Source organism: Caballeronia udeis, assembly GCF_044909315.1.
GTDB lineage: Bacteria > Pseudomonadota > Gammaproteobacteria > Burkholderiales > Burkholderiaceae > Caballeronia > Caballeronia udeis_A.
The window spans coordinates 57672-173014 of record NZ_JBIYEB010000019.1 but is presented as its reverse complement, the minus strand read 5'-3'; the positions used below and the strand labels follow the sequence as shown (position 1 = coordinate 173014).

The window sequence follows — 115343 nt, the reverse complement described above, 5'->3', positions numbered from 1 at the left end:
GACGAGATGGTTGGTGTCATCCTCGTGAATGAAGGCATGGCAATGTACGCAGGGGGCCGGTTCGGACAAGTCACCGAGCTCTACGTCAAGCCGGAGCACCGGTCGGCGGGGGTGGCTGCGCGACTTGTTCATGAGGCAATCACGCTGGGCAGGACGCAGGGATGGCATCGAATCGATGTGGGTGCCCCGCATCAACCGCGGTGGGCACGCTCCCTGCATTTCTTCCTGTCCGTTGGTTTTGTGGAAGTGGGTCCGCGCTTGCGGCTGGACCTCTAGAAGGGCGTGTTTATGGCGACATCGCCTGGGCGCAAGTTGCGCCGGACACGCCTTGCGTTCGTGCCACAATACGCGCGTCAGCACGCCTATATGAACGGAGACAGGCTTGAGCAAGGGCGCAGCGGCGACCACCGAGACGTGGCATATGGACGACGCTACTGCGGGCGTGTGGATTCGCGCAGCCCATCTCGGCCGGAAGATAAGGGTCGGGAAAGGCCGGATGATTTATCGTCAGGGCGAGCTCGGCTTCACCTTTTATTTTCTGCTTTCAGGTCGCATCCAGGTCTCGATTTTTCAGAGCGACGGCGCCGAGTTCATGCTTGAAATGATGGGCCCATGGGCCATGTTCGGCGAGTCCCCTGCCATGGACGGCTTTCCGCGAATCGCAACAGCCATCGCGGCTGAAGATTCGGAACTGATCGAGTTTGACATCAGGGTTATCACAGGGGTCATTCCGACCTGCCCGGAACTCGCCATCTCCCTCATGCGCATTGTTGCGCTCAAACAGCGGATTCTGGCCTCTCGCATTCAATACCTGGCGCTTCCGAAACCGGAGATGAGGATCGGTGAGCTACTGGGACGGCTGGCAGAGTTGTACGGCGAGCAGCGGGAGGACGGAACGTTGATATGTATCCCCCTGACTCATGAGCAAATCGCCGCCATGACGGGAGCGACCCGGGTCACCGTCACACGGGCTTTGAAGCGGTTGACGACACTCGGCGCGATTGAACTCCGGCAGCGTCGCATCTGGGTGCTCGACTCGTCCAAACTTCTCGGTTGATTTGGTAACTCGCTATACAGACGGCAGCTCGATCGGTCACTTAAAGTGGTCACGTTGGAATCAATTTCCCCGTACCGCACCTGTTGACTGAAGGACTCCCATGAGCCAAATCGAGCGCCTGCGTCTTCCTGAAGATGACACAACCTTCGGAAGCAATCGCATTTTCGACCTGTTCCAGTACTCGCCAGCCGTGACGGCCAACGGGTTGGTGTTCATCGCCGGGCAAATTGGCCTGTGTGCCGACGGGTCGATTCCGGAGAACCCGAAGGAACAAATCGACGTGGCATTCAAGCGTATTGAAGCTGTGCTCACGCACATGGGCCTCGGCTTCACGGATGTTGTCGAGCTCGTCTCCTATCACGTCGATATCGGCTCGCAACTCGCCACTTTCCGCGAAGTGAAGGAACAATACATTCGCTCGGACTTTCCCGCGTGGACCATTCTCGGTATTGCCGCGCTGGCTCGCCCCGAGCTTATAGTCGAAATCAAGGTCGTCGCGGCGACCCGCAAGTAGGTCCCATTTTCGTCGCCCTATTCCATGACACATACTTTGGAATACTACCTGATACCATGAACATTCAAGTTAGAACTGACGGATTCGCTTTCGTCGAATTCGTCTCATCCCACCCGATGGAACTCGTCGAGCTCTTCGAGCACTTCGGTTTCCGCCTCCGCGGTAAGTCCGGGAACGACATACTCCTGATGACGCAAGGCACAGCCGCGTTCATCGTCAACGGGAATCCGAATGCGTTCGAGTCGCAACATGGTGCCTCGGTGCGTTCGATTGGCATCCGTGTCAACAACGCGAAGGCCGCACACGAGCAGGCATTGGCTGGCGGTGCGGTTAGCGCCTCTGCGAAAAAGGAAGGGGAGTTTGTCCTCGACACGCCGACCATTCTCGGGATAGGCGATAGTCTCGTGTACTTCGTTGACAGCGACTTCCTCGAAATCTTTTCGCTTCCGGTCGAAGCCCGAAACACACAGGAAGGCGACGCCCATATTTTGGCTGTCGACCATACGTCGAATATTGTCCACCCCAGGAACCTCGATTTCTGGGCGAACTTCTACCGTGACACGTTCGGCTTTGCGGAGAAGCAGTATCTCGAAGTCAAGGGTCACATGTCCGGAATGCGCGCGCGTTCAATGGTAAGTCCATGCGGCCGCGTGTCAATTCCGGTGGCGGCTGCCGCCCATGACAAACCTGGCGTGCTCAACCAGAACGATGAATTCATCCGTGACTACGGTGGCGAAGGGATTCAGCACATTGCGCTGCTGACGTCCGACATAGAAGACACGATTCAAAAGCTCAGTGCTGCCGGCATCGATTTCATGGCAACGCCGTCGCAGAACTATTACGACGAAATCGAAAGACGTCTTCCGGGACACGGCCTTGACATCGGGCGCCTGGCTGAACGTGGCATCCTGGTCGACGGTAAAGGTCCGCAGAAAATTCTGCTCCAGCGTTTTACGAAGCGCCAGATTGGTCCGGTGTTCTTCGAGATTATCGAACGCCGCGGCGAGGACGGATTCGGCGAAGGCAATTTCAAAGCCCTGTTCGAATCGCAGGAGAAGGACCAGCAACAACGAGGCTCACTCAATTGACCGCGCGGCAGGGCCCTCAGGCAGGCCCTGCCGCCTGCCGACCCCTCATGAGGGGTCGGCAGAGGACGGCCTGTGGCGGCCTTAAGGGAGGCCCGGTGCCGTGTCAGGCGCTGGTACCGTCCCACCGCGGGGCGAGCCCGTGTGGATTGACAATTCGGCTGTCTGCCGTCGCCAACGCGTGGATTGCCGCCATGTCCGCACCATCCAGTTCGAAGTCGAATACCGCCAGGTTCTGCGCCAGTCGATCGACCCGGGTGGTCCTCGAAAGCGCAATAACCCTGCGCTGTTGAACCAGCCACCGCAAGACGATCTGGGCGATGGTTTTGTCATGGCGGCCCGCGATCTCCTTGAGCGTTGGATTCGAGAAGACTCGGCCGATCGCCATGCCGCAGTAGCCTGTCACAGCAAGCCCCGCGTCCAGCGTGCTTTCAATGAGCAAGGACTGGTTCAGATACGGATGGTATTCGAACTGATTCGTCACGAGAGGAGCCGTAGAGAGCCGGACCGATTCCGTCATCAGCGCGCGGTTGAAATTGCTGACGCCGATGTGCCGGACCTTGCCGGCGCGTACGACCGCGTTGAGTCCCGCGATCTGTTCGGGGAGCGGCACGTCAGACCTCGGCCAGTGCAGCAGGAGCAGATCGATATAGTCTGTCCTGAGCTTTCGAAGGCTCTCGTTGACAGACGCTTCGAAGCGTCTCTCTGAGTAGTTGCTGACCCAGACCTTGGTCGTCAGAAAGATTTCGCTTCTTGGAATGCCGGACGCGGCGACACTGTCACCGATTTCACCCTCGTTACCGTAAATCTGCGCGGTGTCGATATGACGAAAGCCGGCACTCAGCGCGGCGGGAATCATTCGATAGATGTCCGCGGCATTCATTCCGTAAGTGCCGAAGCCGATCGCCGGAATGGCCGCGTTACCAACCTGGACGTTTTGCATGAGGGTTTCCCGATAGAGTCTTCGCGTGCTGCTGAAAGCGCTGCTGGCAGCTCTTGCCGCAACGCTTATGGCAAATCACCCAATGCGGCCGCGGCGACGCAGCTGTGCCCCGATCTCCCTGATCCTGGCTTCGCCCGCACGCAGTGCCTCTGATGACGTATGGACCGAGTAATAGCCAAGCACGAGATCGTGCGGATGGGCGATCGCAGAACCAAGGACGAACTCCGAGTCCTCTTCGGCCGTCAACGCCAGAACGTCTTCGGACTCGCCAAACACGACAAGCTCGTTGGAGACCTGTTCGCCGGCAACGCGTAGCGCGCCGCGTTGAATGCTTAGCCAGGCGACGTTGTGGCCAGCCGGTGGCGTGTACTGCCACTGCTCGCCAGCCGAAAGACGCACGAGCAGATAGTTGATGCCTGCGGGTGCGGGCACCGGGCTTTCAACGTTTCCATAACGGCCCAGGATGACGCGAGCCGGACCGGTGCGAGGTACTTCGCTCACAGATAAATACTGGCTTTGGGGCACGCCCAGTTCGAGCTCGGGCGGCAACGCGACCCATAGCTGATAGCCGCGCACCGGCCCATTGCCAATGGCACGTCCGTCGTGCCACACGCCGCTACCCGCATTCATCCACTCAACGCCGCCGGACGGCATGATCCCTGATGCGCCTGTCGTGTCTTCGTATTCAACTTCGCCTTCCAGCAGCACGGTCGTCGTAGCGAGGCCGGAATGAGGGTGCATGGAAAACCGCATATCGGCTTCCACGGAGCTATCGAAATAGTCGAGGAAGACGAAAGGCTTCAGCACCTCTCCAAGGTCGGACGGGCTGACCAGCCGCTTCACAGGACCGTGTTGCCGGCCTGCTGTCCGCGTGGTTATCACTCTTGCGCCGCGCAGTGAACCGGCGGGTTGAGTACTGGTTTTCACATCGGGCAATGCTCCCTCTTCCGCAGGACTTTGCGATGGAACACGCAACGAGATCGTTTCGAAAGACATGGTGTTGACTCCCACTGGTACTCAGGCAACAGAGAAACATCATGACGAGACGATCGCACACCGGATCGGGCAAGCGATCGCCACCATGAGTCCGTCTTCTTAGCTGGCCTTCAAAGACGAAGCGCGCAAGACTATCCGCCCTAAACGCGCGTCCAGGCTGAACGCGCCGGCGCCGAACCAGGTGATCTGCAAGAGGCCACCGGCCATCATCACGTTCTTGAGGAAGTTGATCATCTGGTTTTGATCTGCGAAGTTGTGGTGAAAGACAAGCGCAGTGACCACGCAGAACACCGCCATCACCACCGACACCAAGCGAACCCGGTAGCCCGACAGCAACAGCAGGCCGCCGCCCAACTCGATCAGCACGGAAACAAGGAATGCGAGTGGCGGCACGGGCAGGCCCATCGCCGCAATATAGCCAACCGTCGCACTGTATGCCGCGAGCTTGCCCAGCCCGCTCATGACAAACGGTGCACCGATCAGAATGCGGCCCAACAGCGGAAGAAATTTGAAACGTTCCATGACGATCTCCTAAATGAGTTTACGTAGGTGGAGTACAAGAAAGGGGCTCAACCGGCGTCCACCATCACCAGCTCAGAATCTTCAAGAGCGGAAATCTGCGCCATGGCGTCATTCGTGATCGCCACGCCGTCTAGCGGCCCAACGGGCTCGCCATTTACTTCGATGCGTCCTGAGGCCGCGACGAGATACGCACGGCGCGCGGGACTCGATTCATACCGAACGCTTTCGCCTGCCTTAAGCATTGCGCCGAGCACACGCGCATCGGCGCGAATAGGGAGTGCTCCTTCATCGCTGGCGAATCCGCTGGCAAGGACTACGAATCGTCCTGACCGGTCACTCTTTGGAAAGGGCTTGGTGTCCCAGGCGGGTTCGCCACCCGCTTCACGCGGTACCAGCCAGATCTGGTAAAGCTTGAGCGGCACGTCGCCCCGGTTGAACTCAGCGTGGCGTATGCCCTTGCCGGCGCTCATGACCTGGACATCGCCAGCGGGTATCACCCCCTCTGATCCCAAGGTGTCTCGATGCCCGAGCAAGCCCTGCCGCACATAGGTGATGATCTCCATGTCACGGTGCCCGTGCATCGGGAAACCGCCGCCAACAGCTATCTCGTCGTCGTTCCATACAATCAGGGGACCCAAGGCGGTGTGCGCGGGATCGCCGTCCGCGCTGACTGCGAAATGGTATTTCGCCCGCAGCCAGCCGAGTTCCGCCCTGTCCAATGATTTCCAACGCCTGTGTGTGAGCATGTCCGCCTCCGTTTTCCGCCATCGCATACGCCACGCTTGTCACCTGCGCCACCCGACGAATCCAACGCTGGTGAATCCCATGAGACGAATGCTATATTCGCAATGAACCTGCGCATAGATGCTGAATTGGAACGCATCGTTGCCTCAAATAGAACGATCAGAAGGAGCCGAAGTCTGCCTATGAACGCAATCACTGACCTCAATGATCTTCGGCTCTTCGCGGAAGTGGTCGACCATGGGAGCTACACGGCGGCCGCGCGCAGCCTCGGACTGCAGACGTCGAAATTCAGCCGGCGCATTCGCGCGCTCGAAGAAGAACTTGGCGTTCGCCTGCTTAATCGCACCAGCCGAAGCCTGTCTCTGACGGAAACCGGGCGGCAGTTCCACCAGCATTGCCTTGCGCTGGTGGCAGAAGCGAAGGCCGCCAAAGATATCGTGGATCGCACGCATTCCAAGCCGCAGGGCACGGTTCGCATCGCGTGCCCCGTGGCCTTACTGGAGTCAGGCATCTCCACCATCATCGCGCGATACGTTCAGGACAATCCTGATGTCCAGGTCCTGCTGGATGCAACCAACCGCCGCGTAGATGTGGTCGAGGAAGGCCTGGACTTTGCTATCCGGGTCAGGCTTCCGCCGCTGGAGAATACCGATCTCGCCGTCCGCCAGTTGGGGTTGTCGATCCACATTCTGGTTGCCAGTCCCGAATTGACCGCGCGCCACCCAGCACTCAGCTCGCCCAGTTCGATCGAATCCGTGAAGGAATGGCCTACTCTCTCCATGGCCAGCAGCAGCGAGCGATTTGTCTGGAATCTGGTCGACGTTGAAGGACGCCTGACATCATGGACGCATCAACCGCGCCTCGCGACTGACGACCTGGCGAGCCTCCGCGTTGCGGCAATAGCGGGCGTTGGTGTGGCAATGCTGCCGAAGGAACTGGTCGAGGCCGACATTCAGGCCGGCCGTCTGCAGCACCTGCTGCCAGATCTGGCTGGCACGCCGGGGCTTGTCCATGCGATTTTCCCGACACGCCGAGGCATGGTTCCGGCCGTCCGTCACTTGCTGGACGCACTGGTTGCAGGATGCGAAGGTCCGAACCGTCAGCGCTAGAGCGGCCGCGAGACACGCCAGTCCGTTCGGTATCCGAATTGATATCGGTCAGGAGGATAATCCTCCTGACCGTCTCGTTCGTGCGTTGACGGAGAGATTTTGTCTGACGATTTAACTAACGACTAACGCTCAGCCAAACAGCTTGTTTGCCGTCCGGGCGATCAGTTCGCCCTGGTGGCGAGCGCCGGCGAGTTCGATCGCGCTCGGCTGGCGCTGACCTTGTCCACCCGCAATTGTCGTGGCGCCGTAAGGAGAACCGCCGACAATTTCGTCCAGCGTCATTTGCCCCTGGTGACTGTAAGGCAGCCCGACAATAGTCATGCCGAAGTGCAGCAGGTTGGTGATGATCGAAAACAACGTCGCTTCTTGTCCGCCGTGCTGGCTGGCGGTAGACGTGAAGGCGCCGCCCACCTTGCCGTTCAGCGCGCCGCTCATCCACAAGCCGCCGGCTTGATCCAGGAACGCCGCCATCTGCGACGAGATGCGCCCGAACCGGGTCGGCGTGCCGACAACAATAGCGTCATAGTTGGCCAGTTCGGCGATCGTGGCAACCGGCGCCTTCTGGTCCAGCTTGAAGTATGCCGCCTTGGCCACTTCCTCCGGCGCGGTCTCCGGCACGCGCTTGACGTCGACCGTGGCGCCCGCCGAGCGGGCACCTTCGGCGACCGCGTCTGCCAGCGTTTCGACATGACCATATGAGGAATAGTACAGAACCAGGACTTTCGACATTTCGATCTCCTTTCTATATCTGCGGTTATGCTGCGGTGGACAACCCTCTGCACCCAGATGCTATTCCTGCAATGTCCATGAGCCTATCTCCACGATCGCAACGCATCGTTGCTTTTGGCAGAACGATAAGAACTTGAAGAGATCGAAGCGCGACTATGGCATTCGTGCGCGGCCTGCGATTCAGGAACAGCACAACCACGCATTTTAGACTCGTCATGTTGCGAGAAACCCACCGTCCACCGCCAGTTCAGCGCCTGTAACAAAGGAGGAGTTATCGGACAGGAGCCATACCGCAGCCGCAGCAATTTCCTCGGGTAAGCCTATACGACCAACGGGGTGAGATGTTCGAAGTTTCTCGAGCAAGCCGGTAAATTGGGGGTCGGAAGTGAGCGCTTGAACCATGGGCGTATCCACCGCACCGGGGAGAATGGCGTTGACGCGAATATGCTGCCGGCCGTAGTCAACGGCTGCGCCTTTGGTCAAACCCAATACCCCACCTTTCGACCCGCAATAATCGGCCGCGAGCGGCACTGCCACCCGGCCGAGAGCGGACGATGTGTTGACAATCGCGCCCCCGCCGGTTTTCAGCATCGCGCGTATCTCATGTTTCATGCAGAAGAACACACCGTCGTAGTTGACGCTTTGAATACGACGCCATTGTGTAACGGTCAAATCGTGCAGCAAGACGTTCGTTTGCGCGAGACCGGCGTTGTTGAACGCGCCGTCGAGCCGTCCGAACGTGTTGACCGCTGCCGCGACGAGCGCTTCGACCTGCGCTTCGTCGGCGACATCGGTTGCAACGGAAATGGCCTCGCCATCCTGTTGCCGAATCGCCGATACGGTGTCCTCCCCAAGAGCCACGCCAATGTCCGCTACCACTACGCGCGCTCCTGCTGCAGCACAAGCAATGGCCGCCGCCCGCCCGATGCCCGAGCCGCCGCCCGTGACAATGATCGTATTCCCTTCAAGAGCCCGGTTCATGCGCTTACGCTCCCTTGCGATCAATGCGCGAACAGCGGCGCAACGTCGATGTAGATACGGTAGTCGTCGATTTGCGTGGCGTGCATCCGCCAGATCGTCACGGCGGGGACTGTCAGTGTTGATCCATCCTTGCGTGTGTAGGTCACTTCGAGCCGCGAAACGATGACGTCGTCGAATGCCCAGACATCAAGCAGCCGGTGCTCGATGCCGCCGATGGATGACATGAAATGCTTCGAAGACTCCGCAATATTTTCGCGCCCGATGACAGGGTCGCTATTGGCATAGACAAAGATGCAGCCTTCGGTCAAGAACGGTGCCAAGCGCTGCTCGTCCATTGAATCAACCGCTTCGTATACTTCTGACGCATAGTCGAACGCGGCTTTTTTGATCACGTTATTCATGATTAGTAATCCTACTAACATAACGAGCGACTACGATGTTGTAAAAATCCCCGTCGAGCTGTCAATGACTCAGTGATTCGACTGCGTCGGGCGCCGTTCTGAAGACCTGTGGCGGAGCAAGTTGCTTGACTAGCAAAGCAATGCACGAAAGCGCACCGGCAACGGCGATCGTCGCAAAGACGCCTGCAAACGCAAAATGCCGGCGTACAAGTTCCGCTACGAGAAACGAGCCTGCGATGCCGCCAAAGCGGCCCATGCCAAGCATCCACGCAACACCGGTACCACGCCCTTCAGTCGGATAGAATTTTGCAGCAAGAGCGTTCATCGAGGCTTGTGCGGTGTTCATCAGCACGCCGGACACAAGCACGATTGGCACGAGCAGGGTTACATTCCCCGCCGTCACTCCAATGCAAAAGAGGCTGATCGCTGCGAGCGCGTAGCACGCAGCAATCACGAGATTTGCATTGAAGCGATCCATCAGCGCGCCGCAGAGCACCGCGCCGACACCACCAAGCGGGAAGAGTGCGGAGATCAGCGTCGCGCTCTTCAGGCTCAGGCCTGCATCCTTCAGCAGAATTGGCATCCAGTTGAATAGTGCGTAGATAATCAGGAGGCCCATGAATGCCGCGAGCCACAGCATTAATGAACCGATGACGTATGAACGCGACAGCACGACGCCGAGTCCGTTGCTGCCCGTTCCCGGCGCGTTCTCGGTCAGGGCGAAGCCGCGCGCGTTGATTGCCTCATGGGAGATGCGCGCGAGAACCGCACGAATGCGCTCTACGGATTTGCCATTGGCAACCATGAAGCGCACCGATTCCGGCATCTTGAGCAATAGCAGCGCACTGTGAAGTACCGGTGTGAGGCCGCCCAGTATGAGGACACTGCGCCAGCCGGCATGGGGAACCAGCCATGCCGCAAGCAATCCGCCCAACGCAGCGCCGAGCGGGAATCCGCAGCACATCAGGCTGGTCACCGTGGCGCGGCGCCCGGTCGGGCAGAACTCGTCCATCATGGTCACCGCGTTAGCCATCGCTGCGCCGAGTCCGATGCCCGTCACGAAGCGCAGCACAGTCAGTTGAGCAATGTCCTTCGAGAACGCCGATGCGACGCAGGCAACCCCGAAGAGGCACACGGCCCCGACTATCAGCGAGCGTCGTCCAACACGGTCGGACGAGGGGCCGGACGCGAGCGCACCGAACGCGAGACCGAACAGTGCGGCGCTCAGGACCGGGGCGAGGTCGGGCTTCGCGAGATGCCACTCGGTGAGTAACGACGGCGCGATGAAACCGATTGCCGCGGTGTCAAAGCCATCCAGCAGCACAATCACGAAGCACATGAAAAAAATGAGCCGTTGAAAGCGGCCGAACGGGTGCTCGTCGATGAAGCCCTGGACATCGACAACAGAAGCATTTTTCATCGTTAGTCATCCAAAACTATCAAGAGGCACAATGCCGCATGGATCACGCAATTTGAACATCGGAGCGGATGCGCGACGCACGTGTCGCGTGCAAGCCGTCGCCAGTCAGCCGACTCGCACCCGCCGACCCGTCTGGTCAGACTGTTCTATCGCGGACAGAACCTTGTGAATCCCGAGCGCATGATCAAAACTCGGAGCCGCGTGGGTTCCGAGGCGCAGATCGTCAGCCATTAGCCGGTAAATTCCTGCCACGTTCCTGGCAGCGACAGCGTCCTCAAGACCGAAGTCATGCGACTGCGGTATCTCAAGCTCGATGTAGCCCTCCTCGCCTTTACGACCTGCCTCCACGCGCAGCGGCGAGATGTTCACCACAGGGGCCTGTTCGATTGCCGCGGTAATGCGCAGGTCCCCTTCGGTTCCATTGATCTCCCATAACAACTTGATCCCACGCGGCAGACCACCACGAAGCTGCAAAGACAGAGGCGCGCCGGACTCGAGCACTGCGTTGACCATCACATGATCGGGCGTGTTCAACAGGATGCTCTCCCCCGTTTCGATGGCGCTCACGGCTTGCCGGCGCTGAGACAACACCGCATCAACCTCGCGGATGGGCCCCAGTACACTCTGCACCGCCGCTATGGCATGCCCGCCAATAACCGACAGCAGGGTAGCGCCGTTTTTTGAGTCCATGGCATAAGCGTCACCACGCGGTATGTGTTCGCCCCAGCTGACCCCGGCACTGATATAGGTCGACGACAACACCTCTCCAACATACCCGTCGGCCACGAGCTTGCGAATGAATTGCACTTCGGGCGACGCAATCGCTTGAGTTCCAACTACCGCTTGCGTCTTCGTTTCATTCGCCAGACTAGCGAGCTCGGTCGCTTCGGCGAGTCCATTTCCGAGCGGCCATTCACAGTAGACATTTTTTCCTGCGGCAAGCGCGGCAGCAACCACTTCCCGGTGGTATGGGACCTTTACCGTTACAACCACGACATCTATGTCCGGGGACGCGACAAGTTCCGCCACGCTCGCAAAGGCGCCTGGAATGTCGAACGCGGCGGCAGCGGCCTGCGCACTCACCAGACTGGTGTTTGCCACGCCGGCGATTTCAAACACATCCGCTAACGCGCGCAGTGCTGGAATATGAGCCATGGTGGCCCAGCCGCGCTCGGCGCTCAGGCCGACAATACCTACACGAGAACGTTTTTCCATTGCTTCCTCAAAACCATTAAGTAACTGTCAGACGAACCCGTACTTGTACGACGGATCGTCCTTATCGCGCCGCCCAACGTTGGAGTTCTCGAGTAGCGCGAGGCCGGCAGGGACCGGGTCCGAACGCTGCGAATCCAGCACTACAACCCGGTCTGCGATACGCCACTCACCGTTGCGCCGTTCCATCCGGTCGACATACCGGATGTTCACGACCCAGTCCATCGCGGGCTTGTCGCCGTCCGGTCTGGTCCGGTGGAATGCGTGCGCGTAGTGCTCCGCGCACGCCACATCGCCATCGACTTGAACGTACTGGTTGCCGGTAAAGTGTTGTGTGCATTCAAAGGCCGGCAACAACTCCGCGGCCCATTCAATGAACCCTTCCACTCCGCCGTTATAGGCCCCATGACGATCGATCGCATCCGGGTGATAACACGAGCGCACGAGATCCCAGTCCATCCGGTCAATACCCCGGCAGTAGCGGATATGAACGCGCTTGATCTCTGCCTCGTCGAGAAACTGCTGAAGTCGCGGTTCCAAGGTAGTCTCCCTATTTTTTGCGAGCGCTGATGCGGATCCGCTCCAGCGCCAGAGTCATTTTCCCGCGCTCGGATGCGGTCCGTATTCGCCGGTTTCCATCAACTGCGACGCCTCGATTGCCTTGGGCGTCCAGCGCAGCGTCGCACGCGTTTCCAGCAGCCATGCCTGATAAGTCTCTGGAACGTTCTCGGCGGGACCGTGGTGAATGACACCCTTTGGCACCCAGGTCAACGTGCCAGGCTCCGAGCACCCTCCCCAGACTCCCGGTCCTCGCACATAACAGATCACCTCATCAAAATCCGCATTGATATGAATTGGCGGCCGGCTCGAGATGCGCGAACTGAGGTTGAACATCAGCACGTCTCCCGCGCCGGACGACAGAAACGGACTCGGAGGTCCTCCTTCGGGCAGATAGGTCAACACCTGGATCTTGTTCAGATTCAGCTTCCACACGGGAACGGACTCAGACAATTGCAGGCCTAGGGAAAGCGGGTCGTGCGGCATGGTGAACACCGTGTTCTCGCCGTCGAAGGTCTTCAATATCAGTTTCGTCGGTCCGCCCACGGGAATCTCGGGATCGACCCTGGCGTACTTCAGGTCCCGCGCGACGTTAAGCATTCCGGTCGGCGCCGGAGGCGAGAGTTTCAAAGCTGACGGGCTTTCAACAATGATGCTGCGCATGGCGTCGCCGGTCGGCGCGTATCGATACGCTATCGAACGCGGGATGCAAACAAAGTCCCCTTCCTCAGCCGTAAGAGAGCCAACGTCAGTTTCGAATTTGACCGTGCCCGACTGAATGAAATGAATTTCGTCTGCTTCGACATTTCGAACCACATACGGCATTGGCTTGCGACGGCCGGACACAAGCAACTTGACACCCAGCCTGGAGGTAGCCACCGTTGTCGGAAGGGCTTGCGCATCGTCATGATCTTCAGGAATCAAGCGCTCAAGAACGGCTCGTCGCGGCGCATGCGGACCTTCTACGGAAAGGTAGTCTGGTGCGTATGTCGAGCGGGTGACGACAGAAATTGCGCCCATGAATCCATCCCGCGTCCACAGTTGCACGGGAGGCGCTCCGCCATTTGTCTGATCACTCATTTGTCCATCTCCTTCATTTTCAAACACACACACAGCAGGCGTGCCTCGCCGGACCGTCCAGGCATGCGTTGCCGCCACACAGAGGCACTGCTCACCCTGCCTGCAAGCGAGTCGTTCCTTCGATCTATCTTATGCAAAAGCCGGACGAACAGTCGCGTGTGCAAGTGGCGCCGCTTTCGCGCCGCCACTGCCGCCAGGTGTGATTAGCGGGCCGGCTTTCCAATCAACGCCCGATACTCGTTCGCGGTTGCCGGAGTGCGTCCGAGCAAGCCGGCGATGTCACGCGCCATGTTGAACATTTCAAGGTTGTCCTTGAGATGCTCGTCGCTGTTCGGATACTTCCAGGGCGTGTCTTCCGTGCCAATGCGGATGTGCAAGCCCATCATCGTGGCAAGCGTCGTCATGTACAAAGTCGCGCGCCCAGCCGCACACACACTGATGACGGAGGTTGGGTCAATCTTGCGAATCTGGTCGACCATCAGGAACATGTGTTGGGCCATGTCCTGCGCATCGGTGACCGAGGTGCCGGAAACCAGGGTGCGGCCCACGTTGAAAGGAAGCCCGTACAGAAGCAGCCAGTTGTACGGCTTCTTGAGAATGCCCGTATCAATGAGCTTTCGCTTCGCAAGCTCAATCTCTCCCGAGCTATGGACGGCCAGCTCCGGCTTGACGCCTGCCGCCTCCAGCGCTTCGATTGCCGGCACCATGAAGGCTTCCGGGTGGCCCGGAGCGCACGGGGCTACCTCGGTCAATCCCGCACGCGCCGGACTCATGCAGATATCGAAGGTCGTTCCGTGCAGCACGTTCAGGTTCGGGACGAAGTCGTTGCCAAAGCGCTTTCTAAGCGGTTCCAGAACGGCGGAATAGGCTTCGACGGGCGGAATGTCCCGGTCCATGCGTCGCCCCTGTTTGTCTGTCATCCATGAAAAGTCGATGTGAACACCACATGCACCGGCCTCGATCACGCTGGACGCCGCATCCACGTATTCCTCGAGTGACGTGGTCTTTTCAAAGCGGCCAGACACAGCCGCGTTGATGGCAATCTTCTGTGGAACATCCCATTTGGGCTGCAGTTCGGGTCCGGCGAGGAACTGGTATTCCTCCATTTCGCGCTTGGCGGCTTCCCAAAGGGGCAATTTTTCAGTCATGGTAATCCTCGGCATAAGTGATGAAGTAAGGGTTCGAACTGTTCAGAATCGATAGCAATTTGTTAGCATTCCTATTTCATTACAAAACAACGTCGACGCTGCCCGTTACCTTGGAACCGTGTCATCACACGCGACCGGCCTACCGCTTTTCTCAACCGCATCATTTGTGCTAAGATGATTCCAAGCAACATCGATTTATATCGAATGATGTGACTCGGAATGAATAAAGTCAAGTGCAGTAGGGAATTCCCTAGGGGAAATGCTTTGACTGCACCCCTTGTTTGAGCGTCCCGGCCAACGCCGAGTCGCATCTACACGTCGAGGAATGAGCGAATGGCCAAGCCCTACTCCACCTCAATCGATACGACCCTGGATACCATCGAGCCGCTGTGCGGCTCAGCGGGAGGGGAAATTCCCGAGACCCTCGACGACCGGGGCAGAACCGTTCCGTGGATGACCCGAACCTTGAATCGGCTCTATGACATGCAGGCGCAGAGGATTCTCGACCGGGAAAAAGTATCCATTGCGCATTGGTACTACCTGCGGGTGCTGGCTCAACGCGGCGAACTGAATCAACTGGAACTGAGCAAGCGAGTTGGAATCGCCTCGACAACCGCTGTTCCCGCTTTGGACAGCATGGAAAAGCGTGGTCTCTTGAAGAGGACTCGCGATCCGAAGGACCGGCGCAAGTACTACGTCAGCCTCACTGACGACGGTAAACGTCTAGTCGATAAAATGATGCCGGAGATCATTCACATGATCTCCGGCTCTTTTGACGGCGTGGACCCTGAGGAGACGCTCACCTTCTGGAGGGTTTTGCATCAGATCGCGCAAAACCTCTCGGAGAGGTCCAACGAAAACACAGTCGTCGACTAGCAAGCTAACGTCTGTGGCGAACGCATCAGCGCCTTGAACAAGGCACGTATAAGTGCAAGACGGCATGACCGGCTGCCGGACGCCGCGCGGCAGTAGCGCTCAACCGTGCGTTTTTCAAAGCGGTCCGAAGCAGCAAGGCGCTTGCCAAACCTTGCGGACCCGTTCCCCTGCCAAAACTCAAGCAGGAACGGTTGCCCCCCATGTCACCTACCCTACGGCCGCCCCCAACGCGGCATGTGGCAGAGATCCGGTCGCCACTGACCGGCACCCACCGTAGCGCGCGTCAAAGCGGGTCTGCCTGAAATCACACACACACGCCGTCGATCGCTAGGGAGATTCCCTAGGATTCTTGACTTTGGTCGCCCCGAAACACATCATTCGATATAAATCAATTCGTTACAGCATCATATGATATCAAATAAATCGGTGGCCTGAGGACCAGGCAGTCTCACCTGTGCCGCGTCCGACGAGTCCGAGCGTTTTTATCAGGCTACGCAAATAATAAAGGACTACCTAATTAATGGAAGCAAAGTGGACGACATGAAAAGGCCGAGGTCACGGTCTTCTGCTCCGTTATCAGTCTCAACCAGCATTGAATCCATATTCATTACTCAATTCGAGGATCGTCATGTTCGATAAGTTCCGAGTCTGGCAAGTTGCAGCGCCGAAAAAAATGCAGAACCGGTTTGTTGTGAAAGGCGTCAAGGATTCTCTTCGCAGGATCGGACTACTGGTTGCGGCAGGCCTGATCTGCACTGCAGCCCATGCGGCAGAAGATTCCCTCACGAACCGCCAAGGCGACATCACCCCGCTCTGCGGATCAAAGCCGATGATCGTCGGCGTGTCTGACGGATACGGCGGCAATACCTGGCGCAAAACAGGTCTTGCCGAAGTCAAGGATGAGCTAAGCCACTGCAAGAACGTCAAGCGAATCATCTACAGCAATGCTAACGGCGACCCGCAGAAGGCGAACTCGGACATCAACAGCATGGTCGCCCAAGGGGTCAACGTCCTGATCATGCTGCCGGATTTTGGCGCCGTGCAACTCCCGGCCATGCGAGCGGCCATGAAAGCCGGAGTAGAGGTTGTACCGTATTCAGCTCAGATAGCCGGAGTTCCCGGGCGCGACTATGTCGTGAACGTTGTCGGAGACTCGAAGCAGATCGGCATTCTTTGGGCTGACTGGCTCGGAGCAAACGTCAAGAGAGGCAACGTGGTGTTCATGGGCGGATCACCCGGCGCCGCACCGTCGCAAAATTTCATGGACGGCCTGAAGGGTGGTCTCAAGAAGTATCCGAACCTGAAGCTCCTGAACGAACAGTTCGTTGTGACGAACTGGAACCCGGTGGACGCGCAAAAGGCCGCGGCGGGTCTCATCGCACAGTACCCGCAGATTAACGCCATTGTCACGGACTATGGCGTGACTGCGCTCGCAGCAGCGAAGGCGTTCGAACAGGCACATCTTCCGGTGCCGGCCATCGTAACGATCGCGAGCGACAACGAGCTGAACTGCCATTACCTGTCGGCCAGGAAGTCCGGAACCGCCTTTCCCTACTACACGCTCGACGGCACCACGACCTACGTGCGCTTTGCGGTGCGGCATGGGGTAGCGGCCTATCAGGGCACGACAGACAACGAGTCGCCCGCGGTTCTTCCTTCCGCATACGCCGACAGCGCCAAGGGTCTCGATCCCAAGTGCGATCCGAACGTACCACCCGACGCCGACCTGTCCTCAGCGCTTCCCCCAGAAAAGCTCAAGGCAGTCTTTGAGCAGTAATAGCAATAGCCCGGGATAAATCATGAATGACCAGAACACATTGCTGCAGATTGACGGCGTCACCAAGATCTTCCCTGGTGTGCGCGCACTCGATAACGTCACGTTCTCAGTGCTCGCGGGCGAAGTACACGGTCTCGTCGGCGAGAACGGCGCGGGCAAGTCCACACTCATGGCTGTCGCGTCCGGCGCACTCATCCCCGAGCAAGGGCGTGTCGTGATCAATGGCGTGGAAGCCAGGGGAGACACCGACGAGGCGCGGCGACTGGGGTTGGCGATCGTGCGACAGGAACCGGCTCTCATGCCGGACCTGAGCGTCGCGGAGAATCTTTATCTCGGCGTACCCGCGGAGCAACGTCCGTCTCTCATGCGAACAAAGGAGTGGGCACAGCAACTCCTCCGGCAGTGGAGTGACGACGTCGCGATTGACGTGAACGAGCGTGTTTTGAGCTTGAACCCTGAACAACGCTTCATTGTCGAGATCGTCAAAGCACTCGCCGCGGAACCCAAGGTCCTGGTCCTGGATGAGCCGACCGAACATCTGCTGGCGGAGGACGTCGACCGCCTCTTTGAGCGCATTCGCAAAGTGACTGCGTCAGGCTGTTCGGTCGTCTATATCTCGCACCGCATTCGTGAAGTACAGGAAATCGCCAATCGTCTTACCGTGCTCCGCGATGGACAAGGTCAGGGGACTTATGACGCGGCGGGCCTCAGTGAGCAGCAGATTGTCGAACTCATCGTGGGTGGCGCGCTCGACCGTGAATTTCCCGCCAAGGCGGGAGATCACCGCACCGGTATGGTCCTCGATGTGGTGTCGCTACACGGTGCAGGTTTCACCGATGTATCGCTTCAGGTCCGCAAGGGTGAAATAGTGGGCCTGGCCGGCATAGACGGCAACGGCCAGCGCGAATTCATGCGCGGCCTTGCCGGTCTGGCCCGAAGCCGCGGCAGCGTCAACGTGAACGGGAAGCCTGCGAAACTGCGCAGTTCGCAGGCAGCAGCCACTTCGGGCATTCGCTACCTCCCGGGCGACAGGCACAGGGAAGGCATCTTCGGTGAACTCTCTGTGCGCGAAAACTTCTCTATCCGCAGTCTTCCGTTCGACTCCTTCAAAGGCTGCGTCAGCCAGAGAAGTGAAACCACGCGCACCAAACTCGCAGTAGCGGGTTTCGCGGTCAAGACGCCATCCGTTGAGACGCCAATCCGCTCCCTGTCGGGCGGCAATCAGCAAAAGCTCGTCCTGGCGAGCGTCCTCGCAAGCAAGCCCGAGGTGCTCCTCGTCGACGAACCGACGCAAGGCGTCGACGTTGGCGCCCGGATGGAAATTTACAAGGTGCTTCGTGAGGCCACCGCAACCGGCACCGCTGTCATCGTCGTTTCCTCGGACGCGATGGAAGTGGCGGGTCTGTGCGACCGCGTGTTGATTTTCTCTCGCGGGCACATCGTAAAGGAACTGCGGGACGCAGCCGTCAGCGAGAGCAACATCACGTCTGCGGTGCTTACCGCGACCACCGAGCGTGAGAGGGGCTCAGCAGGCATTTCGGGATTCTGGAAATGGGCTGCCGGAGACTGGGCCCCTCTTGTCATGCTTGCGCTGGCAGTCTGCGCTCTGGGCATCTATGCAGCGCATGTCAACGAGACATATTTGTCCACGCGAAACCTGAGTGGGATGTTGGCGCTGGTGGCGACGCTGGCCATCGTCGCCTATGGGCAGCAGGCGCTTATGCTGGTCGGAGGCATCGACCTGTCCGTCGGTCCCCTGATGGGCCTGATGGTCGTCATACAGTCCTTCTTCCTGAACGACGGATCCCCTTTAGGCCATCAGTTGTCGGGATGGGTCATCGTGTTTCTCGTCGCCATCGCAGTCGGGCTGGTGAACTGGGTATTGGTCGGACCCTTCCGGCTGCATCCAATGGTCGCAACGCTAGCGACCTATATGGCCTTGCAAGCGGTTTCCCTGCTTTTACGCCCCGTTCCGAGCGGGCTGATTGCTGATTCGGTGGTCGAGACAATTAGTGCGCAGGCCGGCTTTATACCGATCATCGCGATCGTCGCTGTCTTTCTCGCTGTCGTGCTTGAGTTTGCCTTGTTCAAGACCCGGCCAGGTCTGGCGTTTCGCGGCGTGGGCTCACGAAGCGAGGCCGCCCGCATGGCCGGCGTTCGCCCGCAACTGACCTTGCTTTCAGCTTATGTGGGTTGCTCGCTCCTCGCGGGAGTCGCCGCTGTGCCAATGATGGCGCAGGTAGGGTCCGGCGACCCGAGCGCAGGTATCAACTACACGCTGGCGAGCATCGCAGCGGTCGTCATTGGCGGGGCAAGCCTGTTTGGAGGACGCGGGTCCTTTATCGGTTCCCTGCTTGGGGCCCTCCTCATCATCCAGGTCAATGTGGTCACGTCGTTTCTGGATATTGGTGATTCATGGCAGTCCTATCTGTTGGGCGGAATGATCCTGGTATCTGTCGCCCTCTATTCCAAGAGCCGTGAAATGGCGGTGGCAAAATGAGAAAGATCATGAGCAATCAGTCAGACGCGGTACCGGATCTCTTGCGGTCGTCCTCCTCGGATTCGAAGTCAGCTCGAATTCCGGCATTCAGCGAGTTCTCGTGGATCTGGATCGGATTGATCCTTCTTTTCGCTGTCAGCTCAGTGGTCGCACCAGGCACCATGACCCGTGGTTCGATCCTGGCCATGCTGCCGTTCGCAGGCATCCTCGCCATTGTCGCAACAGGACAGACCCTGGTTATCCAGCAGCGCGGGCTCGACATGTCGGCAATCGGCATGGTCTCCCTCGCGGGCGTGGTGATGGCCCGCACCGGGTTGGGTCTCGATTCCATCGTCCTGGCTGTGATCCTCACCGTGTGCGTAGGGGCGATTGTCGGAATCGTCAATGGAACCCTGGTCTCGCAGTTTGCGATCACACCACTGGTTGCTACGCTGGCGGTCAACGCGCTTCTCATTGGGGGCGTGCGCTCGTTGACCGGCGCTGTGCCAGTCAACGTCCCGACCATCATGCAAACGATCTCGCACGCCCAGTTCATCGGATTGCCAGCCAATGTACTGTTCGCCTTCGCGTTCGTGATAACGGCGTGGTTCATCACCCGGAAAACCGCCATTGGACGCCGCTTTGTCGCCGTGGGTGTCAACCCGCGTGCTGCACAAGCTGCCGGGGTGAGAGTCCTGCAGTACAGGATTGGTGCTTATGTCGCGTCCGCGGTGTGCTTCTCTGCGGCCGGAATGCTCCTGGCCGGGTTCATTGGCAGCGCGTCGCAAACGTCGGGCAATGACTATCTGCTTCCCGCCATTGCGGCTGTCGTTGTCGGCGGCACGCCGTTCACCGGCGGAAAAGGCAGCGTGATTGCGAGCGCGGTTGCGGCGCTGTTCATGGCACAGCTTAGCCAGCTTGTGCTGGCACTGGGTGCGGGGCCGGCAGTTCAGTTGCTGGTCCAGGCGTGCGCGATTCTGCTGGCGACCACGGTTCGCTATCTGCCGGCGGCGATACGAACGTTTCGCAAAAGCTCGTAGTGGAAAGTAGCAGGTGGGGTCTGCGCCATTCTCTTCCGAGCCCTGGCGTTGTATTGACTCGAAAGACGGGAGTTTCCGGCTGAGGACCTGATTTTTGCAAGCGGATTGCAACGACCCGGAAGAGGTCGTCAAGCAATCACTGGATATTCTTCTATATATTAAGGATGACGAAATGAGAAAGATCATTTATTGCGCGTCGTTGATGGCTTTCTGCGCCTGCAACAGTCACGCGCAGAGCACGGTGACCCTGTATGGACGCGTCGCGTCGGGTCTCGATTTCGTCACTAACGTCGCAACGCCAAACGGCCAGTCGAAGACGAATTTCAGGTTGGGCAGCGACCAGTACGGGTATAGCTGGTTTGGCCTGACAGGCAATGAGGACCTCGGAGCCGGCGTACACGCTGTCTTTAAACTCGAAAGTCTTTTCACCTCTGGAACAGGTCAGACTCCACCGAACACGATCTTTACGCGCGACGCTTATGTGGGTTTGTCCGACGACAAATTCGGAAGTATCTGGTTCGGGGAGACCATGAGCCTGACCGACACAACCGGCTGGTACATTGACCCGTTGGGCGAGCAGGTGGGGATAGGTGTTGGCAACTTCGCCTACGGGCGAGCGTGGGGGCCGCGGTCAAACGTGGTCACTTACAACTCACCCGAGTGGGCGGGCTTCTCTTTTCGCGTGCAGAACGGATTTGGCAATGTGGCTGGAAACTTCCAGGCCGGGCGTCAATTCAGTGTGAGCGCGCAGTACACAAGCACCAGCTTCGCCGCGTACGGAGTGTATGAAGAAATACGCGACGCCAACGGGCATTTTTCAGACCTGTACGCCGCGTCACGAGAATACATGGCCGGCGCCACCTATACGTTAGGCCAAGTCAAGTTCTACACCGGCTTTCAGCAACTGGTCTCATCCGGACAGGACACAATCGTCACATCGTTCAATCCTTCCGCCGCCACACGCAGCCAGCAGGAATGGATAGGCGCCTCGTATCAGGTTACCCCTGCCCTCGCCTTCCAGGCAGGCTGGTATCACGGTAATGTGAATCATGGCGGTGGAGAGGGAAATCTCGGCGCCATCGCCACCACCTACAACCTGTCGAAGCGGACCTTCCTCTACCTGACCCTCGGAGCGATGTTCAACGGTAAAAACTCAGCCTTCCCTGTTGAAACGGCCGACTCCCAACCACTGCCGGGCCACAACCAGCAAGGCGGCTATTTCGGCATCATGCATTACTTCTAACCCATGGCTTGACGGCGTACAGATACCTGTACGCCGTCGTCGCGAGTCGTCCACAAGCACGCTCGCCATGTTCCATGTTGGTACATCACCCTGCCAGCTTCGCGTCCTTGGGGATGTGGTTCTTTTCCCGGCAATGATGATGATTCAAGTCATCGCCACCGTCGGGAATCGGACCGGCTGTGCCTGCTGCCTGATACCCCGTCGCGCCTCAGATTGCGCCCTTCAGGCACTCCTCCGCTCGCCAGCCGTGCAGCCACTGCAGCGCGTCGTAGAACTGCTCCTGCGTGCGACCGACCCAAAGGGAATTCCGAACTTGCCGCTCGACGCCTTTCGCGTGATAGATACGGCCCATCTCGCGTGCCGAATACAGCACGCGCGCCGTGCGCGGAATACGTGCGGTCTCGTACAGCTTGAACGCGGCTTCGAAATCGCCATCTGCGGCGGCGACAGCGGCGCCAAGCGTAACCGCATCTTCGAGCGCCTGGCAGGCGCCTTGCGCCAGGTATTGCGTCATCGGATGCGCAGCGTCACCGAGCACCGTCGCGCGTCCATAGCTCCAGTGTTCGACGGGGTCGCGGTCCGCCGTGGCCCAGCGCTTCCATGACGTCGGCCGGTCGAGCATCTGGTGAGGCAACGGATGAATGCCTTCGAAGTAGGACAGCACTTCCTGCTTGCTGCCTTCGCGCACACCCCATTCCTCCTTGTCGCGGCTGTGGAACGTGACGACCAGGTTGTATTGGCGGCCGCCGCGCAGCGGATAGTGCACGAGGTGGCAATGCGGACCGGCCCATACCACAGGTGCATTGATCTGCAGATCCTCCGGCATGTTTTCGACTTCAACGACGGCGCGATACACGACATGCCCTGTCACGCGATGATCGTCGCCGATCAATGCCTTGCGTATTGCCGACTTCACGCCGTCGCAGCCGATCACGGCATCCGCGTGGTACCGCTCGCCGTTCTGATCGATGACCGTCACGCCGTCGGCGTTCTGATCTAGTTCGCATACCTGCGTATTTGTCCGGAACTGGATCAACGGATGATCTTTCACGGCTTCGAGGATCGACAGGTGAATGTCGGCACGATGAATCACCGCATATGGATTACCGAAGCGCGCTCGGTACGGGGCGCCTACGTCGATCCGCGCCACCTCCCTTGCGTCGAGCGCATCCATCAATTTCAGGTAGTCGGTGAATACGGCGCGGCTACGCGCTGCCTCGCCGACGCCCAGCGCATCTAGTGCGTTGAACGCGTTTGCGGCTAGCTGAATTCCCGCTCCGATCTCCCCGATCTCAGGGGCCTGCTCAAGCAGTTGCACGCGAATGCCTTGACGCGCTAGCGCCAATGCGGTGGCGAGGCCTCCGATGCCACCGCCGACGACGAGCACGCGCCGGCCTTTGTTGTTTGTCTCACTCATGTCTGTCTCCATTGTCGATCAGAGTTAGCGCTTCAACGCTTACTCCGATCCCATGCAACATCGTTGCGCCTCCCGCATTCAAGCGATGTAATCGGGCTGGCGCTGCGGCTGTGCGGCGTCGAATGCCGGGTGTTTCAATGCGTGCTCATAGACCGCAAGACTTCGCGGATACGGACTCAGATCACAGTCCATGCGCAACGCGTTCGCTATCTGTGGCACGAGGCACACGTCGGCGAGTGTCAATCGCGCACCAAAGCACCAAGGACCTGCGTTGCTGCGTTCGAGCAGGCGCTCGACACTTGCCATGCCCTCCCCGATCCAGTGCCGATACCACGCGCTCTTCTGCTGTGGCGTGACCTTCAGTTCGGTTTCCAGATATCGCAACACCCGCAGGTTATTGAGGGGATGGATATCGCAGGAAATCAGCGCAGCGAACTCGAGCACGCGCGCACGCAGTTCCGGTTCAGACGGAATCAGGCGCGGCTCGGAAACCTTCTGGTCGAGGTAATCGATGATCGCGAGCGACTGGCCCAGTCTGAAACTATCATCGATCAGGGCAGGCACCGACGCGGATGGATTCACGTTCGCCACATAGTCCGCTGCGCGATGTTCGCCAACGCGGATATTGACGGGCAGCGTCTCATACGCGATGCCCTTGAGCGTGAGTGCAATGCGTACGCGGTACGACGTCGAGCTGTTGAAGAAGCTATGAAGTTGCACGAGTAAATCTCCCAGGCCATATCTCTCAAGCCACACGCACAGTGACTTCCCCAAGACGCTCGATGCCGACCGTCATCGTGTCGCCCTTCTTCACCGCTCCGACGCCTTCAGGTGTGCCCGTGAAAATCACGTCGCCCGGTTCGAGGCGGAAGAACTTCGACAGATACGCAACCGTCTCCGCGACCGACCAGATCAGATGCGACACATCGCTCTTCTGCCTCGTCTCGCCGTTGACGGTCAGCCACAGGCCGGCGTTCTCGAAGTGACCGGCCTCGCTTGCCGGATGAATCGGTCCGATAGGCGCCGAGTCGTCAAACGCTTTGCCAATCTCCCACGGACGGCCCATCTCGCGCATCTTCATTTGCAGGTCGCGGCGCGTCATGTCGAGGCCGACTGCGTAGCCCCATACGTGATCGAGTGCCCGTTCGACCGGGATATCCGAACCGCTCTTGCCGATCACAGCGACGAGTTCAGCTTCGTAGTGGTAGTTCTCCGTCTGCGACGGGTAAGCCAGTTCAAGCGTGTCGCCGTAGGCGACAGGCACGACGGCATCGGCCGGCTTGCAGAAGAAGAACGGCGGTTCGCGATCGGGATCGAAGCCCATTTCGCGCGCATGCGCCGCGTAGTTGCGGCCCACGCAATAGACGCGGCGCACTGCGAATTGAGCGTCGCTACCGGCAACGGGAACAGCGACGGGCGCTTCGGGCAGGAATACAAAAGACATGATGAGTTCGACTCGATTGATAAAGGTTTAATCACGCGCCGCGAAGACGGCGTATGGAAAGAAAAGCGATACGTCTAGCTGCGTTCTTCGCGCAGCAGATTCAACGCGGCGAGCACGGGGCGATCCGAGTAGCTGAACACCACGCTTTCCGCCGATGCCGCCAGTTGCACCGGCGCCCACGACGGCGCGACGAACACGTCATGCGGCTCGAACGTGAATTCGTCGTTGCCGATCTTCACGGTGCCCGTGCCTTCGACGACGCAATAGACGGTCGCATCGGTGCTGCGATACGTGCGGCCCTTGAAGCCTGTGGGCAGGTATTGCATGAACGTCGCGATGGTCGGCATCGGCCAGCCGCCTGTCGCCGGGTTCACGTAGCGCAGCTTTACGCCGTCCCAGTCGTCGAGTTCGCCGTTGCGATACAGCGCGTCGAGCGCTTCGCGGCTGCGCTCATACGGGTAGCTGAAAATCGGCGAGGTCGGATCTGACACGCGATGCCGCACGGGCACCATGTTGTGACCGAAACGCGCGAAGCTGTCGCCTTCGGGGCGTGACACCGGCTGCGTAGCCTCGGGGTAGTTCTCGGCGAAACCGGCGTCCATCTGGGCGACGAGGGGAATGTCGAGGCCATCGAGCCACACCACGGGCTCGCCGCCGTCTTCCACTGACGGGTTGCCGTGGTCATGCCACGTCCACGACGGCGTGATGATGAAGTCACCCGGATGCATGGTCGTGCGCTCGCCGTTCACGGCCGTCCAGGCGCCCTTGCCTTCGACGATGAAACGCAGCGCCGACTGCGTATGCCGGTGACTTGGTGCGATCTCGCCGGGCAGGATCAGTTGAAGTCCGGCATAGAGGTTCGGCGTCATGCTCGACTTGCCGGGCAAACCGGGGTTTTCGAGCACCAGGACGCGGCGCACGGCTTCTTCGGCGCTGATGACGGAACCGGCCTGCATCACCAGATCGCGCACCTGGCGGTATTTCCAGATGGCGGGCTGGGCTTTCGGTTGCGGCGCTTTCGGCACGAGGTTATGGAGCGACTCCCACAACGGCGCCATGCGCTGCTGCGCGATTTGCTCGTAATAGGCCGCACGCGCGGCGCCTGGATTGTTGTTTGTCATTCCTGTCTCCTTTGATGTCTCTTAGGTCGTGCATAGGCAAATCACGCGTCGCTCTCATCGGCCCAGTACTTGATTTATATGCGACAAAGCCATACCGCGTAAAATGGCAAAAACATCTGATCCATATGGTTTTGGATATATCTCCGCAGCCTTGGCGAAGAATCAGGGCAACAACATGTTGCAGGGGACTGGAGGATTGCGCGATGGACTGGACTTACCGTCTTCGTCTGAGGCATCTGCAGGTGCTGCTGAGCCTCGCGGGCACAGGCAATTTGAGTCAGTCGGCGGCGGCGCTCAACACGACGCAACCGGCGTTGTCGAAGTGGCTCAAGGAACTGGAGGAGGACGTCGGCGTGCCGCTATTCGAGCGGCACGCGCGCGGCTTACGGCCCACGTCGTATGGCGAGGCGCTGATCGAACATGCGCGCCGCATCGAAGCACATCTCGATGTCGCGCGCGACGACATGCAGGCCATGCGTGAAGGCGGCAGCGGCGTCGTGAACATTGGAACATCGGGTGTATCGGCGGCCGATACAGTGCCCCTCGCCGTGGCTCGGCTTCTGGAGCGCATGCCTCGCGCGCAGGTGCGGCTCGTGGAGAGCACGATGAACCAGCTCATGCCGCAGCTCGCGCGCGGTGAACTGGATATTGTGGTCGGGCGGTCGGGTCAGCAGTACGACGATCCGCAGCTGCAGACGGAGACGGAGACGCTCTACACGGAGCCGATCAACTTCGTCGCAGGATCCCAGCACCCGCTCGCCGGGAACTCAACGCTCACGTGGGATGACGTCCTCGCCTACTCGTGGATTGTCTGGCCGCAAGGCACGCCTGTGCGAACTGCGCTGGAGGCGGCGCTTGCCGCGGTGGGACGCGCGCTGCCGGGCCATTGTGTCGAATCCAATTCATCGATTCTCAACCTGACATTGCTGAACAACACGGAACTGGTGGGTGTCGCATCGCATCGGGCCGCACTTCGATTCGAACAATTGAACGCGCTTCGCATTCTGCCCATTCAACTTGAGGGCTTTGGATCCGTCTCGGTCTACTGGCACGCGGAAAACGTCAATCGCATTGCGGTGGCCATGGCGTTAGAGAGCCTTCGCACGTTCGCGGACCCGCACATGAAGGAATGGCACACCGTTTAAGGCTTCAAACACGCTGCAAGGCTCAATCCACGACCGTATCCCCCTGAGCTTTCTGCGTAAGGTTTGCTTCGATCTGATGCATGACCTTCCAGAAAACGCGCATATCTTTCTGGGTGATCCCGTCGAGCGACGCAGAGATCATGTCGGTCAACTCAGGCAAAAGCTCATCGACCAAACGCTTCCCCTCCGGCTTCAGGTTGACGAAATACTTTCGTCTGTCGTTTGGGTCGCGGGTTCTTTGCACAAGGCCGCGCTTCTCAAGGTTGTCCAGGGCGGGCACCGCGGTAGTCGACGCAATCCCCACGCGTTTGCTCAGTTCAAGCTGATTCAGTTCGCCCCGTTCCGCCAATACCCGCAAGTAGTACCAGTACGCAATGGCGATGTTCTCCCGGTCCAGAATCTTCTGCGCCTGGGAGTCGTAGAGCCGGTGCACCGTTCTGGCCATCCACGGAACGGTTCTGCCGCGATCATCAAAAACCTCAGAGGGTTGTTTCGCCGCAGGGACCAGTGACACGGCAGCTTCTTTAATTGCTTTGACCGCAGCGGCGTTCGACTTAGCCATTCGCTCATTCCTCGACGTTGGGATATCCAGCCGGACATGAATCCGATTGGAAAAAAAGACGGCAGTTGAACAACGTCAAACCAAGGGCATTCCCTATGGTCCTTGACTTTATTCATTCTAAAACACATCATTCGATATAAATCGATCTTATCCGGAATCATCTTTTTACAGATCATCCGTCACAAGAAAGATCATACAACATACGGCCAAATTTGCGACCGCTTCGTGGGAAAACTTAAGGTCAGCCGCTGCGCCACGCGCAGATGCATTTCAGCTCAGGTTCAAGACTCACATGCAAAGACATATCCTCGTACTCATACTCTGGCTGATGCCGTTCGCTTTACGGATGGCGGCGCGAAAGTTTCCCTCCGTACGCGAACATCTCGGATCGGGACACTGGGTTATCCAGCTCCGTCTGCGGGACAACAGTCTCGCGAGGCAACTTCATTTCAGAAACGGCACGGTGTCCGCGCGGTGGGGCGTGAACAGCAAGCCGGATGCCGAGCTTGTCTTCATGGACGTGGCCACGGCACGCCAGATGCTTGCGCCCACGACTGATCACGCATTCCTGATCGATGCGCTCAAGAACTTCAAGATCACACAGGGCGGCAGCGATGAGGCGCTCGTCTGGTTTGGTCAGCTCGTGAACACCATGAAAACTGCGTCCTGGCGCAAAGGCACGCGGATGAAAGATGGGACCACCCGTTATGTCACGCTTACCAATGGAGGGCCGGTCTTTGTCTTCGTCAAGGACGACAAGATCATCCGGACAACGCCCATTGATCTAACCGATGAGGACGGGCCAAGCTGGACCATTACCGCACGGGGTCGCCGGTTTTCGCCTGCACGGCGTGCAACCGTCAGCCCGCACGCGCTCTCACTCAAATCCCTCGTCTATTCCGACAAACGAATTCTTCATCCCATGAAGCGGGTTGATTTCGACCCGAAGGGCGAACGCAATCTTCAGAACAGGTGAGTTTCAGGCTACGAGCGAATCAGTTGGGACGAAGCGCTCGACATTGTCGCCGGTGAAATCCGCCGCATGAAGCAGGAACATGGTCCCGGTGCTATCGCGATGGCCACGGGCGCGCATCATCAGTGGGGGAACATCAACTACTACCTGAGCGCCATGCAGCGCTTCGGCAACCTGATTGGCTACACCCGTGTCGAAATGAGCCCGATCAGCTGGGAAGGCTGGTACTGGGGCGCCATGCATCACTATGGCAACAGCTTACGTCTGGGCACACCGAGCTTTTACGGCACAACGGAGGATTGCCTTGAACACGCGGAGGTGATCGTCTTCTGGTCGAGCGATCCAGAGTCGACCAGCGGGGTCTATGCCGGATTCGAAGGCACTGAACGTCGCTTGTGGGCCAAGCACCTCGGAATCCAGTTTGTTCACATTGACCCGTACCTGACGCAATCCGCCCAGTTCCTCGGCGGCAAATGGCTACCCATCAAGCCCGGCACCGACTCGGCGCTAGCGATCTCCATCATGCATGAATGGATGATCAGCGGAAACTACGATAAAGAGTACGTATCATCTAAAACAACGGGCTTCGATGAATGGCGTGCTTATGTTCTCGGTGAAGAGGATGGCACGCCGAAGACGCCGGAGTGGCAGGAAGCTGAAACCGGTATTCCGGCGAAAGATGTCCGCAGTCTCGCGACGTTGTGGGCATCGAAGAAGACCTACCTCGCTGCAGGAGGTCTCGGCGCAGGCTTTGGCGGAGCATGCCGCACCGAGGCGGGGGCCCAATGGACGCGAAGCCTCGTCATGATGATGGCCATGCAGGGATGGGGAAAGCCCGGGATCAACTTTGGCAATCTGCAGATCGGCGCGCCCCAGGACCTGAACTTTTACTTTCCGGGCTACGCCGAGGGAGGAATCTCGGGCGACCTGAACTACACCGCGAGCGCGGCCAACAACTATTGCCGTATGCCTCACATCATCACAATCAATCCGGTGAAACAGTCGATCCCTCGCCAACGGCTTGCCGAGGCGATCACGCAGGGACATGCGGACGGCTATTTGTGGGACGGCTTCTCGGTTGAAGGGCAATTCGGCCAATACTCGTATCCCAAGCTGGGCCATTCGCGGGTTCACATGCTGTACCGCTACGGCTCGTCTTCTTTCGGTACGGTCCCGGGCTCGAACAGACTGGTCGAAGCGTATCGTCATCCATCCCTCGAGTTCGTGGTCAATCAATCGGTATGGATGGAGAACGAGGCGCAGTTTGCAGACATCATCCTGCCGGCCTGTACCGCGCTTGAGCGCGACGATATTTCCGAATGGGCAAACAGTGGCGGCTATATCCAGCATGCACAGAGCCAACTCAATCACCGCATGATGATCATGCAGCACAAATGCATCGAGCCTCTTGGTGAATCCAGATCCGACTATCAGATCTTCCTGGAGATCATGACGAGACTCGGCTACGGCGGCATGTACTCGGAAGGCGGCGGGTCGGAGTTGACCTGGTGCGAGCGGATATTCAACTCGACGGACCTGCCCAAGCAGACCAGCTGGAAGAAATTCCTGCAGAAGGGCTATCACGTCGTGCCGCCGCCCAAGGACGATGACAAGCAGCCGGTGGACATGCGCTGGTTCGCAGAGGGCCGCGCCAAGGACTTGCCGGAGGCGAATCCCCTTCCCGGCGTGTATTCGACTGGCTTCAGCCAGGGACTGCCAACGCAATCGGGCAAGTTCGAGTTTGTTCCGTCCAGCTTGCGCCGTATCGAGCAGGTCGATCCCGCGCGTCCGGCGGTCAATAGATACATCAACAGTCAAAGTGGTGTGAAACAAAGGTTCCCGCTACAACTCGTCACCAATCACCCGGTCTACAGCTTTCATACCCAGGCTGATGGGAAAAGTAGTCACATCAGCACGATCAATGAGCACCGGATGAACGTTGGAGGCTATAAATACTGGGTCCTGCGAATGGGCCCCCACGATGCTTCGGCGCGCGGCCTGCGCTCGGGCGATCTGGTCAGGGTCTACAACGCGCAGGCGTCGGTCATCTGCGCAATAGACGTGTCGCAACTCGTCAAGGATGGCGTGGCACGCGGCAACGAGTCATGCGGTGAACTCGACCTGATCCAGACTTCAATAGGCATGGTTGATCGTGGAGGTTGTCTCAACCTCCTGACACCAGGGCAAAAGATGAGCGCGACCGCGGACGGGATTGTTCCAAACAGTTGCTGGGTGGAGGTACAGAAATGGGACACAACACTGGAGAAGGCAGCATGACCGGTTGGGCACTGGTAGTCGACGTTTCTCTCTGCATCAATTGCAGAAACTGCGTGATCTCGACAAAAGACGAGTACATGGGCAATACATTCCCGGGCTATTCAGCACCGCACCCTCCGGAGGGTCTCGATACGATTCGTGTCGAACGCCACGTCCGGGGAGAGGGATCGCTGGTGGACGTGACCTATATCCCGAAGATGTGCAATCACTGCGACAACGCGCCATGCGTCAAGGCCGCGGCCGATGGGGCAATCTATAAACGCCCGGACGGCGTCGTTGTCATTGACCCGGAGAAGTCACGCGGGCGGCGGGATCTGGTGAAGACCTGCCCCTACGGCATGATTGAATGGAATGAACAGGAACAGGTGCCGCAGAACTGGAATTTTGACGCGCACTTGCTTGACGCCGGATGGAAAGAACCGCGTTGCGCACAAGCCTGCCCAACCAAGGCAATACGTGCGCTAAACATCCCGGACAGTGAACTGGAGGAAATGGCAAGGACCGAACACCTGTCGGTGATTCGCCCGGAGTTGGGCACAAAGCCTCGCGTCTTCTACCGCCATCTGGATGACGCGCTAAGCCATCTGGTAGCAGGCAACGTCTGCGAAGCCACTGGCGACGGTCAGCTCCGAAACCTGGAGGGAGTCGAGGTTGTGCTGCACGACTCCGCCGGCGGCGTCGAACGCACGACAACCACGGACCATTTCGGCGATTTCCGGTTCTCAGGTCTGGCTGAGCAGACGTCGACAATCGAACTGCGGGTTCGAAAGGACGGCAATGAAAAAATCATCGCAACAAGAGAGCGCACAGGGAGCGTCAACCTTGGCACGCTGCTGTGTTGATGTCTTGTCCATTTTCCAACATTCGTAGGAGACTCAAGCATGGAGCTGAACGACAAGGTGGCGGTTATCACAGGCGGAGACAGTGGAATCGGATTCGCTTCGGCACGGCTGTTCCTGGAAGCGGGTGCGGATGTGGTTATCCTGAGCAACAATCCGGAAACGCTTGGCACCGCTCGCAGTCAGCTTGGCGTCAAGCTTGTGACGATTGAGGCTGATGTCACCGACGCCAAGGCGCTCAGCACCGCATTCGCAGAAGTGGGTCGCCGGTTTGGTCATATCGACGTTCTGTTTGCAAGTGCCGGCGTGGTATCTCCCACACCTCTGGAAGGCACGTCCAGTGAGCTCTTTGAACGCGTACTCAGGATCAACGTCGCAGGAAGCTTCTATACGGTTCAGGCCGCGCTGCCATTCTTGCGTTCCGGATCGTCAGTTATCCTGATTGGATCCGTGGTAGCAGCAATGGGAATTGCAGGGTTCGGCGCGTACGCTGCGAGCAAAGCCGGATTATCAGGCATGGCGCGTGCGTTGGCCTCGGAACTCACGCCTAAAGGCATTCGCGTGAACACGCTGGTTCCTGGTCCCACCCGAACGCCAATCTGGAGCACGATCGCTCATACGGAGAGGGAATTGCAGGAGCTTGAAAAAAGCCTGATCAGAAGTATTCCGATTGGCCGCCTCAACAGTGCCGAGGAGGTAGCTCAAGCCGCACTCTTCCTCGCTTCGGACCACTCAAGCAGCATGCAGGCGGCAGAAATCGTTATTGATGGCGGTGCGTCCCGTGCCCCGCAGGGCGCTCCCGCATATCGCCTTTGAGTTTTGAAGTTTGCATTTATCGCGGGGCGGGCGCTAAAGCCCCGCGACTCTCCTTCAGATGGCAAAGCTTTCGAGGGTCGCCGGATGAAACAGCTCACGCGCTTCAAGCCGGCGGCTTGATAGTCCCTCTGCAAAATGACGGTCGAGGAAACGGTTAATAGCATGCTCATTCGCCGAGAAACCGTATGACCAGAAGTCCGTACCCATCAGTTTTCGAGCGGCACGTAAATGATCCTCAACGAACGGCAGGGTCACTTTAGTGGCTGCCGTATCGCTCAAGCGCGCCAACGCAAGCGCTTTGGACTTCTCAAATGCCTTCGTCAATGCGCCTGGGAGCCAGGGATGACTCTCTGCCAGCGTCTTCCTGACTCCAAGCGTATGCATGATCGGAAACAGTTTCGTACGCGCGTACCAGTCTGCCGCGGCCTGGTGCGGATCGTCGAACAGATACTTGACCTGCGGATGCCCAGGGTCGAAACATGAAGGCGCTCGCGGTCCAATGACGGCATCTATCTCCCCGTCCGCCAGCAGGCTTGAGATCGTCTTGCCTTCAGGCGCGTTCTCCAGCCTGACATCCGAAGGCAGGTTCAGCATGATTTTCTCGACCCTTGTCGGATCTTCGTATCCGCCGCGCACCCAGGTCACATCGGAAGGCTTGACACCGTACTCCTCCTCGAGAAAAAGACGTACCCAGACATTCGCCGTCAACTGATATTCCGGCACCCCGATACGCTTGCCCTTCAGATCTTCCGGCCTGTTGATGCCCCTATCCGTGCGCACGTAAATGGACGAGTGTCGAAAGGCTCTCGATGGAAAGACCGGCACCGCGATGTAAGGTGAAGTCCCCGCAGCAGTCTTTACCGAGTAGCTGCTAAGCGAGAGTTCGCAAATATCAAAGTCCGCGTGTCTGAAAGCGCGGAAGAAGATCTCTTCGGGATCCTGCAACATGAAGACCGGGTCCACACCCTCGATCTGAATCTCACCATCAACCAAAGGCCTGATCCGGTCGTAGTTGCCTACGGCGATGGACAACTGAAGCTTGCTCATTGTTTCCTCCAATATCGACCGGAATTAGCGCTTTAGCGCCTGCTCCGGCCCTATGCAAAGCCATCTATTCGATTTATATCGAATCATCTTTCATGGAACGATCTATGTCAAGAAATTCTGCTGGCCCCTCGGCGAGAACCATGTGCACCCGCGGCAGGGGAAACCGACAAGATGTATCAGCAGATTTCCCGAAATTTCTTGACATCGTTCGTTCTTAGACACATCATTCGATATAGATCGATATCTATCGGCATCATGCTATATCGAATAATATGATCGCAGCGCGATGCGTACTACGCTAGTGTGGCGCGACCGATTTTCAGAGGCACGCGTGCGCACCGGGGATCTGTCAGAAACGCTTAAACACAGGACAAACACCATGGGCACCACAACGACGGAGAACTGGGACCGGGAGGTCGACGTCATCATCATGGGCGCCGGCGCCGCGGGAATGACGGCGGCGATCGTGTCGAAGAACGAGGGGCTTGTACCGCTCGTTCTCGAGAAGACAGATCAGGTCGGAGGAACTTCGGCGTGGTCAGTGGGAATGATGTGGTTCGTCGACAGCACGCCAATGCAAGCCGCGGGCTTCAAGGATTCGTTTGATAAGGCGCGGAAATACTTTGCCAATACTGTCGGTGCGAGTGTCGAGCGCTCATTGCAAGAAGCCTACATCCGCGAAGGACGAGCCGCTCTCGACTATATGTTGCGCAACTCCGCGCTGGAGGTGGTGGCAGTCGACTACCCCGACTACCAGCCTGAGCTGGAAGGAGGCATGTTCGGCCGCGCTCACGCCCCGCTGGAATTCGACGCTCGCAAGCTTGGGCCGAGCTTCAAGAATTTGCGTGCTCCGCTACCGGCGTTTGCGCCGTTCGGCGGAATGATGCTTGACCTTGTTGACCTGCTCCACTTCCTGTCCTTCACAAGATCGCCTAGATCATTCTTCCACGTGCTAAAACGCTTTTTGCGCTATGGCGTGGATCGGCTGAGCTATCACCGCGGTACCCGGCTCGTTGGCGGAAATGCGCTTATTGCTCGCCTGTACAAGACCATGCTGGATCGGGAAATCGAAGTCTGGCTGAAGTCGTCCGCCACCAGGCTGATCATGAATGACGGTACCGTCATAGGCGCAGAAGTAGTTCGGGACGGCAGCACCCTCCGAATCCGCGCGCGCCGGGGAGTAGTCATTGCGACCGGGGGATACACGGGCAACCAGGAAATGCGCCGCGAACACTCGCGCAAGCCCACGGTCGAGTTGGGACTCGGACTGCCTGACAACGTTGGCGAAGGTATTCATCTGGGTTTATCGGCCGGAGGGCGACTTGATCGCAACTCCGAGGACACGGGTTTCTATGTGCCCATGTCAGTGCTTTCGAACGAGACGGGAGACAAGGTCTTGTGGGGGCACTTCATGCTTGACCGCCCCAAGCCCGGGTTTATTGCGGTAGGCAAGGACGGAAACCGCTTCACCAACGAGGCGGCGTCGTACCACGACTTCACCCTGGGAATGTTCGACGCCGGTGGCATCCCGGCCTATCTGATTGCCGACGCAGCGGCGGTAAAAAAGTACGGCATTGGTGTCATCCTTCCCGGCAGTTTGTCGCTGCGGCGCTATGAGAAGGCGGGATACCTCTTCAGCGGCCGGACGCTGGCTGAGCTTGCCGGCAAGATCGGTGTCGACCCTATCGGGCTGGAACGCAGCGTCACGCGCAACAACCAATTTGCAGCCAGTGGCGTAGACGCAGACTTCGGGAAGGGATCGTCCGCGTACAACATTTACAAGGGCGATCCGGCACACTTACCCAACCCCTGCCTGGGGCCCATTGAGCGGGGACCCTTTTACGCTGTCAAGTTGATGCCGGGCGACATTGGTACAAGCCGTGGTCTTGTGACCGGAGGTCACGGCGAGGTCCTCGATCATGATAACCATCCCATTCCCGGGCTTTATGCTTGCGGCAACGACATGAACTCGCCGGTGGGCGGACGCTACATTGGCGCCGGGATCACACTCGGGCCCGCGTTGACGTTCGGTTACCTGACCGCCCTGTCTATTGCCGGAAATGAGCACGCTAAGGTCGGCAGCAAGGAAACCGCTCCGGCCTCTTCCACCTATAAAGTTGGCACTGCTTAGTCGATAAATGCTCGCTGTGTAGCGCAAGCCCTGGAGACCGGGGATGATATGCCAGTGCACGCGTTGAACAGTTTAGTTTACGCGCCTACCGCAAATTTATTTACGACAGTGAACGCCGGACGAGAAGAAGGGCCTTTCGGCCCATTGCTCATCGGTCTTGCCGTGTGTCCCACACCCGCAAAATCGCGATGGTGGTGGGCGATGACGGCGATGCCCGATGGACCCACGTGCGCAGCCCAGTCGGTAAAAAACGTTTTTCACGGGTTGCGTAAACAAACCTATTCAACGTCCAGCAGCAGTAGCAGTAGCAAGCCTCGCCAGAGACTCACTCCACCGTCACCGACTTAGCCAGGTTCCGCGGTTTGTCAATATCTGTTCCCCGTGCGAGCGCAGCGTGAAACGCGAGCAGTTGCATCGGAATCGTATGCAAGATAGGGGATAGCAGACCATAATATTCAGTAAGCCGAATCACTTCAATACCCGGGCTTGGCGAGATGCCGCAGTCGGCATCGGCGAATACGAAAAGCTTGCCGCTGCGCGCACTGACCTCATGCATATTCGACTTGAGTTTCTCGAGCAAGCGGTCATTGGGCGCAACCGCAACCACCGGCATCTCGTCACTCACCAGTGCAAGAGGACCATGTTTCAGCTCGCCGGCGGGGTAGGCTTCCGCATGAATATACGAGATCTCCTTCATCTTCAGAGCACCTTCCAGCGCCACCGGATAATGCATACCGCGCCCAAGAAACAGGATATTCTGCCTGCGCGTAAGCTGCTCCGCCCAATCAATGATCTGCGGTTCCAGCGCAAGCACTTTGGTCATCGCGTCCGGAAGATGGCGAAGCGCGCGAAGATGGGTTTGCTCATCGTGTTCGGGTAACCGCTGACGCACCTGAGCCAACGTCAATGCCAGCAGGAACAACGCAACAAGTTGCGTTGTGAAGGCCTTCGTCGATGCCACGCCAATCTCTATCCCCGCCCGCGTAAAGAAAGTCAGTGCGCATTCACGAGCCAATGCGCTGGTCGGCACGTTGCAGATAGCAAGCGTGTGCAACATGCCCTGCTGCCTCGCGACCTGCACCGCGCCCAGGACATCCGCCGTCTCTCCACTTTGCGACACAGCGACAACCAGCGTCTTCGGATTCGGCACGCTTTCGCGATACCGGTATTCACTCGCGATCTCCACACTCACCGGCAACTGCGCCAGGCTTTCTATCCAGTACTTGGCGGTCAGCGCCGCGTGATAGCTTCCGCCACACGCGAGGAGCAACACCGAATGCACGGAATTCAGCACGCGCCACGCGTTGTCGCCAAAGAGCTCCGGCATGATCGATGTAACATCCTGAAGTGTGTCGGCGACCGCTCGTGGTTGCTCGAAGATTTCCTTCTGCATGTAATAGCGATAAAGCCCCAGGTCGGCCGCCCCGCTATGCGCCGCGACGGTATGCACCCGGCGCTCGGCACGGCGCCCATCGGCGTCTTCTATCCGATGCCGGTGAAGCTGGATATCGACTACATCGCCGTTCTCCAGATAGGCAATCTGATCGGTGACGCCCGACAATGCGATAGCGTCCGAGGCCAGGAAGTTCTCGCCATCGCCTATGCCCACCACCAGCGGCATGCCGTCGCGCGCGCCAACCAACCTATGCGGCTCGTCGCGGCACAACACTGCAATGGCATAGCTTCCACGGAGTTGCGCAACCGCTTCCTTGACGGCCTCGAACAAGTCGCCGTTGTACAAGTGATCGATCAGATGCGCGATCACCTCGCTATCGGTCTGGCTAGCGAACACATACCCGCTTTCCTCAAGCGCCGCACGCAACTCCTCGTGATTTTCGATAATCCCGTTATGCGAAAGCGCTATTCGCGGCGCGTCCGCATTCGGTGAAAAGTGCGGATGAGCATTCGCGGTAACCGGCTTGCCGTGCGTCGCCCAACGTGTATGCGCAATCCCCGTATAACCGGACAAGGCCTCGCTGGAGATCACATCTTGCAAGTGCGCAACGCGATCGACGCTACGGGCCCGCACCAATTTCCCTGCCTGATATAACGCCACGCCGCACGAGTCGTAGCCGCGATATTCGAGGCGCTTCAGTCCATCGACCAGATTAGGCAGGACGTTGCGTTGCGCGACCGCGCCAACAATTCCACACATGATGTTGTTCCTTAGGCGGCTCCCCTTTGGAACCGATGCGGGAATGTTAAGGTTGATCTGATGAAATTTAATTTCATAGTATTTGGTTGTTTGAAATTTCTCATTAACCAAAACACTTGATGAAATTTTATTTCACGCTAAGCTATGCGCGAGTGATCACTCTTAGCGCTAAAGACGGAGCCAAAAGTGCCCGGAATTTATCTGGACGAACTCGACCTTCGCATCCTTTCAATCCTGCAAGGTGATTCGTCTGTGTCAAACGTGGAGCTTGCCGGCCGTGTGCATGCGTCACCGCCTACGTGCTTGCGCCGGGTAAGCAAACTCAAGGAAGCCGGGGTCATCCAGCGCGAAGTGGCCATTCTCGATTACGCCAAAATCGGGCCGACGTTAACCGCGATTATTGAAGTGAGTCTTGACCGGCAAGCAGCCGAGGACCTGGACGCTTTCGAAACTTATATCTGCGCGCAAGCGGTGGTGACCCAGTGTTATCGGGTGTCGCCCGGGCCGGACTTTCTGGTGGTAGCCGAAGTCTCCGACATGCCGGAATACGATGAACTTGCGCGTCGCCTGTTCAAGACGTCTTCGAACATCCGCAATGTGCGCACATTCTTTTCGACGCATCGTGCCAAGTTCGAAGCCAATGCCCCGGTAAGGATCGGGGCTGATCGAGCCAGATAGTGTGTGGCCGGTATTGGCTCAGTCCGTCAGCTACAGGAATGCTTCCAGCAACTCCGCAGCCGAAACAACCGTGCAGTATTCGCCGTGCAGGTTCGCTAGCGACATCGCGTGGACCTCATCCGCGCTTCGCGCTTGGCCATTCCAATCCAGACGCCCGAACGTGAAGCATCCATCCGCGACAAGATAGGTATTGAAGCCAAGGTTGCCCGCCATGCGCACGGTCGTCTCGACAGAATTGTTGGTGATCACGCCTGCCACCACGAGGCTTGTATGTCCGCCCTCGCGCAGCCGCTGTTCCAGCCCGGTGCCAATGAACGCATTGTTCGTGCGTTTCGCGATGACCGGCTCCCCATGCAAAGGGGCGGCCTCAGGCTTGAAGTCGTTCCCCGGTTGACCCGGGCGATAGTGAGAAGCCGGTTCCGACGAGTCATGCCGCACATGCCAGACGGGCCAGTTCTCGGTGCGCCAGCGCGCTAATAGACGGCTGATTTCGTTTTCCGCCGAAGGGTTGTTACGAACGCCCCAGTCCGGATGATCAATGGCTTTTTGCAGGTCGATTAACAGAAGCACAGACCCGCGCATAGACGACGAATGCATAGGCTGATCTTAAGTGGGTCAATGGCGCCAAAGTATAGCTGGAACAATTTTCTGAGCCTGAGCCAAGCGGCAACAGAACCTCAGCTAAGCAAGGACATCGGTACAACGGATACGTCACTCGCCGCCGAGCAGCCAAACGTCTGACAATCGCAGCGCCAGAGATCCGCTTCCAAAGCGCGTGCCGGCTCTCACACGCTCGCCAACCGGAATACGTTGACGGTGTCGCGCAGCAACTGGGCCTGCTCTTGCATCGACTGGGCCGCGGCCGTGGCTTGTTCGACCATCGCGGCATTTTGCTGGGTCGTTTCGTCCATCTGAGCAATGGCGATATTCACCTGCTCGATGCCGCGGCTCTGTTCCTCGGACGCCACCGAGATTTCGCTGATGATATCCGTCACGCGCTGCACGGCCTGAACCAGCGAGTGCATGGTCGTGCCGGCGCGCTCCACGAGCGCCTTGCCGTCATCGACCTTGCCGGTCGACTCTTCGATCAGGCTCTTGATCTCCTTGGCTGCGTCCGCGCTGCGGCGAGCAAGGTTACGCACTTCGCCCGCCACCACCGCAAAACCGCGCCCTTCCTCGCCTGCACGCGCCGCCTCGACCGCCGCGTTGAGCGCCAGAATATTCGTCTGGAAAGCGATGCCTTCGATCACGGAAATGATGTCGACCACGCGCGTGGAGCTGGCAGCAATGCTTTGCATCGTCAATACGACCTGCTGCACCGCCGTCCCCCCTTCGCTTGCGATCAGCGAAGCGTTCGCCGCCATCTTGTTCGCCTGATGCGCGTTCTCCGCGTTCTGCTTAACAGTCGCGGTGAGCTGCTCCATGCTCGCCGCAGTTTCGCTGATCGATGACGCCTGCTGCTCGGTGCGTGCGGAGAGATCGTGATTGCCCGCAGCGATCTGCTGGGCAGCGACGGTAATGGTTTCCGTGCCGCCGCGAATGCTCCGGACGGTATCGGCGAGGCGTTGCTGCATGCGTTGCATGGCGGACAACATACTGCTCTCGTCCGATGGGCTCAGCGCGACGTCGTGCGACAGGTCGCCGTTCGCAATGCCCTCGGCGACGGTCGCGGCATACGCCGGTTCGCCACCCAGACTGTGCTTCACATTACGAATGATCAACACCAGCGCCGCCGAGCTCACGCCGCCAATCAACAGGATCACGATCAGGTATTGCATCAGGCTAACCTTGAACGCGTCGTTGATATCGTTCACGTAGACGCCCGAAATCAGGTACCAGTCCCAGGGCGCAAAGCGCTTGACGAAGCTGATCTTCGGCACGGAGTCCGATTTACCCGGCAAGCGCGCCATGTACGGCACGAAACCCTGTCCGTTGGCCTGAGCGAGCTTGACCATCTCGACGAACAAAAGCTTCCCGTTCGTATCCTTGTAGTCGCTCACGTCCTTCATGCGCAGATCGGGAAGCGTCGGATGCATGATGACCACCGGGTGTGCGGTCGTAATGAGCATGTAGCCGTTGCCCGGATAACGCATGGCGGCAAGCTTCACCTTCGCCTGCTGCTGGGCCTGCTCCAGTGTCAGCTCATGGCGGTCCACCTGGCTTGCGTAGTCAGCAACAATGCCGTAAGCCGACTCGACCACGTTTTCAACGCCGATCTTGCGATCAGCGGTCATGGCTTCACGCGACTGCCACGCGGCCCAGCCGCCAAGAAACAGCAGCCCGAGCCATGTAATGAGCAGTGCCAGCGATAATTTGGTGTTCAAACTAAGACGGTCCAATCTACTCTCCGATGCAAGGCACAGTTCATGACCCGACGCACGGTGCGCGCGCCGTTGTGTGCTTATCGGCCATCTGGAGGGAATCTGAAGTCAGGGAAAAACCGGGCCGTGTGAATGCGAACGGAATACTGGCGGACGCGGTGGCAAGCAACTTTCCTTGCCTTGACGGTCCGCCACATGCAATTCATTAAACCTTCACTGAAAAGACCAGCGTATCGCGCCACTCGCCTCTGATCAGCACGTTCCTGCGATAAAGGTAGATCTGCTGCATGCCGAGTTTCTCCAGGACATGAATGGACGCGAGATTCTCCGGCCTGCTGGTCGCGAAAATTTCCCGCACGTGGAACTCGCATGCCAAATGTTCGACCAGGCGTTTCGCGGCTTCAGTAGCGTAGCCCTTATGCCAATAGCGTGGATTGAGCGAGTAGCCGATCTCCGCCTCCGTACCGTCTTCCGACAAAGTCGCGCGGTAGCTGCCTATCAGGCTGCCGTCGTTCAGTACTACTGCCAGTTCCAGCGTTCTTCTGTCGGGCAACGAATTCCCCATCACACAGCCGGCTACATACTCCCTCGTCTGCTCGATCGTGTTGGGCCCCCATTCCTGATGCAACACAACTTCCAGCGAGCTGGCATATTCGTGCACCGCGTCGATATCGGATGGCTCCAGATCCCTGAGATAAAGACGCTGGGCAATCAGTTTCATAGGCATGCGACACCATCGCGCGCAACAATCCTGCCGCGTGCAACAACCAGCTTGCGGACAGGTCGAGAAACAACCGCTTGAGCCACCGTTTCAGCGTCTACCAGAACCAGATCCGCCCGGGCGCCTTCGTGCAGCCCATAGTCCTTGAACCCGCACGCCCATGCTCCCAATGTACTGACGCAGTCAAACGCAAGTGCAAGGTCTTCTTCGCGACGGAGGTCGTAGCGCATGCCAACGAACATGGCCCGCTCGAGCATGTCGGGCTTGCCAAAAGGCGTCCACGTATCGCGTATTCCGTCATTACCGGCAAACAGCGTCACGCCCGCTTCAATGCAAGCGCGCATTGCAGGCGCGGGTACGGAAGGCGGCGCCGTAGTCAACAACGCAACGTCAAGGTCCGCGATCCTCGCCAACAGGACGTTGCGCTCGCGATCCGCCAGTTGCCCCAAACAAAACGCGTGACTGACAACAACACGCCCCTGCATGCCTAACGCCTTGACACGATCCAGCAGCAGGTTGAAGGTGAACGCGCCTACCTCGCCGGGTTCGTGAAGATGGATATCGACAGGCTTCTGATGACGGTTCGCGATCTCGAACGTGGTATCAAGCGAGGCGACCGGGTCCTGGTCGATCAGCGCGGGGTCCAGCGCACCCAGCACGTCGGCACCGGCCGCCAGTGCGTCGCTTAGCAGCGCGCCGGTCCCTGGACGGCGCAGCATGCCTGACTGCGGGAACGCCACGACCTGCATGTCCATGACATCGGCCAGCGTTTCACGCGTTGCGAGCACGCCGTGCAAATGCCTGAGCCCGGCGTCGGTGTCTATATCCACATGCGTTCTAAGCCGCGTTGTTCCTGCCGCAAGAAAAGCGCGCGCGAGCGCCAGCGACTGTGCACCCGCGTCGTGTCCCGTGCTCGCGCGCCACGATCGTTCGTTCTCGATCCTGTCGATAAGCCTCGGACCCACTTCGTTGCGATACCACGGCAAACCCCAGTTCGTCTTGTCGAGATGCGTATGACCTTCGACAAACCCCGGCAGGACCAGCGCACCCTGGCCGTGTTCGCGCACTACGTCGGCGCTGCGCTGCTGGTTCGGACCGATTTCCTCTATCCGTCCACCGTCGACAGCAATATCCACAGGGGTACCGTCCGGCAGACGGACATGAGTGATCAGCAAGGTGGTGTGCACTGGAACTCCTGGAAACAGAAAAAGGCCATCAGCGGACTTCGAAGATCGCGTCCACTTCTACCGACGCTCCCGCTGGAAGCGTGGCAACGCCGACCGCGGTCCGCGCGTGACGGCCTTGTTCGCCGAACACCGCAAACATGAGGTCGGAGGCGCCGTTGATGACTTTCGGCACGTCAGGATAACCCGGCGTGCAGTACACGAATCCGCCCATGCGATGACAACTGACCACGCGGTCAAGGTCGCCATCGAGCGCGAGGTGAAGTGCAGCGAGCAGGTTGAGTCCGCAAATTTGCGCGGCCCGTTGCCCCGCTTCCAGATCCTGCTCCGTGCCGACAGGACCGGCGTATCGAACCTCGCCTTCCCATTCGCAAATCTGTCCCGCGAGAAAAATCAGCGAGCCCGCGCGTGAGAAAGGTTTGAAAGCACCCCGTGGCGCAGGCACTTTCGGCAAGACGAGCCCAAGCGCTTCAAGACGCTTGGCGGCCGAATCGGGATTGAATGGAACGGGCGTAGAGGTCATTGACGGTCTCCGATTAAATGAAAGCGTTCGCGTCGAACATCCAAGTGTGTCACAACATTCCGAGCAAACAAATGCCCGTGGCGAACGCTGCCTTACATGGCGATTGAACAACGGATGCGCCTCAGAGGAGACGACCCGCGCGGCCTGATCAGGCAGGTTTGCACACGAGCCGGGTTCAGCGAACATTTCCATCAAGGTGCATACTCTTCGCTGGCCGCGCCGCCGCGGCCGCTTCACGCGTCGCAGCGCCAAGATCCTGCGGCCTTACCCGCTTCACTCATTACACCAACCTCCATGTCCCGCAGCCCGCAATCGTCGCGTCCTCTTGTCATTGCAGCGGTCATGGCTTCAATGGCAATGGTCGCCATCGAAGCCACCATCGTTTCCACCGCCATGCCGCAGATCGTCTCGCAGCTCGGCGACCTGCATCTCTATAGCTGGGTCTTCTCGTCGTTCCTGCTGACGCAAACGGCCATGACGGTCATCTTCGGCAAGCTCGCGGACCTGTATGGCCGCAAGCCCATTGTTCTTGCCGGCATTGCGATCTTTCTGGTCGGCTCAATACTTGCCGGCTTCGCCTGGTCCATGCCGGCCATGATCGTGTTCCGGCTGATCCAGGGCGTCGGCGCGGGCGCGATCCAGCCGGTCACGCTGACAATTGTCGCCGACCTCTACCCCGCGCGCGAACGAGGCAAGGTGCAGGGATATCTGGCAAGTGTCTGGGCCATATCGGCGGTGGTCGGGCCAATGGTGGGCGGGTTCATCATCCGCGATTTTTCGTGGGCCTGGATCTTCTGGATGAACGTGCCGATCGGCCTCGCGTCAGCGGCCGGGTTCATCGCGTTTCTGAAGGAATCCGAGCGGCATGCGCGGCCGTCCATCGACTTTGCGGGGGCCGCGCTTTTCATGGTCTCGATCGCCGCGCTCATGATGTCGCTGACGTATGCGGGCAATGACGACGTCACGAAGGCATTGATCGCGGGCGGGTTCTTTATCGTGTGCCTGCTGTTCTTCCTGATGCAGGAAAAACGCGCCACCGAACCCATGATCTCGTTCGCGCTCTGGAGCCGCCGGCCGATTGCCGCGTGCAATGGATCGACCGTCCTGTCCGGCATGATCCTGATGGGTGCAACCACGTTTTTACCGATGTACGTGCAGGGCGTCCTGCATCGTTCACCGGTTATCGCCGGTCTTGCATTGACCATGATGATGGTCGGATGGCCTGTTGGCGCGACGGTGGCCGCGAAGTCGTTTCATCGCATCGGGCTGCGGCGCATCCTGATTGGCGGCAGCGCGTTTATCCCGTTGGGCGCGGTGTTCCTGATCGTGTTGTCACCGGACAGTTCGCCGCTCATCGCGGCGTTTGGTTCGCTCATCATGGGCTTCGGCATGGGAACGGCGAGCGTCAGTTCGCTCGTGCTGATCCAGGAGATAGTGGATATTGCGCAGCGCGGCAGCGCGACTGCGTCGAATCTTTTCTCGCGTAATCTCGGCAGCACGATTGGTGCGACCCTGTTCGGCGCCGTGCTCAATTTCGGCCTTAGTCATTCGAACGGCGCGGCGGCAGTTACATCGGACCAGTTGAAGGCGCTACTTCAGAATCAGGTGATGAACCTCGGCACCAGCGACGCCATCCGTCAGGTGCTGCATCAGTCGCTTCACCTCACGTTCCTGTCGATTTTCGTGATCGCGATTTTCGTTGTTGCGTTTCTCCTCTTCGTCCCGACGATCACGTTGGGCCACGAGAAAAAGATGCCGATCGAAGCGTTGGCGCCGATCGAAGACTAAGCACGCAATGCCGGGCTGATTCAGTCAGCGCGGGACGCGGCACGATTGCGTGAGGGAGGTTCGCTCGCGTGCGCATCGGAGATTTTTACCACTGCGGCGCGAGTGAAAATCTAAACGATCATTTGCCAGACGAAGAACACCGCCAGCGAGACCGCAATGGTCAGCAAGGGCTTGCGCGTAACTGCACACACGACCACGGCCACCGCCGCCGCGACCAGTTGCGAGTTACGCCAGGTCAGCTCGGCCGCGCCGCCGTGCGGCGCAAACGTCATAGGCACGATGATTGCCGTCAACACTGTCACGGGCACGAAATTGAGCGCCATGCGCACAACGGGCGGAAAGCTCAGGCGTTCGCCGAACACGAAAACCGCAGAGCGGATGCCGTAGGTGATGACCGCCATGCCCAGGATCAGAAGAGCGTATTTCATTTGGCGCGCTCCATTTCCGCAGAGCGTTGCGTGGGACGTTGTGCGGGGCGTTGGGTCGAGTCCTTGGCACGCATCGACAGCAGCATGCCCACCGCCACTCCGACCACAACTGCCGCAAGCAAACCGAGCTTGTAAGGCCAGTCATTCCACGCAAACGACAACACGCCCGCTGCCAGCGCAGCCGCCACAAAACGCAACGCCACAAGCTGCGGCACGATGATCGCGATGAACGTGGCGACCATCGCGAAGTCGAGCCCCTTCGACTGGAGACCTGGAAACGCGGAGCCGAACAGCAGTCCGGCGACGGTCCATATCTGCCAGTTCACATACATGGACACGCCCGATCCCAGGAAGTAATACGGTCCGGTTTCGCCCGGTGCGCGACGCTGATAATGCGCGTACGAGACGGCAAAGACTTCGTCGGTCATGAAAGCGCCGAGCGTCCAGCGCCAGCGCGCGGGCAAGTGCGCGACATACGGCGCAAGTGTCGCGGAGTACAACACGTGGCGCAGATTGACGATGAACGTGGTTGCCCAGATCACGGCGAAACTGGCGTGGCCGGCAATCAGCCCGAGCGCAATGAATTGCGCGGAGCCTGCAAATACGGCAAGCGACATTAACTGCACCGACCACGCATGCAGCGGACCGGTAGCGGCGAGCGTGCCGAAGATCACGCCAAATGGCGCGGCGCCGACCATCATGGGAATGGTGTCGCGTGCGCCCGCGCCGAATTCGGCGAGATTGCCCGGCTGATGGTTCTGATGCGTTGAGTTCAATGTCTCCTCCGTTGATAGCGAGGATAGGACGCGCCACGTTCGTGCGCTTGTACGTTCTTGCGGTCCGGTTACATGGGTAAGGTCGGACGTGAGGAGACACGCTAACGCCAGCGTCCGGGCGACACACCGAAGGTCTTTTTGAAATGCCGCGTGAAATGGCTCTGGTCGGTGAAGCCACTCGCCGCCGCCACGTCCGTCACCGGAACGCCTGCGCGCAAGGCCTCGAGCGCACGATTGACACGCATCTGGTTACGCCAGGCGTGAGGTGCAAGTCCGGTCTCGCGTGTGAACAGGCGCGCGGCGTGGAAGGTCGAAAGTCCGACTGTCTGCGCAAGTTCGGCAAGGGATAACGGCTCGGTCAGGTCATCGGTCAGGCGCGCTTTCATGGCGTTCACACGGGCCGTGTCCTGACGCATGCGCTGTATCGGCGGCCGTTGTCCCGCATGACGCACAAGCAGCGTGGACACCGCGTCGAACAGCGCGTGCTCTGCCCCGAGCGGATCCAGGTTGGCTTCCATGGCCTGATGCGCGATCTGCACGCGGTGGGCGAGATCGGCGTCGCGGATGACATCGGCGGAGAACCATGGCATTGGCTGGGTGCGGCCGGCCACTTCGTCGGCGACGGACTGCACGAAATCGACCGGCAGATAGAACACGCGATACCGCCAGCCCAGATCCACCGCCCGCGCACCGGTATGCAGTTCGCCCGGATTGATGACCGGCACCGAGCCGGCTTCGGCCACGAAATTCGACCCGCGATAGTCGTATTGCTCCGCGCCCGCCTCAATGACGGGAATGGTGTAGGCGTCGTGCCAGTGGGGCGCAAAGGAATGATCGTAATACTCGGCCGTAAGCATTTCCGCGCCGGGCACGAACGGCGAGCGCCAATAGCGCGCGGAATTGCTGAAACGGGAGGCGGTCATGGCTTTGCGATGCCGTGGGCGGAAACCGTAAGTTTAGCCCAGGCCGCGTTTTCAGCGGATTATGAATAACCCGCCGGTTTTCCCCATGCCGGAATAAGCCTCGGTCAGACCGCGGCGGCCGACCTCTTGGTCTTCATGAAACTCGTCAGCTTCCTCCTGAGTTCCTGATCAGCGCGCGCGAGCAACAAGGCCAGCACGATCGAGATGCCGGCCACCGCGAGCGTCTGGACCACCGGGTTGAGCGCCCGGATCTCGAACGATTCGAACACCAGCCGATAGATCGGGAAATGGATCACGTAGAGCGGATACGAGAGCTCGCCCAGCACCTTGCAGATCCCTTGGCCTATGCCTTCTATGGACACGGAGCAGAGCAACGCGACCGACAACGGAACGAGCGTCAGCGAATTGACGAAAGCCACCTTGGGATTGCCGATGGTGAAGCACGCCAGCGCCGCGATGGTCACCGTCGCGGTGAACAAGACGTGCGGCTTTTTAAACTGGAGCCCTGCCGAAAAGATGAAGACACCGGCGAAGAATTCGGCAATGACGCGCGGAAATCCGAGCAGGAAACTTTCCGCCCGCCAGCCCGGATTGATTTGCCGAAAGATTATCGTGCAGGCAATGAACGCAATGAACGCCAGCAGCGAATATCTAGCACTCGGCAGTTTGCGGAATTTGTACAGGTAAGCGGCAAAAACGACGTTGACGAATAACTCGAAGACTAACGACCACGACGGATCGTTCAACGGAAAGGTTGCGCCGACGATTGAGTCCGTGCCAAAAGGCCAGCCAATATTATTGAAGTACGGTAACCAGGCCGCGCCCAGCACGGTCGCTGTCGCGAGCTGCGTGCCCGATATTTGCGGCGTGCCGGTTTTTGCCATCGACAGCAACACGGCGCACACGCCGAGCGCCAGTCCCAGCAGGTAGAGGGGCGCCAGCCGGACGAGCCGCACGAAGGCGAACTCGCGGAACGACATTCCGTTCAGGATCTTCTTGCTGTAACTATGCGCGATCACGAAGCCGGACAGCACGAAGAACAGGTCGACCGCGACCCATGCCCCGCCGAACCAGTCCCAGCCCGTATGCTGTGTGTAGTGGTGAAGCATGACGGCGATTGCAGCAACACCTCTCAAGCCGTCAAGCAAATCGAACCTGGTGGACTTTATGGCGTTCATAGTGGCGGACCGTCATTATCGAGCGCCCAGTGTAGAGTGGAAAAAATGCAATCCGGATGCAGAAAAATATCCCTTGGGGTTGCTGTGCCGAGAAAATATTAGAAAATAATTCGATAAGGGTTTTTGCCGGCGGGAATGGATAGTTTCAGATAGCCCGTAAAGCGATTAATCGAAACGATCGACCGGAATTACTTTGTTTTTATGCTTTCATTTTTATTACATGGCCGTCGAGTGTGAACCTGTTTACCGCCCTATCGGAAACTGCGGTTGCGCCGAACGCACGAATGGGGCCGCGTCATGACGGTTTTGCGTCGACCGGCGCTTTTGGCCAATCTCTCATCATCCCGTAGACCTCTTCGGCAATCCATTGCCTGAACCTTTGGTATTCAGGACGGCTCTTCGCATTTTTATGGGTAATGACGTAATGATGTCTGTCATGGAAGACGATGGCGTCCCGCACCGGACGCACGAGTGCGCCTTGGTCAACTTGACGATGGACGAGATGATGCCACCCAAGAAGCGTCCCCTCTCCCGCCTCCGCCAACGAAACAAGCAGCCGGTAGTCGTTACTCTCAAAGTGCTCTCCCGGCGAGTACCTGTCCGAGCCGTCCCCTTGCTGGAACCAGTTGCTCCATACGCGCCAATCAACGTGCTCACAAACCTGCGCGCGTCCCAATAGGGACAGGTGCAGCGTGGGATGCGCGAGCAGGTCCAGCGGCTTCAGCGTTTTGCCCTGAAAGTGGCTTTCAAAGAACCCCGGGCTGCAGACCGGATAAACAACATCGTGAAACAGCGGCTCCACGTCGTATTCCAGTTCGCGCGGCGGATTCTTCGTGATGATGACATCAGGCTGCATGAGCTCATCGAGCTCCATGAAGTGCTCAGTGACCGTAACGTTGAGTTTGATGTCCGGGAATAGCTTGCGAAAACGCGGCAGCCTCGAGGACAGCCACAGCGCGGAAAACGTGTGCGAGATGCATATGTTCAAAGCCTGTTTGTCCGAGCGCCGCACTGCCTCGGCTGCCTCGGCAATATTCATGATCGACAAGTACGAGGCGTTGTACAGGATGCGACCCGAATCTGTCAGTGCAATATGCCGTCCTGTCCGTTCGAACAAAGGAACATCCAGAGCGTCCTCAAGCTCCTTGATTTGCCTGCTGACGGCCGCCTGCGTGACACACAACACCTCCGCCGCCTGAGTAAAGCTCTCATAGCGGGCCGCGGTCACGAAACATCGCAGCGCGCGCAACGACGGCATTTGCGCCAGTAACCTGTCGGCAAACAGTTGTTTCTTCTGCATGGGGTTCACCTTCAACGCGGTCAGACTCTGAAAGACCGCAAACCAGCGGCAGGCGGACACTTGAACTTTACACCCGGCAGTACGGGACTCTCGCCCCGCCTATGGCGAACCATCTCCAGGTCGAGGGCTCTGCCAGGAGGGTTGCTGGCCAATCTCCAATAATGGCCTGACATGGTAGAGATTGCGGTGAATCGCCACAGCGCCTTTTATCGTCCCTCTATGCGCCTCAGCACATTGTCCAAGGCCTCTTGATAGTGGGAATACGTGCCCTTGCCGGACAACTCGCCATGAAGCTGCTCGTTGATGCCACCGGGCGTCATGGAGTCCTGAATCAACGTGGAAAACGGCTTGTCATTGAGCGATGTTTCGTGAGCGAGCCCCACGCTGTAGCCGGCCAGATAGGCACGCGCGGAGTCGTAATCGATTCCTTGCGCGACCAGCCACTGCGCCTGGGTTTCGAGCATCGCGTAAAAACTCGCCATGGTCGCCGTGACAGCGGACAAAGCATCGAACTTACTTTCGTCCGCTACTTCGACGGGGGTACCCAAGTACGAGAAAAGCCGGCGCGTAACTTCGTCCGGTGGGCAAATTGCGGTGCTTCCCTTGGCCGCAGCGACAGCCGGCAGCGGTACCGCACGAATAATCGCATGAGCCCTTCCAACCCTCTGTTCCAGGTCCGAAATCGAGACTCCCGCGATGAAGCTGATGACATGATGGTGACCTTCGAAGTCAAGAGCTTCGAGCACCTCCGCTGCGATCTGCGGCACGACGGCCAGGCAGACGATGTCACTGGCATCGAGTACTTCCTGGTTTGTTCCGCAGACTGAGATGCGTCGGTCAAGCTTCGCCAGCGTCGCCCCGACATCCGCGTTCCTCGGCGAAAGATAAATATGCTCGAATGGTGCGTCAACGTGCAGGAGTCCCGTTACGACCGCGCGAGTTATGGTGCCAGTTCCTACGAATCCAATTCGCATAGTCTCGACATAATGAAGTGAGCGACGCAGGCTCGGTCCGCGCCGCTGGAATAGTTGGCTGCCCCCTCAATCGAGCCGCAGCCAGGTCGTTTTAAGCTCACAGTACTGGTCGTGCGCGTACACAGATTTATCCCGGCCACCAAAGCCCGATTGCTTGAAGCCACCAAACGGTGTTGTCAGGTCACCCTCGCCAAAGCAGTTCACTGTAACCGTTCCGGCGCGGATTCTGGCGGCGACCTTGTGCGCGTTATTGACGCTGTCCGTCCACAGCGAAGCGGCAAGGCCGTAGCAGGTGTCGTTCGCTATCTGCACCGCCTCGTCAATGTCGTTGTACTCAATGACGCAGAGCACCGGGCCGAAGACTTCGTCCCGGGCTATGCTCATCTGGGGCGTCACGTTATCGAAAATAGTCGGCTCGATATACCAGCCTCCCGTTTCGACGAGCACGGCATTACCGCCATGCACCAGCCGCGCGCCCTCCGACTTCGCCTTCTCGATGTGACCCAATACCTTCTCATAATGTTTCTGCTCAATCAACGCACCGAGCTTCATCCCGGGGTCCAGTGGCTGCCCGGTCTTCCATCTCTCGAGGACCGTTTTGATTTTATCGAGCAAGACATCTTTCGTCCCGGTTGGCACCAACAGGCGCGAGCCCGCGCTGCAATTTTCCCCCATATTCCAGAACGCAGCAGCTACCGCCTGCTCCGCGACAGCGTCCAGATTGGCGACGTCCGGCAGAACCACCTGCGGATTCTTTCCACCGCATTCGAGAATGACCCGTTTCAGGTTGGTATCGGCGGAGTACCTCAAAAAGCGCTTGCCGGTCTCCGTCGAACCCGTGAAGGCGATGAGGTCCACGTCGGGGTGGAGGCCGAGCGCCTGGCCTGCGGTTTCACCAAACCCGGGTACGACATTGAATACGCCCGGAGGCACTCCGGCTTCCACGGCAAGGTCGGCGATTCGCAGCGTCGCAAGGGAAGTCTGCTCAGCCGGCTTAACGATTACGCTGTTGCCAACCGACAGCGCCGGACCGATTTTCCATGCAAGCATCAATGCGGGAAAATTCCACGGAAGGACTGCGCCTACGACCCCGATGGGCTCACGAGTAATCATGCTGACCACATTGGGTCCCGACGGGGAGAGCGCGTCGTATCGCTTGTCGGTCACTTCCGCGTGCCAGCGGATGCATGCGGCAGATTCCGGGATATCGAGTCCCAGACACTCCGAGACAGGTTTGCCTGCTTCAAGCGCTTCGAGAATGGCTAGCTCGTCGGTGTTTTCTTCAATCAACTGAGCCAATCGAAGGAGCACCGACTTTCGATGTGATGGCGCTGCCTTTGACCAGACACCCGTTTCGAACGCGTCTCTCGCCGAGGCGACAGCCAGGTCAACGTCCCTCGCGTCACACCGCGCGATATCTGCAAGGACCTTTCCGTTCGAGGGGTTGAATGTCTGGAACGTTTCATTGGACACTGCGGCACAGCGCTGGCCGCCGATGAATGCACGCCCATCCAGCGAAAGGGTATCGGCCTTGTGCTTCCATTGCTCAAATGTCGTCATTTCAAATCCTCAATCAATTAAAGTTCGGCTCCCGCCACGAATTCCTTCAGCCATATCGCGGTTGAAACGGCAACGTCTGCAATCGGGCGCATGGGAAGCGGCCGGGGATGCGCCTGGCTCAAGAGCTGCCGTGTCATGTCGTTCGACATGCCTAGCGCATACTCGGCAATCACCTTTCCGGACGCCGACCCTCTGCTAAGCCCCAACCCGTTGCATCCAATCGCCTGATACAAGCCGTCCGTCGTCATGCCGAACAACGCACCGCTGTTCGCAGACAGACAGAGAGCGCCACCCCACGTATATTCGAGCGCGACATCTTCAAGCATCGGGAACCGACGGTCGAACGAGCGTTGGTGCAGGGACTTCGCCTTGCGCAAATCCGCCGGCGAAACCTCCAGCCCCGGCCGGAAAATAAAGTGATTTCGAACGCAAATGCGGTCCGTGCCTAAGCGTCGAACGGTGGTCCCCATCGGGTCTGCCGGAATCAACGCCCAGGAGTGGATTCCGCCAAGGGCCTTGACCTCGACTGGCGTCATCTTTCTACTCAGCGAGGCGAAGGTGTACACGGGCAGCAAGCCGTTTGGATGTCCGCCAAACGTTGCGGCGTATGCGTTGATGCAAAGGACAACCTTCCGGGTATTGATTGTTCCGCCCGCAAAGGTAAGCACTTTTCCCGACTCCCTGTGCTCCAACCGTTGAACTGGACTGAGTTCAAATACCTCCACGTTTGACGGCATCGTGGTGGCCAGTCCTCGCATTAGCGCCGCGGGCTGAACGGTGCTGCATCCCGGCGTGAAGATCGCGCCGCGGTAGAAAGCGGTGCCGGTGACCTTGCCGATAGCCGCTTCATCGAGCCACTCGAATTGCTCGTCGATGCGCCGCAAACCCTCTGCGAAGTGCTTGAGCGAATCCTTGCCTCGCTTGTTCACCGCGCCATGGTATTTACCGTCGTCTCGCCAATCGCACTCAATGCCCTGCCCTTTTACAACTGACCTCACGTAGTCAATACCATGACGCTGCATCCGAACGTCGGCCTTGTCGGCGTCAACGCTTCTGGAGTAGCTTTCGCTGCTTATGTCATGCGGCAGGTCAACAAAAAAACCCGAATTACGTCCCGCGGTCGAGCGGCCGATACGATCGGCCTCCACAAGCGCCACCGTAGCGTCCGGCGCCAGTTCGGCAAGACGCCTCGCCGCGCAAAGTCCCGTGATACCCCCGCCGACCACTACAAAGTCAAAGTCCCGGCTGCCCTGGAAACGATTCAACGCGGCTGGCGGCGGCAAACTTTCCCACCAGCCGTTTACGCCATCGGCTGCTGGTAACCGGGCGAATTCGAGTTTCGAGGCCATGCAAATCAGCGTCCGTTGCGAAGCAGCGGCTGTATGAGCTTGGCGAAATCACGTCGCTCATCCTCGGTAAGGACACCCAGCGGCGCACGGGCATTACCCACCGGCGTGCCCGCCAGCTCGCATCCGTAGCGGACATACTGAATGAATTTGCCACCACGCTCGAGCAGTTCCAGAACCGGAAGCAGTTGGGTCATCAACGCACGACCGGTGGTGAAATCGCCTTTCTTGACACAGGCCTCAAGCAACTCGACGTGGACCTCAGGCAGAAAGTTTGCCGCGCCCGCGACCCAGCTCCGCGCGCCCCACACGAAGAATTCGAGGGCCTGGTCGTCCATCCCGCAGCTGAGTACCAGCTTCTTGCCAAAGTGCGTGGCGAGGTGATGCAGGTGGGAGATATCGCCGGTGCTTTCCTTCATGGCAATGAAATTCGGGCGTTCAAGCACTTCTCCCAGCACACGGTCACTGATCTCAGTTCCCGTGCGTGCGGGGAAGTTGTACAGCATGATGGGCATGTCGAGGCTGTCGTCAATCGCGAGCAGATGCTGCAACAGCTCATCTTGCGTCGGCTGGGCGTAGTACGGCGCCGCCACCAACAGGGCCGAGAGCCCTGCGCTCTTCGCTTGCTGTCCTAAGCGAAGCACCTCACGCGTCGTGGTAGCGTTAATGCCCGCCGTGAGATACGTCTTCCCGCCGGCGGCTTCGGCGACCGTATGGAAGGTCTGAACACGCTCCTCGAAGCTAAGCGCGTAATATTCGCCCGTTGTTCCCCCAACCCCGAGGCCGGAGAGACCGCGTCCAGCCAAATCAAGCGCGTGTTGGCCCAGCAGTTCATGGTCAATTTCACCGTCCGCTTTAAACGGTGTAACCAGAGGTGCGTGTACTCCCTCGAAGCTCATGTTCATTCTCCTTGTTCAGGCAGCCGCTGCAGACGTAAGCGCTCTTCCGAGCTGCATCGGATCTCGTGGGCTGCCGTGTTGAAAATCAATTGACTGGTGTTTAGACCAAAACATCCGTGTGTGAATAAATGGGAAAGCGGCTGCACAATTCGCGGACCCGGCTCTTCACGGAGCGCTCGACGATTTCATCGCCTGTCGGCTGCTTCTCGAGCGCGGACAGGACTTCAAGAATGAGGGTGCCAATTTCACCGAACTCCGCCGTGCCGAAACCGCGCGTCGTCCCGGCCGGTGTACCGAGCCGAATCCCCGATGTGACGGTAGGGCTCTCAGTATCGAATGGAATACCGTTCTTGTTGCACGTAATGCCAGCTCGTTCGAGAGCCTTCTCAACCTGCGTCCCGGTCAAGCCTTTTGAACGAAGGTCGACGAGAAGCAGATGGTTATCTGTGCCGCCCGTCACGAGGTTCACCCCGCCCAGCTTCAGGACTTCCCCAAGTGCGTGGGCGTTCTTCAGAACCTGGTCGATGTAGCTTGTGAATTCTGGACGCAAGGCTTCGCCGAAAGCGACCGCCTTCCCTGCGACGACGTGCATGAGCGGACCGCCCTGCAATCCCGGGAAAACAGCGGAGTTGATTTTCTTGGCGATGTCGGCGTTGTTCGTAAGAATGAAGCCGCCTCGCGGACCGCGAAGTGTCTTGTGCGTGGTGGACGTCACCACATCAGCAAAACGCACTGGATTAGCGTGTCGGCCTGCGGCGACAATACCCGCAATGTGCGCCATATCGACCATCAGCATTGCACCGACGCTATCGGCAATTTCCCGGAACTTCGCGAAATCGAGTGCGCGCGGATAGGCTGAATAACCCGCGATGATCAGCTTGGGACTATGCGCCTCTGCCAGCCGGCGAACTTCGTCGTAGTCAATCCGGAACGTCTCGGGGTCTACGCCGTATTGCACGGCATTGAACCATTTCCCGGACAAAGCCGGACGCGCACCATGGGTCAGATGTCCGCCTGCATCCAGCGACATGCCGAGAATGGTGTCGCCCGGTTTCAGAAGCGCGAGCATCACGGCTCCGTTCGCCTGCGCACCGGAGTGTGGTTGCACGTTTGCGTATTCACATTCGAATATCGCCTTCACGCGGTCTATCGCCAATGCTTCAATGCGGTCGACGTGTTCGCACCCGCCGTAATAACGCTTTGACGGATAACCCTCGGCATACTTGTTAGTCAGCACGGTCCCCTGTGCTTCCATCACGGCAGCCGACACAATGTTCTCGGATGCAATCAGTTCAATCTGGGTCTGCTGGCGACGTAGTTCCAGCACGATTTCGGACGAGATAACCGGGTCACGGTCCTGCAGGGTCTCTGAGAAAAATCGAAGGTTATCGTTCACAGACATACTCCGTGATATTCCAAAGGCAAATTCCACTTCAAGCATCGAACTGCGCTGCGTCACCGCAAACGTAGAAGCACGGCTGACGTTCGACACAACGCATTCGAGCCTGTCGACTGAGCGGACGCGTCATGAGATACCAAGGCCCCATGCAGCGCCCGCAAAAAACTGTTACTGCTGCAACCAGGCTGCCAGCTTGTCCGGATGCGCTTCGACGAACTTCTTGGCTGCAGTAGCGTAGTCGTTCGTGCTGTTGCCTTCGAGTTCAATGGCTTCCACGTCAGCAAGCGTCAACTTGAAATGCTTCATGAACACGTCGGCCCGCGGAAACTTGGTCGCAAATTGCTTCGAACCAAATGCGTGGACTTGCTCTTCGCCACCCAGCGTGCCTTTCGGGTCCTTCAGATAACGCATCGACCACTTCTGAAAGAGCCAGTGCGGGCTCCATACGGTCGCGACAATCCACTGCTTGGATTGGTAAGCACGCGACAGTGATGCAAGCATCCCTGCTTCACTGGAAGACTGCAGGTTGTATCCCGCCAGGTTGTACTCCTTGATGGTTTTCTCAGACGCTTGCATCAGACCGCCGCCCGGTTCGATGCCTTGAATCGTGCTGTTCAGTTTGCTCTTCACATCCGGCTTGTTGAGGTCGGAAATTGATGAAAGCTCGGACTCGGGGACATAGCTAGGAACGGCCCAGCCATTTCTTCCGCCGGTGTAGATGATGCCGACATCATCCATGCTGTCCTTGTACTTCGCGTAGTACGTCGCGTGCGTAACCGGAAGCCAGCCACCCACCATCAGGTCCACGTCACCGCGTGCGACGCCCTGGTACTGAATGCCGATATCGGCTTGAACAAACGTGACGGGCTGCTGGAGTTTGGTTTCCATGACGTACTTCGCCACGTTCGCAACAGCCAAGACGTCAGCCCAGTTGGTGATCGTGATCTTCACAGGTTCTGCCGCCACCGCTGCACCACCGTAAAGGCCGAACGCACAGAGAGCAGAAGCAGCAATCTTCACAGCATAGGATTTCAGAATTTCAGCACGCATTTGGTACTCCTCTTTATTAAAAATAGATACTTTCCCGATCTTGTCTGCGGTTTTTGATGCTGCCTGCCGGTGTGGCGAAACGCGCGGTTCCGCCACCAAAAACAAACTAGGGTTGGGTCTGCACCGTGTCACCCGCGGTTGGCTTCAATGCCCGCGATTTACCTTTCTTCCTGACCGATTTGATCCCGAAGCTTTCTGTCAACCGGTCAAGAATGATGGCAAGCAAAACGACGCCAAGACCGCCCTCAAAACCAATGCCGATATCAAGTCGTTGAATCCCGCTGAGGACATATTCGCCCAGGCCACCCGCTCCAATCATGGAGGCGATGACGACCATTGAGAGCGCCATCATGATGGTTTGATTGATACCTGCCATGATGGAAGGCAGCGCGTTCGGAAGTTGAATCTTCCACAGCAATTGCGAGTCCGTGCTGCCGAACGACCTGCCGGCCTCCATGAGTTCCTCTCGAACTTGCTTGATTCCAAGAGTGGTTAGGCGGACCACCGGAGGCATGGCAAATATGACCGTTGCAATTACCGCCGGTACCCGGCCGAGTCCGAACAAAATCACCGCCGGAATGAGGTACACGAATGCCGGCATGGTCTGCATGAAGTCCAGGAGCGAACGCAAGACAACTTCGGCCCGGCGGTTGCGTGCCCCCCAAATCCCAAGTGGAACTCCAATTACCAGACTGAAGAACGTTGCGGCAATCACCAACGCAAGGGTCGACACGGTTTGCGCCCAGAGCCCCATGTAGTGGATTGTCAAAATCGCAAGGCCCACAAAAATCGCGAACACCACGCCCTTGCGCCAAAGAGCAAAGGCTACAAACGCAACCAGCATCACCACAAACGGAACCGCGGCTAGACCGTCTTGAAGGAGCTTGACCACCGCATCCAGGGCTGCGGAGAAAGTGTCGAATCCGCCACGGAAATGCAGGAACAGGAAGTTCACTGCGCGCTCCGCTGCCTGCCCGATAAATGACGAGTTCATGCTGCCCTCCGTTCCATAACCTGTTTCAGAATCGTGCGGCACGACACAACGCCGGCAAGTTTGCCTGCGGCATCTACGATAGGTACGTCGTGCTCCTGCCTGAGAGCAATGGTCGACAGTTCGTGCAGATCAGCGTCTATCGAAACCGGAGCAATGTCGCGCAGCAGTGCGTCCCGAATAGGGGCGCTCCCACATTTGCGCAAAGACGCCGGCGTGACACAGCCTTGATATCGCCCCGCCTCATCGCAGACATAACCGCATTCCACACCCGCGTCGATAAGCTCATCCGCATAGCGGGCGGCGGACACGCCGGTGTCACAGTTGATGACGCCTCGCTCAACCTTTGAAAGGAGACTTGAGGCTTTCTGGAACCGCGAGACGTCAACGTTGCGGAAGAAATTTCGAACATATTCGTCGGCTGGCGACTGGATGAGTTCAGCGGGTGTACCGACCTGCACCAATCGGCCATCCTTCATGACACCAACGCGCCCGCCAATCTTGATTGCTTCCTCAATGTCATGCGAGATGAAGACAACCGTTCGTTGCTCCTCTTTCTGCAGCCGCACAAGTTCGTTCTGCATTTCGAAGCGGATCAGTGGGTCAAGCGCCGAGAATGCTTCATCCATAAGCAGTACGGATGGGTTCACGGCTAGTGCGCGCGCCAAACCGACCCGCTGCTGCATACCTCCCGACAACTCCGCCGGGTACAGCTTTTCATACGAACTGAGCCCTACCCGCTCCAGTGCCCGGCGTGCAACCTCGTACCGCTCCGTCTTCTTCTGGCCGGCCACTTCAAGACCGTATGACACGTTCTCGATCACTGTACGGTTGGGCAGCAAGGCGAATGATTGAAAGACCATCGCCATTTTCTTGCGCCGCACTTCCTGCAACTCGGGTGTGGACATCGGCGCAATATCGCGGCCCTCAAGAACAACCTTTCCCGACGTCGGCTCAATCAAGCGATTCAGCAGTCGAACGAGCGTGGACTTTCCGGAACCGGACAGTCCCATGATCACGAAAATCTCGCCCGCCCGAACACCCAGACTCACGTTGTCGACAGCGACCATGTTGCCGGTCTGCTGGAAGATTTCGTTCCTTCCAAGTCCTTGCCGGAGCATTTCAGCTGCGCGTTCGGGTTTGGGACCAAAGATCTTGGATAGATTTTGCACCGTGAGAATTTCGTTTGCGGACACCGGCGTCACGACCGAAGAAGTGAGGCTGGAATCGACTTCGCCCGGGTAAACCGCGGCCGATGCGAATGTGAGATTTGCGGGCATTCTGTCATTCCAACTGGCAAGTTCAAAAACCTGAAGGTCCGATTCGACCTGGATAGGCACGGGAAGCGTGCAAGGTCGCTGAATCGGTTCGAGGTCAGGGATGAGCATTGCGGCTGCCGGACACATGCGCCGATAGCCATCTCGCAAGCAAAGACAGACAGCCTCGCGCATGCGTATAAAAGGCGAATTTTTGCGCGAAACATAAAATCTTTCACTACCGAATCTTGATTCGTCAATGTTTGTTGCGTTGATAAGAGCGTACCCCGCCAAATAGACACAACTAGCTACATTTTCTGCGCTCTTTCCCCTACCTCTGGTAATGGGTCGGAGCGGGCAACTGACTGGTTAAGTTTTGGACTTGCGGTGGACGTCCGCCTGGTATGGTTTTGCGGTTCGCGTGGAATACGCCGGTCAAACACGGGCAATTAGCCGATAAGGGAAAGCCCCACGCGCGGGCTGTCTGCGGTTTTCGCAAGACATATCGTTTCGAATATCATCTGCGCACGGCGGGCAGCCCCTCCCCACGCAAATCAAAATATGAAATCCGTCAATGAAGGAGCAAAGGGCTATCGACGACTTATACCTTCGTTGACGGCCTTGGTTGAATTTGAAGCTGTGGCACGGCTAAGCAGCTTTACGCTGGCGGCCAACGAGCTTGGAGTCACCCCGGCAGCCGTGAGCAGACAAATACGATTCCTTGAGGAATCTCTGGGTGTTCGCGTTTTCCATCGTCTGCACCGTTCAATCAAGCTGACGAGCGACGGCGAAGCACTGTATCTCGTGGTGGCTGAGTCGATGCAGCGGATTGCGGGCGTGTTTGACCGGCTGTCGAACGAAAGTGAAGAGCGGGAGTTGGTACTTGCCACCACGGCAGCGTTTTCACATTTCCGCGTTGTGCCCACGCTCCTCGAGTTGAAGCGCGCCCAGCCGCAATTGAAGCTTCGTTTGACCACGCAAATGTTCACTGCAGATCTGCGCCATCACGAGGTGGACATTGCGGTGCGATTCGGCAATGGCAAATGGCGTGACGGAACCTCTTCGTTCCTGTTTGACGAGGACGTGTTCCCGGTCTGCTCACCTGCCTGGTTGCAGGCACACGGGTCACCGCAATCCCTCGCTGAACTCGCGAAGGTGCAGCTCATTGAATCCGACTCCACATCTGAAGGATGGATGGATTGGGAAACCTGGTTCCAGGCAGCAGGCATTCGGCCACCGCGATTGCAGTACGCGCTGCGCTGCAGTCTCTATACGGACGCGATACAAGCTTCGCTTCGGGGGCAAGGTGTAGCACTTGGCTGGCGGCGGCTTTTGACCGAACTGCTCGGCACCGGAGAACTGGTGCGCATGACAGAGGCGACGATCAAAGCCGGCGATTCCTATTACGCCGTCATTCCACACGGGCGCACGATAACGCCAACAACGAGCGCCGTGATTGACTGGCTGCGTGGAAACACGACTTCCCGTTAGGCGATACGCCGAAGTCGAAGTGCCCGGGCACCCGTTCCTTCAGTCGACAGGCTTTTTGTCTCATACGCATAACTCAAAGTGCTGTTTAGCGACGCGCTGCTCCTGCCATCGAGGGGAAATGAGGCTTTTTTCGCATAACCTGAAGTAAAGCCAAAGCGAAAATAAAGCGCATTGACGGTCAATATCGTCGATTCAATACTGCGCTCGTACGTGAATGCAATGGCATCACGACAGTCAAACCACGCAGGGGGCAATCGATGTCTGTTGTGAATTTCATGACTCACGGTGAACTGACGCTCAGTCGCAAGCCGGGTCACGGCATGCCCGGAGAACTGTTCGGCCGGCAAGATGTGTTCGAGACAGACGTCGATGTGTTCTTCCAGAAGCACTGGATTCTTGTCGGTGTCACCGCTGACGTTCCCGAACCGGGCGATGTCTCAGCCGTGGATATTGGCAAGGCGTCAATTCTCATTGTGCGCGATGACGACGCAAACATTCGAACGTATCGAAATGTATGCCGGCACCGTGGAGCACGGCTTAAGGACGCCGGAAAATCAACCGTCGGCATGCTGGTATGCCCGTACCACCAGTGGACATATGACCTGGACGGCAGCCTGAAGCACACGACCCATATGGGCGTCGACTTCGACCGTTCGTGCCGAAGTCTCATCCCGGTGAAGACGCGCATTGTCGGCACGCATATTTTCGTGTGCCTGTCGGACGAAGCTCCTGCGGATATTGACGTTCTCGAAGAAACCATGCTCCCCAGGTTCAAGCCGTATGACCTGACGCACACCAGGATCGCACACGAGGCCGAGATTATCGAGAACGGCAACTGGAAGCTCGTCATAGAGAACAACCGTGAGTGTTACCACTGCGGCGCAACTCATCCGGAGCTCACCGCGTCTTTCCTGCCTGAAGATTTTGGATTTTGCCCGCAAGGTCTGAGCGAAGAGTCTCAGCGTGCGCTGGACGCGTACCACGCTCGCAACGCCGCGAGCATCGCCAGTTGGGAACAGGATGGTTTGCTTTGCGACACGGTCGAAAGGCTCGATCCCGGCGTAGTCACGGGCTTCCGAACCCAGCGTCTGGTCATTGCCGGAAACGGCGAGTCGCAAACCATGGATACCAAAGTGGCAAACAAGAAGCTGTTCGGCGACTTACAGCGTCGGGACCTCGGCGATGTGCATATGTGGACCCACAATTCGTGGACGCATGTGATGAGCGACCATGCGGTTATTTCCTACATCGTTCCACTCGCCCCCGATAAGACGCTTGTACGCACGAAATGGCTGGTCCATGAGGATGCGGTTGAAGGCGCCGACTACGACCTGAAAACGCTGACTGAGGTCTGGGTTGCTACAAACATGCAGGACGCAAGCCTCGTTTCAATCAACTACCGTGGAACGCAGGACCCGGCGTATGCGCCAGGACCGTTCTCCCCATTCACAGAGATATATCTGGAGTTGTTCTCGCAATGGTACGCGGCCAGGTTAAGCGCGCATGGCGTTTGAGCCCACGGCCATGATTCTTATAGACACGGATGTCAGCGCTACGCCGTCAAACAGCGCCCCGGACCGGTTGACCCATTCTGCCCTTTGGGAGCGCATCGGCACTCAATGGACCAGCTCGGAGAAAAAAGAGCTGGTCTGTTGCCGCATCATCGACGAAACAGCGGACGTCAAAACTTTTGTTTTTAGCGCGCAAGACGGCGTCCCGTTCAGCTTCGAGCCGGGGCAGTTCATTACCATTTCGGTCGAGGTCAACGGGCACATGCTCGCCCGGTGCTACACCATCTCCTCCCCTCCAACGCGGCCCTACACCCTCTCCATTTCCGTCAAGCGTGTAGCCGGAGGTCTGGTCTCCAATTGGCTGCACGATACGCTCCAACCCGGAGGGTCATTGGAAGTCTACGGACCCTCCGGCGTGTTCACACCTTCGTCGTATCCGGCAGCAAAGTCGCTCTACCTTTCCGCCGGCTCAGGCGTAACACCGCTCATGTCGATGACGCGCGCGGGTCACGACCTCGGCCTGAACCGCGACATCGTGTTCTTGCACAGCGCGAGAACGCCTGCAGACATCATCTTTCGCAGCGAATTGGCGCAACTGAGCGCTTCGGCTGACCGGCTTGCGGTGGTTCACGTATGTGAGGGAATTGGCCTTGAAGCCGACTGGAATGGCCCCATTGGCAGACTCTCCCTTGAGCTGCTTGAACGCTATGTGCCGGACTTCAGGGAGCGCGAGGTTTTCACTTGCGGTCCCGCCGGCTACATGCAATCGGTCAGGGAAATCCTGGGGCGAGGCGGCCATGACCCTGCCCGGTACCATCAGGAGAGTTTCGACATCAGCGCCGGCAGCGCTGAAGGGAGTGTCACGGCCGCTCGAGTTTCGCCTCGCAGTGCCGCAACCGGACTTCACCACGCATTTAGCGTTCGGCTCGCCCGCTCGGGAAAAACGTTCACGATGGGCGACAACGAGACTGTACTTGCTGCCGCCCGCAAAGCGGGCGTAGCTGTTCCGTCGTCTTGCGGACAAGGTCTTTGTGGAACCTGCAAAACCCTGGTGCTCGAAGGGAATGTCGAGATGCAACACAACGGCGGAATACGTCAACGCGAAGTCGATAAGGGGTTACGTCTGCTTTGTTGCAGCCGTCCGAAAACAGACCTGCTGTTAGATCTCTAGCCAACACACAATGCCGCTCAATTCATTCGATTCCGCCGCACGACGCAGTTACAAGATTAGCGACAAAGACTGGCGCCCCTTGCAAATTGGCAACGTGGATATTCCCGGTTATTTCTGGATTCCGCTGTCGGAGGACGAGGGAGGCGGATGGTCGAGCTATTGGATGAGAATCCAGCCTGGGGCGCGAGGGCCGATGCATCTGCACGATACGACCGAGATGATTTTCGTCGCCGACGGCGTGTTCACCGACAGTGATGGCGTCCACTTTCAACCGGGCCACGTGCTGACATACGCGGCAGGCTCCAGCCACGCGAGCTCATCGGAAAGTGGTTGTACCGTGTTGGTGGTCGCTCGAACGGCTTCAAGCTTGCTCGATTGATATGCCGCCGGCAGGCCGGGGCGCAGCGACGGGTTCTGGCGATGATGAAAGGCTCTTCTTGATGGTCCGGGTTAGACCGGACCATCGCACTTTAAAATGAGACCTCCATTTTAAAACCACAACCTCTGCTTCAAATCGACTTCTGAAACGGCGCGCCGGAATGCTCGCGCAGTTCATTAAAAACGATCTTCGGCCAGGCCTTCTTCGCAACATCGATTTCGGAAACATGCGAAGCGAGATACGTCGGTGCATTTGACGCGTCGAGTGCGATGCGAGCCGCATACGCGTCGGTGAAGCGGCGCAATTCGGCGGCATCGTCACACGTCACCCACCGCGACATGCGATACCGCGCCGGCATGATCCGCACGTCGACCTTGTATTCCGCCGACAACCGGTGCGACACCACCTCGAACTGAAGCTGCCCGACCGCGCCCAGAATGGTCGACCCGCCAAGCACAGGACGGAAGACCTGAATCGCACCTTCATCGCCGAGTTGCCGCAGCGCTTCACCCAGCTGCTTCGCCCGGATCGGATCGACCACTTCCACCGTCTGGAAAATTTCAGGCGCAAAGAACGGCAAACCAACGAACTGCAGCAGTTCACCCTCGGTCAATGTGTCACCGAGACTCAGGGTGCCATGATTCGGAATGCCGATGATATCGCCGGGGAACGCTTCGCTCACCGTCTCACGGCGTTGCGACAGGAACGTCACCACGTTATTCGCGCGGAAGGTCTTGGCAGTGCGCGTCACCTTCAGCGCCATGCCCCGCTCGAAGTGTCCCGAGCACACGCGAATGAACGCCACGCGGTCGCGGTGCGCCAGGTCCATGTTCGCCTGCACCTTGAACACCACGCCGGTGAAACGCGGCTCTTCCGGCAATACCGGACGTTGTACCGACATGCGCATGGACGGCGGCGGCGCGAGGTCGACAAGCGCGTCGAGAATTTCCTTCACGCCGAAGTTATTGATCGCCGATCCAAACAAAACCGGCGACTGCTCGCCTGCAAGAAACGCAGCACGATCAAACGCGGGCGTGGCGCCCGTGATCAAATCGATTTCTTCTTTCGCGCGCGTCCAGCTCGGTCCGAAGCGACGCTCGCCGTCGGCGTCGTCGAGCGCACGCACGGTTTCGACCGCGCCGCCGGCGGTATCCTGCCCGGCGCGAAATACTCGCACCTGATCGTGTGCGATGTCGTAGACACCCTGGAATTCCTTGCCCATGCCAATAGGCCAGGTGAAAGGCACAGCAGCCACCCCCAGGTGCTGTTCAATTTCATCGAGCAATTCGAGCGGTTGACGCACTTCACGGTCAAGCTTGTTGATGAACGTGAGAATGGGCGTGCGGCGGCTGCGGCAAACTTCAAGCAGCTTGAGCGTCTGCGCTTCAACGCCGTTGGCGCCGTCGATCACCATCACGGCGGCATCCACCGCTGTCAGCACACGGTAGGTATCTTCGGAGAAGTCTTCGTGTCCCGGCGTATCGAGCAGGTTGATCACGCAATCGCCGTATTCGAACTGCATGACCGAGCTCGCGACCGAAATGCCGCGCTGCTTTTCGATTTCCATCCAGTCCGACGTCGCATAGCGGCTGCTTTTACGCCCCTTCACGGTGCCTGCAATCTGGATCGCGCCCGAAAACAGCAGCAGTTTTTCGGTCAGCGTGGTCTTGCCCGCGTCAGGGTGGGAGATGACCGCGAAGGTGCGGCGCCGTTTGAGTTCGGAGAGTGACATCAGTACTGGAGAGAGCTGTGGGGATTGAGCATTCGGGCGGGGAACGGCCCGAAAAAGCCGCGTGGTGTGGATGATACACGAGGGGGGTCTGCTCGTGCCGGGGCGGCTCACCTGCGCAAACCGGACGAAACGAAAAAGCCCCGACTGATCGGGGCCCTTCTCGACAAGGCTAAAACTTAAAGCTTGATAAAAGCTTAGGGCTTCGGTGCCGACGACGGGATCGTCGTAGCTGCGGTTGCCGCATGCTTGTGATGCTTCTTATGGTGATGCTTCTTGGCCTTGTGCGTGCCGCTAGCCGGTGCTGCGGTGGCAGCCGTCGCGGCCGGAGCCGGGGCAGGAGCCGGAGTCGGTGCAGGTGCAGGTGCCGAAGCTTGTGCGAATGCGCCAGCGGAGAACAAAGCGACGAGCGTCGCGGCAACGAGTTGCTTTTTCATGGCAATGAGATCCTTGAGGTTGATGTCAACTACGCGGCGACGACGTCGCGTGTACCGGTTTAACGTCTCATCACGAAGTGTGTTGACATGAACTCAAAGAAAAACTGACCACGGCCATATAATTTTTTCGTGCAAAAGATTCCTTCGGTTGACGCACAAAACCCCACCCTGTACCCCATTTATGTCGCCACGTGAAATTCAGCGTTGCTGCATAACGCTATTTGACAATTGATGTGATCGCTCACTCAATCCGCGCGTCACGACGTTCAAACCGGCGAGCCTGAAGTGGCTTCGATTCCGCCGCGCCGACTAAGCACGAGTCAGTTTCGCTTCGCTTGCGGTGTCAGTACCACGCGCCCTTTTGTTCCCGCCGCCACAGCCTGGTACGCGGCTTGCGCGTCCTCAAGCGCGAAAGTTTGCGCAATGGCCGGCGCCTTGTAGCTGCCGTCTTCGAAGCCGGGACGCAACGCTTCCAGCATCTGCGCAGACGCGACCAGATCGCGTTTCAATGTATCGACGCCAATCAGGCGGCTCTCGTTGTGATAGAAATCCGCGAGATTGAAGGTGACCTCGCGACGATCCGACGCCGATATTTCCACCAGCCGTCCGCCCACCCTCAGCATGTGCAAGGCCGTTTCGAACATCGATCCGCCGACGGTATCGAATACGACCGCCGCGCCGCCGTTCGTCGCTTCACGAATGCGCGCGATGGAATCGGGGGCTTGCGAGTCCACCATGGCATCGACGTAGGGACTCGTCTTGCCTGCTCCGCGCGCCACGCCCACCACCTTCGCGCCAATACGTTTCGCGATCTGCGACGCCGCCCCGCCCACGCCACCCAGCCCGATGATCACGAGGCTCTCGCCGGCCTGCAACTGCGCCGCTTCCACCACGGCACACCACGCCGTGATGAAATTCACGCCAATCGCCGATGCCTCCTCGAACGTCAGATTCGCCGGCTTGCGACGCAGGCTCGCGACAGGCACGACAACCTGTTCAGCATGCGTGCCGTCGCAGGTGAAGCCCACATCGCCGCCAGAACCCCACACCTGGGCGCCCAGCCACTCGGCCGGACCGGCGATAACCACGCCCGAATAGTCGCGGCCGGGCGTACGCGGCAGCGTCGTCTGGCTCATGCGGCCTTCCACGTTCTTTACGTCGCTGGGATTGATCGACGCCGCGAAGACCTGGACGACGGCTTCATCCGCGGACGGCGCAGGCGTGGGCAGATCGCTGGTGACGAGGACCGATGGATCGCCGTGTTGGTTGAAGCGCAATGCTTTCATGATGGTTGCTCCGTTGTCATGTCCGCATTATTGCCGCGTCCGCCCGTGGCGAAAAGGCATCCGCCCGCAAGGAGCCGTTGCGTCAGGTGGAAAGATGGGCTGGAGATCAAGGTGCGCTTGCGCTCTCGATCGCAAGCGGCGAAGTGCTGCACGACCAGGCGCTCAAAGGCTGCGGCCTTGTATTCAAGGCGCTGCAGGACGTAGAAGATGATTTGCGCGTGGGCAGACTGATCGAGCGCCTTGCGCCCTGTCACTGCGATGAAATCGAGCTATATGCGGTGTTGGCGAATCGACGGCATGAGTCACCGCGAGTGCGGGTCTTACTGGATTTTTTTCTTGATTTTGTACAAGAGACGCCCGGCGAGAAAAGCTCTGCGTGAAGCGCTCGACCGCAAGGCTCGGCTGCAGGACAAGTGCGATTTACACTTCAGCCTGAGCGTTTTCTCAGAACATCAGCTGGACGCGAGGGGCATCCAGGGGTCGTTGCCGGTCGCCGGATACATAAGCGAAACCTGTTTGCTCACGCGAACGATTTCATGGATGTTATCCCTGAAATTCGGGCTCTTTTCGTAGCTGATAAAGCCAGCGTCCGCAACGGCGGACAAGGTCAGCAGCGCAAAAGCAATGCGCTCGACGATCATAAAGCGGCGGGACATTTCCAAAGTTCCTTGAGTCTTTCACTTTGGGAATTATAAGGGTTTTCACCTACTTTTCGCCAGCCTAAATTAGGCATCGGTGACGGAAAACGACACAGTCAGCCGCATTGCTTAGGAAAATATTGCCTCTTTTCATCACATGAAAAGCCGGCCTTGATTTCGTCGCTGTATTGTCATTGTCTTCGTTGCTGCATTGCCGTTGAACAGGATCAGGAAGGAGTATTTACCGCTTATGGCAGTCGAAGCCGGGCACAGCGCCATGGCGCAATTCCCGCCGGGGGGCTTGAAAACGGAGCGTGTCGTGCTGCGTCCGGCGACCAGTCAATACACCGGCGCACTGCTGATCTACCGGCTCGCTAATCGCGCGCACCTCGACCACTGGGAGCCGTTGCGCGAAGACGCTTTCTTCACCATGCAAGCCGCAAATGAACGCATGGCGTTAATGGAAACCGCGATGGCTGCCGGCACGGCGCTGCATCTGCTGATTTTCTCGAATGAACGGCGCCAGACGCTGATTGGCGACTGCCACTTCACGAACATCGTGCGGGGGCCGTTTCAGGCGTGCCATCTCGGTTATTCCATCGATCAGCATTACGAGGGACGCGGGCTGATGCGCGAGGCGCTTGCCGCGGCGCTGGGTTTTATCTTCGATGCCTACGGGCTACATCGCGTCATGGCGAGTTATCGGCCGGAGAACGATCGCAGCGCGCGTCTGCTGGCGCGGCTTGGATTCGAGCATGAAGGGCTGGCCAAGGCGTATCTCAAGATCGACGGGCAATGGGCGGATCACGTGCTGACCTCGCTGGTGAACCCGAAAGATTGAGCGGGGAAAGGCGGTAGAGCAAATCACCGCCGGATTATGCGTTTAGCCAGTTTTCAACCTTAACCCCAGGATAGTGCGCGAAGTCGCGTTCGTTGTTGGTAACCAGAGTTACGCCTAACGCACAGGCATGCGCCGCGATCAGCTTGTCGAGATGATCTTTTTTCCGTTCGCGTGTGGCTTCCCGGACAGGGCCGTAGGCGGTCGCTGCTGCAGCGTCGAACGGCATCACTCGAATGTCCTGTGTCAGCGCCGCAAGATTGCGCTTTTCGCGCTTTGGATTAGCTGAAACCGCCACGCCGTATTCGAGTTCGGCAAACGTGATAGCAGACATGACCACGTCGCCGAAATAACATTTTGCAAAACGACGAGCAACTTGCTCGGGTTGGTTCTTCATCAGATAAATGCAAATATTGGTGTCGAGCATATAAAGCGGCATTACAAATCCTCGCGGTCCGTCTGCTCGTGTTCATCACGACCGTCTACTGTGAAATCCGGCCCGAATTTCGCAAAGGTTTTCAGCACGCCCGCCAGAGATCGACGTATCGGCCGAATCCTCAATTCGTCACCGACACGTTCGATATCAACCTCCATGTCCATACGGTCGAAGGCTAGTTCTGCTGGAATGCGCACGGCCTGCGAATTTCCATTGCGGAAAACTTTGGTAGTGGGCATAACGGGCATCCTTGTGTGTACATTGGATGTACTATAGACGCAAAAGCCTTCAATGTAAATACACGTGTGTACAACATCTCCTCAGGTTTATACTTCCCCCGACACCCGCACCAGCACCTTGCCGAAATTACGGCCATCGATCATGTCGAGGAACGCCTGCGGCGCGTTCTCCAAGCCAATGGCGACATCTTCCAGATGCTTCACCTGACCCGCACGCAAAAAACCGCCGACATCGCGCAGGAAAGCGTCCCGGTAGTCAGGCAAAAACTCATAGTTGATATAACCGCGCACCGTCAGGCTGCGCGTAAGAATCGCGCGCATGGTCGCAGCGAGTCCATCGTCGGCATCCGCATTTTTACCCGACGTCTGCGCCATCAATCCGCAGACCGGAACGCGGCCGTACTGGTTGAGCAAAGGCAACACAACCTTCCACACCGCGCCGCCAATGTTCTCGAAATAGACGTCGATACCTTTGGGACACGCGTTCGCCAATTGATCTGCGAAGTCGGACGCGCGATGGTCAATGGCGGCATCGAAGCCAAGTTCGTCCACCACGTAAGCGCACTTCTTCGCACCGCCGGCAATGCCCACCACCCGCGCTCCGGCGATCCTGGCGAGCTGACCGACAAGTGAGCCCACGGGGCCGCTCGCCGCACCGACCACGACCGTCTCGCCTTGCTTCGGTTTACCGATCGCCGCCATGCCGGAATAAGCCGTAAAGCCCGGCATGCCGAGCACACCCAGATAAGCGCGCGTGGTAATACCGTCTGCGGAAAGCGGGCTCAGGTCGCGGGCGTTGGCCACCGTGTGGCTGACCCAACCCGCGTTCACGAGCACCTGGGCGCCGGCCGGCAGTGCTGTGTTGTTCGATTCGATTACCGTCGCCACGCTCTCGCCGGGCATCGGCTCACCGATCTGCGCGGGTTTCGCGTAGGAACGTGCGTCGTTCATGCGGCCACGCATGTACGGATCGAGCGACAGATAGTCGACGCGCAACAAGACCTGCCCTTCCCCAGGCACAGGCATGGGCACGTCTTCAAGGCGAAAATCAGAAAGCGCGGCGCGGCCGCCGGTGGGACGCGAGGCCAACACGATTTGTCGAGCGGTGGCTGAGGTCATGCGGTTTCTCCAGGATTCATCGTGGGGAAACTGAGCATATACGCGCTTGCGAAATCGCGCTTTGCCGCCCGGTCAGACGCGGGTGATTCGTTTGATTCGCTTAATTCGCTGACTCCGGCGACGCGATGAAGGCATCGATTTCCGCCGTATCCGGCGACGTCGCAGGCCCGTAGCGCGTCACGGCAACCGCCGCCGCGGCGTTCGCGCGACGCGCCGCCGTTCGTGCGTCGGCGCCGGTCGCAAGCGCGGCCAGGAACACGCCGGCGTGAGCATCGCCGGCACCGTTGCTGTCGACTGCTTTTACCGCGAAACCCGGCACATGGTCGCTTGTTTCACCCACGCGCAGATGACAACCCGATGCGCTATCGCGCACGATGGCAAGCGCCCCGGTTCTTAATCGCGCGATGATCGAGTCGAACGCGGCGTCGAAGTTATCGCTATTGGCGAAACGCAACGCTTCCACACGGTTGCTCGTCCAGATCGATACAACGGCCAGCATGCGCGCGAGCAACGTTGCGTCGATAGCATCGACAAGCGGTCCCGGATCGAAAGCCACGCGCGTTCCGGAAGGCAGATGTTCTAGCCAGTCGACAAGCACCGCCCCCTTCTCCGGAAGCATCAGGCTATACCCGCTTACATAGACAATGTCTTGCGCGTTCAGCGAGAGCGCGTCAAGCACGTGCCGCTCGAGCACACCTTCCGCGCCGATGTACGAGACGAACGTGCGCTCGGCCGAGGCATCGACAATGGCGACGCACAAACCGGTGTCCTGGTCCGCCACCTCCGGCCCCGCTATCTCCACGCCTTCCTGCGTCAACGTCTCGCGCACCATGTCGCCGAAACGCCCATGCCCATGACCGCCTGGATACACCACGCGCATGCCGCTGCGCCGTGCCGCCGCCATCACGTTGAAACCGCCGCCTACCTGGAAGCTTGCGTTGTGTGCGAGCGCATCGCCGCCGGGCAGGGGCAACGTATCGATCTGCATGACCAGGTCGACGATCACCTGCCCCGTATGAATCAATCTTGCAGGCTGCTGTGAGTCTCTTTGCGTCATGCTGTCTTCCAACGTTTAGCCGTACCGCGCGCGCCGCCCAATATTGCATACACGCCCGCTGCCGCGACGAACGTCACGATCCATCCAAGGCCATTGTGTCCCAGCCAGGAGTCCGCGAATATGCCGTGGATAGCACCCGTGGAGAGGAAGCAAAACCCGAGTACGATCGCCAGCGCCCACGCGCCGAATGCGCGCCATTCAATACCGCCCTTGTACCAGTACGCGCTGCGCGGGGAGACATCGAGCAAGTCGGCCGGGGAATATTCCTGGCGATGCATCAGATCCACCACGAAGATACCGACCCACGCCGTGATAGGCACCGCAAGCAGCGAAATGAAACCGATGAACGGACCGTAGAAGCTCCCGGCAATCAGCATGAAGTAGATCGAGCCCGTGAAAATCACCACGACGTCGACCACCACCGCCTGCACCCGCTTCACCTTCAGGCCAAGCGTGAGTGTCGTCAAACCAGCCGAATAGACGGACAGGTAGTTGGACAGCAACAAACCGCCGAACGCCGTGATCAGGTACGGAATAGCCATCCACGTGGGCAGCATTTCGCGGATCGCGGCGATCGGGTCCGTGGCCGACGCGAGATGATCGTTGCCAACGGAGAGCAGCGCCCCCAGGGTGACGAGAAGAATCAGCGGAATGCCCGCGCCAAACGCGGCGGATGCGACCAGCGCCGGACCCTTGACCGTAGGCGCCTGATAACGCGACATGTCGGCGCCTGCGTTGGCCCAGCCAATCCCCGTCCCCGCTGCGATCGTGCCAATGCCGATAATGACGGCGCTCAACGGCGCAGGCGCCGCGTTGAAAACAGCATGCCAGTCGATCTTCATCACGAGAAAACCGGCTACCAGCAGGTTGAGCACGCCGAAGACATAGGTGGACCATTTCTGGATCACGAGCAGCGTAGCGTGGCCGAGCCCCGACACTATCAACGTCAGCACCACGAACACGGCGATGAACACCAGCGTCAGGACCGGCGCATTCCTGGCTTCCGCGGGCGTGCCGAACACAATGGTGGCGAGCGACAGCAGCACGTACGCAGCCGTGGTCGTGTTGACGGTCTCCCAGCCGAGCCGCGACAACAGCGAGACGATGGTCGGCCCAATGTTGCCGCGCACGCCGAAGATCGCACGTGACAACGTGAGACTCGGCGCATGCCCACGCCGCCCGGCGATCGAGATCACGCCGACGATCGCGAACGATCCCGCCGCGCCAATCACCGCGACAAGCGCCGCCTGCCAGAACGCAAGATGCTGGAAAGCCACCAGCGTTGCGCCGAGCGGCAATCCGAGGATACTGATGTTGGCGGCGAACCAGACCCAGAAAAGCTGCAGCGGATGCCCATGACATTCGCCTTCCGGTACAGGTTCGATACCACGCGTCTCGACTCGGCGAGCGCTGTTTGACGTGCGTGACGAAGCCATCTGAGTCCGATCTCCAGATTAAAGGGTGCAGCAGGGTACTGCGGAAAATGCGTTAAGCGCGTCAGGAAGTTGCGGCGCGCAGTCCAAGCAAACGGTCGAGCAACGGCTCGAGATCGAGCGAATTCACGCGTCGGATGGTCTCGACGGGGCCGGCCGGCAGCGCGTCGTAACCCGCACACGCGCCGAGGATCGCGCCGAGCATGGCGGCGATCGTGTCGGTGTCCCCGCCCAGGCTTGCTGCAGCCCCCAGGGCGGCTTCAATCGAGCTGCCTCGACCATCCAGATCGAAAGCCAGCGCGAAGGTCGCCACGACCGATTCCTGCGATGCCACCGACGTACCGATCACGTCGTAGATCGTGTCCGCCACCTCGTGCCCGGCGCAGTTGCGCACCAGTTCGCGTGCATGGCGGATGCGCGGCGCAATGCGCCCGCCCGCGACCCAGAACCCGCGACTTTCGGCGGCCTCGGCCATGGCAATGCCGGCTTCCAGCGCTTCAATCAGGCTCGCGCCGTTCAATCCGGCCGATACCGCCGCCGCCACCGCCGCCGCGCTCGAAATCCCGAGCGTGGTGTTATGCGTCACGACACACGACTGCACGACGGCATCGATAAACACATCGCGGCGGCGCAGGTCGAATGCAATCCCGACCGGCGTCACCCGCATGGCCGCGCCGTTGGTCGTACCGAAACGGCCCGTGCGCAACGGGTCTTCACCGGCGGCAATGCGCTCGATTGCCTGTTTCGTCGAGGGTCCGAGCAAGTCGAGAGAACCCCGCGCCTTCATGGACGCCTCCCATTCGATCAACGCGTGCGCAAACGCCATTGGCTCGATCTTGCCGTGGCCATCGACGAGCAGATGCGCAACGAGGACCGCCTGTTCCGTGTCGTCGGTGATGGAGCCCGCCCGGAGACCCGGCGCGATTGGTTGATCCGGAAATGCGTTTTCCAGCTTGTCGATCCGTCCGAACTGCTCGACGATGCGCTCGCGGCTAAGTGACTGGGTCGGCATGCCGAACGCGTCGCCGAGTGCAAGACCGTAGAAGGCGCCGCGTGCGCGATCCGCCAGCGTGGGGTGATTCGAAAGCAAAGACGAAGACATCAGAATTCCAGGTGTAGTGCAAAAAAAGCCGGGTCCAGCAAGCTCACGACGTACTCGATAATCCGCTCCTCACGGTCCCGCGTGAGCCGCCGCGAACGCAGGAACGAGGTGCCGGCGCGCCGCTTGAGCAGGCGCGCATCGGCAGCTTCCAGGCCGACCACTTCGGCCCATTGCTCGCCGTGATGCGGCACCATGCCGTGCTCGATCAGCGTCCGGTTCAGCGAGCCGCCTACGAGCCCTTCCAGCGGCAACGCGGCAAGGTCGTCGCTGAACGGCAAGCGGCTGCGTTCAAGCGAAATGCATTGTGCTTCGGCGTCAGCGCCGATCACGCGCATCCGGTCGATCGCCACGAACGTCGTGCGCTCAAGCTTCAACTCTTGCGCAAGCGTCTCGTCTTCAACGAGCGCAATCTGCAGCAAACGGGTCTGCGCGTGACCACCCACTTTCTCTATGGCCGTGGTCCAGCCGAGCGTCCCGTCAATCGCCTTGCCGTTGAACGTCACAAACGAGCCAATACCACCCTTGCGCGTGATCAAGCCACCGCTGGTGAGCAGGTCGAGCCCCTTTCGAACCGTGTTACGGCTGACCGCAAAACGCTCGACCAGCTCGTTCTCGCTTTCCAGTTGCTGCCCGAACGGCAGACGGCCGGTGAGGATCTCCTGCTCGATCGTGGCGGCAACCATATGTGCCTTCGAGCGCCCGACCTCGGCGGTTTTTACTGCTCGTTTAACCATGCTGTGACTCCTGTGCCGATGAGAATTGGAAGGTCCAGTCTCTGCGAAAGCACAAGTATGCACATGTTTTGCGAAAAAGCGGCGCACGAAACCTCACTGAAAGCTTCGAGCGCCCGCACGGCCTCAATCCCGGTCGCTTGTTCCTTTTATGAACCTTTAAAAAGTACATGTAGGAACATGTACAGAATTTAAGGCGTCATATTGCTATGGTCAAGCGGGAATTGATGAGGGGAAACCCTTGGAGACGGGCCTACGGGCGAGCGTGTTGGTGAGGGAAGAGCCAATCACGAGTCTTCCCTTTTTCTCAGGACCGGGCTTTAGCGGGCGGGCGCCCCCTCTCACGCAAGTGTGCAACGCCCTCATGTATAGGGAAGGTATCTTGCGTTCCATCCCGAAACCGCAGCGACATCGTCTCGTCACGCTGGTCGCGTGCGCCCACCGTGATAAATACGGGGATCCGGTGTTCGCGTGCATCGACGATCTTTCGTTCAAGCCGTTCAGGCCTGTCGTCGAACACCGCCCTTAGTCCAGCGTCATCCAGCAGGTCCATCACGCGTTGTCCATAAGCCGCGCTGGCATCCGATACCGTTGCGACCGTCACCTGATCCGGCGCAAGCCACAGGGGCAGCCAACCTTCATGATGTTCAAGGAGCATGGCGATAAACCGTTCCATGCTGCCGAGGACCGCGTGATGAATCATCACCGGACGTACATGCTCGTTCGCGAACGAAACGAAGCTTGCATCAAGACGGTCCGGCAAGACGAAATCAAGCTGGATCGTCCCGCACTGCCAGCTACGGTCGCGGCTATCCGTGAGATGGAATTCAAGCTTCGGGCCATAGAAAGCCCCTTCCCCCGGACGTACATCGAACGTCAGGCCGGCGCAAGCCGCGGCCTTCGCTAGCGCATCTTCCGCGCGATCCCAGACGGCGTCATCGCCAGCTCGCTGCTCCGGACGCGTAGCCAGTTGTACGTGGAACGTCGAGAAACCAAGGTCGGCATAGACCACGCGAAGCAAGTCGCAAAACCGCCCTACCTCGGCTTCCACCTGATCTTCCGTGCAGAAGACATGAGCGTCGTCTTGCGTGAAAGCGCGCGTGCGTTTCAATCCCTCGAGCGATCCTGAAGGCTCGTCGCGATGGCACGCCCCAAACTCGCTGTAGCGGACCGGGAGGTCGCGATAAGAACGAATCCGCTGATTGAAAATCTGCACATGACACGGACAACTCATGGATTTCAGGCAATAGGGCTGGCTTTCATGAGCCTCGTCATGGGCTTCATCCTGCCTGCCGTTCACCGAGTACATGCCGGCCTGAAATTTATCCCAATGCCCGCTGCGCTCCCAAAGCGAACGCGCCAGCAATTGCGGCGTACGCACTTCGCGAAACCCCGCACCCCGCATTCGACGCCGGATGTAATCCTCCACCACGCGATAAAGCTCCCACCCGCGCGGATGCCAGAACACCATTCCAGGTCCTTCGTCCTGCTGATGAAACAGGTCCAGCTTGTTACCCAACTGCCGATGATCGATATTGTCCACAATGCTCTCCGTTAAATTCAAGGGCCTTGACGGACAGGGAGCGCCGTAAACACAGAAGGCCCCGTCCGTTTCCGGCGGGGCCTTCTGAAAAACGCACCTCGATACCTTATCGCGCACGGCCTCCAGACGACCCGCCTGAGAAGGTGGTCGTGGTGGTCGCGGTGGTGAGGGCGAAGAAATGTGAGTTCATGCAGCAAACAATAAAGGGCTTTAGGGCTCGCCGTCAATATCGATATTGAAAAACAGTGAATTGCCCAAGGGAAGCGAACCCGGACGTTTCAGTACTGCCATTCGCGCGAGCGTGCATCGCCTGGGTGACCCCGTGATATTTGCAGGGTACATTGTGCCAGGTGCTCCCAATATGCTGATTTTCGGATGATCGGCGGTGCGCCCAGAGATGCATTGAAGATCAACAATAAACCAGGAAGCGACCATGAACCGCCACGTCTTTGCATCCCTGCTCTTGGGACTGTTGTCTTCAGCCGCGATCGCGCAGGAGTCGCAGCAACTGTCGGCGGACGAACTTCGTGCGCGCATCACCGGCTCCACGATGGAGTTCAAGTCAAAAATCGATACTCCGGTTCGATGGACCAACAACCCGAACGGAACAACGCGGATACGCGTCACGCACGATCGGGGTAAAGGAATGAGCCACGATGGGTTGGCTCCCGGGACCTGGTCCCTCTCTACGGATGGCACTTACTGCTTAACGGAGAACTGGGACGTGGTGCACGGCGGTCCCCAGCATTGGTGCGCTCCGGTTATTGTCGGGTCTGATGGCAGCATGTCCCTTCGGCATGGGCAGGCCATGATAGAGATCCACCAATGAAGGTGCGTGACCCGAGACCCGCGGTCTGCCGCACAACACTCGACTCACACGGATAGCGGATCAGCCTACCGGGATCGCAGCCGTCGCGATCCGTGCAACTGTCTCAAGATGCCGGGAATCCGGCCGCTCTCCAATGATCGCAAGCCGCCAGTAAAGTGCCGAGACCGTGAAGTCGCCCGGCCTGGTCGATTAGCCGCCGAATGTCTTCACCGGCACCCAGCCGCCTTTTTCAACCTTGAACAGCGTGGTTTTCGGGTTCTTCAAATCGCCGAACTCGTTAAATTCGACCGTGCCCAGCACACCCTGGAAGGACAGCTTGGCAATTGCGGGGCCGAACACCTTCGGGTCGGTGGAGTCGGCCGCCTTGATGGCATTCACGATGACCCAGATGTCGTTATACGCAAACGGCGCAAAGCCGATTGGGTCAGTCCCGTACTTGCTACGGAAGCGTGAGAGGAACGCCTTGCCTTGCGGGAGTTGATCCAGCATGACGCCCTGCTCAAAGGCGTACATGCCTTCAGAAGCATCGCCGGCGCGGGAGATGAAATTCTTGTTGACATAGGTCGCCCCGGCCAGCAGCGCCCCCCGGTAGTCCAGCTGGCGGGCTTGCTTGACGACCAGCGCGCCTTCGCCACCCAGGCACGCGATAAACACAAGGTCCGCGTTCTGCGCACGGATATGGGTGAGGATCGCCTTGAAATCGGTGGCTTGGTCGTTGGTGTATTCGCGGTCTATGACCTCAGCGCCCTGTGCTTTGACGGCTGCTTCGAATTCGTCGGCAAGACCCGAGCCGTAGGCGGTACGATCATCGATGATGGCGATGCGCTTGGCGTGGAGCGTCTGAACCGAATACTCCGCCGCCGCACCGGCAACCGTGTTGTCGGTGCCGTAGGGGCGAAACATAAGCTTGAAACCCTGGTGAGTGATGCCCGGATTGGACGCCGCCGGAATGACCTGCGGAATCCCGCCTCGGTTGTACACCGGGGACGCCGCCAGCGTGGTGCCCGAATTGAAGTGCCCGACCACGGCCGAGACGTTCGCATCCACGAACCGTTGTGCGACTTGCACCGCCATCTTAGGATCAGCCTGGTCGTCCTGGGAATCGAGCGTGAGTTGCAACGGCTTGCCATTGACCACGATGTTGGCGGCATTGGCCTCATCGACAGCCAGACGTGCGCCCATTTCCAGATCCTTGCCGAAGTTCGCGGATGCACCCGTCAAAGGACCGGCGAAGCCGATCTGAACCGGGCTGTTTTGGGCGAGCACGGTGTTTGCGACCACTGCGAAGCCCAGCATTGTCAGAGCCCGCAGCGCCATTCGCAAAGCCGAGTCTAGTCTTGCCATTTTTTAACTCCTTTTCAGGTTGCGTGCGGGTGACACTGCGTTACATGACATGTGTTATCCAAGGGAATGTAGCACGGCCATTAACAAGCAAAAAAGATTGATAGCATCACTAAATTAAGCGTGTGTCGATCTGCCATTCGAACGGCGTGGAGCGGCGTGCAGAGGACCGTTTGTCCTGAGAGGTAATCCGAATTTTTAAGTGGATCGCCGGCGGAAGTGCGATATGCCTCATCCGGCATCTGGCCGGCCGGACTCGAACTGGATCGTTTCCATCACCTCTTGGCAGTGAGGGCGCCGAGATGTTGCTGCGTGAGCGAAGTCACGCTATGGAAATCAGTCTAGGGACGACAAAAATAGGTGGATAGCGATTTATATTTGCCCTCAGCAACAATAAAAATGATCACCCGCGGATTGAAACCCCTCCGGCTTCGCGTCAAGCCATCAAAGTATGCAATACGTCGTCGAGCGTGCTGACCAGGAGATCGGCGTGTTCCGATCCGAATACAAGCGGAGGACGAATTTTCAGGATATTCGCATGTTCGCCGGTGGTGCTGCACAACACCTGGCGCTCGCGCAACGCGTTGACAACACGCGACGCTTCACGCGTAGCGGGGGATTTACCTGATCGATCAAGAACAAGTTCCACGCCAATAAAAAAGCCCGCTCCGCGTACATCGCCAATCACGGCATGACGATGCTTCAGCTCGAGCAGTTTCGAGCGCAGATACGCACCGACCCGCTGCGCGTTGTCGACCAGTTGCTCGTCGCGCACGACATCGAGTACCGCAAGCCCCGCAGCCGCTGAAACCGGATTGCCGCCAAACGTATTGAAGTATCGCGATTCACGCCCGAAGCGTTCGAGCAATTCGGGCTTCGCCACGATGCCCGCCAACGGATGTCCGTTGCCCATCGGCTTGCCCATCGACACAATGTCCGGCAAGACGCCGTGGCGCATGAAACCCCACATTGCGTCGCCGGTGCGGCCCAGGCCAGCCTGCACTTCATCGGCGATAAAAATACCGCCCTCCTCGCGAACTGCCGCGACAGCGGGCTTGAGAAAACCAGCGGGATGCGTGTGGACGCCGTCGCTCGACAACACGGTATCGACGAGCAGCGCCGCCGGGCGGATGCCTGCCGCACGCATATCGGCGGCGGCATCGCGCACGGCCGCGGCAAGCGCCGCACCGATATCGCCAGGGGCATCGCGATAAGTATCCGGCGCACGCACCGTCCGCACGTTCGGGCCGCGTTGAACGTAGTGACCCAGCGACGGCGACGCCTGGGAAATCGCCACCGTGACACCGTGATAGGCGAAGTTCGTCACGATCAAACCCGTGCCGCCCGTGTAGTTGCACGCTATCCGATACGCGAGGTCGTTCGCCTCGCTGCCGGTACAGGTCCACATCGCATGGCCCGGCTCGCCCGGAAACGTGGCAAGCACGCGCTCGGTGTAATCGAGCACGGTTTCATGCAGATACCGCGTATGCGTATTGAGCGTCGATGCCTGCCGGCTGATCGCCTCGACCACCCGTGGGTGGCAATGCCCAACCGATGCCACGTTGTTATACGCATCGAGGTAACGTTTTCCGTCTGCGTCATACAGCCACACGCCGTCGCCGCGAACGAAGTGCACGGGTTCGTCGTAGAACAGCCGGTACGCGGGTCCAAGCAGACGGCGGCGGCGTTCGATCATCTGGGTCAAGGTGGACATAAGGTTCAACGCGTCAATGCGGCGGGTTGCGTGCAGGCACGGCGCAACGCGGCGAGCACGTCGTGGCGTGACGCGCGGTCACATTCGGAGAGGCGGTGCCACGACACCGCGTTGTTGCGCAAGATGTACTTCGCATTCTCCGGATAGAGCGCGGCCCGCCACCCGCTGATGGTCACGATCATCACGAGCCGCGCGACGATCAGATCGAACAGCACCTCTGTTTCGATCGCTTTCAGCGGCGACACCTCGTCATACGCGGAGACGAATTCAAGTACGTTGGTCAACAGCGCGCCGCCCGTGCCCAACTGATAACTGGCCGCGACTGCAACGTCGATGATCCTCGGTGCGCTGACCATGTCGCCGAAGTCGAGAATGCCGGTGATCTGTTCATGATTGCCGGGCGCGACCAGCACATTGTGGATGTTCAGGTCGTTATGAATGGCCTGTGGCGCAAGCGTTCCCAGGATAGGCAACGCATGCTCGCGAAAGCGATCCAGATGCCGCTCGGCAAGCGCTCGTTGCACGGGATCGTGAAGATGCACCGTCAATTCCGTCAAATCCTGCGCGTGCTGCAAATCCCACGGCAGCTTCACCGGTTGCGCCGGATAGACAAAGTCACGCAACGCCAGACCCAATCGCGCAAGCGTCGCGCCCAGACCGCGCACTTGCGCTGCGGACACGTCAGCTTCGGGCAGCGGCAAACCGGGCAGATAGCTGAACATGCGCACAATGCGCAGCGCCTGCGCCGGTTGCGCGTGAACATACATGCGGTCACCGTCGAGGGTCGGCACCACGCGCTGCACGGGCAACCCGGGCGCGACCCTCTCTATGTGCTCGAGCGCCTGCGCCTGAAAATCGGCGATGCTGATCTGCTCTGCCGGGTGCGAAAACTTGATGACGTATTCGCGGCCGTCATCGCGGCGAACATGGAAGTTCCGGTCACGCTCACCTGCCAGCGGCGTAACCGACGCGGTCATCCCGAACTGCCGGATAGCGATATCCTGTGCGACGGCCGCGTCGATGGCGGGAGAGGGTTGGCTCAGGACGTCGTGAATACTCATGGATGACAAGGGCTTCTTTTTAGTTCGGTGCGAGGTTCAGTGCGAGGTCAATAAAGCTTCATGCCGCCGATTCAAATCCCGCCAAGGCACTGGCGAGGTTGTTGCCCAGGGCATCGGAGAGATATCCGCCCTCCTGCACGATCACGGTCGGCAAGCCCAGGCTCGCAATTTCCGCCATGATTCGATGGAAGCCTTCGGTCGTGATTGCGAGGCCCTTGTACGGGTCCATCTCGTAGGCGTCGAGCCCGAGGGCGATCACGAGCGCGCCGGGCTCGAACGCCCGGATCTGCGCCAGCGTTTCGCGCAACACGTCGAGATAGGGGTCCACGCGCATGCCACGCGGCAACGGACAATTGATGTTGTGGCCGGCGCCGGCGCCAGAACCGGTTTCATGCGCGTAGCCCGTAAAAAACGGCGTCATATAGCGCGGATCGGCATGCAGCGATACCGTCAGGATATCTGATCGTTCGTAAAAAATCCCTTGCGTGCCGTTGCCGTGATGCACGTCGATATCGAGCACGGCCACACTGGCGTGTTGACGCCGCAGATGCTGCGCGGCAATCGCCGTGTTGTTCAGATAACAGAAGCCGTTCGCCCGCTCCACATACGCGTGATGGCCGGGTGGGCGGCACAGCGCATAGACTGCCCGCTCGCCCGCCATCACCAGCTCGGCGGCGTGCGTAGCGCAATGCGCCGCACCAGTCGCCGCTTCCCAGGTGGCGGGACCGACCGCGCACGCCATGTCTCCAAGATGGAAGCCGACCTGCCCCACGAGATGCTCGGGATACGTGCAGGGCTCGCCGGGGAACGGATGAATGTTGGGAACGACTTCATCGGGCGATGCGTCGTCGAGTTCGGACCAGCGGTCGAACACGGTTTCGAGAAAGTGCAAATAACGTGCGGAATGCACGGCGGCGCGCGGCGCGGCGCCGAAATCACCGGCGGGAACGACCACATGGCCGTCACGCTCCGCCGCATTGAGCAAGGTCGTTGCACGCTCCGGCTGCTCGTTGCTCCGGCGGATCTGCCCTCGCACCACGAAGAACTGCGGGTCGTGCCCGAGGTGACTTTCGCTGTAGATGACCTTCATCGACATTTCCCTTGGCTATGAGGAAAGACTCAGAAAAGACTCGACCGACGGCCAATAGGATCATGCTAATAAATATGATGCAACATATTTTAATCGGTGCGTTGAGGCTATTCGACCGCCGAACGCCTCTCAGTCGTCGAAGATCGTGAAGCTCTTGATACAGGCAAGCATGGCCTCGCCACCTTCCAGGATGTCTTCACGAATCGCGCGGCGGGCGCCGTCGCTGTCGCGGTCGCGCAGGGCCCGCAGAACGCTTTCGTGATGGCCGACGCGCGAGCGATCGGAGAATGCTTCGTACGATGCCGCAATCAACGGCGCCACCCGCACCCACAACTGGTCGATGAGTTCTTCGAGCGTCGGCATGCCGGCGGCCTTGGCCAGCCCGAGGTGAAAGCGCTGGTTATAAAGCAATGCGGTGACCAGGTCCCCGTCTTCAATGGCTTTCTTGTTCAGCTCCACGAGATTTTCGAGTTCAGCAAGCGCCGCCGGGCTGACTGCGCGTGCGGCGGCTGCCGCGGCAAGTCCTTCAAGTTCGACACGGATCGCACGGATCTCCAGATACCGTTCAACGGACAGGACGGGAACGCGGATATCGCGCGGCGAACGCAGCACCAGCGCGCCTTCGCTCGCCAACTGGAGAATGGCGTCGCGGGCAGGCGTAACGCTCGTACCCAGCTGCTCCGCCAGTTCGCGGATACGCAATCTGGCGTCCGGCTTGAAACGTCCTGTCGCTAGCGATTCACGCAACGTTCCATACACCGATGCCCCGAGATTGGAGCGCAGGACGTCTTCTATGGGATATTTCACAGGACTCCGGATTACATCTAAAGAATGTATATGATGCATTATATCATTCGACATTCGCATGTTCGCCCGGGTAATCCATAGAGGGCGTTCAATACCCGTGTCGAGGATCGATCTGGCCGGACGGTATTCGCCCCGCACAGACGTGCCGGTAGTTATCGAGTGTCTGGCGTGCAATGGTCGCGGGCGACGTGCGGCTCGCTATGTGCGGCGTCACCAGGATCTGCTGATGCCGCCAGAACGGATGCGTTTGCGGCAAGGGTTCAACGGCCGTGGTATCGAGCGTGGCGCCTGACAGATGACCGCTCGCCAGGGCATCGAGCAGATCGCGCTCGACCAGATGCGCGCCCCGCCCCACGTTGATCACATGCGCGCCCGGCGGCAGCTGCCTGAACGTTTCGCGTCCAAGAAAACCCGTGGTTTCTTCGGTCAGCGGCAACAGGCAGACGAGCGTATCCGTCCGGGCAAGGAAGTCTTCGAGTCCCGCCTTGCCATGAAAGTGCGTCACGCCAGGCAGCGGGTCCGTCTTCGGTTGCCTGCTCCAGCCCTGAACGCGGTAACCGATCGCAACCAGCGCACGCGCGACCGCCGTGCCCAGCCGGCCGAGTCCTGCAATCCCCACGCAATGCCCGCTCGGTGACTCTATTGCCTCTTCCTGCCACACGCCGGCGGCGCTGTGCGCGCAATACGCCGGGAACCGCCGTTGCCGGTTGATGACCGCCCAACACACATAAGCAGTCATGCCGGCCGTCATGTCGGGATCGACGATCCGGCACACGGGCTTCGGCGGCAACGTGCTGTCTTTCAGGATGTGATCGACACCTGCGCCAATCGATTGAATCAGCCGAAGATTCGGCATCGATGCCAGCAAGCCCTGCGGCGGCGCCCAGCACACGGCGAGCTCGATCTTGTCGCGTTCACCGAGTACGTCCGTTATCCGCACGTCGATGCCCGGTGCGATAGTCTCGAACGCAGGCATCAGGAAGCGCATGTCGATCACGCCGCTGACGAGAGCAACGCACGGCGGTTTCATCGGCCGCCCCCGGCAGTGTTTGTGTCAACGTTCACAGCAGCATTCACGTCGGCGGTCGGACGCCGTGCGATCAGCGACGAGAAATCCGGCACAGCCTCGATCAGCTTCTTCGTGTACTCGTCGCGCGGCGCGCGGATGATCTGTGCGGCAGTTCCGTACTCGACCATCACGCCCTTCTTCATCACCGCGATGTGATCGCACATCTGCGCGGCGACGCGCAAATCGTGCGTGATGAACAACATACTCAGGTTGAAACGCTCGCGGACCATGGCGAACAGTTCGAGCACTTGCGCCTGCACGGAGACATCGAGCGCGGACACGGGCTCATCGGCGATTAGCAGGTCCGGCCGCACCGCCAGTGCGCGGGCAATCCCGATCCGCTGCCGCTGCCCACCCGAAAACTCGTGCGGATACCGCTCGGCAGCCTCAGGTTGCAACCCGACGAGACTCAACAGTTCTTCTGCCCGCTTGTACGCCTCCTTCAGCGACACACCTTGAGCGAGCGGCCCGGACATGATCGATGCCCCGATCCTGTGACGCGGATTCAGCGACGCCTGCGGGTCCTGGAACACCATCTGGATACGCCCGCGCGTCTGCGTGCCCCGCTCGCCGCGCAGCGCCACGTTACGGCCGTTGAACAAGATGCGCCCGGAGTCAATCGGCTGCAAACCGGCGATACACCGCCCGACACTCGACTTTCCGGAACCGGATTCGCCGACCAGCCCGAGCGTTTCGCCGCGCCGGATCTTGAAGTTGATGTCGTGGACGGCATCGACGCGGCGAGCCTTGCTGAACAGGCCGCCACCGGTGCGATAGGTTTTCATCAGCGACTGCGCCTCGATCACGACCGGCGCATCCGCTGCACGCACGGACGCCGCCGCGTTGCCGTGCGGAATGGCCGCGATCAACTGACGCGTGTACGGATGGCTCGGCGCGCCCAGCACGTCCCGCGCCGGGCCGCTTTCAACGCTCCGGCCATGCTGCAGGACGAGGACGTCATCGGCAATCTTCGCCACCACGCCGAAATCGTGGGTGATGAACATCACCGCCATGCGCTTGCGCGTCTGCAGCTTGCGGATCAGGTCGAGAATCAGCGCCTGCGTGGTGGCGTCGAGCGCGGTCGTCGGTTCATCGGCGATCAGCAGCGCCGGCTCCAGGATCAGCGCCGCCGCAATCATCACGCGCTGGCGCTGGCCGCCCGAGAGGCGAAAAGGATAGGCGTCGGCGATCGATTCCGGCTCGGGCAGCTCAACGTCCCGCAACGCCGCGATCACTCTCTCCCGCTTTTGCGCCGACGACAGCCCCGGCAACAGCGACGCATGCGCGTCGAGCACTTCGGCAATCTGCTCGCCGACGCGCATGACGGGATTGAGCGCGGACATCGGATCCTGAAAAATCATGCCGATCCGGCTGCCGCGCAGCGCCCGCAAGCCCGCTTCGTTACGCAGCAGCAGGTCTTCGCCCTCGAACAGGATGGCGCCCGCAACCGGTTCAACATGCGGACGCGGCAGCAATCCCATCACGGCATTGGCGATCATGGACTTGCCGGAACCGCTTTCCCCGACAACGCACAGCGTCTTGCCTGCCTCGATCTTCAAATCGATCCCTTCCACGGCGAGCACCCGGTCCGCGCCTGCGGGGAGTTTGATCGCGAGACCGCGGATCTCCAGGACAGGTGTGCTCATGCGCGCCTCCTGCCGTCGATCCGCATGTTCAGGCCGTCGCTCAGCCCTTCGCCAATGAGGTTCAGCGCGAGCACGGTCAGCAGGATGGCGACGCCGGGAAACAGGCTGACCCACCACGCTTCGCGCAGCGACGTACGTCCCGCGCCGATCATGTAGCCCCAGCTCATGACGTTCGGATCCCCAAGGCCCATGAAGCTCAGGCTCGATTCAAGCAGGATGGCCGTGGCGACCATGAGCGAGCCCATCACGATGATCGGGGCGGCTGCGTTCGGCAGGATCTGCGTGAACATGATGCGCAGGTTCGACTCGCCGCCGAGCTTCGCCGCGTGCACGAAGTCGCGGTTGCGCAGCGTCAGGAACTCGCCGCGCACGAGTCGCGCTATCGGCGGCCAGGAAACCACGGCGATTGCGATCACGATCGACACCACCGACGGCTGGAAGATCGCGACCAGCACGATCGCCATCGCGAAACTGGGGACCGCCTGGAACAGTTCGGTGAAACGCATCAGCGCGTTGTCGACCCAGCCGCCGTAGAAACCAGCGAACGCGCCAATGCCCGTGCCGAACACGACGCCGGCCAGTGTCGATACCAGCCCGATCAGCAACGAAACACGCGCACCGTAGGCCAGGTCCGACCAGATATCGCGGCCCATCGTATCGGTGCCGAACCAGAAGCCGGGCGCGCCGAGCGGCGGCAGGAACGGCCGCTGCACCATGTCCCAGGGGCTGTACGGTGCGATCACCGGCGCGAGCGCGGCAAGCACGACGATCGTCACGAGGAAGACGAGGCCCGCAACCGCGCCCTTGTTGCGACCGAATTTGCGCCAGAAGGTCGTGTTCATTTCAGTTCGATCCGCGGATCGACCAGCGTGTAAAGCAGGTCGGTGACGACGTTGAAAGCCACGGCCAGCGCCGCAGTCACAAGGAAGGTGCCGAGCAGGAGGTTGTAATCGCGCTGCACGAGGGCGTCGAACATCAGGCGGCCTATGCCCGGCCACGCGAACACTGTTTCGATCAGCACTGCGCCGCCGACCATCGCGCCCGCCTGGATGCCGGCCAGCGTGATGACGGGCAGCAGCGCGTTACGCAGGATGTGCCGGCGCAGTATGCGGCCCGGCGTCAGGCCTTTCGCGCGCGCCGTCTTGATGAAGTCCATCTGCGCGACTTCGAGCATCGACGTGCGTGTCATGCGGGCATAGACGGCCATGTAGAACACGGCGAGCACGGTGGCCGGGAGCACCAGGTGTTTGACGATATCGATAAAGCGAGCCATGCCCGCATAACCGCTCCCCACCGTTTCGTATCCGAAGCCGGGCAGCCAGTCGAGCTTGACCGAGAACAGCAGCACCGCCATCAACGCGAGCCAGAAGAGCGGCGTCGCGTAGAAGATCATCGAAAACGTGGTGACGAGACTGTCCATCCACGTGCCCGCTTTCGCACTCGACCATGCCCCCAGCGTCACCCCGAAGGTGAGCGCCGCGACGAAGGCGGTCAGCGTGAGGATCAGCGTCGCGGGCAATCTCTCCGCGATCAGCGACGCGACCGGACGCTGCTGCCGGTACGACTCGCCGAGATCGAGCCGCGCTACATGACCGACATAGGTCAGCAATTGCACGGGCAGCGGCTTGTCGAGTCCGAAGCGCTCACGCAACTGAGCGACGAAAATTGGGTCGGATGCACCTGCCTCGCCCGCCATGACGGACGCCGGATCACCAGGCGCGGCGCGGATCAGCATGAAGTTGACCACGGCGATCACCAGCAGGATGCAGACAGCCTGAAAGACACGCCGCATCAGGTATTCGAGTCGTTTCATGGCGCTTCAGTGGTAACGGTCCGAGCGAAAATCACGCGATGGTGATGCGGGCAAGACTGTCGTTCAGGCCGATTGCGGAGTTGATGACGTTGTTCAGCTTGCGCCGGTACAACGTCGGAAACTGAAGTTCCAGCAGCCACGCGATAGGTACATCAGCGGTGATGATTTTCTGCACCTCGGCGTAGATCTGAGCGCGTTTCGCCGGATCGGCTTCGAGCGCACCCTGATCGAACAACGCGTCGACCTTGGGGTTGCTATAACCTTCGACGTTGTTCCAGGCGCTGCCTTTTTCGATCGACCTGGTCATGTAATTGCGGCTGATGCCCAGCGCCGCGTCGCCGTACTGATAGAGATACGTGAACGCGAGGTCGTAGTCCCAGTTGGCGACTTTCTGGTTCCAGCCGGCGACATCGGTGGCGACCAGTTCCACCTTGATGCCTGCCTGCGTCAGGTTCTGGCGCACGATTTCCGCATAACGCTGCCAGGTTTCACCATAGGGCAGCGGCAGCAAACGCAAGGTCTCGCCTTTGTAACCGGCATCGGCGAGGAGCTTCTTCGCCTGGGCAACGTCGTGCGGATACAGCGTGACCGCGTCCGTGTGATAGCGGACCGTCGATCCGAACGGACCTGTCGCGACCTTGCCGAACCCCTGCCAGGCGATGTTGCGCATCTGCTCGCGATCCAGTGCATGCATGATCGCCTGGCGCATCTTCACGTCCTTGAGCAGCGCGTTGCGGTTGTTCAGCCAAAGGAACGAATACGGCCCGAAGAATTCCCAGCCCTTGGTGCTGACTTCGACGTTCGGCAGCGCCTTCAGGCGCGCGATATCGAAGTATTCAACGGTGCCTCCCGGCAGCACGTCGATCTTGCCGGACTCGAAGGCGGCGGAGCGTGACGCGGCGTCGGGAATCACATGGAAATAGACGTTTTCCACCGACGCAAGCCCCGGTTCGTGATACTGCGCGAAACGCTGGAGCTGGATGAACGAGCCCCGTTGCCACTTCGTGAACTGGTAGGGACCGGTTCCAATCGGCGTGTTGTTGGCGGGATTATTGGCGTAGTCAGTGCCGTCGTAGATGTGCTGCGGGATCATCGGCATGGTGCCGACTTCGAACAGGTTCATGAACGGGCCGAACGGCTTCGGCAAGCGGAACTCGACGGTGTGGTCATCGAGCGCCTTGATGCTGGAAACATATTGCAGCGATGCACGCAGCCGCGCATGCGTCTTGCGCAGGAATTTATCGACGCTGAAGACGACGTCGTTTGCCGTGAACGGCTTGCCGTCATGCCACAACACACCCTTCTTCAGGGTGAACGTGTACACGGTCGAATCCGGGCTGACGGTCCAGGACGTGGCGAGATTGGGTAGTGGCTCGAGTTTCTCGTCGTAGCGCAACAGGCCTTCGTAGATGTTCCCCGAAATCAGTTGCGTCGGTCCATTCTGGACCAGACCGATCATCAGCCCCGGCGGCTCAGGCTGCACGGCAATGTTCAGCGTGCCATTGGAGGCTGCCGCAGCCCATGAGGAGACCTGCATTCCCGGTCCCAGCCAGGTGGCGGTGGCAGCGCCGGCTAATAGAAACTCGCGTCGATTCATGGCTGTAGGCCTGTAGAAAATGCGTTCGAGGCAGTACCGCACGTATCGGTGGATTAGTCCCGATAAGGCCGCACGGATGAGGGAGGCGCGAGGCGCCGAAGCAGTGCGCGCCACTCGCGCGCGTTCGGATCGGCGGCGCCGGGCAAGCGGTTCGAATCACCGCTCGAATATTGCCGCGCGGTCTTTTCGCAGACGGCTTCGCTGACAACACGCACGGGCTGTCCGGTCGACTGGATGGCGACCTGGACACGGCACGCGCGATCGAGATTCATCATCAGGATGAACGCCTCGGCAATCGTCGCGCCCACGGTCAGCAAGCCATGGTTGCGCAGGATCATCACTTTGTACTTGCCCAGGTCGGCGACCAGCCGCTCGCGTTCATCAAGATCGAGCGCGATGCCCTCGTACTCGTGATAGGCCACGCGATTGTGGAATTGCAGCGCCCATTGATTCACCGGTTGCAGGCCGGCATCCAGCGAGGCGACTGCAACACCGGCTACCGTGTGCGTATGCAGCACACACGCGGCATCCGGGCACGCCAGATGAATCGCGCTGTGGATGGTGAAACCGGCCGGATTGACGTCGTGGTCAGTAGGACTGAGCGGCAAGCCGTCGAAGCCGACCTTCACCAGCGACGATGCGGTGATTTCGTTGAACAACACGCCGTACGGGTTGATCAGAAACGCGTTGTGCTCGCCGGGAACGCGCGCCGAAATATGCGTATAGATGCCGTCGTCCATGCCGAAATACGCGACCAGCCGGTAACACGCCGCGAGATCCTCACGCGTTCGGCGTTCGGCGTCGCTCATGGCGACCTCAGCGACCGCGCCTTCGCCGCCGGCCTGGCTTTTCATCGACTCCATGTTCATCGAAGGGCTCCTAATCCGCACCTGGTTGGGCTTCGAACAGATCGCCAGGCTGCGCGCCTCGTTTGCCGCGATCCGATCCAATAAGATCATGGTAAAAAATATGATGCAACATGTTTCTTTTCGGGCCGAGAATCTCTGCGGTCGGCCGAGAGTCGTTCCAGGGAGCAGGGGCGGCGTGCGGAAGGAGATGATTGACCGCACGCGTGGCCTATCTTTACGGTGCGGTTGATGGAGCGGGAAAGCCGGTTGATTTCAGACTCGGGCAAGGCGCGATGCTGCCGCCGCCAAGGCCTTCTTCGCGGAGGTGATCGATCACACGAGCCAGGGGATGGCTCCCGAAATCATTACGCTGAACGGCTACGCCGGGTCTCGCCGCGCGGTTATTGAAGAACAGCAATCGCCCAAACGAAACGAACCCGGACGTGTGAAAAACACGTACCGGGTTCGCGATGGCTCATCCGTCGAGCCTGTCTGCTGCTACGTCTTGCTACCTATGCTGCCACCTCAGGCCAGCACTGTCACCGGCGCGAGCGCGGCCGGATCGCTGATGCTGGGCCGGCCATTTTCAACGTGGCCGGCAAGACGGCGTGAGAACGTGGGGTCGTCGTTGCTGGAGACGCTCAGGTCGTACCAGTGATGGCTCGCACCCAGAATCCACGACTCTTGAATGGACCCCAACGCCGGCACCGACACCGGACGCGGCTGTGCACCGTAGGCGTTATCGACCACAGACAAGCGTGCAACGCCGCGGCCCCGGTTCGTGAACGTCAGGACCACATTGCCGTTCGCAACATCGTATTGCGCCGCCACTTCGGGAACAGCCGGCGGGTTCGACACACTGCCGCTTCCCGGCGGCGTCAACGTGCCGGCAAACTCGCGCACGAATCCATTCGGACCATAGACCGTGAACGCATAGATGCCCGCCGTCACGTTGAGGTCGAAGCTGTCACGCAAGGTCTTGCCCGCTTCGACCGTATAGCCCCACGGACCGTCGGTACGGTTCGTGGAATAGACATAGAAGTGCGCGCCCTGCGACCCGGTGTTGGCGAAATGAAGCGTCAGCTGCTTGCTGCTCCCGTCAAGACTGCTTTGTACATACAACTCATAGGGCAGTGCACGAGCGAAGCGCGTGCCGGGTTCCTGCGGAATGATCGGGCCAGGCACGGCCGGCACCGTCGGCGCCGGTTGCGTGGCACATTGATTGTCCGCGATCGTCTTGTAGTTGCTGGTGTCGGGAAGCGGCGGCATTTGCGCATCGGGCGTGCGGAAATCGAAGGCCGTGGTCAGGTCGCCGCATACCGCGCGACGCCACGGGGTAATGTTCGGCTCCATCACCCCAAAGCGCGTTTCAATAAAACGAATCACCGACGTGTGATCGAACACTTGCGAGCAAACGAAACCGCCCTTGGTCCACGGCGAAACAACCGTCATGGGCACGCGCGGGCCAAGGCCGTACGGCAGGCCGTCGGCGGTATAGCTGCCGCCCCGTCCCGGATTGACGACCGTATGGAGTTCGCCTTCGGTGGTCACTGTCGACAAACCTTGCGCCCGCGACATGGGCGGCTGCGGCGGCACGAGGTGATCGAAGAAACCGTCGTTCTCGTCGTACATGATGAACAGCACCGTCTTGCTCCAGACTTCCGGGTTGGCTGTCAGCGCATCGAGGATCTGCGACGTGTATTCCGCCCCGTAAGCCGGCGTGTATTTCGGATGCTCCGAGTACGCGGCGGGCGGACACAACCACGATACCTGCGGCAAGTTGTTCGCCAGCACGTCGGCTTTCAGGTCGTCGATCGTGCGCACGGCGTTCGCGCGCAACTGCAGTGAAGAGCCTTGCGGCGCGTTGATGATGTTCGCGAAATTCTGCAGCACGTTGGTGCCGTAGTTGCCGTTTAGCGGGTCTGCACCGGTCAGGCCTTGCTGGTAGATCTGCCACGAGATACCGGCCGCTTCCAGACGTTCCGGATAGGTCGTCCACGAGAGCAACTGATATTGCGGCGGACCGTCGCCGTCCACATAGTCGTTGTTGTCGAGCAGCGGGCCGCCTTGCGTGCCGGTCGGATCGACCATGCCCGTCATCAGGTACGCGCGGTTCGGATGCGTCGGGCCGGGCAGCGAGCAGAAGTAGGAATCGCAGACGGTGAAGGCATCGGCAAGCGCGTAGTGAAACGGAATGTCGCGGCGCAGGTAATAACCCATCGTCATGTCCGTCTTGTACGCGGGCCACTGGTCATAACGGCCGTTGTTGATCGCGTAGTGCGTCGGGTACCACGAATGATCCAGATCGCCCACGCACTGCGCGCTGGTGGTCGCCGTATTCAGGTGGAACGGCAGCACCGGTTTCGTCGCATCTTCCTTCGACGGCTGGAACCATACCGGCTGGCCGCTCGGCAACGGGATCGGGAAGCGGTCGTTGTACCCGCGTACGCCGCGCATGTGGCCGAAGTAGTGATCGAACGACCGGTTCTCCTGCATGAACACGACAATGTGTTCAACGTCGTTAATCGATCCGGTGCGCCGTGAAGCCGGAATGGCGAGCGCCTTGCGAATGGACTCAGGGAACACCGTCAGCGCGGCGGCAGCGCCGGCTGTACTGGCAACAGTCTGCAGGAAACGGCGGCGGCTATTCAATGTCATTTTGATTCACCTCGTTGCGTCATGATAGATGCGGCAATGCCGTCCCGGTCGAAGAACTCGATCAGGATGGGGATCTGATTCACTGGAGAGCGTTGCTTTTCAGTCTGGCTTCCCGGCGTTATTTCTCAGCGTCACTCGGAAGCGTCAGGCGCGGAGTGAAGGACGGGCGTGACCTGCTGCGCATCCGCCGCGAGGCTGGCCTGCGCGGCCGCGATGGGACTGCTCGCGGCCTCGCCGTCGGCGGGCGCGGCCAGCACAATCGGCTCGACGGCGCTGGCCGGCAACGATGTATTGGCAGAAGCCTGGGTGGCACTGACGCTCGCCTGATCGTCTGGTCCGCAGGCGGCGAGCGCCAGCGTTGCTAGTGCCAATATCGCGGTTCGCCTCATGATGTCTCCGCTGGGTCCAAAGGTGCGCGCAAACGTTTTCGTTGCATCGCGGACGCTAGTCTGAAGACGCTTCAAGAAAGTTTCGTGAAATATCCGGTAAGCCTTGGTGAGATATTGCGAAGCACGAAAGTCTGTCGATTAGCTTACATCCTGCATATTGGGAGGTCAAAAACTAGTTGCATAGCGAATTACTTTCTTCTAAAGTATGTCCATGTTCGATCACTGCATTTACTTCAACACAACGGCACTTGCGCGAAGTCTCGAGCGCGAGTGGGCGAACGCGTACAAGGCATTTGGCCTGACTCCACCGCAGGGATTCATGCTGCGCGCGGTGCTGGCGAAGCCTGGCATCGTGCAAAGCGAGTTGGCCTCTGAACTCGCCATTTCACGATCCACTGCAACGCGAACGCTGGACGGTTTGCAGAAGTTGATGTTTATCGAACGCCGGCTTACCGCATCCGACGGACGTGAGACTGCGATTCATCCCACTGGGGAGGCGTTACGAATCAAGGACTCGTTGAACGCTGCAAGTGCCGCGGTCACCAAACGTTTGAAGGCTGAGATGGGTGAGGAACGTTTTGCGACCACAGTCGAAAGCGTGAAAGATGCACGCTCGAGCCTCGACTGATTTTTTTCCTTAATAGTTGTATAGCGAACTAATTGGAGATTGAAAATGCCGATTTTAAACGTGAAGGTAAGCATCAAAAAATCGCCCGAAGCTGTTGCGGCCATATCGGACATGTTGCTTGAACTGACCTCCGGGATCTTGGGCAAGAAGCGCGAGGTGACGGCTATCGCCATTCAGTTCATTGATCCGGATAGCTGGGTGATCGGTGGCCGGCTGCTAAGCGAGCAGCACAAATCAAGCTTCTATTTCGATATCAATATCACCGACGAAACGAATACGAAGGACGAGAAGGCGCGCTATATTGCGGCCGTTTATGAAGGCTTCGGCAAGATCCTGGGCGATCTGCATGAAGAGAGCTATATCCACGTTGAAGATGTCCGGGCGGCTTCGTATGGATACGGCGGACGCACGCAGGAGTACCGTTATCATCATTGAGCTTTTGCTGGCACCGGCGGACCGCTTGTCCCGCCGGCGCGAGCGAAGATCACCGATGCCCCGCGGACGTCGTCACATCGCCTTCCGAACCGTCTGCAAACGGGTGCGAACCCGGTTCGTAGAACAGCGCAAACAACTCCGATTGCGAGCCAATGCCGAGCTTCGAATAAATATGCTTCTTGTGCGCGCGGACCGTCTCGAACGAAATGGTCAGCTTCTCCGCAATCGCACGCGACGAGAATCCGCTCAGCGACAACATGGCGACTTCAATCTCACGCGCTGTCAATGCACCGCGCCCGCTCTTTTCAGTGAGCGCACCGAACCGCGCGGGCAGATCATGCTGCCCACTGTCCGCAGTCTCGGACGCCCCCGCCGCCACGCCGAAATTTTCATATCGCAAGCGCTGTTGCATCAATGCAAGCACCCATGGCGAGAACAACGTCAGCAACGCGACTTCCCGCTCGTCGTAACGGCGCATATTGCCGAGTGAAAATCCCATGGTGTGGTTGGCGTCTATCACGACATTGAAGTGCACTTCGTCGCCGACAATGTTTTTCCTGAAGTAGCGCTGGTAGTACTCGGTCATCTTGAAGTTGTCGGGCGCGACATCGGCAAGCGTGTAGAAACCCGAGACACGCTGCTCAAACGCTGCCAGATAAAACGGATCGAGCTGATAAAGCGCCGCCAGATAGTCCTGGAACAACAGGTCGGTCTTGCCGTCAGGCAACGCCTGTTCAGCGCAGACCAGCGGCGGTCCATTGCGGGCAAAACGCAGCGCGACCCAACTGTCGAAGCTGATATGCCGCTCGAGCACCCGCGTGAGGCGAGCCCAGAAATGCGGCCCGTCCAGTGCGTCGATGGCTGAACCGATCTCTCGATGAAACGCGAGATCATGCCATTGAAACTCCATCGTCTCCTCCGGTAAGGGTAACCCTGGTGGGTAATTCCTGGACAAAAATAATGCCTCGATAATAGTCCGGACGAAAACGCAGGCCACCGAATAATGGCACTGAAAGGTATCTGGAAGGAGACGGATTTAATGCATGCAGAACTCGCACAACTTGCGCTGATCGACGGTGATGTCGGGTACAACACGCGCAAGGTCATCGAAACAATCGGCCGCGCCGATGTTGCCGGGGGAACGAAGCTGATCGTGTTCCCCGAAGCAACGCTGTCCGGTTTCCCGACGCGCGAAAACATCCCGGACGTCGCGCAGCCGGTCGACGGCCCCGCGCTAACCGCCGTGCGCGAGGCAGCACGGCGCACCGGTATATCCGTCGCGGTGGGGCTGGCCGAACGCGAAGGCGCGCGGTTCTACAACACGACCGTACTCGTCGATGACAAGGGCGAGATTGCGCTGCGTTATAGGAAAACGCATCTGTGGGCGTCGGACGTGGGTGTATTCACGCCGGGCGACCGGTTCGAAACCTGCTTGTGGAACGGCCTCACGGTCGGACTGCTGATCTGCTACGACATCGAGTTCCCTGAGACCGCCCGTGCAGTCGCGGCGCTGGATGCCGACCTGCTGATCGTCACCAACGGCAACATGGATCCGTTCGGGCCGGTGCATCGGCGAGCCATTACCGCGCGCGCAATGGAGAACCAGATGTTCGCGCTCATGGTGAACCGCTGCGGCACGGGTGACGACAACCTCACCTTCCCCGGCGAATCCGCGCTGGTCGACCCCTGCGGTGAAATTGTTGCTGCGGCTGGTGCGCAAGAAACGGTGCTAGGCGTGGATATCGACTTCAAGCGGCTGGAGGCCAGCCGTGAGCACTATCGTTATTTGAACGACGCACGCGTGCCGCTCGGCCTCACACCGGTCGACAACGCAAACGGATCACGCGCGCTTGTGATCGAAGAACGCCGACGCCGTATCGACTGAAGTTTTCAGCAGTTCCGTAGCACATGAATCGTCCGGAGCCCGCGCTCCGGACGCGCCCGCCCACGCCTGTCGAAAGTCCCGGAGACATCATGCAAGACTCATCCGTAGCCACGCAGTCGCATCTGAAACGCACACTCGGCTTGCCGTCCGTATTGCTGTTCGGCCTCGCTTACATGGCGCCGCTGATCGTATATGGCACCTATGGCGTGCTCGCCAAGGCAAGCGATGACACCGCAGCCCTCGCTTATTTGCTGGCCCTCGTTGCTATCGCCTTCACGGCGCTGAGCTACGGCAAGCTTGCCAGGCTCTACCCGGTGGCCGGCTCCGCTTATACCTATACACGCAAGACCTTCAGTGCACACCTGGGTTTCCTGGTCGGCTGGGCGACGCTGCTCGACTATTTCTTCCTGCCCATGGTGATCTGGCTGATCGGCGCGGCTTATCTGAACGCCGCATTCCCGACCGTGCCCACCTGGATCTGGATCGTCGCGTTCATCGTGCTGACGAGCGCGCTGAATATCGTGGGGATTGAACTGGCCGCGCGCTTCAACATTGTGTTGATGGTCGTGCAACTGGCGATTGTCGGTTTGTTTGTCGCGTTGTGCTGGCACTACGCATCGGCTGCGGCAGGTCCCGGCGGTATCGCGTTGGCGGAACCGTTCTTCAAAGGACACGTGCCGTTCGCCTCGACCATGGCCGGCGCCGCCATTGCCGCGTATTCGTACCTTGGCTTCGATGCGGTCTCCACGCTCACCGAAGAGACCATCGACCCGAAGAAGAACATGCCGCGCGCCATCCTGTGGATCGCGTTGATAGGCGGAGCGATTTTTGTCGTGGCCGCTTACACGATGCAGCTTGCGCACCCGGGCGTGGAATTCAAGGACACCGATTCGGCCGCGTTCGAAGTCGCCAAGATGATTGGCGGCGATATCTTCGTGACGGTCTTTTTGGCTGGCCTGATCCTCGCGCAGTTTGCATCGGGCATCTCGGCACAAGCCAGCGTCGGGCGTCTGCTGTATGCCATGGGCCGCGATGAAATCCTGCCCAAGCGCGTGTTTGGCTTCATCCATCCGAAGTTCAAGACGCCGGCGATCAACATCGCGATTGCGGGCATTGTGGGTTTGATCGCACTGAAGCTGGACGTGGCTACATCAACGTCGTTCATCAACTTCGGCGCTTTCCTCGCCTTCACCGCGGTCAATCTTTGCGTGATCAGGATTTATTTCTCAGGCAATCATGGCGACAAGAAGATTGGCGTGATCGGCGGACTGCTGTTTCCGCTGATTGGTGCGGTCGCGGATGTCTGGCTGCTGGCGAGTCTTGAGAAGACCGCGCTTGTGTTAGGCGCCATCTGGTTCGTGATCGGGCTGGTGTACCTGTGCTGGATCACGCGTTTGTTCCGTCAGCCGCCGCCGGAAGTGGCGGTTTAAAGCGGGAGTCGATGTTCGCCGCAGCACATGCCAGTACGTGCTGCGGCTGACCTTAAACGGCTCCATGCATCAAAAACGATGCTGGATCCCTGCCGTCACGCCCGCCTGCGTATCGGCGGCGCCGACCAGATCACGCGACAGGCTGACCTTCTGATCGTGCTTCGCCATCGCATAACCGCCTGACACATAAAGCGTCGTGCGCTTGGACAACGAATAGTTGCCCCGCACCGAGAACAACGTCGGGTCTGCGTCGCTCGCGTCCTTGATGTCCTGGTGATACACCGCGCCAATCAACGAGAAAGCCGGGGTGAATTCATACGAGCCGCCCAGCCAGTAGGTATCGCTGCGCAGCGCGGCAGCGGCCGTGTTAAACGCCCGCCGATAATTCCGATAACCCGCCATCACCTTCGCCGCGCCAAAGTCATAGCTCGCGCCCGCATGGATGCCCTGGATGTAGTTCGTGGAATCCGCAGGCGTCACGCTATCGCCGGCGCCATTCTGGCGATCGAACGTTGCGACCGCAGCAAACGCACCACGCTCGTAGCCAAGCCCGAAGTCATATCTCGAACTTGACTTCACGCTGCCCGGTACGTTGCCAAAACCGTACATTGCACCGAACTTCACGCCGCTGTATTCACCGTCGTAACGCACGGCGTTCGCCGAGCGCGAGAACAGACCGTCCTTGCGCCCGCCGGTTGCGGTTGCGCTCGTCGCCCACGAATAGTTGGGCGCGTAACCCATGGGGTCGAACGGCAGCGTGTAGTCGTAGGTGGTGGTGAAGGTACGGCCAAGGATCACTTGCCCCCACTTTTTACTCTTCAGGCCCACGGTTGCACGGCGGTCGAACAAAGCGTTGGGACCGTCATCGAGCTGACCGTTCGCAATGTTGATACCGCTCTCCAACTGGAATATGGCCTTCAGTCCGCCACCGAGTTCTTCCGATCCCTTGAAGCCGAATCGCGACGTGTTTTTGCCGCCCGATACCAGGCGTGCCACCCCGCCGTCGTTACTCGCGTGATTCACATACTCGATGCCCGCGTCGACAATGCCGTAAAGCGTCACGCTCGACTGCGCGTGCGCCGCACCGCTCAGCGCGAATGCCGCCAGGGATGCTGCTCCAATACTGCTGCGTTTCATCTGTCTTCTCCGTGTTGTGGTTATGGTTTGTGATGCACGCACGGGGTCTCGCGCGGCCGTGAAAACCGCGCGAGTGTCATGCGTTCCTGGTGATGGACGGTTAGCTCGCCTGTGCGAACGCCCAGCAATCGTTGGCCGGGAATTCGACCCAGTGCTTGCCCGGGTTCCGCGGCGTATGGCCGAATGCGCGGAAGCGCAATTCGCCGCAATGGAAGAGGTATTCCCAGCGGTCGCCCAGATACATCGACGTGACAAGATTTGCCTGCAAACGGTTTTGACCGGGCCCGTCCGCTACCTGCACACGCTCGAGACGGATCACCGCCTGCGCGTTCTGGCCGGCCTGCAAGGTATCGCGAGCATGCGCATGCAACTGGAAACCATCACCGGCGAGCACCACATGCGAACCGCTGACCGATGCCACTTTTGCATCGATGCGATTGTTGCTGCCCATGAACTCCGCCGTATAAAGCGAGCGCGGCGAACCGTAGAGTTCGGCAGGCGTGCCTTCCTGTTCAATGCGTCCGTTGCGCAACAGCAGGATGCGGTCGGACATCGCCATTGCTTCGGTCTGGTCGTGCGTCACGCAAAGAGCCGACAGTCCCAGCGACACAATCAGTTCCCGCAGCCACGCACGTGCTTCTTCGCGCAACTTGGCGTCGAGGTTGGAGAGCGGTTCATCCAGCAGGATGACCGGCGGGTTGTAGACGAGCGCGCGTGCAATCGCCACGCGTTGCTGCTGACCACCGGATAGCTGATACGGAAAACGTTCAGCGAGATGACCGAGGCCGAGCTGATCGAGCGCGCTTTGCACGCGGCGTTTTCTCTCCGCTGCCGACACCTTGCGCAGTTTCAGCCCGTACCCCACGTTGTCCGCAACCGTGCGATGCGGCCACAGCGCATACGACTGGAACACCAGTCCAAGCGAACGCTGTTCGACCGGGCAATCGATCCGGGCGGCGCCGTCGAAGAAGACTTGTTTGTCGAGCGCAATGCGCCCTTCCGATGGTTGTTCAAGGCCCGCCACGGCACGCAGCAACGTGGTCTTGCCGCTGCCCGATGCACCGAGCAAACACACCACCTCGCCCGCGTTCAGCTCGAACGACACGCCCTTCAGGATCGGATTCGCGCCGTAGCTCAGGAACAGGTTGTCGACGATCAGCTTATCCATGAAGTTTCACTCCGAAGCGCAATGCCACGCCGAGCCCGGCGCCGACCATCGCAATGTTGATGACAGAAAGCGCCGCTACCTGGTCGACCGCGCCCGTCGCCCACAGCGACACGAGCAACGCGCCAATCACTTCAGTGCCGGGAGACAGCAGATAAACAGCCGTCGAATACTCGCGCTCGAAGATCATGAAGATCAGCAGCCACGCGGCAAGCAAACCGAAGCGTACGAGCGGCAGCGTAACGTCGAGACTCACGCGTGAACGCGTTGCACCGACACTGCGTCCGGCCTCTTCAAGTTCAGGTCCGACCTGCAGCAACGCGCTTTGAATCAGGCGCATGCCATACGCGAGCCATACGACCGTGTACGCAATCCAGATGCTCCACATGGAGTTCTTCAGCTCCTTGATGCCGGGCACGAAGAGGAAGATCCACAGGAACGCGAGACCGGCGAGCAGCCCCGGCACGGCGCGCGGCAGCAGCACGAGATAGTCGAGCAGCTTCGCACCCCAGTCGTTGCGCCGATGCCCCGCGAATGCAACGAGCGAATAGAAACCCACCGCAACCGCGCCGCCAATCACGCCAATGCCGAGCGTGTTGAGAATCGCGCGGACGAGGTTGTCCTGCTCGAAGAGTTCGGTGAAGTTGGCGAGCGTCAGCACTTCCGAGAGTGCAACACCCTCACCCCAGTTGGTGACGAACGAACGCAGCACGATGCCCGACAGCGGCACGAACACCGTGAGGAACAGCCACAGCACGACGATACCCAACGCAATCCAGCGCCATGCGCCCAGGGGCAGCACGGTCTGACGTCCCGCCTTGCCCTTGACCGTGACGAACTTGCTCGCGCTCTTGAGCAAGCGCCGTTGCAACAGCACGAGCGGGAAAGTGATCGCGACAATGCACATGGCGACCGCCGCCATCAGGTGATACGACGGCACACCGAGCTTGTTGGTGAGCTTGTAGAGGTACGTTGCGAGTACGAGGTGCCCTTCAGGATCGCCGAGAACCAGCGGCAGGCCGAACACTTCGAAACCCAGGAAAAACACCAGCACGCCGGCGAATAACAACGCAGGCATGGTCATTGGCAGGCTGACATCGAGTGCGACGCGAAACGGCCGTGCACCGGCCACGCGAGCGGCTTCTTCTACATCAGAGCCCAGGTTGCGAAGCGCCGCGGACGAATACAGATACACGTGCGGGACATGCGTGAGACCGACAATGATCGTGATTGCGAAGATCGAATAGATTGACCATGGCGCGTTCTCGAGGCCGGTCAACTGCTTGAACCAAACGGAATAGAAACCGACCGGTCCGGCCGCGACCACGTAGCCGAACGCGAGCACCATCGGCGAAACGAAGACGGGCGTGAGCAGCAGCGGTTCAAGCCAGCGGCGTCCGGGCAAGTCGGTACGCACCATCAGGAACGCGAGGATGCCGCCGAGCGGGATCGAGATGAACAGCATCCCGCCGGCGATGATGAACGAGTTCTTCAGCGCCGACCAGAAGTCGGGATCTTCGAAAATAAACCGGTAACCCGCAATGCCGAAGGTCCGGTTGGCATCGAAGAACGGTGCGTTCAGGAAACTCTGGATCACGATAAACGACAGCGGCAACAGCACCGCCACGGTCAGTACCGCTATCACGATCCAGCGGAAGGTCGCGCCGAGGCCGCGCCATCCGCCGTCGGGCAGGGTCGGCACTTTGCCGGCGCCGTTCGTCGCGAGGACGCCCGGCGCATCGTTCGAGCTTTGAGTCAGCATGCGTGTTTCCCTGCGCCTTGTGTGGCGCATGCGAGAAGTTGTCGGGGGGATCCGCCGGCTTAAGCCGACGAAGGGATTAGCGCTTGATGGCCTGCTGCCACTGCTTCAGGAATTCGAGGCGCTTGGACTGATCGAGATAAACCAGCAACCCTGCGCCGATCGGGATCGGCTTGAGGGAGTCGCCCAGTTGCTTGGTGAGCCCTGCCATGGAAGTTTCGCCATCCACGTCGGCACGAATGGAGAACAGGTTGGCCTGGTTCGCCAGCAGCGTCTGGCCGCGTTTGGACAACAGGTAGTCCACCCACAGCTTGGCCGCGTCGGGGTTCTTCGCCTTCTTCGAAATCGTCACGAGGCGGCTCACCACTTGCGTGTAATCCTTCGGATAGACATAGCCGATGGACGGATCCTTCTTCGCCTTCGCAAACGCGTACGAACCCAGAATGTTGTAGCCGATCAGGTTTTCGCCGGACGAGATACGTTCCATCATCGCGCCCGTGCTGGACTGCAACTTCGGATTCAGCGCGCCCATGGCTTCGACCAGTTGCCACGTGACCTGGGGATTCACGCGGACATCCTGCGTCAGGTAGTTGAAGCCGACACCCGACTTCTCGATGTCGTACGTGGTGACCTTGCCCCTGAATTTATCGGCGTGCGTGGTGAGCAGCTTGATCAGCTCGGCGCGCGTCTGCGGCACTTCGTTGGCGGGCAGTAGGCGCTTGTTGTAGACGATCGCCAGCGGCTCGTAGGTCGTGCCGTAGGCCTGCTTCTGGTACTGCGCCCATTGCGGCACGTGCGAGGCTTCAGGGGACTCGTAGCTTGCCATCAAACCGTCGTTCACAAGCTTGACCTGCAGGTCCATGGCCGAACTCCACAGCACGTCCGCACTCGTGCTGTTCGCGGCGTTCTCGCTGATGAAGCGGTTGTACAGCTCCGTGCTGTTCATGTCGTTGTATTCGACCTTGATGCCGTACATGGACTCGAAGTCCTTGATCAGCGGCCGCACGAGTGCCGTATCCGTGACCGAATAAATCAGCAGCTTGCCTTCCTTCTTCGCGCCGTCGATCACCGGCTGATAGCTCCCGGGATAACCCTCGGGTACCTGCGCATACGCCGCCTGCAACGCAAAAAATAACGCCAGGGCCGCCGGCAGGCGCAACGTGTGATTCAACTTCTTCATGTCTTCCTCCAAAAATATTTGTTGTATGTTTGTCATGTTCGAGTTGGCGCATAGTAAGTTACGGGTACTTTCAGCCTGCTTTCATTTCTTGTCGAAAATCGCCGATAACCCCTGTTTCGGCCTCATGGATTTCCCTGATTCCCCTCATGCGCGTACTCTTCGTCGAAGACAATCCCACCCTCGCCAAGTCGCTGACCGACGCGCTCGCGCAGGCCCGGTTCACTGTCGATTGCATGCACGACGGCGAGGCCGCCGACCACGTTTTGCGCACGCAGGACTACGCGCTCGTTATCCTTGATCTCGGCTTGCCCAAGCTCGACGGGCTCGAAGTGTTGCGACGCCTGCGGCAACGCCGTAACGCGGTGCCGGTGATGATCCTGACCGCGCACGGGTCGGTGGAGGATCGGGTGAAGGGTCTGGATCTCGGTGCCGACGACTACCTCGCCAAGCCGTTCGAACTGAGCGAACTCGAAGCGCGGGCCCGCGCGCTGATCCGGCGCAGCCACGGTCATGAGCAGACGAAAACCGCGTGCGGGCCGCTCGAATACGACAGCGTCGACCACAGCTTTCGTCTTGACGGAGAGCAGCTCGCACTGACGCCGCGCGAGCGCGCGGTGCTCGAAGTGCTGATCCTGCGCAACGGCCGGGCGATCAACAAGGAAACGCTGTCGGAGAAGATCTTCGGTATTGATGAATCCGTGAATCCGGATGCAATCGAGATCTACGTATACCGGCTGAGGAAGAAACTTGAACACAGCAGCGTTGCCATTGTTACGCTGCGCGGACTGGGGTACCTGCTGGAAGCGAAACAGGAACCTGCTGCGGCCGGCGTCTGATGAAGAAGCCCAATCTCCGGCGGCAAGTCGCGTTCTGGCTGCTGCTGCCGCTGCTCGCCCTGCTCGCGCTCGATGCGTGGCTGACCTATCAGCGCGCGATGAGCGCCGCGCACGTCGCGTTCGACCGCTCGCTCGAATACTCGCTGAAGTCGATTCGCGAAGGCACGCGCCTGGTCAATGGCACCGTGGAAGTAGACCTGCCGTATCTCGCGCTGGAAATGTTCGAATCGAACGCGGGGGGCAAGATCTATTACCTGATCCGCGAGGAAGGCGGTCGTGCGGTGACCGGCTATCCGGACTTGCCGATGCCGTCGCCACGCGCCGCACCCGAGTCTTATCAAACGAGTTTCTACGACGCCAGCGTTCGCGGTGAAGAGTTGCGCATGAGCGTGCTGCGCCTGCCGGTCCACGACGTACCGGGCGCCCAGACGCGCGTGGTGTGGATCATGGTCGGCGAAACAATCGAGCCGCGCCAGGCGCTTGCTCGCCAGATCCTGATAGGATCGCTGCTGCAGGAGTGCCTGCTCGTCGTGCTGGCGCTGGCAATCGTCTGGCTCGGCGTGGGACGCGGACTGAGGCCGCTGCACCTGCTCTCGGCCAAGGTCGCTGCACGCACGGAAGACGACCCCGCACCGCTCGATAAAGCGGGCCTGCCGAACGAAGTGGAGCCGCTGGTGGAGTCGATCAACCAGTACATCGGACGATTGCGGCGCATGCAGGAATCGCGGCGGCGCTTTTTCACCGACGCCGCGCATCAGTTGAAGACACCACTCGCCATCATCCAGGCCGAGTCGGAACTCGCCTTGCGCGAAACCTTGAATGAGCCCGCGCGTTTGCATCTGACACGCCTGAACGGCGCCGTCAGACAGGCAGCGAAAGGCGTGCAGCAACTGCTGTCGCTGTCCCGCCTCGACAACGACAGCAGCGAGATCGGCATGCTCGCGCCGCTGCGTCTCGACAAGCTCGCGCGCAGTGCGACGCTCGACTGGTCGCCCGTGGCACGGGCCCGCAATATCGATCTCGGTTTCGAGCATGAAGCGGATGTCGAAGTCATGGGGAACCGGGAATTGCTGGCGGAGTTGTGCGGAAATCTTATCGACAACGCAGTCCGTTACGCCGGCGACGGTTCCATCATCACCGTCCGCGTAGCACGAGTGGAAGAAGACCCGTTGCTGCAGGTTATCGACAATGGTCCGGGCATTGCGCCGCATGAGCGCGATGCAGTGTTCGAGCGTTTCTACCGGAGCCAGACGGAACAATACGTGGAAGGCAGCGGACTCGGACTCGCGATCGTGCGCGAGATCGCCCGGGTACATCATGCGCAGATCAGGCTTGGCGACGCGCCCGGCGGCGGGCTGGTGGTCAGCGTCCGGTTTGCATCGAATGTGCCTTGAAACAAGCATCATTGACTTCGGGAATATCACTTCAGCGAACGCAGGGTCTCCCGGCATGTCTCGACGAATTGCTCGACGAGCGCCGATCTTTCGCCATTGATCGCGACGCTGGCTACAACCGGAATGGCGATAACCGGTGACAGCGGCACCACGCGAAGCCCTTGCGCGCGAGCCGAGAGCGCCGCGACTTCATCGACTATGGTGATCAGCTTCGAGCGCGCCGCCAACGCAACCAGCGAGTGATAGGACTGCGCGGTGACGGCGACATCGAAGGTCACCGAGAGCTCCTCCAGACGCTTGGCGAGCAGCCTTCCCAGCGGGTCCGCAGGATCCGGCCCGGCAATCTCGCGGCCCTCCAGCGCACCGAGTTCAATGGACGGCGTGTCCGGCAGCATGGAGGGATGCCCCACGCAAACAAGCCGGCTGGAAGCCAGTTCGATCTCCCTGATGGCAGGGTGGGACACGCTGTGATACAGGATGCCAACGTCCGCCTCCATAAGCGCGATGCTGGCAACGGAGGTCGCCGAGTAATCTGAACGAATCGACACCTTCACGCCCGGATGCTTCGCTCGAAACGCCAGCGCGGCATCTGCCACCACGGTCTGGGCCAGTGCGGGCGCGGCGAGAATGCGTATGGACGAATCGCCGGTGCCGCCGCGCAGATTCTGCGCGAGCCGCTGAACGGCCTGAAGCTGTTCGTCGAGCCGCAGTATCTCGGGGAACAGCAACTGCGCCTCCCGGGTCGGTATCAGCTTGCCGCGAACCCGGTCGAAGAGCGGATAACCTAACTGGCGCTCCGCGCTTTGCAGGATTTGCGTGATTGCCGGCTGCGTGAGAGACAGCAGTGCGGCAGCCGCTTTAAGCGTTCCTGTGACGCGGATAGCGTTCACTACCTCTATATGCCTGAGCCGCATCGAATGGGGAGTCCGGTTGGATTCAATTTCGCAGCAGACCCGGGCGAGCGGCCGGCCGTCTGCTCATGCGTTGGTCAACACGCTCGCGCTCGCCGCGACGGGGTCCACCCGCTTGCGAAAGTAAAGGATACACAACAGCGCAAGCACCGCCGTGACCATGACGTAATAAGCGGGAATGAACTTGCTGCCGGTCGCGTTGGCGATCCACGTGCAGATCATCAGCGACAATCCGCCGAACACCGCAAAGGTCAGGTTGTGAACGATCGCGATGCTGGTCGTGCGGGTGTCGTGAGGAAAGAGTTCGGCCACGAACGCGGGCATCGCGCCTTGGAACACCATCACGCACGCGGTCAATCCGGTGACGCAGAACACGTACGTCGTAACCGTCGGCGACGCGACCATCAGGTGGAACGCGGGGATAGTCAGGATGGCCGTCAGCGAAGTGCCTGTCGCGATCAGCGGAAGGCGGCCGACGCGGTCCGAAAGAGCACCGAAGACCGGCGGCAAGACGATCTGCGCAACCGAATATCCGATGGCGCCCCACATGGAGTCCGCCGCGCTCATACCCAGCACTTTCTGTGCATATAGGGGGATGAACACACCGAGCAGATAATTTGTCGATGCCGCCAGCGAGTACAAACCGACCGCCGCCGTGATGCGCATCTTCGCGGTTGCAAAGGTGTTCCTGATCGGGTTGCGTTCGTGGCTGGCCGCTTTGAATTCAGGGGTTTCATCAACGCGGCGGCGGATCCAGTAACCAAACGGCACGATCGCAAGCCCGATCAGGAACGGTATGCGCCAACCCCACGACAACAAGGTGTCGGGCGTCATCAGCTTGTTCGTGCCGAGTCCCACGAGGCTTGCCAGACCGGTCGCAAGACCAATCCCGACCACCTGATAGCTGGCGAAATAGCCCTTCATGCGCGCGGGCGCATGTTCGGTCACGAAGGATACCGTCGACCCGAATTCACCGCCCGCCGAGAAGCCCTGCAAGATCTTGCCCAGGACCAGGATCAACGTACCGGCAACCCCGAACATGGCATAGGTCGGCGCGCACGCGATCACCAGGGTACCGGCACCCATGAGCCAGATCGTGAGCATCATGCCCGCCTTGCGACCGCGCTTGTCGCTATAGGCACCCAGCACCATCGCCCCCAGAGGCCGGATGAAATAGCTGACGCCGAAGGTCGCGGCGGCGGCCAGCATCGACGTATAGGCGTCGCCGGTCGGAAAGAAGGCTTTGGCAATAACCACCGCCAGAAAACCATACACAAACAGGTCGTAGAACTCGAGCATATTGCCGACCAGCGCCGACGCCAGGATGCGCCGGAACTTACTGCGCTGCGCGGGGGTTAGAACGTTATCGGTGAACATGGGCGTTTCCTTTTCCGATGCGTGAGTCGTTAGGCGTGAGGCATGAGCGGGCCACGTGACAGCGGACGCACTGACGATCTTTCAGGGGGTCAGCCGCGCTTCAGCGCCGGCCGGCGCATTCAGGTAATCAAATGCGGTGAGCGCGAAGATTTCGCCTAGCGCGCGCAGTTCATCGACATGCACGTATTCATCTGCCGCGCCCATGTTGTAGGAGGTCAAGCCGCATACGACCGTCGGTATGCCGTGCCGGCGATACAACCGCGCATCGGACGCACCCACGCGCATGTTGACGACCGGTTCGGTGCCAAGCTTCGCTGCACAATTGCGTTTGAGTGTTCGAATGACCTCGTGGTCGGGATCGGTCCAGCTCGGTTCGTATTCGCGGACAATCTCCAGCGAAACCCCAGGATGACGAGCGACGATCGCGTTTATCCTGGCTGTCATTTGAGCCACCGATACGCCGACGGGAAGCCGGATATCGGCCGTTGCGCTCGCGTGATCCGCAATCAGATTCGATAACCGGCCGCCGCTGATCGTGCCGAATGTAATGGTGGGACGGCGAAGAACATCGCTTTCACCCAAGCCCGAGATTGCCTCGGACACAGCGGCTGAACGCTCGATCGCGGCGAGCACTTCGGGTGCGGCGGCAACCGGATAGTCGCGTACGCTCTTGAGCTCCTGAATGGCATCCAGCAATTTTTCGATCGCGCTGTCGCCCTTGTGGACGTGTGCCGCGTGAGCCGACTTGCCGGTTGCATCGAGGCGCAGCCAGATCATTCCCTTTTCGCCGAATCGCAGCACATGGGGCGACCCGGTGTCGGCGCTGATCATCGCGTCGCCGGCTGCATGCGGGACATGATCGAGCAGATACCCGCTGCCCTCGGTGCCCATGCTTTCTTCGTCGCCGGCAAACGTCGCAACCACCTCGCCTGCAAATGCATCACGTAGTCCGGCAAGATGGCGCAATGCGAAGATGATGGCCGCGAGACCGCCCTTCATGTCGGACACCCCTAGCCCAAATAACTTTCCGTCGCGCTCCTCGCCGTTGAAATCAGCAGACCATTGCTTCGCGCTGACAAGGGGGAACGTGTCGAGGTGCCCGTTGAAAACGAGTCGTCGGCCCGGGGTGGCGCCGTGGACGCGGACCACGAGATTCATCACATGCGGGAGGGTGCCGTAGCGTTCGACGCTGACGTCGAAACCTTCGAACATCGCCTCGATCGTGTCTGCCATGGCGTGAGTGTTGCCCGGCGGATAGGCGCTGGGAACAGCCACCAGGGTGCGCGCGAGAGCAACGATCTCATGACTGGATTGTGCGACGGCTGCGCCATGCGCACTGCGCGTGTGAGCGATTTCAGCATCGCCCGCAATTGCCTCATCGGCTAGCATGTCTGGTCTCCAACTAGTTGAATGCGCGTGTTTCACCTGATGTGAAACGGCTGGCATTGACTAGATGGTCGGTAGCCGAATTAGCCCGGTCCAATCAGCCAAAATGGGTTGGGTATAAGTAAAACTTAAGCGGCGTGACGTGTGGATAAGCGAGCGATAGCCTCGCCGGAAAGATCAGGAGGCCGTTACAATGCTTTTGGCTGGTTCATTGGCCCGCACTGCAGCAAGGTTTAGCGAGGCCGCTTAGTCGGATCGGGGAATACCGGTACCGCGCACGCCCGGATCATCTTCAGAAAAACAGGCTGACCGGCACTGAGAGGATCTATGTTCAATGACATGTTCCGCGTAGTGATTGGACCGGATGGACGTCATTTCTATGTCCACACCGACAGCCTTCCCGTGGCGGTTCTTCTCGTCATTGCGTTGTTCCTGGCGATCGCGTTGGCCAGCACGCTCTGCTACTACATCACCCGCTTCATCCTGCTGAGAATCGTTGGCTACCTTGCACGCGGCGAGCGACGCAAGTGGCTGCGTGCCGCGGAGCACCGCAAGGTGTTTCATCGGCTGGCGCCGCTGGTGCCCGCTGCCATCATCTATATTTCAGCGCCTCTGCTAACCGGAGTCACGTTTCCGGTCATTTCCATGCTGGGTCGTCCGGTAGAGACGTTGTCGGCATGCTTCATGGTGGTGACTGTCCTGCGCGCCGCATTCGCGTTCCTGAGCAGCATTGAGGATCGCTATAGTCATTTTCATTTTGCAAGCCAGCGACCGATCAAAAGCTTTCTTCAGATAGCCGCTATTGTCCTGTACGTGCTTGCGCTGATTGCCGCAGTGTCACTGCTGCTGCATCGATCACCGGCCAATTTTCTCACTGGTGTAAGCGCGATGACCGCGCTGCTGATCATCATCTTCCGGGACTCGCTGCTTGGGTTTGTCGCCAGCATTCAACTGGCCGCTTACGACATGCTGCGCGTGGGCGACTGGATCGAGGTACCTGGATTCGTGGCGGACGGCACGGTCGTCGACATCGCGCTGAACACGATCAAGGTGCAGAATTTCGACAACTCCATTGTCATGCTGCCGAGCTATGTGTTGCTGACCAACAGCGTCAAGAACTGGCGCGGCATGATCGAATCCGGCGGCCGGCGGGTCAAGCATGCCATTCATCTGGACATTGAGAGCATCCGGTTTTGCGACGATGAACTGCTTGCCAAACTAAGGGCAAGCACCGCCTTTCGGGTTCCGTTCACCCTGCCCGACGACGCGCAACGCCTGACTAATCTCGGCATGTTTCGCCTGTATCTGGTGGAGTACTTTCGTCACTATCCGGGTATCCGAAGCGACATGCCGCTGGTGGTTCGCCAGTTGCAATCCACCAGCCAGGGTCTGCCGCTGGAAGTGTTCCTGTTCGTGAACGAAACAAGCTGGGAATTGTACGAACAGATCCAGTCGGATATGTTCGACCACGTCTATGGCATCTTGCCGCTGTTCGAATTGCGCGTCTGGCAAATGCGCTAGCGGCGTTGGGGTAAACGCAGTCGCGGCCCGGTTACCCTGTCAATCCCTCGACAATGCACACAACAACTGTAAAGGCGCCAATGCAGGCCGCCAGAGTGGCTGCTGCCTTCGCAAAAGGGTTCATGCCGGCCTCCAAATCTGTAAAGGGAAGCGCATTTTATATTGAAATGAAAGCTAAAAGAAATAATTGTATTAAATGAAAGATTAAGAAATCGGGCGTCGCCGATGGCGGCTTTGGTGAGGACAATTCGCGAAAAATCATTAAGTATCCTGATTACTTCGCGACAGGAAAAAAACGAGGCCGGCTTGCGGCCCTCTCAAATGGCCCCGTCGATTTGCCGCAAGCGCCCTGCCCTTAGTCAATCCAAACCTACAGCCCCCTTGCCTATCTTATTTTTAGGCGGTATCTTGGCGGGGTTCTAATCGCTAGCGCGGGAGAGACTGTCACGGCAACATGGTGACAGCGCCGACGGAGCAACCGCCCCGGAAACTCTCAGGCCCAAGGACCGCGTAGCAGGAACATCTGGAGAGCGGCGCTTTAATGCGCCCACCGACGGGGATGTCGTGCGTGCAACGCCACGACTGAAACTCTCAGGTAAACGGACAGATGGGGCATAGACGCCGGGAATCCCGGCGATGCCCAACTTTCATCTGGACCTTGTCATGTCACGAATCGCCATCATTGGCGCCGGTATCACCGGCGTCACGACCGCTTACGCCCTCGCTGAACGCGGCCACGACGTCACCGTTTTCGAGCGTCATCGATATGCGGCAATGGAAACATCGTTCGCCAACGGCGGCCAGCTTTCCGCCAGCAACGCCGAGGTCTGGAACAGCATGGCCACCGTGCTCAAGGGCTTGCGGTGGATGTTCACACGCGACGCACCGCTGCTGCTGAACCCGGCGCCCACCTGGCACAAGTATTCGTGGATGGGCGAGTTCCTGCGCCAGATCCCTAACTACCGGGCCAATACCGTCGAGACAGTGCGCCTCGCCATTGCCGCCCGCGAGCATCTGTTCGGGATTGCCGAGCGCGAGGGCATTGACTTCGACCTCGAGCAGCGCGGCATCCTGCATATGTACCAGCAGAAAAAGGACTTCGATACCGCCGCGAAAGTGAACCAGCTTTTGCAGTCGGGCGGCCTTGACCGGCGCGCGGTGACAAGCGACGAGATGCGCGCGATCGAACCCACGCTGCAAGGCGATTTCCACGGTGGATTTTTCACGCCGTCCGACTCGACCGGCGACATCCACAAGTTCACGCGCGGTCTGGCCGAAGCCTGCGAGCGGCGCGGCGTGCGCTTTCATTACGACACGCAGATTGCGGATATCGAGCAACGCGGCGACGGGCCGTTCGCCATGCGGGTGCTGCACGGCGGCAGCGCGGGTGACGAGCAACAACATGGCTTCGACCGCATCGTGGTGTGCGCGGGCGTGGCGAGCCGCCAGATAGCGTCAATGCTCGGCGATCACGTGAATATCTATCCGGTGAAGGGTTATTCGATCACCGTGTGCCTGGATGACGCCGCGAGTCGCGAGGGTGCGCCGCGGGTCAGTCTGCTCGACGACAGCGCGAAGATTGTCACGAGCCGGCTTGGTGCCGACCGCTTTCGCGTAGCGGGTACGGCTGAAATCAACGGCTTTAATCGCGATATTCGCTCGGACCGGATCGCACCGCTTGTCGACTGGACGCACCGCTATTTTCCGGATGTTGCAACATCGCGCGTGATTCCGTGGGCCGGCTTGCGGCCGATGCTGCCAAGCATGTTGCCGAAGGTCGGGAGCGGCAAGCGTCGAGGCGTGTTCTACAACACGGGGCATGGACACTTGGGATGGACGCTGTCGGCGGCGACGGCGCATAGCATTGCGGAGCGCATGTAGGGCGGTGGTTTTTCGCTCGCGCCCGGCATTCGCTTTTCCGTTCGGCCTGTCTTCTGGCGCGTCGATGTGATCCGCGCGTTGTTGCAAAGTCCCTGACCCAAAAGCCTTGAACGATACCGTCCGCGCGCTCGTCTCTTTGTTGAGATGGACGCGCGGAAAAGTGCGTTAGGTTTCGCGTTTGCCGTTAAAAAATCAGGAGGCAAACGGGATGCGCGTGGAACTGTTCAACTACGAACGTTACCGATACATGCTGTGTGGTCCGACTGATTTGTCGCCCCGTGAGCGCTACGAAACCGAGCTTGATGCACTCGCGGCAGGGGCGAAACTGTTTGCGGATCGGAACGAAAAGACATTGGGCGTCTCAACCTGAAGTCGTGACCCGGATTCGAACATTCATCAAAGAATCGATTCCGTGGCATCTATCGGGAATGTGGGCAGATAATCCGCGTGAAGTCGTGACGTGCTTATGTCGCTGCGTGCTCGACGGGTCGGTCGTGATTCTTCGAGCCGAACCCGCTTACATTGCGCATAGTGGCTTCGTTCCAATGCGCCACTACGATGACGCGGCGTATGAAAAGGACATTGCCGAACGCGCCAGCAGCTACGCGGCCCGGTCGAAAGCGCACCGGGACGATTTTAAAGCGTATAACCAGGCGATTGATGAGCGCGCCGCGCGAGCAGCGAGCGCGCTAAAACCATTCCGTCATATCGAAACAATGGCCGAAGCGGGCGCGCGAAACCGTGCCGCACGGGCTGCAAGTGGCGGGTTGGCGGTGTTTGCGTCGTCTGTCGGAGCGGTCGTTTCCGCTGTTGCGTCGTCGCTTCCATCGTTCAATGACGCGGCGGAGGACGAAGGCGTTCCAAACCTTGGCGACGTGACCGAGCTTCGCGCGGAGCACGCCGTTAAGCGATGCCGCGCCGTTTGAGTACGGGAAGAGCGCGGCCGGCGATGATGTATTTTCAATAGCGGCGCGCGGCGTCAGCGAGGCGCGAGAAGCAGGTTGTTTCGCGGAGTACGAAAGGACGATTGATTTCTGTAACGCTCTGGGACCGGCAAATAGGCGGCGCACGCGGTACAGCACTATGCAAGCAAAACGCCTTTGATCGATACCAACAATGTAGGGGTTATTAATGAATGCGGCTGATCTATCACGTTGTGTAATTGTTGATTTTTCGCCTGACGATGAATCAATCCCTGTGTATCAAGTGACCAGAGCGGAGGTCGAAAAGATCGTTGCGCACGCGCCGAAGTTTCCGGTTTTTTTCGATGAGACCGCTGCGAAAGGAGAACATGGATATTTGCTAGACGATGAATTTGCGCGGCGGATCGGTGTCGGCATTCTTAACGCACTGGCGCTGTCCTATCCAGAATTGAAGGCGATGATAACGGCGACGAACGCTCCTATTGCGCGTGTGTCAGCAGTCGGCAAGTTACCTGATTAGGTCAACAATTCGCACAGCGTCCCGCCAAGCGAGTGAAGCATCGGCCCGTATCTTGCGGGCCTTCCTTCGTCAGTGGCGGCGTGGCCGGGCTTATGCCGCATCGCTAGCGATATGGTCGTGCGGCATGCTTCCCACATCGGCGTGCCCACTCTTGCGCACTGCGTACCGTCATCAACACCCTGCGCGGCCCGGCGTAGTTCGGCCGGGCCTTCGCCTGTCTTTTGTAGCACGTAATAGTTCGTGCGGCCTATGTGATAGAGCGAGCGAAACTCACCGCGTAGCACTCGCCCGCAGCGGACGCTCGACCGGCGCGTCGAGCACAAGACGGCCGAACTCCTGCGCCGCCAGCGTGGGCTCACCCTTGCCCCATAGCAGCCTGAATTCCGCTTCCGGCAGGGGTGGCAAACCGTACTGCCCATCGACAACCACAATCCCCGGCTCCAGGTCGTCGCGTGTCAGCGGCGTGATCGCGAGCCCCGCCAGCACGGCGGCGCGGATACCCGACTGGCTCGACGATGTAAACGCAACGTGCCAGTCGACCGGCAGGCCATCAAGCGCCTCCAGCGCCACGCGTCGGTTCACACACGGCGCCGGAAAGAACGCGAGCGGCAACGGCGCTCCTGCACGCGCGTCGAACGATTCGGCCGCCGCCCAGACAAACCGCGTTCGCCGCAACACAATGCCCTCAGCACCCCGATCCGCTTCCCCGCACTCGCAGAGCACCACGGCAAGATCCAGTTCGTGCGCGGCGACCATTGCCTGCGAGTCGAGACTCATGCCCACGCTCACGTCCAGCCGCACATTCGGAAATGCGCGCGAAAATTGCGTCAGCAGAACGGGTAACCTTTCTCCCATGAAAATATCCGGCGCTCCAAAACGCACCACGCCGGAAGCCGGGGACGATTGAAAACGCTGGGTGACCGCGTCCATTGCATTGAGGATTTGCATGGCGTAGCGCAGGAAATCCTCGCCGTCCTCAGTCAGGGTCAGACTGCGCGTGGTCCGATATAAAAGCGGCCGGCCCACCTCCTCTTCAAGCCGCCGTATCTGGTGACTGATCGCGGACTGAGTCAGGTTCAGCCGTCGCGCCGCCCGGGTAAAACCACCGGCTTCCGTGACAGCAACAAACGCGCGCAGAAGTGCAAGATCGAGGTTCATGGTCGCAACTGGTCCAAATCAATGATGATGAAGCTTAATCAATGATAGTAAATTAAATCATTTCCGTCATAACGCAAGGCGGCCGAGAATAAATCTAACGACTTCTTCCGGTAGCCTGCCATGGATGTTTCACCTCGCGTTCCCAGCCAACTGGCCGTCACGCTGCTGCTGACCGCCGTGATCGCCGCGACCTACGGGTTCGGCGTCTACCTGTTTCCCGTTGTCCTGCCGCAGATGAAACAGGACATCGGCTTCAACTATGCGCAAGCCGGATACATCACGGCTGCACGGCAACTGGCCAATGTCGCCATGGCGTTGTTGTCCGGCTTCGTCGCCGCGCGTTTGGGCGCAGCCAGGGTGGTACTCGCGGCAACCGCGCTGTCGGCCATCGACCTCGCGAGTCTCGCGTTCGCCAATCACACATGGATGGTGAGCACCGCTCTCGTGACACTCAACGCGTGCGCCGCTGCGACCTGGGTGCCCATGATGGCGCTGATCGCACCGTTGATCGACCAGCGCCATCAGGCGAAAGCCATCGGGGTCATTGGCAGCGGCACGAACTACGGCGTCTTGCTGAACGGCTTGATGGTGCCCGCGTTGCTGGCGTCGTGGGGCTGGCGCTCGGTATGGCTCGTAACCGCTCTGCTGACCCTTGTGTTGAGCGCCGTGATCGCGCTTG

The 115343-nt window shown here is 59.4% G+C and carries 106 protein-coding genes, 1 pseudogene and 1 riboswitch (2 of these 108 cut by a window edge); of the genes and pseudogenes, 36 read left to right on the top strand and 71 right to left on the bottom strand.

The window, feature by feature from the left end:
* From ABH944_RS27710 to hppD, 4 genes are all read left to right on the top strand, one after another.
* Positions 1-276, top strand: partial view of a GNAT family N-acetyltransferase gene (locus ABH944_RS27710; RefSeq protein WP_404659555.1) — the 3' portion only. The gene continues 48 nt to the left of window position 1, outside the view; the window shows 276 of its 324 coding nt (coding positions 49-324); its start codon lies off the left edge, out of view; it ends in the stop codon at positions 274-276.
* 106 nt (positions 277-382) lie between these two features.
* Positions 383-1057, top strand: coding sequence for a Crp/Fnr family transcriptional regulator (locus ABH944_RS27705; RefSeq protein WP_404610357.1), 675 nt, complete (start codon positions 383-385; stop codon positions 1055-1057).
* 100 nt (positions 1058-1157) lie between these two features.
* On the top strand, positions 1158-1571 hold the full coding sequence (locus ABH944_RS27700; protein WP_404610358.1) for a RidA family protein: 414 nt from the start codon (positions 1158-1160) through the stop codon (positions 1569-1571).
* A 56-nt stretch (positions 1572-1627) separates the two neighbouring features.
* Positions 1628-2659, top strand: a complete 1032-nt coding sequence (hppD, locus tag ABH944_RS27695) for a 4-hydroxyphenylpyruvate dioxygenase (RefSeq protein WP_404610359.1) — start codon at positions 1628-1630, stop codon at positions 2657-2659.
* A gap of 103 nt (positions 2660-2762) precedes the next feature.
* Here hppD and ABH944_RS27690 read toward each other — a convergent pair whose 3' ends face one another.
* The 4 genes from ABH944_RS27690 to ABH944_RS27675 form a co-directional block, all read right to left on the bottom strand.
* Entirely contained in the window at positions 2763-3599 is an 837-nt protein-coding gene (locus ABH944_RS27690; protein WP_404610360.1) for an aldo/keto reductase, read from the bottom strand.
* Between the two features lie 75 nt (positions 3600-3674).
* The gene (locus tag ABH944_RS27685) at positions 3675-4595 is read right to left on the bottom strand and encodes a pirin family protein (RefSeq protein ID WP_404610361.1); all 921 of its coding nucleotides are present in this window, start codon (positions 4593-4595) and stop codon (positions 3675-3677) included.
* A 99-nt stretch (positions 4596-4694) separates the two neighbouring features.
* Positions 4695-5117: a DoxX family protein gene (locus ABH944_RS27680; RefSeq protein ID WP_404610362.1), complete on the bottom strand. Its 423-nt coding sequence runs from the start codon at positions 5115-5117 to the stop codon at positions 4695-4697.
* Between the two features lie 47 nt (positions 5118-5164).
* Entirely contained in the window at positions 5165-5863 is a 699-nt protein-coding gene (locus ABH944_RS27675) for a pirin family protein (RefSeq protein ID WP_404610363.1), read from the bottom strand.
* A gap of 180 nt (positions 5864-6043) precedes the next feature.
* Between ABH944_RS27675 and ABH944_RS27670 the strand changes: the two genes are divergently transcribed.
* A complete protein-coding gene (locus ABH944_RS27670; protein ID WP_404610364.1) occupies positions 6044-6970 on the top strand; it encodes a LysR substrate-binding domain-containing protein in 927 nt (308 codons plus the stop codon).
* 129 nt (positions 6971-7099) lie between these two features.
* On the opposite strand, the gene wrbA is transcribed toward ABH944_RS27670, so the two are convergent.
* The 8 genes from wrbA to ABH944_RS27630 form a co-directional block, all read right to left on the bottom strand.
* Positions 7100-7699: an NAD(P)H:quinone oxidoreductase gene (gene wrbA, locus ABH944_RS27665; protein WP_404610365.1), complete on the bottom strand. Its 600-nt coding sequence runs from the start codon at positions 7697-7699 to the stop codon at positions 7100-7102.
* A gap of 213 nt (positions 7700-7912) precedes the next feature.
* Complete coding sequence (locus tag ABH944_RS27660) at positions 7913-8680, bottom strand: glucose 1-dehydrogenase (protein ID WP_404610366.1); 768 nt, start codon at positions 8678-8680, stop codon at positions 7913-7915.
* Positions 8681-8700: 20 nt separating this feature from the next.
* Entirely contained in the window at positions 8701-9081 is a 381-nt protein-coding gene (locus tag ABH944_RS27655; RefSeq protein WP_404610367.1) for a nuclear transport factor 2 family protein, read from the bottom strand.
* A 61-nt stretch (positions 9082-9142) separates the two neighbouring features.
* Entirely contained in the window at positions 9143-10501 is a 1359-nt protein-coding gene (locus tag ABH944_RS27650; protein ID WP_404610368.1) for an MFS transporter, read from the bottom strand.
* Between the two features lie 105 nt (positions 10502-10606).
* On the bottom strand, positions 10607-11716 hold the full coding sequence (locus ABH944_RS27645; protein WP_404610369.1) for a Gfo/Idh/MocA family protein: 1110 nt from the start codon (positions 11714-11716) through the stop codon (positions 10607-10609).
* 27 nt (positions 11717-11743) lie between these two features.
* Positions 11744-12253: a nuclear transport factor 2 family protein gene (locus tag ABH944_RS27640; protein ID WP_404610370.1), complete on the bottom strand. Its 510-nt coding sequence runs from the start codon at positions 12251-12253 to the stop codon at positions 11744-11746.
* A gap of 54 nt (positions 12254-12307) precedes the next feature.
* Positions 12308-13351: a cupin domain-containing protein gene (locus tag ABH944_RS27635; protein WP_404610371.1), complete on the bottom strand. Its 1044-nt coding sequence runs from the start codon at positions 13349-13351 to the stop codon at positions 12308-12310.
* Positions 13352-13554: 203 nt separating this feature from the next.
* A complete protein-coding gene (locus tag ABH944_RS27630) occupies positions 13555-14499 on the bottom strand; it encodes a 3-keto-5-aminohexanoate cleavage protein (RefSeq protein WP_404610372.1) in 945 nt (314 codons plus the stop codon).
* 333 nt (positions 14500-14832) lie between these two features.
* Between ABH944_RS27630 and ABH944_RS27625 the strand changes: the two genes are divergently transcribed.
* The 5 genes from ABH944_RS27625 to ABH944_RS27605 all read left to right on the top strand — a co-directional run bounded on the left by ABH944_RS27625 (position 14833) and on the right by ABH944_RS27605 (position 21914).
* Positions 14833-15375, top strand: coding sequence for a MarR family winged helix-turn-helix transcriptional regulator (locus tag ABH944_RS27625; RefSeq protein WP_404610373.1), 543 nt, complete (start codon positions 14833-14835; stop codon positions 15373-15375).
* Between the two features lie 628 nt (positions 15376-16003).
* Positions 16004-17152: a substrate-binding domain-containing protein gene (locus tag ABH944_RS27620; RefSeq protein ID WP_404610374.1), complete on the top strand. Its 1149-nt coding sequence runs from the start codon at positions 16004-16006 to the stop codon at positions 17150-17152.
* Between the two features lie 22 nt (positions 17153-17174).
* Positions 17175-19652 carry an ATP-binding cassette domain-containing protein gene (locus ABH944_RS27615; RefSeq protein ID WP_404610375.1) on the top strand — a complete coding sequence of 826 codons (2478 nt, stop codon included), beginning with the start codon at positions 17175-17177 and terminating at the stop codon, positions 19650-19652.
* A gap of 8 nt (positions 19653-19660) precedes the next feature.
* On the top strand, positions 19661-20671 hold the full coding sequence (locus ABH944_RS27610) for an ABC transporter permease (RefSeq protein ID WP_404610376.1): 1011 nt from the start codon (positions 19661-19663) through the stop codon (positions 20669-20671).
* A gap of 172 nt (positions 20672-20843) precedes the next feature.
* On the top strand, positions 20844-21914 hold the full coding sequence (locus ABH944_RS27605) for a porin (protein ID WP_404610377.1): 1071 nt from the start codon (positions 20844-20846) through the stop codon (positions 21912-21914).
* A gap of 208 nt (positions 21915-22122) precedes the next feature.
* Here ABH944_RS27605 and ABH944_RS27600 read toward each other — a convergent pair whose 3' ends face one another.
* From ABH944_RS27600 to gtdA, 4 genes are all read right to left on the bottom strand, one after another.
* Positions 22123-23331 carry a 3-hydroxybenzoate 6-monooxygenase gene (locus ABH944_RS27600; RefSeq protein ID WP_404610378.1) on the bottom strand — a complete coding sequence of 403 codons (1209 nt, stop codon included), beginning with the start codon at positions 23329-23331 and terminating at the stop codon, positions 22123-22125.
* A gap of 78 nt (positions 23332-23409) precedes the next feature.
* Entirely contained in the window at positions 23410-24051 is a 642-nt protein-coding gene (gene maiA, locus ABH944_RS27595; protein WP_404610379.1) for a maleylacetoacetate isomerase, read from the bottom strand.
* Between the two features lie 25 nt (positions 24052-24076).
* On the bottom strand, positions 24077-24775 hold the full coding sequence (locus ABH944_RS27590; RefSeq protein WP_404610380.1) for a fumarylacetoacetate hydrolase family protein: 699 nt from the start codon (positions 24773-24775) through the stop codon (positions 24077-24079).
* 74 nt (positions 24776-24849) lie between these two features.
* Positions 24850-25896 (bottom strand): gentisate 1,2-dioxygenase, encoded by a 1047-nt coding sequence (gene gtdA, locus ABH944_RS27585; RefSeq protein WP_404610381.1) that lies wholly within the window; start codon positions 25894-25896, stop codon positions 24850-24852.
* Between the two features lie 203 nt (positions 25897-26099).
* On the opposite strand from gtdA, the gene ABH944_RS27580 reads away from it, so the two are divergent.
* On the top strand, positions 26100-27041 hold the full coding sequence (locus tag ABH944_RS27580; protein WP_404610382.1) for a LysR substrate-binding domain-containing protein: 942 nt from the start codon (positions 26100-26102) through the stop codon (positions 27039-27041).
* 22 nt (positions 27042-27063) lie between these two features.
* Here the strand turns inward: ABH944_RS27580 and ABH944_RS27575 are convergent, their stop codons facing one another.
* Positions 27064-27603, bottom strand: coding sequence for a MarR family winged helix-turn-helix transcriptional regulator (locus ABH944_RS27575; protein WP_097271673.1), 540 nt, complete (start codon positions 27601-27603; stop codon positions 27064-27066).
* 292 nt (positions 27604-27895) lie between these two features.
* Between ABH944_RS27575 and ABH944_RS27570 the strand changes: the two are divergent.
* The 3 genes and pseudogenes from ABH944_RS27570 to ABH944_RS27560 all read left to right on the top strand — a co-directional run bounded on the left by ABH944_RS27570 (position 27896) and on the right by ABH944_RS27560 (position 32508).
* A pseudogene (locus ABH944_RS27570) lies at positions 27896-30853 on the top strand (molybdopterin-dependent oxidoreductase).
* Positions 30850-31695 carry a 4Fe-4S dicluster domain-containing protein gene (locus ABH944_RS27565; RefSeq protein ID WP_404610383.1) on the top strand — a complete coding sequence of 282 codons (846 nt, stop codon included), beginning with the start codon at positions 30850-30852 and terminating at the stop codon, positions 31693-31695. Before ABH944_RS27570 ends, ABH944_RS27565 begins: the two are co-directional and overlap by 4 nt.
* A gap of 39 nt (positions 31696-31734) precedes the next feature.
* Positions 31735-32508 (top strand): SDR family NAD(P)-dependent oxidoreductase, encoded by a 774-nt coding sequence (locus ABH944_RS27560; RefSeq protein ID WP_404610384.1) that lies wholly within the window; start codon positions 31735-31737, stop codon positions 32506-32508.
* Positions 32509-32562: 54 nt separating this feature from the next.
* On the opposite strand, the gene ABH944_RS27555 is transcribed toward ABH944_RS27560, so the two are convergent.
* Positions 32563-33555 carry an ABC transporter substrate-binding protein gene (locus ABH944_RS27555; RefSeq protein ID WP_404610385.1) on the bottom strand — a complete coding sequence of 331 codons (993 nt, stop codon included), beginning with the start codon at positions 33553-33555 and terminating at the stop codon, positions 32563-32565.
* Positions 33556-33934: 379 nt separating this feature from the next.
* Between ABH944_RS27555 and ABH944_RS27550 the strand changes: the two genes are divergently transcribed.
* The gene (locus ABH944_RS27550) at positions 33935-35686 is read left to right on the top strand and encodes an FAD-binding protein (RefSeq protein ID WP_404610386.1); all 1752 of its coding nucleotides are present in this window, start codon (positions 33935-33937) and stop codon (positions 35684-35686) included.
* 325 nt (positions 35687-36011) lie between these two features.
* Here the strand turns inward: ABH944_RS27550 and glmS are convergent, their stop codons facing one another.
* Positions 36012-37841: a glutamine--fructose-6-phosphate transaminase (isomerizing) gene (glmS, locus tag ABH944_RS27545; protein ID WP_404610387.1), complete on the bottom strand. Its 1830-nt coding sequence runs from the start codon at positions 37839-37841 to the stop codon at positions 36012-36014.
* Between the two features lie 186 nt (positions 37842-38027).
* On the opposite strand from glmS, the gene ABH944_RS27540 reads away from it, so the two are divergent.
* Positions 38028-38519: an Lrp/AsnC family transcriptional regulator gene (locus ABH944_RS27540; protein WP_404610388.1), complete on the top strand. Its 492-nt coding sequence runs from the start codon at positions 38028-38030 to the stop codon at positions 38517-38519.
* Positions 38520-38549: 30 nt separating this feature from the next.
* On the opposite strand, the gene ABH944_RS27535 is transcribed toward ABH944_RS27540, so the two are convergent.
* The 5 genes from ABH944_RS27535 to ABH944_RS27515 form a co-directional block, all read right to left on the bottom strand.
* Entirely contained in the window at positions 38550-39089 is a 540-nt protein-coding gene (locus ABH944_RS27535) for a cysteine hydrolase family protein (RefSeq protein ID WP_404610389.1), read from the bottom strand.
* A gap of 215 nt (positions 39090-39304) precedes the next feature.
* The gene (locus ABH944_RS27530; RefSeq protein WP_404610390.1) at positions 39305-40858 is read right to left on the bottom strand and encodes a methyl-accepting chemotaxis protein; all 1554 of its coding nucleotides are present in this window, start codon (positions 40856-40858) and stop codon (positions 39305-39307) included.
* Positions 40859-41045: 187 nt separating this feature from the next.
* Positions 41046-41561, bottom strand: a complete 516-nt coding sequence (locus ABH944_RS27525) for a GNAT family N-acetyltransferase (RefSeq protein WP_404610391.1) — start codon at positions 41559-41561, stop codon at positions 41046-41048.
* Positions 41558-42748, bottom strand: a complete 1191-nt coding sequence (locus ABH944_RS27520; protein ID WP_404610392.1) for an amidohydrolase family protein — start codon at positions 42746-42748, stop codon at positions 41558-41560. The genes ABH944_RS27525 and ABH944_RS27520 overlap by 4 nt, the downstream gene beginning before the upstream one ends.
* Before the next feature lie 28 nt (positions 42749-42776).
* Entirely contained in the window at positions 42777-43268 is a 492-nt protein-coding gene (locus ABH944_RS27515; RefSeq protein WP_404610393.1) for a RidA family protein, read from the bottom strand.
* 294 nt (positions 43269-43562) lie between these two features.
* On the opposite strand from ABH944_RS27515, the gene ABH944_RS27510 reads away from it, so the two are divergent.
* Positions 43563-45056: an MDR family MFS transporter gene (locus ABH944_RS27510; RefSeq protein WP_404610394.1), complete on the top strand. Its 1494-nt coding sequence runs from the start codon at positions 43563-43565 to the stop codon at positions 45054-45056.
* A 110-nt stretch (positions 45057-45166) separates the two neighbouring features.
* Here the strand turns inward: ABH944_RS27510 and ABH944_RS27505 are convergent, their stop codons facing one another.
* The 13 genes from ABH944_RS27505 to ABH944_RS27445 form a co-directional block, all read right to left on the bottom strand.
* Positions 45167-45484, bottom strand: coding sequence for an AzlD domain-containing protein (locus ABH944_RS27505; protein WP_097271728.1), 318 nt, complete (start codon positions 45482-45484; stop codon positions 45167-45169).
* On the bottom strand, positions 45481-46185 hold the full coding sequence (locus ABH944_RS27500; RefSeq protein ID WP_404610495.1) for an AzlC family ABC transporter permease: 705 nt from the start codon (positions 46183-46185) through the stop codon (positions 45481-45483). The genes ABH944_RS27505 and ABH944_RS27500 overlap by 4 nt, the downstream gene beginning before the upstream one ends.
* A 176-nt stretch (positions 46186-46361) precedes the next feature.
* A complete protein-coding gene (locus ABH944_RS27495) occupies positions 46362-47183 on the bottom strand; it encodes a helix-turn-helix transcriptional regulator (RefSeq protein ID WP_404610395.1) in 822 nt (273 codons plus the stop codon).
* Positions 47184-47287: 104 nt separating this feature from the next.
* Positions 47288-48361: an acyltransferase family protein gene (locus ABH944_RS27490; RefSeq protein WP_404610396.1), complete on the bottom strand. Its 1074-nt coding sequence runs from the start codon at positions 48359-48361 to the stop codon at positions 47288-47290.
* A 295-nt stretch (positions 48362-48656) separates the two neighbouring features.
* Positions 48657-49661 (bottom strand): LysR substrate-binding domain-containing protein, encoded by a 1005-nt coding sequence (locus tag ABH944_RS27485; RefSeq protein WP_404610397.1) that lies wholly within the window; start codon positions 49659-49661, stop codon positions 48657-48659.
* Positions 49662-49867: 206 nt separating this feature from the next.
* Positions 49868-50635 carry a pyrroline-5-carboxylate reductase gene (locus tag ABH944_RS27480; RefSeq protein ID WP_404610398.1) on the bottom strand — a complete coding sequence of 256 codons (768 nt, stop codon included), beginning with the start codon at positions 50633-50635 and terminating at the stop codon, positions 49868-49870.
* 66 nt (positions 50636-50701) lie between these two features.
* Positions 50702-52195: an aldehyde dehydrogenase gene (locus ABH944_RS27475; RefSeq protein ID WP_404610399.1), complete on the bottom strand. Its 1494-nt coding sequence runs from the start codon at positions 52193-52195 to the stop codon at positions 50702-50704.
* Between the two features lie 17 nt (positions 52196-52212).
* Positions 52213-53544, bottom strand: coding sequence for an NAD(P)/FAD-dependent oxidoreductase (locus ABH944_RS27470; protein WP_404610400.1), 1332 nt, complete (start codon positions 53542-53544; stop codon positions 52213-52215).
* Between the two features lie 5 nt (positions 53545-53549).
* Positions 53550-54440: a dihydrodipicolinate synthase family protein gene (locus ABH944_RS27465; protein ID WP_404610401.1), complete on the bottom strand. Its 891-nt coding sequence runs from the start codon at positions 54438-54440 to the stop codon at positions 53550-53552.
* A gap of 100 nt (positions 54441-54540) precedes the next feature.
* Entirely contained in the window at positions 54541-55836 is a 1296-nt protein-coding gene (gene glyA, locus ABH944_RS27460) for a serine hydroxymethyltransferase (protein WP_404610402.1), read from the bottom strand.
* 171 nt (positions 55837-56007) lie between these two features.
* Positions 56008-56889 (bottom strand): glycine betaine ABC transporter substrate-binding protein, encoded by an 882-nt coding sequence (locus ABH944_RS27455; protein WP_404610496.1) that lies wholly within the window; start codon positions 56887-56889, stop codon positions 56008-56010.
* Positions 56890-56995: 106 nt separating this feature from the next.
* Positions 56996-57883 (bottom strand): ABC transporter permease, encoded by an 888-nt coding sequence (locus ABH944_RS27450; protein ID WP_404610403.1) that lies wholly within the window; start codon positions 57881-57883, stop codon positions 56996-56998.
* Positions 57880-59160, bottom strand: a complete 1281-nt coding sequence (locus ABH944_RS27445; RefSeq protein ID WP_404610497.1) for a quaternary amine ABC transporter ATP-binding protein — start codon at positions 59158-59160, stop codon at positions 57880-57882. The genes ABH944_RS27450 and ABH944_RS27445 overlap by 4 nt, the downstream gene beginning before the upstream one ends.
* A gap of 537 nt (positions 59161-59697) precedes the next feature.
* Here ABH944_RS27445 and ABH944_RS27440 point away from each other — a divergent pair.
* The 4 genes from ABH944_RS27440 to ABH944_RS27425 all read left to right on the top strand — a co-directional run bounded on the left by ABH944_RS27440 (position 59698) and on the right by ABH944_RS27425 (position 63688).
* On the top strand, positions 59698-60627 hold the full coding sequence (locus ABH944_RS27440; protein WP_404610404.1) for a LysR substrate-binding domain-containing protein: 930 nt from the start codon (positions 59698-59700) through the stop codon (positions 60625-60627).
* Between the two features lie 257 nt (positions 60628-60884).
* Complete coding sequence (locus tag ABH944_RS27435; RefSeq protein ID WP_404610405.1) at positions 60885-62141, top strand: aromatic ring-hydroxylating oxygenase subunit alpha; 1257 nt, start codon at positions 60885-60887, stop codon at positions 62139-62141.
* Positions 62142-62151: 10 nt separating this feature from the next.
* Positions 62152-63309: an FAD-binding oxidoreductase gene (locus ABH944_RS27430; RefSeq protein ID WP_404610498.1), complete on the top strand. Its 1158-nt coding sequence runs from the start codon at positions 62152-62154 to the stop codon at positions 63307-63309.
* Positions 63310-63319: 10 nt separating this feature from the next.
* Positions 63320-63688: a cupin domain-containing protein gene (locus ABH944_RS27425; protein WP_404610406.1), complete on the top strand. Its 369-nt coding sequence runs from the start codon at positions 63320-63322 to the stop codon at positions 63686-63688.
* A gap of 130 nt (positions 63689-63818) precedes the next feature.
* Here the strand turns inward: ABH944_RS27425 and ABH944_RS27420 are convergent, their stop codons facing one another.
* From ABH944_RS27420 to ABH944_RS27410, 3 genes are all read right to left on the bottom strand, one after another.
* On the bottom strand, positions 63819-65420 hold the full coding sequence (locus tag ABH944_RS27420) for a peptide chain release factor 3 (RefSeq protein ID WP_404610407.1): 1602 nt from the start codon (positions 65418-65420) through the stop codon (positions 63819-63821).
* Between the two features lie 194 nt (positions 65421-65614).
* Positions 65615-65854 carry a hypothetical protein gene (locus tag ABH944_RS27415; protein ID WP_404610408.1) on the bottom strand — a complete coding sequence of 80 codons (240 nt, stop codon included), beginning with the start codon at positions 65852-65854 and terminating at the stop codon, positions 65615-65617.
* Between the two features lie 320 nt (positions 65855-66174).
* Positions 66175-67140 (bottom strand): quinone oxidoreductase family protein, encoded by a 966-nt coding sequence (locus ABH944_RS27410; RefSeq protein WP_404610409.1) that lies wholly within the window; start codon positions 67138-67140, stop codon positions 66175-66177.
* 86 nt (positions 67141-67226) lie between these two features.
* Between ABH944_RS27410 and ABH944_RS27405 the strand changes: the two genes are divergently transcribed.
* Positions 67227-67520 (top strand): LysR substrate-binding domain-containing protein, encoded by a 294-nt coding sequence (locus ABH944_RS27405; protein ID WP_404610499.1) that lies wholly within the window; start codon positions 67227-67229, stop codon positions 67518-67520.
* 72 nt (positions 67521-67592) lie between these two features.
* Here ABH944_RS27405 and ABH944_RS27400 read toward each other — a convergent pair whose 3' ends face one another.
* Positions 67593-67796 (bottom strand): hypothetical protein, encoded by a 204-nt coding sequence (locus ABH944_RS27400; protein WP_062085041.1) that lies wholly within the window; start codon positions 67794-67796, stop codon positions 67593-67595.
* A 232-nt stretch (positions 67797-68028) separates the two neighbouring features.
* Here ABH944_RS27400 and ABH944_RS27395 point away from each other — a divergent pair, with 232 nt between their 5' ends.
* On the top strand, positions 68029-68619 hold the full coding sequence (locus tag ABH944_RS27395; RefSeq protein ID WP_404610410.1) for a GNAT family N-acetyltransferase: 591 nt from the start codon (positions 68029-68031) through the stop codon (positions 68617-68619).
* A gap of 34 nt (positions 68620-68653) precedes the next feature.
* On the opposite strand, the gene ABH944_RS27390 is transcribed toward ABH944_RS27395, so the two are convergent.
* The 8 genes from ABH944_RS27390 to thrS all read right to left on the bottom strand — a co-directional run bounded on the left by ABH944_RS27390 (position 68654) and on the right by thrS (position 76276).
* A complete protein-coding gene (locus ABH944_RS27390; RefSeq protein WP_404610411.1) occupies positions 68654-69055 on the bottom strand; it encodes a type II toxin-antitoxin system VapC family toxin in 402 nt (133 codons plus the stop codon).
* Positions 69055-69291, bottom strand: coding sequence for an antitoxin (locus tag ABH944_RS27385; protein WP_404610412.1), 237 nt, complete (start codon positions 69289-69291; stop codon positions 69055-69057). Before ABH944_RS27385 ends, ABH944_RS27390 begins: the two co-directional genes overlap by 1 nt.
* Positions 69292-69378: 87 nt before the next feature.
* The gene (locus ABH944_RS27380; protein ID WP_404610413.1) at positions 69379-70410 is read right to left on the bottom strand and encodes an NADP-dependent oxidoreductase; all 1032 of its coding nucleotides are present in this window, start codon (positions 70408-70410) and stop codon (positions 69379-69381) included.
* A 100-nt stretch (positions 70411-70510) separates the two neighbouring features.
* The gene (locus ABH944_RS27375; RefSeq protein ID WP_404610414.1) at positions 70511-71467 is read right to left on the bottom strand and encodes a PfkB family carbohydrate kinase; all 957 of its coding nucleotides are present in this window, start codon (positions 71465-71467) and stop codon (positions 70511-70513) included.
* Entirely contained in the window at positions 71464-72903 is a 1440-nt protein-coding gene (locus tag ABH944_RS27370) for a purine-cytosine permease family protein (protein ID WP_404610415.1), read from the bottom strand. Before ABH944_RS27370 ends, ABH944_RS27375 begins: the two co-directional genes overlap by 4 nt.
* Before the next feature lie 61 nt (positions 72904-72964).
* Positions 72965-74002, bottom strand: a complete 1038-nt coding sequence (locus tag ABH944_RS27365) for an ADP-ribosylglycohydrolase family protein (protein ID WP_404610416.1) — start codon at positions 74000-74002, stop codon at positions 72965-72967.
* Entirely contained in the window at positions 74002-74736 is a 735-nt protein-coding gene (locus tag ABH944_RS27360; protein ID WP_404610417.1) for a GntR family transcriptional regulator, read from the bottom strand. Before ABH944_RS27360 ends, ABH944_RS27365 begins: the two co-directional genes overlap by 1 nt.
* A gap of 304 nt (positions 74737-75040) precedes the next feature.
* The gene (gene thrS, locus ABH944_RS27355; protein WP_404610418.1) at positions 75041-76276 is read right to left on the bottom strand and encodes a threonine--tRNA ligase; all 1236 of its coding nucleotides are present in this window, start codon (positions 76274-76276) and stop codon (positions 75041-75043) included.
* Positions 76277-76709: 433 nt separating this feature from the next.
* Between thrS and ABH944_RS27350 the strand changes: the two genes are divergently transcribed.
* Positions 76710-77105 carry a hypothetical protein gene (locus ABH944_RS27350; protein ID WP_404610419.1) on the top strand — a complete coding sequence of 132 codons (396 nt, stop codon included), beginning with the start codon at positions 76710-76712 and terminating at the stop codon, positions 77103-77105.
* Between the two features lie 189 nt (positions 77106-77294).
* Here ABH944_RS27350 and ABH944_RS27345 read toward each other — a convergent pair whose 3' ends face one another.
* The 13 genes from ABH944_RS27345 to ABH944_RS27285 form a co-directional block, all read right to left on the bottom strand.
* Positions 77295-78401 carry a branched-chain amino acid ABC transporter substrate-binding protein gene (locus tag ABH944_RS27345; protein ID WP_404659552.1) on the bottom strand — a complete coding sequence of 369 codons (1107 nt, stop codon included), beginning with the start codon at positions 78399-78401 and terminating at the stop codon, positions 77295-77297.
* A gap of 481 nt (positions 78402-78882) precedes the next feature.
* Positions 78883-80160 (bottom strand): aspartate aminotransferase family protein, encoded by a 1278-nt coding sequence (locus ABH944_RS27340; protein WP_404610421.1) that lies wholly within the window; start codon positions 80158-80160, stop codon positions 78883-78885.
* Positions 80161-80165: 5 nt separating this feature from the next.
* Positions 80166-81221 (bottom strand): phosphotransferase, encoded by a 1056-nt coding sequence (locus ABH944_RS27335; RefSeq protein ID WP_404610422.1) that lies wholly within the window; start codon positions 81219-81221, stop codon positions 80166-80168.
* A gap of 58 nt (positions 81222-81279) precedes the next feature.
* The gene (locus ABH944_RS27330; RefSeq protein WP_404610423.1) at positions 81280-82311 is read right to left on the bottom strand and encodes a histone deacetylase family protein; all 1032 of its coding nucleotides are present in this window, start codon (positions 82309-82311) and stop codon (positions 81280-81282) included.
* A 129-nt stretch (positions 82312-82440) separates the two neighbouring features.
* Positions 82441-83118, bottom strand: a complete 678-nt coding sequence (locus ABH944_RS27325; protein ID WP_404610424.1) for a GntR family transcriptional regulator — start codon at positions 83116-83118, stop codon at positions 82441-82443.
* Positions 83119-83206: 88 nt separating this feature from the next.
* Positions 83207-84148, bottom strand: coding sequence for a 2-hydroxyacid dehydrogenase (locus ABH944_RS27320; RefSeq protein WP_404610425.1), 942 nt, complete (start codon positions 84146-84148; stop codon positions 83207-83209).
* Positions 84145-85833 carry a dipeptide ABC transporter ATP-binding protein gene (locus ABH944_RS27315; protein ID WP_404610426.1) on the bottom strand — a complete coding sequence of 563 codons (1689 nt, stop codon included), beginning with the start codon at positions 85831-85833 and terminating at the stop codon, positions 84145-84147. The genes ABH944_RS27320 and ABH944_RS27315 overlap by 4 nt, the downstream gene beginning before the upstream one ends.
* On the bottom strand, positions 85830-86675 hold the full coding sequence (locus ABH944_RS27310; protein WP_404610427.1) for an ABC transporter permease: 846 nt from the start codon (positions 86673-86675) through the stop codon (positions 85830-85832). The genes ABH944_RS27315 and ABH944_RS27310 overlap by 4 nt, the downstream gene beginning before the upstream one ends.
* Positions 86672-87646, bottom strand: coding sequence for an ABC transporter permease (locus ABH944_RS27305; protein ID WP_097271799.1), 975 nt, complete (start codon positions 87644-87646; stop codon positions 86672-86674). The genes ABH944_RS27310 and ABH944_RS27305 overlap by 4 nt, the downstream gene beginning before the upstream one ends.
* A 31-nt stretch (positions 87647-87677) precedes the next feature.
* The gene (locus ABH944_RS27300; RefSeq protein ID WP_404610428.1) at positions 87678-89243 is read right to left on the bottom strand and encodes an ABC transporter substrate-binding protein; all 1566 of its coding nucleotides are present in this window, start codon (positions 89241-89243) and stop codon (positions 87678-87680) included.
* A 53-nt stretch (positions 89244-89296) separates the two neighbouring features.
* A complete protein-coding gene (locus tag ABH944_RS27295) occupies positions 89297-90097 on the bottom strand; it encodes a class II aldolase/adducin family protein (protein WP_404610500.1) in 801 nt (266 codons plus the stop codon).
* A 519-nt stretch (positions 90098-90616) separates the two neighbouring features.
* Complete coding sequence (locus ABH944_RS27290) at positions 90617-92749, bottom strand: phosphocholine-specific phospholipase C (RefSeq protein ID WP_404610429.1); 2133 nt, start codon at positions 92747-92749, stop codon at positions 90617-90619.
* A gap of 131 nt (positions 92750-92880) precedes the next feature.
* The gene (locus ABH944_RS27285) at positions 92881-93138 is read right to left on the bottom strand and encodes a hypothetical protein (RefSeq protein ID WP_404610430.1); all 258 of its coding nucleotides are present in this window, start codon (positions 93136-93138) and stop codon (positions 92881-92883) included.
* A 211-nt stretch (positions 93139-93349) separates the two neighbouring features.
* Between ABH944_RS27285 and ABH944_RS27280 the strand changes: the two genes are divergently transcribed.
* Together ABH944_RS27280 and ABH944_RS27275 are read left to right on the top strand one after the other, a co-directional pair.
* On the top strand, positions 93350-93766 hold the full coding sequence (locus tag ABH944_RS27280) for a MarR family winged helix-turn-helix transcriptional regulator (protein ID WP_404610431.1): 417 nt from the start codon (positions 93350-93352) through the stop codon (positions 93764-93766).
* A gap of 45 nt (positions 93767-93811) precedes the next feature.
* A complete protein-coding gene (locus ABH944_RS27275) occupies positions 93812-94201 on the top strand; it encodes a tautomerase family protein (RefSeq protein ID WP_404610432.1) in 390 nt (129 codons plus the stop codon).
* A 49-nt stretch (positions 94202-94250) separates the two neighbouring features.
* On the opposite strand, the gene ABH944_RS27270 is transcribed toward ABH944_RS27275, so the two are convergent.
* On the bottom strand, positions 94251-95111 hold the full coding sequence (locus ABH944_RS27270) for a response regulator transcription factor (RefSeq protein WP_404610433.1): 861 nt from the start codon (positions 95109-95111) through the stop codon (positions 94251-94253).
* 129 nt (positions 95112-95240) lie between these two features.
* Between ABH944_RS27270 and ABH944_RS27265 the strand changes: the two genes are divergently transcribed.
* Positions 95241-96086, top strand: a complete 846-nt coding sequence (locus tag ABH944_RS27265) for a carbon-nitrogen hydrolase family protein (protein ID WP_404610434.1) — start codon at positions 95241-95243, stop codon at positions 96084-96086.
* A gap of 89 nt (positions 96087-96175) precedes the next feature.
* On the top strand, positions 96176-97516 hold the full coding sequence (locus ABH944_RS27260; RefSeq protein WP_404610435.1) for an APC family permease: 1341 nt from the start codon (positions 96176-96178) through the stop codon (positions 97514-97516).
* A gap of 69 nt (positions 97517-97585) precedes the next feature.
* On the opposite strand, the gene ABH944_RS27255 is transcribed toward ABH944_RS27260, so the two are convergent.
* The 4 genes from ABH944_RS27255 to ABH944_RS27240 all read right to left on the bottom strand — a co-directional run bounded on the left by ABH944_RS27255 (position 97586) and on the right by ABH944_RS27240 (position 102757).
* Positions 97586-98653 (bottom strand): porin, encoded by a 1068-nt coding sequence (locus ABH944_RS27255; RefSeq protein ID WP_404610436.1) that lies wholly within the window; start codon positions 98651-98653, stop codon positions 97586-97588.
* Between the two features lie 100 nt (positions 98654-98753).
* The gene (locus tag ABH944_RS27250) at positions 98754-99821 is read right to left on the bottom strand and encodes an ABC transporter ATP-binding protein (RefSeq protein WP_404610437.1); all 1068 of its coding nucleotides are present in this window, start codon (positions 99819-99821) and stop codon (positions 98754-98756) included.
* A complete protein-coding gene (locus tag ABH944_RS27245; RefSeq protein WP_404610438.1) occupies positions 99814-101580 on the bottom strand; it encodes an ABC transporter permease in 1767 nt (588 codons plus the stop codon). Before ABH944_RS27245 ends, ABH944_RS27250 begins: the two co-directional genes overlap by 8 nt.
* 76 nt (positions 101581-101656) lie before the next feature.
* A complete protein-coding gene (locus ABH944_RS27240) occupies positions 101657-102757 on the bottom strand; it encodes an ABC transporter substrate-binding protein (RefSeq protein WP_404610439.1) in 1101 nt (366 codons plus the stop codon).
* A gap of 146 nt (positions 102758-102903) precedes the next feature.
* Between ABH944_RS27240 and ABH944_RS27235 the strand changes: the two genes are divergently transcribed.
* Together ABH944_RS27235 and ABH944_RS27230 are read left to right on the top strand one after the other, a co-directional pair.
* On the top strand, positions 102904-103593 hold the full coding sequence (locus ABH944_RS27235) for a response regulator (protein WP_404610440.1): 690 nt from the start codon (positions 102904-102906) through the stop codon (positions 103591-103593).
* Positions 103593-104987: a sensor histidine kinase gene (locus ABH944_RS27230; RefSeq protein WP_404610441.1), complete on the top strand. Its 1395-nt coding sequence runs from the start codon at positions 103593-103595 to the stop codon at positions 104985-104987. The genes ABH944_RS27235 and ABH944_RS27230 overlap by 1 nt, the downstream gene beginning before the upstream one ends.
* 26 nt (positions 104988-105013) lie before the next feature.
* On the opposite strand, the gene ABH944_RS27225 is transcribed toward ABH944_RS27230, so the two are convergent.
* The 3 genes from ABH944_RS27225 to ABH944_RS27215 form a co-directional block, all read right to left on the bottom strand.
* Positions 105014-105901 carry a LysR family transcriptional regulator gene (locus ABH944_RS27225; protein ID WP_404610442.1) on the bottom strand — a complete coding sequence of 296 codons (888 nt, stop codon included), beginning with the start codon at positions 105899-105901 and terminating at the stop codon, positions 105014-105016.
* Between the two features lie 63 nt (positions 105902-105964).
* Positions 105965-107275, bottom strand: coding sequence for an MFS transporter (locus ABH944_RS27220; protein ID WP_404610443.1), 1311 nt, complete (start codon positions 107273-107275; stop codon positions 105965-105967).
* Positions 107276-107356: 81 nt separating this feature from the next.
* Positions 107357-108664, bottom strand: coding sequence for a M20/M25/M40 family metallo-hydrolase (locus ABH944_RS27215; RefSeq protein WP_404610444.1), 1308 nt, complete (start codon positions 108662-108664; stop codon positions 107357-107359).
* A gap of 324 nt (positions 108665-108988) precedes the next feature.
* Here ABH944_RS27215 and ABH944_RS27210 point away from each other — a divergent pair, with 324 nt between their 5' ends.
* From ABH944_RS27210 to ABH944_RS27190, 5 genes are all read left to right on the top strand, one after another.
* On the top strand, positions 108989-110182 hold the full coding sequence (locus ABH944_RS27210; RefSeq protein WP_404610445.1) for a mechanosensitive ion channel family protein: 1194 nt from the start codon (positions 108989-108991) through the stop codon (positions 110180-110182).
* Positions 110183-110604: 422 nt separating this feature from the next.
* Positions 110605-110701, top strand: a riboswitch (glycine riboswitch).
* 144 nt (positions 110702-110845) lie between these two features.
* A complete protein-coding gene (locus tag ABH944_RS27205) occupies positions 110846-112063 on the top strand; it encodes a D-amino acid dehydrogenase (RefSeq protein WP_404610446.1) in 1218 nt (405 codons plus the stop codon).
* A 208-nt stretch (positions 112064-112271) separates the two neighbouring features.
* Positions 112272-112433, top strand: a complete 162-nt coding sequence (locus ABH944_RS27200) for a hypothetical protein (protein ID WP_404610447.1) — start codon at positions 112272-112274, stop codon at positions 112431-112433.
* Positions 112434-112557: 124 nt separating this feature from the next.
* Positions 112558-112989 carry a hypothetical protein gene (locus ABH944_RS27195; RefSeq protein WP_404610448.1) on the top strand — a complete coding sequence of 144 codons (432 nt, stop codon included), beginning with the start codon at positions 112558-112560 and terminating at the stop codon, positions 112987-112989.
* Between the two features lie 205 nt (positions 112990-113194).
* Positions 113195-113506, top strand: a complete 312-nt coding sequence (locus ABH944_RS27190; protein ID WP_404610449.1) for a hypothetical protein — start codon at positions 113195-113197, stop codon at positions 113504-113506.
* A gap of 270 nt (positions 113507-113776) precedes the next feature.
* On the opposite strand, the gene ABH944_RS27185 is transcribed toward ABH944_RS27190, so the two are convergent.
* The gene (locus ABH944_RS27185; RefSeq protein WP_404610450.1) at positions 113777-114664 is read right to left on the bottom strand and encodes a LysR substrate-binding domain-containing protein; all 888 of its coding nucleotides are present in this window, start codon (positions 114662-114664) and stop codon (positions 113777-113779) included.
* 120 nt (positions 114665-114784) lie between these two features.
* Here ABH944_RS27185 and ABH944_RS27180 point away from each other — a divergent pair, with 120 nt between their 5' ends.
* Positions 114785-115343, top strand: the 5' portion of a protein-coding gene (locus ABH944_RS27180) for an MFS transporter (RefSeq protein ID WP_404610451.1). 728 nt of this gene lie beyond the right edge of the window; the window shows 559 of its 1287 coding nt (coding positions 1-559); its start codon is at positions 114785-114787; its stop codon lies off the right edge, out of view.

Bases quoted from the DNA above. Each gene is read 5' to 3' on its own strand.
- ABH944_RS27700 (WP_404610358.1), top strand. From the start codon at position 1,158: ATGAGCCAAATCGAGCGCCTGCGTCTTCCTGAAGATGACACAACCTTC.
- hppD (WP_404610359.1), top strand. From the start codon at position 1,628: ATGAACATTCAAGTTAGAACTGACGGATTCGCTTTCGTCGAATTCGTC.
- ABH944_RS27690 (WP_404610360.1), bottom strand. From the start codon at position 3,599: ATGCAAAACGTCCAGGTTGGTAACGCGGCCATTCCGGCGATCGGCTTC.
- ABH944_RS27685 (WP_404610361.1), bottom strand. From the start codon at position 4,595: ATGTCTTTCGAAACGATCTCGTTGCGTGTTCCATCGCAAAGTCCTGCG.
- ABH944_RS27680 (WP_404610362.1), bottom strand. From the start codon at position 5,117: ATGGAACGTTTCAAATTTCTTCCGCTGTTGGGCCGCATTCTGATCGGT.
- ABH944_RS27675 (WP_404610363.1), bottom strand. From the start codon at position 5,863: ATGCTCACACACAGGCGTTGGAAATCATTGGACAGGGCGGAACTCGGC.
- ABH944_RS27670 (WP_404610364.1), top strand. From the start codon at position 6,044: ATGAACGCAATCACTGACCTCAATGATCTTCGGCTCTTCGCGGAAGTG.
- wrbA (WP_404610365.1), bottom strand. From the start codon at position 7,699: ATGTCGAAAGTCCTGGTTCTGTACTATTCCTCATATGGTCATGTCGAA.
- ABH944_RS27660 (WP_404610366.1), bottom strand. From the start codon at position 8,680: ATGAACCGGGCTCTTGAAGGGAATACGATCATTGTCACGGGCGGCGGC.
- ABH944_RS27655 (WP_404610367.1), bottom strand. From the start codon at position 9,081: ATGAATAACGTGATCAAAAAAGCCGCGTTCGACTATGCGTCAGAAGTA.
- ABH944_RS27650 (WP_404610368.1), bottom strand. From the start codon at position 10,501: ATGAAAAATGCTTCTGTTGTCGATGTCCAGGGCTTCATCGACGAGCAC.
- ABH944_RS27645 (WP_404610369.1), bottom strand. From the start codon at position 11,716: ATGGAAAAACGTTCTCGTGTAGGTATTGTCGGCCTGAGCGCCGAGCGC.
- ABH944_RS27635 (WP_404610371.1), bottom strand. From the start codon at position 13,351: ATGAGTGATCAGACAAATGGCGGAGCGCCTCCCGTGCAACTGTGGACG.
- ABH944_RS27630 (WP_404610372.1), bottom strand. From the start codon at position 14,499: ATGACTGAAAAATTGCCCCTTTGGGAAGCCGCCAAGCGCGAAATGGAG.
- ABH944_RS27625 (WP_404610373.1), top strand. From the start codon at position 14,833: ATGGCCAAGCCCTACTCCACCTCAATCGATACGACCCTGGATACCATC.
- ABH944_RS27620 (WP_404610374.1), top strand. From the start codon at position 16,004: ATGTTCGATAAGTTCCGAGTCTGGCAAGTTGCAGCGCCGAAAAAAATG.
- ABH944_RS27615 (WP_404610375.1), top strand. From the start codon at position 17,175: ATGAATGACCAGAACACATTGCTGCAGATTGACGGCGTCACCAAGATC.
- ABH944_RS27610 (WP_404610376.1), top strand. From the start codon at position 19,661: ATGAGCAATCAGTCAGACGCGGTACCGGATCTCTTGCGGTCGTCCTCC.
- ABH944_RS27605 (WP_404610377.1), top strand. From the start codon at position 20,844: ATGAGAAAGATCATTTATTGCGCGTCGTTGATGGCTTTCTGCGCCTGC.
- ABH944_RS27600 (WP_404610378.1), bottom strand. From the start codon at position 23,331: ATGAGTGAGACAAACAACAAAGGCCGGCGCGTGCTCGTCGTCGGCGGT.
- ABH944_RS27590 (WP_404610380.1), bottom strand. From the start codon at position 24,775: ATGTCTTTTGTATTCCTGCCCGAAGCGCCCGTCGCTGTTCCCGTTGCC.
- gtdA (WP_404610381.1), bottom strand. From the start codon at position 25,896: ATGACAAACAACAATCCAGGCGCCGCGCGTGCGGCCTATTACGAGCAA.
- ABH944_RS27580 (WP_404610382.1), top strand. From the start codon at position 26,100: ATGGACTGGACTTACCGTCTTCGTCTGAGGCATCTGCAGGTGCTGCTG.
- ABH944_RS27575 (WP_097271673.1), bottom strand. From the start codon at position 27,603: ATGGCTAAGTCGAACGCCGCTGCGGTCAAAGCAATTAAAGAAGCTGCC.
- ABH944_RS27565 (WP_404610383.1), top strand. From the start codon at position 30,850: ATGACCGGTTGGGCACTGGTAGTCGACGTTTCTCTCTGCATCAATTGC.
- ABH944_RS27560 (WP_404610384.1), top strand. From the start codon at position 31,735: ATGGAGCTGAACGACAAGGTGGCGGTTATCACAGGCGGAGACAGTGGA.
- ABH944_RS27555 (WP_404610385.1), bottom strand. From the start codon at position 33,555: ATGAGCAAGCTTCAGTTGTCCATCGCCGTAGGCAACTACGACCGGATC.
- ABH944_RS27550 (WP_404610386.1), top strand. From the start codon at position 33,935: ATGGGCACCACAACGACGGAGAACTGGGACCGGGAGGTCGACGTCATC.
- glmS (WP_404610387.1), bottom strand. From the start codon at position 37,841: ATGTGTGGAATTGTTGGCGCGGTCGCGCAACGCAACGTCCTGCCTAAT.
- ABH944_RS27525 (WP_404610391.1), bottom strand. From the start codon at position 41,561: ATGAAACTGATTGCCCAGCGTCTTTATCTCAGGGATCTGGAGCCATCC.
- ABH944_RS27515 (WP_404610393.1), bottom strand. From the start codon at position 43,268: ATGACCTCTACGCCCGTTCCATTCAATCCCGATTCGGCCGCCAAGCGT.
- ABH944_RS27510 (WP_404610394.1), top strand. From the start codon at position 43,563: ATGTCCCGCAGCCCGCAATCGTCGCGTCCTCTTGTCATTGCAGCGGTC.
- ABH944_RS27505 (WP_097271728.1), bottom strand. From the start codon at position 45,484: ATGAAATACGCTCTTCTGATCCTGGGCATGGCGGTCATCACCTACGGC.
- ABH944_RS27500 (WP_404610495.1), bottom strand. From the start codon at position 46,185: ATGATGGTCGGCGCCGCGCCATTTGGCGTGATCTTCGGCACGCTCGCC.
- ABH944_RS27495 (WP_404610395.1), bottom strand. From the start codon at position 47,183: ATGACCGCCTCCCGTTTCAGCAATTCCGCGCGCTATTGGCGCTCGCCG.
- ABH944_RS27490 (WP_404610396.1), bottom strand. From the start codon at position 48,361: ATGAACGCCATAAAGTCCACCAGGTTCGATTTGCTTGACGGCTTGAGA.
- ABH944_RS27485 (WP_404610397.1), bottom strand. From the start codon at position 49,661: ATGCAGAAGAAACAACTGTTTGCCGACAGGTTACTGGCGCAAATGCCG.
- ABH944_RS27480 (WP_404610398.1), bottom strand. From the start codon at position 50,635: ATGCGAATTGGATTCGTAGGAACTGGCACCATAACTCGCGCGGTCGTA.
- ABH944_RS27475 (WP_404610399.1), bottom strand. From the start codon at position 52,195: ATGACGACATTTGAGCAATGGAAGCACAAGGCCGATACCCTTTCGCTG.
- ABH944_RS27470 (WP_404610400.1), bottom strand. From the start codon at position 53,544: ATGGCCTCGAAACTCGAATTCGCCCGGTTACCAGCAGCCGATGGCGTA.
- ABH944_RS27465 (WP_404610401.1), bottom strand. From the start codon at position 54,440: ATGAGCTTCGAGGGAGTACACGCACCTCTGGTTACACCGTTTAAAGCG.
- ABH944_RS27455 (WP_404610496.1), bottom strand. From the start codon at position 56,889: ATGCGTGCTGAAATTCTGAAATCCTATGCTGTGAAGATTGCTGCTTCT.
- ABH944_RS27450 (WP_404610403.1), bottom strand. From the start codon at position 57,883: ATGAACTCGTCATTTATCGGGCAGGCAGCGGAGCGCGCAGTGAACTTC.
- ABH944_RS27445 (WP_404610497.1), bottom strand. From the start codon at position 59,160: ATGCCCGCAAATCTCACATTCGCATCGGCCGCGGTTTACCCGGGCGAA.
- ABH944_RS27440 (WP_404610404.1), top strand. From the start codon at position 59,698: ATGAAATCCGTCAATGAAGGAGCAAAGGGCTATCGACGACTTATACCT.
- ABH944_RS27435 (WP_404610405.1), top strand. From the start codon at position 60,885: ATGTCTGTTGTGAATTTCATGACTCACGGTGAACTGACGCTCAGTCGC.
- ABH944_RS27430 (WP_404610498.1), top strand. From the start codon at position 62,152: ATGATTCTTATAGACACGGATGTCAGCGCTACGCCGTCAAACAGCGCC.
- ABH944_RS27425 (WP_404610406.1), top strand. From the start codon at position 63,320: ATGCCGCTCAATTCATTCGATTCCGCCGCACGACGCAGTTACAAGATT.
- ABH944_RS27420 (WP_404610407.1), bottom strand. From the start codon at position 65,420: ATGTCACTCTCCGAACTCAAACGGCGCCGCACCTTCGCGGTCATCTCC.
- ABH944_RS27415 (WP_404610408.1), bottom strand. From the start codon at position 65,854: ATGAAAAAGCAACTCGTTGCCGCGACGCTCGTCGCTTTGTTCTCCGCT.
- ABH944_RS27410 (WP_404610409.1), bottom strand. From the start codon at position 67,140: ATGAAAGCATTGCGCTTCAACCAACACGGCGATCCATCGGTCCTCGTC.
- ABH944_RS27400 (WP_062085041.1), bottom strand. From the start codon at position 67,796: ATGTCCCGCCGCTTTATGATCGTCGAGCGCATTGCTTTTGCGCTGCTG.
- ABH944_RS27395 (WP_404610410.1), top strand. From the start codon at position 68,029: ATGGCAGTCGAAGCCGGGCACAGCGCCATGGCGCAATTCCCGCCGGGG.
- ABH944_RS27390 (WP_404610411.1), bottom strand. From the start codon at position 69,055: ATGCCGCTTTATATGCTCGACACCAATATTTGCATTTATCTGATGAAG.
- ABH944_RS27385 (WP_404610412.1), bottom strand. From the start codon at position 69,291: ATGCCCACTACCAAAGTTTTCCGCAATGGAAATTCGCAGGCCGTGCGC.
- ABH944_RS27380 (WP_404610413.1), bottom strand. From the start codon at position 70,410: ATGACCTCAGCCACCGCTCGACAAATCGTGTTGGCCTCGCGTCCCACC.
- ABH944_RS27375 (WP_404610414.1), bottom strand. From the start codon at position 71,467: ATGACGCAAAGAGACTCACAGCAGCCTGCAAGATTGATTCATACGGGG.
- ABH944_RS27370 (WP_404610415.1), bottom strand. From the start codon at position 72,903: ATGGCTTCGTCACGCACGTCAAACAGCGCTCGCCGAGTCGAGACGCGT.
- ABH944_RS27365 (WP_404610416.1), bottom strand. From the start codon at position 74,002: ATGTCTTCGTCTTTGCTTTCGAATCACCCCACGCTGGCGGATCGCGCA.
- ABH944_RS27360 (WP_404610417.1), bottom strand. From the start codon at position 74,736: ATGGTTAAACGAGCAGTAAAAACCGCCGAGGTCGGGCGCTCGAAGGCA.
- ABH944_RS27350 (WP_404610419.1), top strand. From the start codon at position 76,710: ATGAACCGCCACGTCTTTGCATCCCTGCTCTTGGGACTGTTGTCTTCA.
- ABH944_RS27345 (WP_404659552.1), bottom strand. From the start codon at position 78,401: ATGCTGGGCTTCGCAGTGGTCGCAAACACCGTGCTCGCCCAAAACAGC.
- ABH944_RS27340 (WP_404610421.1), bottom strand. From the start codon at position 80,160: ATGTCCACCTTGACCCAGATGATCGAACGCCGCCGCCGTCTGCTTGGA.
- ABH944_RS27335 (WP_404610422.1), bottom strand. From the start codon at position 81,221: ATGAGTATTCACGACGTCCTGAGCCAACCCTCTCCCGCCATCGACGCG.
- ABH944_RS27330 (WP_404610423.1), bottom strand. From the start codon at position 82,311: ATGAAGGTCATCTACAGCGAAAGTCACCTCGGGCACGACCCGCAGTTC.
- ABH944_RS27320 (WP_404610425.1), bottom strand. From the start codon at position 84,148: ATGAAACCGCCGTGCGTTGCTCTCGTCAGCGGCGTGATCGACATGCGC.
- ABH944_RS27315 (WP_404610426.1), bottom strand. From the start codon at position 85,833: ATGAGCACACCTGTCCTGGAGATCCGCGGTCTCGCGATCAAACTCCCC.
- ABH944_RS27310 (WP_404610427.1), bottom strand. From the start codon at position 86,675: ATGAACACGACCTTCTGGCGCAAATTCGGTCGCAACAAGGGCGCGGTT.
- ABH944_RS27305 (WP_097271799.1), bottom strand. From the start codon at position 87,646: ATGAAACGACTCGAATACCTGATGCGGCGTGTCTTTCAGGCTGTCTGC.
- ABH944_RS27300 (WP_404610428.1), bottom strand. From the start codon at position 89,243: ATGAATCGACGCGAGTTTCTATTAGCCGGCGCTGCCACCGCCACCTGG.
- ABH944_RS27295 (WP_404610500.1), bottom strand. From the start codon at position 90,097: ATGAAAAGCCAGGCCGGCGGCGAAGGCGCGGTCGCTGAGGTCGCCATG.
- ABH944_RS27290 (WP_404610429.1), bottom strand. From the start codon at position 92,749: ATGACATTGAATAGCCGCCGCCGTTTCCTGCAGACTGTTGCCAGTACA.
- ABH944_RS27285 (WP_404610430.1), bottom strand. From the start codon at position 93,138: ATGAGGCGAACCGCGATATTGGCACTAGCAACGCTGGCGCTCGCCGCC.
- ABH944_RS27280 (WP_404610431.1), top strand. From the start codon at position 93,350: ATGTTCGATCACTGCATTTACTTCAACACAACGGCACTTGCGCGAAGT.
- ABH944_RS27275 (WP_404610432.1), top strand. From the start codon at position 93,812: ATGCCGATTTTAAACGTGAAGGTAAGCATCAAAAAATCGCCCGAAGCT.
- ABH944_RS27270 (WP_404610433.1), bottom strand. From the start codon at position 95,111: ATGGAGTTTCAATGGCATGATCTCGCGTTTCATCGAGAGATCGGTTCA.
- ABH944_RS27265 (WP_404610434.1), top strand. From the start codon at position 95,241: ATGCATGCAGAACTCGCACAACTTGCGCTGATCGACGGTGATGTCGGG.
- ABH944_RS27260 (WP_404610435.1), top strand. From the start codon at position 96,176: ATGCAAGACTCATCCGTAGCCACGCAGTCGCATCTGAAACGCACACTC.
- ABH944_RS27255 (WP_404610436.1), bottom strand. From the start codon at position 98,653: ATGAAACGCAGCAGTATTGGAGCAGCATCCCTGGCGGCATTCGCGCTG.
- ABH944_RS27250 (WP_404610437.1), bottom strand. From the start codon at position 99,821: ATGGATAAGCTGATCGTCGACAACCTGTTCCTGAGCTACGGCGCGAAT.
- ABH944_RS27245 (WP_404610438.1), bottom strand. From the start codon at position 101,580: ATGCTGACTCAAAGCTCGAACGATGCGCCGGGCGTCCTCGCGACGAAC.
- ABH944_RS27240 (WP_404610439.1), bottom strand. From the start codon at position 102,757: ATGAAGAAGTTGAATCACACGTTGCGCCTGCCGGCGGCCCTGGCGTTA.
- ABH944_RS27235 (WP_404610440.1), top strand. From the start codon at position 102,904: ATGCGCGTACTCTTCGTCGAAGACAATCCCACCCTCGCCAAGTCGCTG.
- ABH944_RS27230 (WP_404610441.1), top strand. From the start codon at position 103,593: ATGAAGAAGCCCAATCTCCGGCGGCAAGTCGCGTTCTGGCTGCTGCTG.
- ABH944_RS27225 (WP_404610442.1), bottom strand. From the start codon at position 105,901: ATGCGGCTCAGGCATATAGAGGTAGTGAACGCTATCCGCGTCACAGGA.
- ABH944_RS27220 (WP_404610443.1), bottom strand. From the start codon at position 107,275: ATGTTCACCGATAACGTTCTAACCCCCGCGCAGCGCAGTAAGTTCCGG.
- ABH944_RS27215 (WP_404610444.1), bottom strand. From the start codon at position 108,664: ATGCTAGCCGATGAGGCAATTGCGGGCGATGCTGAAATCGCTCACACG.
- ABH944_RS27210 (WP_404610445.1), top strand. From the start codon at position 108,989: ATGTTCAATGACATGTTCCGCGTAGTGATTGGACCGGATGGACGTCAT.
- ABH944_RS27205 (WP_404610446.1), top strand. From the start codon at position 110,846: ATGTCACGAATCGCCATCATTGGCGCCGGTATCACCGGCGTCACGACC.
- ABH944_RS27200 (WP_404610447.1), top strand. From the start codon at position 112,272: ATGCGCGTGGAACTGTTCAACTACGAACGTTACCGATACATGCTGTGT.
- ABH944_RS27190 (WP_404610449.1), top strand. From the start codon at position 113,195: ATGAATGCGGCTGATCTATCACGTTGTGTAATTGTTGATTTTTCGCCT.
- ABH944_RS27185 (WP_404610450.1), bottom strand. From the start codon at position 114,664: ATGAACCTCGATCTTGCACTTCTGCGCGCGTTTGTTGCTGTCACGGAA.